This window comes from Luteimonas sp. Soil_C_16 (assembly GCF_057657295.1).
The window spans coordinates 113866-229208 of the sequence record NZ_JBDGIS010000006.1; the positions used below are offsets into that span (position 1 = coordinate 113866).

Here is a 115343-nt window from a genome sequence, read left to right on the forward strand (position 1 = left end):
CGTCGCCGTCGGTGGCGTCCTGGCTCGCAGGCGCACGTTCGCCCTTGAGGCTCAGCACGCCCTTGTCCATCCAGATCTCGACCTGCGCCGGATCGATGCCCGGCAGGTCGGCGAGGATCACGAACCGCGAGCGCTCCTCGCGGATGTCGACGCGCGGCGTCCACTCGCTGGTGACGACCGACGATGCGTCGGCATCACCGTGGACGAACTGCTGCAGGAACTGGCGCATCTCGTCGTGCAGACGCGGCGAGGTGTCGCGGGCTAAGGGACGGGCGACGGCGCGAAACGCTTCATGGCGCATGGAATGACTCCGGACTGGGGGCGGCACCGGTGGCCGCGATGTCCCCGATCTGGGTGCCGGCGCGAGGCTTTCAAGCATCGCCGCGGGCTCACGCCACGAGCGGCTAGACTTCCGTTCACCCTCCCCCGGAACGCCCTCATGACGATCCAGATCGGCGACACGATTCCCGAAGTCGCGCTCAAGCACATCCACGACGGCGTGCGCATCGTCGACACCCCGACGCTGTTCACCGGCAAGCAGGTCGTACTGTTCGCAGTGCCCGGCGCGTTCACGCCGACCTGTTCGGAACATCACCTGCCCGGCTTCGTCGAGCACTTCGAGACCTTCCGCAAGCGCGGCATCGACGTGATCTGCATCGCCGTCAACGATCCCTTCGTGATGCAGGCCTGGGGCGAAAGCGTCGGCGTGCCGGACGGCCTGCAGATGGTGTCCGACGGCAACGGCGATCTGGTCAAGGCGATGGGTCTGGAAATGGACGCCAGCGCCTACGGCATGGGCCTGCGCGCGAAGCGCTTCGCGCTGTATGCCGACGATGGCGTGGTCAAGCAGCTGTTCGTCGAAGCGCCGGGCGAGTTCAAGGTGTCGTCGGCGGAGCATGTGCTGGCGCACTTGGCTGTCTGACGCCAGACGTCGTCGCTCCAGCGCAAGCCGGGGCCCGGTTCGATTTCGGTTTCAACGTCGGAAATCAAGAACAGACTGGATTCCAGCCTTCGCTGGGATGACGGTCGATGCGCCCGCGAGGCTTTTCGATCAGAGCCTCACTCCGCCACCCGGAACGCCACAGTCCGCCACGCCCCGTCATCCGCGAGCGCGGTCAGCGTATGCGCGCCCGGCGTGTCGAACTCGTGCCGCAGCCACTGCGTGCCGCGCGTTTCGCCGATCCAGCGGCCGTCGAGCAGCCACTGCACGCGACCTTCGCTGCCGAGTGCACGCAGCTGCAGGCGCACGCCATGCGTGCTGTTCGGTGGCCGTGCCAGCAGGGTGCCGGGCGTCAGGCCTTCGATGTGCAGCGCTTCGGACGCGTCGCGGCCGTCGGGCGCGCAGTCCGGCGACAGCACGGGCAGTCTCGATGCCTGGCGCGCCGTTGCCGGCAACCACGGCGCCACGAGCGCCGGCCAGCGAGCGACCTCGGCACTGCGTCGCACGTGCGTCGCGCTGCAATCGGCGGACAGGCGCAAGCCGCTGCCCGCATCGACATCGAAACGCACCACGCCCGCGCCCCAGCGACTCGCATCGCGCTCCGGCAGCGTCGGCGGCACGTTGCCGTCCAGCGTCCAGGCATCGCGGCGGCGCTGGCACAGCGCGGCGCTCTGCGTGTCCGCAGCCGTGCCGAGCGGCCAGCAGATATCGACATCGCGCACATTGGGCGGGGGCGGCGTGCGCACCGCGTCGGCGCGATCGCGCGGCAGGCTGTCGACGGTCTCGAACAGCAGCGGCAGTGCGGTGACCGCGCCGTACTGCCCCGGCAGCGGCGTGCCGTCCGGCCGCCCGACCCACACGCCGACCGTGTAGCGATGCGTGCCGCCGATCGCCCAGGCGTCGCGATAGCCGTAGCTGGTGCCCGTCTTCCACGACACGCGTGGACGGCCGCCGGTATCGAAAGTCTCGATGCGCTCGCCGGGTCGCGGATTCGATTCGAGGATCTCGCGCACGATCCACGCCGCGCCCGGTGACATCAGCCGACGTTCGACCAGGGGCGCCTCGGGCGTCAGCCGCACGCGGCCGGCGATGCCGTCGCGATGCAAGGCGGCATGCGCGCCGACCAGCTGTTCCAGTGTCGCGCCCGTGCCGCCGAGGATCAGCGACAGGTTCGGCGCCGCGCCACGCGGAAAGCGCAGGGTCACCCCGGCGTTCTCCAGCCGCGCCGCGAAGCGCGCAGGGCCGACACGATCGAGCAGATCGACCGCGGGCACGTTGAGCGACAGCCGCAATGCGTCGTCCGCCGCGACCGGTCCATTGAACGCGGCGTCGAAGTTGCCGGGGCGGTAGCCGTCGAAGGACTGCGGCGCATCGCTCATCAGGCTGCCGGAATGGATCAGGCCGTCGTCGAGGGCCATGCCGTAGAGGAATGGCTTGAGCGTTGAGCCCGGTGAGCGCCACGCGCGGACCATGTCGACATGCCCGAGTCGCGCGCGATCGCCGAACGCGACCGAACCGACATAGGCCTGCGCCTCCAGTGTTCGGTTGTCGACGACGAGCAGCGCGGCCGAGGTACGCTCGGGCAGTTGCGAAAAGTAACTCGAGACGCGCTGTTCCAGCACGCGCTGCAGACCGATGTCGATCGTCGACACGATGTGCGCTTGTCGCGGCGCGGCTTCGCGCAGGCGCTGCGCGAGCAAGGCGGCGTGCATCGGCTGACGCAGGCTGCGCGCGACGACCGCTTCGACCTTGGCGTCGTCGACCTCGGCGCGCGACCACACACCCAGCGTCGCCATGCGCGCGAGCACCTTGTCGCGTGCGGCGCGTGCGGCTTCGGGTTCGCGATCCGGACGCAGCCGGCTCGGCGCCTGCGGCAATACCGCGAGCAATGCGGCCTCGGCGTGCGAGAGCTGCGAGGCCGGCTTGCCGAGATAGGCCCAGCTCGCGGCTTCCACACCTTCGATCGTCCCGCCGAACGGCGCGCGGGTGAGATACAGCGCGAGGATCTCGTCCTTGGACAGATGCACTTCCAGCTGCACCGCGCGCAGCATCTGCACGAGCTTGCCGCCGACCGTGCGGCCACGCGGCACCGGATCGAGGATGCGTGCGACCTGCATCGTCAGCGTCGAGCCGCCCGAGACGATGCGCCCGCCGCGCGTCCACTGCCCTGCCGCGCGCGCGAGCGCCCAGGGATTGATGCCCGGATGGCGGCGGAACCAGCGGTCCTCGTAACAGAGCAACGCCTGCAGATACAGCGGCGACACCGTGTCCGGCGTAGCCGGGTGCCGCCACACGCCGTCGGCATCGGCGAACGCGCGCAGTGGCGTGCCGTCGCGCGCGACCACGACGACGCTGGCATCGGCGCGCGTCGGCAGGTGCGGCGGGAATGCGAGATCGAGCAACAGCAACGTCGACAGCACAGCCGCCGTGCCCCAGCGCAGCCAGGGCGCGACGCGCTGCCACACCTGCCCTGCCCGGCTGCGCCGGTTCACGCGCGGATCGGCCAATGCACTGGATCCCGCCTACGCGGGGTTCCCGACCAACGGTTGTCGGGTCACGACGGCAGAGACGACCTGCATCGCCACCGTCATCGACCCGGACAACGCCGGCGCGCAGCGGTCATCGAACCCGCCGCTCAAGGCTGCACCACCGTGATCCGCGCGGGCACCGACGTCCCGACACCCCGCAACTGCGGCCGGTACATGTCTTCGACCAGCGGCGGCGGTGCGGTGTAGGTGCCGGGGCTGACGGCGCGCACGAGGTAGAACACGCGCGCGGTGCGGCCGCTGTCGAGCTTGAGCGCGGCGACGTAGCGGTCGTCGCGGTACTCCTCGTGCTGCACCGTCGCCGCGCTGCCGCGCTCGGTGATCTGGATGCCGTCGACGACGACGTCCGCCCACTGCTTCGCATCACCCAGGTTGAAGTTCTCGACTTCCAGGCCTGCCGGCAGCAGATCGGTCAGCAGCGCGTCGGGCATGTCGCGGTCGGCGACGACCGAGACGGCGACGATCAGCGCATCGCCTTCCTTCAATGGTCCGGGCGTCCACGGCTTGCCGTCGGTGCCGTAGAGCCGGCGCTCCACTTTGATGACACTGGCATCGGCGGCCGGCGCCTGACGCGGCACGCCGGCGACGTCGATGTTCGCGTACATCGGCGGTTCGCCCCGCGGGGTGAAGCGCACGCCACGACGCAGGCCGGCCTCGTCGTAGGCGCGGCCGACGATCGTCGCAGCCGCCACGGCCTCGTCGACATCGCCTTCGCGCAGCGTGCCACCGACGCGCTTGCGCTGATCGGACGAGAGCGCACGCCCGAGGCGCGCGAGTGCGATCTGCTCCTGCGTGCTGAGGTACATCCAGCCGCGGTTGCGCCGCACGTCGACCTCGCGGCCGATGTCGATCGCGCGCGCGTCGAACGCGGGCCTGGCGACGCCGCGTTCGTGGGTCAGGGCGAGCATCAGCGAGGCGTCGCGCAGTGGCGTGCCGTAGTCCCACAGATAGCCCGGACGGTCACCCTTGAAGTCGAACCCGGCCTGGATGGCCCGCTCACCGCGGGTCTTGTCGCCCTGCAGCGACAGCGCGAGGCCCAGGTGCACCAAGGGCAGGCCGCTGAGCGTGCGGCCGCGGTCGTTGTCGTAGAGCGCGCGCAGCGTGCCCAGCGGCGCCCGGTTCACCCGTGCGAGCACGTAGCCGGCGTAGGCGCGATACGCGAAACGCAGATGCTCGCGGTGATCCTGGCCATAGAACTCGTTGCCGCCCGACAGCAGATCCTCGCCGAGACGCTCCAGCGATTTCTGCAGCACCGCGTCGGGCACCGCGAAGCCAGCATCGCGCGCGTCGAGCAGGAACTCGACGATGTACGGGGTCAGCATCGGATTGACGTAGCCGTCGCTGCCCCACATCGAGAAGTGCCCGGTGCCGACCTGCATCGATGCGAGCCGTCCGAATGCGGCCTCGACGAACTGGCGGCGCTTGCCCGCGTCGACGCCCTGGATGCCGAGCATCGACACCGTGGCGTCATCGAGCTGCAACGCCGCGTAGCCGCGGCTCGTGGTCTGCTCCGCGCAGCCGTAGGGATACGCCAGTGCGCCGGTGATCGCGGCCGCGAACGGAATCGGCGGCAGTGCGCTGACGGTGAAACGCGCATTGACCGAGCCGGCCATCAATCCGTCCATCAGGCCGGTATCGAGCGTCACCGGGGTCGCGCCGTCGAGCACGCGGGTACTGGAACGCAGCACCGCCGGCCAGGCCGGCCGCACCGGCAGATCGTAACTGCGGTCGACGCGGACACCGGTGCCGTTCACGCGCACCCGCACCTTGGCGACGGTGTAGCCCTCCTGCGCGGTCAGCGGAAAGCTCAGCGTGGTCTTGCCGTCGACGCCCAGTTCCACCTTGCGGCTGCCCTCGCCGATCGCCAGTGGACCGACGCCGTCGACGCGCACATCGAAGCTGCCGGCACGTCCGCTGAAATTGCTCAGATCCAGTGTCACCGTGCTGGTGTCGCCCGGCGCCATGACCCGCGGCATGCTGGCCTCGGCGACCAACGGCGCGCGTACCACGGTTTCGACATCGCGGCTGCCGTAGCGGTCCGCCGACCACACCAGCGCGGACACCCGCAACGTGCCGTTGAAATCCGGCAACTGAAGCGGCACACGCGCATTGCCGCGCGCATCGAGCTTCACCGGCCCTGCGAACAGATCGACCGTCTGCACGCGCGCGGTCGGACGCCGCGCCTGCGGCAACGCGGCCAGCGGCGCATCGCCGCCGAAGCGCAGGCGCGCGGTGCCGCCTTCGAAACTCTCGATCACCCGGCCGTAGAGATCGTAGGCATCCACGCCGAACCGGCGCTGCGCGAAGAAGTGCGTCCACGCATCGGGCACCGGGAAACGGGTGATGTTGAGGATGCCGACATCGACCGCCGACACCGTGACCCAGGCCTCCTGCCCGGCCAGCTGCGGCGCGCTGACGGTGACCTGCATCGGGCCTTCGGGCCGGATGAGCGCAGGTGCCTTGAGGCCGACGGCGACACGTCGCGCGCGCCGTTCCATCGGCACGTGCGCCACGCCGACCGCGCGTGCCGGCGTGACCGTGCTGGTCGCGCTGCCGCCGCGGAACACCAGCGCGGTCACGTAGACATCGTGACGCTCCCAGTCCTCGGTGACCGGGATGTCGAAGGTGCTGCCCGGCTTGGCGTCGATTTCCTGCAGATAGAGCATGTGGTCGCTTTCGACCATCAGCAGACCCTTGCCCGGATGCGGCGGCGTCACCGTCACGCGCATCGTGTCGCCGGCGCGATAGCCGGCCTTGTCGAGCGCGACCTTGACCTTGTCGGGGCGTGCATCGATGCCGCGGTTGCCGTCGTCCCAGCTCCAGCCGGCGCGGAAGGGATAACGCGAGACCAGCTTCGTCGCCGGGTCCTCGACATCGATGCGGTACTCGCCCCACTCCACCGGAAAATCGAAGCGCGTGGCATCGCTGCCGGCATCAAGCGTGCGCGTCTCCACCGTCTCGAATCGACGGGTGAATTCGTAGCGCCATCCGGCATCGTCGTTGCGCCAGTGGTAGTCACGATGTTCGCGGATCAGCGAGACCTTGAGCCCGGCCTGCGGACGCGGCTTGCCGTCCGCGCCTACGCGCAGCAGTTCGAAACGCGCATTGGTGTTGGGGTCCGCGCCGTCGTCGGGTTCGAACAGTGGACGCACGCCGACCAGCGCATCGGCCGGCCACAGCACGCGCTTGAGCGTGCGATTGACGCTACGGCCGCCGGTCTCGTACAGGCTGCCGGACACGATCGCGGCGATCGGCGTGGTGGGCTTCGCTTCCTCCGGCAGCGGGATGTCCGCAGTCAGACGACCCTGCGCATCGAAGGTGCCCTCTACGACATCCTTGGCCTCGCGCGGCAGGTCGACAGTCGCGTCGCCGAACACGAAACCCGGCAGGCCTTCGACCGGCGAGCGCTCCACCGCGAGCGCCAGGCGCGCGGTGAACCGGTTGCCGCTTGCCGGCGCGCCGTAGAGATACGCGCCGGTCGCCTGCAGCTTCAGCGGCTCACCGGGACGCAGCGCCGCTTGCGCGTCCAGATCGAGCTTCATGCGCTCGGGCAGGAATTCCTCGATGCGCAGCGTCATGCCCTGCACGGCTTCGCGCGCGGCGGGATCGGTGCGGAATTCGACGCGCCAGCTGCCGGTCGGCGCATCGACCGGAATCTCGCGCTCGAAACGGAAGTAGCCGCTCTCGCCCGGCTCGACGCGCGTCTCGAAGAAGGTCTTGCCGTCGGGCTGGCGCAGGCGCGCGAACAGCGACTGCGAGCGTCCGTCCTTGGCCGCGACCGGTCGTCCGTCCTGGTCGCGCAGCAGCGCCGACACGCGCACGGTTTCGCCCGGGCGATACAGGTCGCGGCCCGACCAGGCGAACACGTCGAACCACGCCTGCTCGCGGCCACTGACCGCGAATTCCGACAGGTCCAGCGCCGGCTGGTTGAACGGCAGCAGCGACACATCGCTGGCACGGCTCGCGACCAGCACATGGCCGGCGTCGAGCGTGTAGTCGAGCATCGCATTGCCCTTGGCATCGGTGCTCGCGCGGTAGATGGTCGCGCCCTTGGCGTCGAGCACCTTCAGCTCCGCGCTGCCGATCGGCGCGCCGTTCTGCAGCGATGCGGTGTGCACGAACAACTTCTCGCCGTAGGCGCGCGCGTGCAGGCCGATGTCGCTGACGGTGAAGAACGCGGTTTCGTACTGGTCCTCGAACGCGCCCGCGCGCTTCATCACCGCGAAGTACAGGCCCGGCTGCTGCAGCTCGCGGATCTCCTGCAACGGCAGATAGGTCAGCACGCGCTCGTTGCGCGCGCCGTCGATCGCGAATCGGTTGACGTAGACCGGCTTGGCCAGCTTCGACAGCGGTATGTTCTCGCCCCAGCGGTTGTCGAGTTCCCAGCTGCCACGGCGGCCGCCGCGCTGGTACTGGGTCAGGAATGCGGGCAGTGATTCGTCATCGACGCGAAGGAATTCGACATCGACCTCGGCGACGTTGATCGACACGATCGGCAGGCCGCGCGATTCCTTCGCCGGCAGCACGCTGCCCTGCGAGGCGAAACCGACGACGGGGTCGAGCTCGCCGGTGAACACCTTGCGCTCCACATCGGCGCCGAGCGTTTCGCCTCCGGCCGAGGCCAGCGTGCCCGACAGACGCACGGTGTAGTCGCGGTTCGCCTCGACGTGCGGAAAACGCAAGGTCTTGCCGTCGTCGTCGAGCGTCCAGCTACCCTCGCGGGCGGCGCCGTCGGCGAAGGTCACCAGCGCGTCGAAATCCTGGGTGCCGACCAGGGGTTCGGAGAACTCCAGCGCCAGCGCGAGCGACCCGTCGCGCTGGTCGGGGAAGGCGCGTACCAGGCCGAAGCCTTCGATCGTCTCGCGGTCGGTCTGGATCGCCTCGCCGCTGACGGCGGGCGTCTGGCCAGCCGTGTCGCGCTTGCAGGCCGTCAGGCCGAACGCGAGGAGCAGGACGGCGAGGCCTGCCAGCAGATGACGCGTGCGCAGCGACGCGCGTTCGGTTCCGAAGGACATCCGCTGTGCTCCGCTGGGCGTTGGTCGCGAGTATAGGCCGCGGCTGCGGCCTTCCGGAGACAGTCGATTGGCGGATCGGGTCGCGATTCGGCGTGGCGCCGGGTCAGGGTTCGCAGGCGGCCCTGAAACGAAGAAGGGCCGGCAGTGCCGGCCCTTCTCCCTCACTCGAAACGCGTCGAACCTCAGGCGTCGGGCGACGCCGTCGGCGCATCGACCGCCGGCGTCTCGCCCGGCGGCAGCGCATCGATGTCGTCTTCGCTGCTGTCGACGATCGAGCCGTCCACACGCTCGATGCCCTGCAGACGCTCGTCCTTGGACACGCGCATCAGGGTCACGCCCTGCGTGTTGCGGCCGACGCGTGCGATCTCCGATGCGCGGGTGCGCACGAGCGTGCCGCCGTTGGAGATCAGCAGCACCTCGTCGTGGTTGTGCAGCAGCACCGCGCCGACCAGCGGACCGTTGCGCTCGGTCGTCTGGATGCCGATGACGCCCTGCGTGCCGCGTCCCTTGCGCGGGTATTCCGACAGCGGCGTGCGCTTGCCGTAGCCGTTCTCGGTCGCGGTGAGGATGTACGGGATGTCGTCGCCCGCACCCGTCTCGACTGCGGCTTCGCCGCCCGTCGCTTCGATCGTCGTATCTTCGACGGTGTCCTCGGACTCGTCTTCGATGCCGCCCGCGCTTTCGGCGACGATCAGGCTCACCACCTGCTCGCCCTTGGTCAGGCGGATGCCGCGCACGCCACCGGCCGTGCGACCCATCGAGCGCACGCGGTCTTCGCCGAAGCGCACCGTCTTGCCGTTCGAGGCGAACAGCAGCACGTCCTTGTCGCCGTCGGTCAACGCGACGCCGATCAGCGCATCCCCCTCGTCGAGGCGGATCGCGATCTTGCCGCGCGCCAGACGATAGGCGAATTCGGTGAGCGGGGTCTTCTTGACCGTGCCCGCGCGCGTGGCGAAGAACACGTACTGGCTTTCGAGATACTCGCGCACCGGCACGACGGCCTGCACCTTCTCGTTCGCTTCCAGCGGGATCCAGTTGATGATCGGACGGCCGCGCGCATTCGGGCCGGCGTCCGGCAGCTGGTGCACCGGCAGCCAGAACACGCGACCGGCGCTGGTGAAGGTCAGCAGCGTGTCGTGCGTGTTGACCAGCCACAGCTGCTCGATGAAATCCTCATCCTTCGTCGCCGCCGCGTTGCGGCCACGGCCACCACGCTTCTGCGCGCGATAGGCACTGACAGGCTGGCGCTTCGCGTAGCCGGAGTGCGACAGCGTGACCACGACGTCCTCGGGCGCGATCAGGTCGAGGATGTCGAGATCCTCTTCGCTGGCGCGGATTTCGCTGCGGCGCGCGTCGCCGAACTCTTCCTTGACGTTGCGCAGTTCGGTGCGGATCACGTCCAGCAGCACGTCGGGGTTCTCGAGGATCTCGATCAGGCCGCGGATCGTTTCCAGCAGCAGCTTGTATTCGTCGGTGAGGCGATCCTGCTCCAGCCCGGTCAGGCGGTGCAGGCGCATTTCAAGGATCTGCTGGGCCTGCACGTCGGTCAGCTGGTAGTGACCGTCGATGAGACCGACGCCTTCGGGCAGGTCTTCCGGACGCGAGGCCTCGGCACCGGCCGCGCCGAGCAGCGCGCCGACCAGACCCGCTTCCCAGCGGCGGGCGAGCATCCGCTCCTTGGCAACCTGCGGATTCTCGGACGTCTTGATCAGCTCGATCATCTCGTCGATGTTCGCGAGCGCGACCGTCAGACCTTCAAGGATGTGCGCGCGGTTGCGTGCCTTGCGCAGTTCGAAGATCGTCCGGCGCGTGACCACTTCGCGGCGGTGACGGACGAAGGCTTCGAGGATCTGCTTGAGGTTCAGCAGCTGCGGGCGGCCGTCGACCAGCGCCACCATGTTGATGCCGAACACCGACTCCATCTGCGTCTGCGAATAGAGGTTGTTGAGCACCACATCCGCGGAATCACCGCGCTTGATCTCGATGTAGATGCGCATGCCGTCCTTGTCGGACTCGTCGCGCAGCTCGCTGATGCCTTCGAGCTTCTTTTCCTTCACCAGCTCGGCGATCTTCTCGATCAGCCGCGCCTTGTTGACCTGGTAGGGAATCTCGGTGACCGCGATCGCCTCACGCCCGTTGTCCGCCACCTCGATGTCGGCACGCGCGCGCATGCGCACGCGGCCACGGCCGGTGCGATACGCCAGATGGATGCCGCCCACGCCGTTGATGATGCCCGCGGTCGGGAAATCGGGACCGGGGATGTATTCCATCAACCCGTCGATGTCGATCTCGGGATTGTCGATCAACGCGACCAGCGCATCGATGACTTCGCCGAGATTGTGCGGCGGGATATTGGTCGCCATGCCCACCGCGATACCGGCCGAACCGTTGACCAGCAGGTTCGGGAACCGGGTCGGCATGACCGTCGGCTCGCTTTCCTTCTCGTCGTAATTAGGCTGGAAATTGACCGTTTCCTTGTCGATGTCGGCCATCAGCTCGTGGCTGAGGCGCGCCATGCGCGACTCGGTGTAACGCATCGCCGCCGCGGAGTCGCCGTCGACCGAACCGAAGTTGCCCTGGCCGTCGACCAGCATGTAGCGCAGCGAGAACGGCTGGGCCATACGCACCAGCGTGTCGTACACCGACTGGTCGCCGTGCGGGTGGTACTTACCGATGACGTCACCGACGATACGCGCCGACTTGAAGTACGCCTTGTTGCTGTGCGCGCCGAGTTCGTGCATCGCGAACAGCACGCGACGGTGGACCGGCTTGAGGCCATCGCGGACGTCGGGGAGCGCGCGTCCCACGATCACGCTCATGGCGTAATCGAGGTAGCTGCGGCGCATCTCGTCTTCGAGGTTGACGGGGATGATTTCTTTCGCGGAATCGACCATCTAGAGGGTTTGCATCCTGTCTACGCGGTCCGGATTTCCGGCGCCGGGCACGAGGCTCCAGCGCGGCGCGTACCGGCCGCCGGCAACGCGATCAAAACGACAGGAAATCTTAGCACAGAAGCGGCCCTCGCAGGCCGCCTTTCCGACGCAAAAACAATCACTTATGTGGCTTCGCGCGCCGTATTTCCGGCGAATACCGCCCGGGCGGCGAACGACGCGCGCACGCACACGCCGCCCCGCGCCGGCATCAGGCCTTGAACAACGCCTGCATCGATGCCGTGGACGGCCGCTCGACGACGCCCTGCTCGGTCACGATCGCATCGATCAGCTCGCCCGGCGTCACGTCGAACACCGGATTCCAGGCCTGGATGCCCTCGGCCACGGTGCGCGTGCCGCCGATGCCGAACAGCTCGCCCGGATCACGCTGCTCGATCTCGATCAGATCGCCCGAGGCGGTGTCCATGTCGACCGTCGAAGACGGCGCGACGACCATGAACTTCACGCCGTGGTGGCGCGCGGCGATCGCGAGCTGGTAGGTGCCGATCTTGTTCGCGGTGTCGCCATTGGCGCAGATGCGGTCCGCACCGACGACGATCCACTGCACCGCGCCGGTCTTCATCAGATGCGCAGCCGCGGAATCGGCGATCAGCGTCGCGTCGATGCCGTCCTGCTGCAGTTCCCACACCGTCAGGCGCGCGCCCTGCAGCCACGGCCGCGTCTCGCCGGCGAACACCTTGCCGATGCGTCCCTGCGCCATGCCCGCGCGGATCACGCCCAGCGCCGTGCCGAAACCCGCGGTCGCCAGCGAACCGGTGTTGCAATGGGTCATGACGCCACTGCCGGGCGCGATCAGATCGGCGCCGAGCGCGCCCATGTGGCGGTTGGCCGCAAGGTCTTCTTCCGCGATCGCCTGCGCCTCACGCGCCAGCACCTCGCGCCAGTCGGCACCCGAGGTCGCCAGCACACGCCGCATCCGCGCCAGCGCCCACGCCAGATTCACCGCCGTCGGCCGCGCGGCGTTGAGCCGCTGCAACGCAGGTTCGAGCTTCGCGAGCGCCGCCGTTCCGTCATCGGCCTCAAGATCACGCGCGCCCAGCACCGCACCCCACGCCGCCGCGATCCCGATCGCCGGCGCCCCGCGCACGGTCAGATCGTGAATCGCCTGCGCGACCTCGTCACTGGTGGTGCAGGACACGTGCTCGACGACGAAGGGGAGCTTGCGCTGGTCGAGCAGATCGAGCGTGTCACCGGTCCAGAGGATCGGGCGGATGTGGTCGTAGCGGTCGAAATCGAGGGGGGATGTGTTCATGGGGCCATTGTAAATCGGGGATGTTGGATTGCTGTTGGTGGAGCGGGTGCCGAGCTGTCACCTTGACGACCGCTTCCTCGCCCCGCCCCTTCAGCACAGAGTGCGGCCAGTTTTCGTTACCCGTCATTCCCGCGAAAGCGGGAATCCATTTTGATGTTGGCGTCCGCTTTGACATTGGCTTTGGCTTTGGCTTTTGGCTTTTGGCTTTGGCTTCTGCTTCCAGCTCTTGATCTAAATCGAGCCGTAGAGCGAGCCGAGCACCGGAGCCTGGCGTGGCCGAAGAGCAGCCCATGTCTGAGCGCAGCGAGTTTGGGCTGCGTGCCGCGCCAGGCGAGGAGCGGAGGGGACCGACGCGGCTCCATCGCGTCGGCTCGCGTCCGGCGAAGGGACTTTTTGGTTCCTTTTGGGTCCCTCCAAAAGGGACTCGCACGCGCAGCGGGCGAAAGCCTTGCACTTTGCTTCAGCCTTGGCGTTAGATATCCATATTCGCCAGATGAATCGTTAGCGGGCGAAGATCAAAGACAAGGCTTCCGCGCTGTCGCGCGGCTTACTTTTGTCTTGGCAAAAGTAAGCAAAACCGTCTTCGCCGGACACGATCCGCCGCGATACAGCCGCGGCGGTCCCCTGCGCTTCTCGGACGTCGGGGCACGCAGCCCAAACTCGCTGCGCTCAGACATGGGCTGCTCTTTGACCCCGCCGCCCTGCGATGCTCGGCTCGCTCTACGGCTCGATTCACATCAAAAGCCTAGCCAAGACAAGTCAGAGCAGAGCCAAAGCTAAAACCACAGCCAGAACAAGGGCCAACCCAGAACCCAGAACCCAGATCAAGAGGGACGCCCGCGTTACCAGACATGCGTCTGTTGAGAGCCGCGGGCATGACGACAATGAGTCCTGGTGAAGTGCTTTAAACGCACGAGCGATCACGCTCGCGCAAAATCAAACGCGATCACATCGGCGATGCGCCCCGTCCCGAGCATCGCCATCATCAGGCGATCGACCCCTAAGGCCACGCCCGCGCAATCCGGAAATCCGGAATCCAGCGCATCCAGCAGCGCGTCATCGATTACCGGCAATGCAGCACCGCGCGACCCGCGCACCGCATGATCCCGTTCGAAACGCGCGCGTTGCTCCGCGCCGTCGGCCAGCTCGTGATAGCCGTTCGCGAGTTCCAGCGCACCGAGATACAGCTCGAAACGCTCGGCCACCTGCACGCCGTCACGCTCGGCGACACGCGCGAGCATGCATTGCGACGCCGGGTAGTCGTGGACGACGAGAATCCGGTGTTCAGGATTCGCGGGCTGGATGCGATGCGTCATCAACAGGTCCAGCCAGTCGTCGCGGATCAGGCCGTCGGGATCGATCTGTACGTCGCCGAGCGCCCTCTGCAGCGCGGCTTCGGACGCGGTCATCGGGTCGATTCCGAGCGTGTCGAGATACACGGCGCGATATGTGGTCTGCACCACCTCGACGCGCCTGTCCACGAGCTCCAGCGCGTCCTGCACCAGTGCGACGGTTTCGTCGGCGAGTTGATGCTGGTCCCAGCCGACGCGATACCACTCGAGCATCGTGAACTCGGGATTGTGGCGGCCGCCCGCCTCGCCGTCGCGGAACACGCGGCCGAGTTCGTAGCAGTCGCCGAAACCGGCGGAGAGCAGGCGCTTGAGCGGGAACTCGGGCGACGTGCGCAGCCAGCGCGTGCGTGGCCCGGCCGATACATGACCACCGAACTCGGTGCGGAAACTGGCGACGTTCGGATCGGTATTGCCGGCCTGTGATAGCATCGGCGTCTCGACTTCGGACACGCCACGTTCGGCGAAGAACGTGCGCAATGTCGCGTTGAGGCGCGCGCGCAGGCGCAGGGTGTCGAAGCTCGCCGACGGCTGCATCGACGCGCTCACGCCTGTGATTCAAGAAACGCGAGCAGCGCGGCTTCGTCCCAGATCTCGATCCCGAGTTCCTGCGCCTTCGCCAGCTTAGAACCGGCAGCTTCACCGGCGACGACCAGCGAGGTCTTCTTCGACACGCTGCCGGCGATCTTCGCGCCCAGCGCTTCGAGCTTTTCGCCGGCTTCATCGCGGGTCATCGCCTCTAGGCTGCCGGTCAGCACGACGGTCTTGCCGTCGAGCGGGCCGCTGGTCTTCACCGCCTTCGCCGGCGCCGCATCGAGCAGGCGCCGCATCGCGGCATCGCTCGCGCGGAGCGCTGCAAGTGCATCCGCATCGGCCAGAAACGCCGACAGATTGTCCGCGCCCGCCGACGACAGGCCGGCGCCGGTCCAGCCGCTCGCGTTCGCGCGCAACAGCGCGTCGAGCGTGCTGTAGGTGTCGGCGAGACGCTCGGCGCTCTTGCCGCCCAGCTTGTCGACGGGCAGCGTCGACAGCAGATGGGCGAGCCCCAGACGTTCGCGCAGGGCGGCCGACGGTGCGGTTTCGTCGCTGAAGGTGATGCCCGCGGCGAGCAGCGCATCGACGACCTCGACGTTGCCGGGTTGTTCGAAGAACGTCGCGATCGAACGCGCGACCTCGCCTCCGATGTCGGGCAGCGCCTGGAGCAGCATCGCCGGCGTCGTGCGCACGAAGTCGAGCGTGCCCAGCCACTGCGCGAGCGACTTGGCCGTCGTCTCGCCCAGATGCGGAATGCCGAGCGCGAACAGGAAGCGCGGCAGCGTCGTCGTGCGACTGGCATCGATGCCGGCGACGAGGTTCTCCGCCCACTTCGTCGCGAGCTTGCCGCCGGTCTCGACCGTCAGATGCGCGCGCAGGAACGCGGCGTCCTTCCACACCGGCGACTCCTGCGCGAGCACCGCTTCGCCGGCGGCATCGAGCGCGAGTGCGCCTTTGCTGTCGGCGATCGCCTGGGCGAGATCCGCCGCGGTCGCGGCATCGAGCGCGGTCTTCATCCGCACCAGATCCTCGACCGTCAACGCGAACAGGTCGGCCGGCGAATGCACGAAACCGAATTCGACCAGCGCCTCGGCCTGCTTGTCGCCGAGGCCTTCGATGTCCATCGCGCGCCGCGAGGCGAAGTGGCGTACAGCCTCTTTGCGCTGCGCGGAACAGGTCAGGCCGCCGGTACAGCGCCAGGCCGACGCGCCCTCCTCGCGCACGAGCTCGGAACCACAGACCGGGCACGTGGCCGGCATCGACCATTCGACCGTGCCCGCGGGACGCCGGTCCTCGATCACGCGCACGATCTCGGGAATCACATCGCCCGCGCGGCGCACGATCACCGTGTCGCCCTCGCGCACGTCGAGGCGGCGGATCTGGTCCTCGTTGTGCAGCGTCGCGTTCGTGACCGTCACACCGGCGACCTGCACCGGCTCCAGCCGCGCGACCGGCGTGATCGCACCGGTACGACCGACCTGCACCTCGATCGCGCGCAGCACCGTCGACTGTTCCTGCGCCGGGAATTTGTGCGCCAGCGCCCAGCGCGGCGCGCGCGAGACGAAGCCCATCGTCGCCTGCTGGTCGTAGTCGTCGAGTTTGTAGACCACGCCGTCGATGTCGTACGGCAGCGTGTCGCGCGCTTCGCCGATGCGGCGGAAGTACGCGATCAGGCCGTCGAAACCGGTCGCAGTGTCGGCTTCGGGCGCGACGGGAAACCCGAACTCCCGCAGCAGCGCGAGCGTCTCGGAATGCGTCTCCGGCAATTCCAGTCCGCGCACCTCGCCGATCGAGTATGCGAAGAACGCCAGCGGACGCCGACGCGTGACCGCGGGATCGAGCTGACGTAGCGAGCCGGCCGCGCCGTTGCGCGGGTTGGCCAGCAGCTTTTCGTTGTGGTCGAGCGCCTTCGCGTTCCAGGCCTCGAAGGCTTTGCGCGGCATGTAGATTTCGCCGCGGACTTCCAGCACGGCCGGCGGCGGCGTTGCGGTGTCACGCAGCTTGAGCGGCACCGCGCGCACCTGGCGCAGGTTCGCGGTCACGTTCTCGCCGGTGCTGCCGTCGCCGCGCGTGGCGCCCTGCACGAAGACGCCGTTCTCGTAACGCAGGCTGATCGCGAGGCCGTCGAGCTTGGGCTCGACCGAGAACACCGGCGCTTCGACGTCGAGCTTCTGCTCGATGCGACGCTCGAAATCGGCGACCTCGGCGTAGCGCGCACGATCGTCCGCGTCGTCGGCGACGCCCGCGGTCTCGAAGGCATTGGCCAGCGACAGCATCGGCATCGCGTGGGTGACTTCAGGGAAGCCGCCGTCCGGTCGCGCGCCGACGGTGCGGGTCGGCGAGTCGTCGCTGGCGAGCTCGGGATGCGCGGTTTCCAGCGTGTCGAGTTCGCGCAGCAGCGCGTCGTAATCGGCATCCGGGATCGACGGATCGTCGAGCACGTAGTAGCGGTGATTGGCGTCTTCGATCAGCGCGCGCAGCTCGGCGACGCGCCCGGCGGGAGATGGCTTTGGCATGGGGGAATTGTAGGACGGCGGCGTTCCTGCGGGCGTCTGCCCTCACCCCAACCCCTCTCCCGGAGGGACAGAGGGCTCGATCAATCGAGCGTTGCGATTCAGGCCGCTTTCCCCTTGGGGTCAGGAGACATGTTTGCGAGCCACTGGCTCGCATGTCTTTGAACGCACGAGGCTGGGGCGCAGAGCGAGGATTTAGGTGAGCGCTACGCGATACGCCTGCAAGCGCGCGCCCAGCGTCCCGGCATGCAGTTCGAACAGATGGTTGTCGTAGTCGTGGAAATACAGCGACTCGCCCTCGCCTTCGATCCGCGGCCGTGGCGGACGGATGTCCACGCCCAGCGCGTCCAGCCGCGCGCGATACATCGGCAGATCGCCGGCCTCGACCGCAAATGCGACGTGGCGGTACGAGCGTTGGGGCAGCGGTTCGCCTTCCATCGCCGCGATCCACACGCCACCGAGTTCGAAGAACTTCTCGCGCGACAGCGAATGTGGCCGGTCGCCGCTGTCGTAGACCTCGCACGCGCCCAGACCCTCGACCAGCAGGCGCGCCGTGCGGTCGAGGTCGTGAACGACGAAGGTCAGATGGCTGATGCCGGAGATCGACATCGCACCGGACTCACCAGCGCGGGCTGCGGGTCACCGGGGGCACATCGTGTTCGCGATCCCAGCTGCGCAGTTCATCGCGCAGGCCGGCGATGCGCTGGCGGCCGAGGGCGTTGCGCTGTTCGTCGAGCAGCACGCCGTCGAGCAGCTCGGCCATGCGCTCGGCGGTGGGCAGCATCGCGTCCCAGGCGTCGAGGGCGCGGACCGGCGCCGGCAGGGTCAGGAAGAATGCGATCGCCGGGGTTTCGAGGCCTTGGATCTCGCTCATGTCGAAGCTGCCGGGACTGCGGATGTTGGCGACGCTGAAGATCGGGCCGCGCTCGGGATGGCCGTCGACCAGGCGGTGGAACACGTTCATGTGGCCATAGGTCAGGCCGGTCTTCTCGGCGGCGACCACGATGTCCGGGCCACGCAGCACATTGCCGGCGCGCGCAGCGATGTAGAGGGTCACGATCTTGTCGAAATCGTCGCTGGTGCGCTTGCCGAGCTCACTGTTTGGCGAGACGGCGCCGACGGTCTGGTCGAGCAGATCCATCTCGGCCTGCACGGCATCGGTGTCGCCTTCGGCACGCGGGACGCCGGCTTCGCCCAGATCCTGCTCCAGCTGCGCGCCGAGCGTCGGCTCCAGACGCTGCTCGCGATCGTCGGTGCTGACGACGCGGCGACCCTGCCCGTTGCGCGGGCGGGTGCCGAAATACCACATGGCACCCATCAGCAGCAGGCCTGCGACCAGGATTCCGATACGCATCATCCAGTCGTCGGTCATTCGCGGTGTTCTCCTTCGGGGTCGTTCATTATGCGCAGGCGCCGGGCCTGTCGGGCATGACGACCGCCGCCGGCCGGGCCGTGCGACGGTCGCGCCACATGATGACAGTCTCTAGGCAGCGCCGGCCAGTCGTGCGGCCTCGGCCAGATCGACCGACACCAGTCGGCTCACGCCGGGCTCGCGCATGGTCACGCCGCTGAGCTGGGACGCCGCTTCCATCGTCGCCTTGTTGTGGCTGACGAACAGGAACTGCACCTGCTCGCTCATCTCCTTGACCATCGCGGTGAAACGGCCGACGTTGGCCTCGTCCAGCGGCGCATCCACCTCGTCGAGCAGGCAGAACGGCGCCGGATTGAGCTGGAAGATCGAGAACACCAGCGCAACCGCGGTCATCGCCTTCTCGCCGCCGGACAGCAGCGAAATGTTGGACACGCGCTTGCCGGGCGGGCGCGCCATGATCGCCACGCCCGTGTCGAGCAGATCCTCGCCGGTCAGTTCCAGATACGCATGGCCGCCACCGAACAGCCGCGGATACAGCGCCTGCACCCCGGCGTTGACCTTGTCGAAGGTGTCCTTGAAGCGGCCGCGGGTCTCGCGGTCGATCTTGCGGATCGCTTCTTCCAGCGTGTCCAAGGCCGAGTTGAGATCGGCGTCCTGCGCGTCGAGGTATTCCTTGCGCTGCGCGGCTTCGGCGTGTTCGGCGATCGCGGCGAGATTCACCGGCTCCAGACGGCGCAGGCGCGCGTCGAAGTCGGTGACGATCTTCTCCCAGTCCTTCGCGTTCGCGGACTCCTCGAGCCCATTCAACACCTCGTCGACCACGAATCCGCCCTCGACGACCTGCGCCGACAGCTGGTCGGCGGCGATCACCAGCGCCTGCTGGTCGAGCCGGCGCTGGCCGATGGCCTCGCGCTGGGTCAGCGCCTGCGCGTCGCGCTGCTGGCGGACCTGCTCGAAGGTGCGCAGCTCGTTGTCCACCCCTTCCAGCGCGGACCGTGCCTCGGCCAGTGCACGCTCGGTGCGCACGCGCTCTTCGAGTGCGACCTGGCGCTGCTGCTCCAGCGTGTCGACCGGCGAATCGCCCGTCGCCAGCTGCGCGGACAGTTCGCCGAGGCGGCTGTCGATCTGGCCGCGCTGGCCGCCCATGCGCGCGAGCGCCTGGGTCAGCGAGGTGATCTGGGCGCGCTGCGATTCGATGGTCAGCGCGAGTGCATGCGCGGTGTCGCGTGATTCGCGCGCGGCCGATCGCAGCTGGTCACGCGCCTCGACCAGTCCGCGACGCTCGGCTTCGAGCGCGGCGCGGGCGGCTTCGAACTCGCCCATGCGTTCGACCGCGTCTTCCAGCCGGCCGCGTGCGTCGCGCGCCTGCTGGGCCGCGGTATCGAGGGTCTCGTGCAGCTGGGCGAGATCGGCGTCGATGCGCTCGATGCGGTTGCGCGCCGCTTCCACCCGACCCTGCTGGCTCTGCACCTGACCGGCGAGTTCGGAGACGCCGCGATGCGCGACATACAGCGCACGCTGCGCTTCCTCACGCTGCTGCTCGACGCTGAGCAGCTGTTCGCGGCCCTGCGCGATGCGCGCCTCCAGCGTCTTTTCCTGATCCTGCAGCGTGGCGATCGTCTCGCGCAGCGACTGGATCTCGCGTTCGCGCAGCAGCGCACCCTGCTTCGCCGCGCCCGAGCGCGACACGCGCACCCAGCCGGCGCCGAGGCGCTCGCCACTGCGCGTGATCACCGAATCGCCATCGCTCAGCCCCGCCTGCAGCGCGCGCGCCTCGGCCAGGGTCTCGGCCACATGCAGGCGCGCGAGCAGCCGGCGGATCGCCAGCGGGCCCTGCACCCTGGCCGCCAGCGACGTCGGCGCGAAGGCTTCATCGCCGGTGTCCGCCGATACCAGCGCCAGGCGGCTTTCGCCGAGTTCACCGAGCGCGTCGACCAGTTCGGCCGGCACGCCGTCGCCTTCGACCAGCACACCTTCGATCAGTTGACCGAGCGCGCTTTCGACCGCGAATTCCCAGCCTGATTCCACGCGCAGGCGCTCGCCGACGCGCGCCGAGGAATCCAGCCCGCGCTGGCGCAGCCATTCGACAGCGGCGCCCTGCTCCTGGCCGAGCGCCGCGTTCTGCAGGGTTTCCAGCGACGACAGCCGGCCGCGCGCTTCCTGCGCCTGCTTGCGCACGACGGACAGTTCTTCCTGCGCGCCGCGCTGGGCGTCCTGCAGGTCGACCGCCGCGGCTTTGCGCGTTTCCAGGTCGTCGCCGAGCGTGTCGAGCGCGGCCTTCTGCTCGTCGTGGCGGATCTGCAGATCGGCGAAGGCTTCGCTCAGCGCTTCGAGATCCAGCCCGCCGCGTTCGGCCTGCAACTGCTCGCGACGGCGGTCGGCTTCGAGCGACTGCTTGTCCAGATAGTCGACGCGGGTGCGCTCGACGTCGCCTTCGCGGGCCGCTTCGCCCTGCTCGCGGTTGTGGGCTTCCCAGCGCGTCTGCCAGTCGGCGAGCGCGGTTTCGGCTTCGCGCAGCGAGTCCTGGCGCACGGCGTCGTCGTCCTGCAGCTGCGCGAGCTGCGGTTCGGCGTCGGCGATGCTTTCGTGCAGGGCGTCGAGCCGCAGCTGGTCCTGGTCGATGTGTTCACCGATCTCGGCCAGCTGTGCCTGCGCCTCGTCGCGGGCCTTGAGCAGGCGCGCCGACAGTTCGCGCTGGTGCTGGATCTGCTGCTCGACGCGGGCCAGCGCGCCGCTGACCTCGTAGCTTTCGGCCTGCGCGCGGTTGAGGCCTTCGCTCGCCTCGTGGCGACGCTCGCGGCCCGTCTCCAGCTCGCGCTCGGCTTCGCGCTGCTCGGCGATGATCTGCTCGAGTTTGGTTTCTTCCTGCGCCAGACCTTCGCGCAATGCGCGCAGACGCGAATCGAGCGTGCGCCATTCCAGCGCCTTCCACTGCGCGTCGCGGATCTTCCGCTCGGCCTGGATCGCGGTGTACTGCTCGGCCTGCTTGGCCTGCCGCGCGAGGTGCTGCAGCTGCTTGCCGACTTCCTCGCGCAGATCGCTGAGGCGATCGAGGTTCTCGCGGGTGTGGCGGATGCGGGTCTCGGTTTCCTTGCGCCGCTCCTTGTACTTGGAGATGCCGGCCGCTTCCTCGAGATAGACGCGCAGCTCTTCGGGCTTGGCGTCGATGATCTGGCTGATCATGCCCTGCTCGATGATCGAGTAGCTGCGCGGGCCCAGACCGGTGCCGAGGAAGAGATCGGTGATGTCGCGGCGGCGGCACTTGGTGCCGTTGAGGTAGTAGCCGCTTTGCCCGTCGCGGCTGACGGTGCGCTTGACCGAGATCTCGTTGAACGCGGCGAACTCGCCGGCGATCGTGTGATCGGAGTTGTCGAACACCAGTTCGACCATCGCCTGCGACACCGGCTTGCGCGCGGTGGAACCGGCGAAGATCACGTCGGTCAGCGAGTCGCCACGCAGGCGACTGGCCGAGGATTCGCCCATGACCCAGCGCACCGCGTCGATGATGTTCGACTTGCCGCACCCGTTGGGCCCCACCACGCCAGTCATGTTGGTCGGCAGGTGCAGCGTGGTCGGATCGACGAAGGATTTGAAACCGGCGAGCTTGATCGTGGACAGGCGCATGCGGGCTTTGGTGGCCTCTTGGCGCCCGTCAGGGCGCGATGGATGACGGATAGCGTGTCATGCGATACGCGAAATTTCCATCGCAAGCGGTTGATTCCACAAGCACGGAGCGCCGCTCGCGCGCGCAAGCGGTCAGTATAGCGAGAGTTCCGGTGAGGTGAATTCCCAGCCCTTCTCCCTCCGGGAAAAGGTGTCCAAAGGGCGGATGAGGTGCTCTAAGACCGTCCACCTGGAACGCCACCCCTTACCCGACGCGCTTCGCGCGTCGACCTCTCCCAGAGGGAGAGGTGTGGTTTCTGCGTCGCAAGGCTCAACCCGCCCGCTGCACCAACCGCTCGCCGGTCTCGACATCGAATGCATGCACGCGGCCGACCGGAATCGTCAGTGCCAGGGTCTCGCCCGGCACCGGCACGCGGTCGGGCGGCAGGCGTGCGATCAGGGCGTGGGTGCCCAGCCGCAGGTTGACGAAGACTTCGCTGCCGACCGGTTCCACCACTTCGACCACCGGCGACAGCGATGCATCGGCGTCGTTTGCGGGCAGCAGATGCTCGGGCCGGATGCCCAGATCGACCGTGCGGCCGCTCCACTCGGCCGGGAAGCCGGCATCGCCGAGCGCGAGCGTGATGCCCGCGCCCGCGTCGAAGGTCCAGCCCTCCGTGCCCTGTGCCAGCGCGCCGCGCAGCACGTTCATGGCCGGGCTGCCAAGGAAGGTCGCGACGAACAGATTCGCCGGACGCTCGTACAGCGCCATCGGCGTGTCGATCTGCTGGATGTGGCCATCCTTGAGCACGACGATGCGCTGGCCCAGCGTCATCGCCTCGATCTGGTCGTGGGTGACGTAGATCATCGTCGTGCCGAGCTTGCGATGCAGCCGGGCGATCTCGACACGCATGCCGCTGCGCAGCTTGGCGTCGAGGTTGGACAGCGGCTCGTCGAGCAGGAACACCTGCGGCTGCCGCACCAGCGCGCGGCCCAAGGCAACGCGCTGGCGCTGGCCGCCCGAGAGCTGGCCCGGCTTGCGGTCGAGCACCTTGTCGAGTTCGAGCACCTGCGCGGCTTCGTCCACGCGCGCGGCGATCTCGGTCTTCGACTGGCCGCGCAGCTTCAGGCCGAAGGCGAGGTTCTCGGCCACGCTCATATGCGGGTACAGCGCGTAGCTCTGGAACACCATCGCGATGTCGCGATCCTTCGGCGCCACGTCGTTGACGACGCGGTCGCCGATGGTCAGCGTGCCGTCGCTGATCGCCTCCAGTCCCGCGACCATGCGCAGCAGCGTGGATTTGCCGCAGCCCGACGGGCCCACCAGCACCAGCAGCTCGCCATCGGCGACCTCGAAAGTCGCACCGGCCACACCGACGAAACCGTTGGGGTAGACCTTCCGTACCGCGTCGAACCGCACCTGTGCCATGCACGCTCCCGTGAGTCGCAAACCCGTCGTGGATCGCATCGTGCGGCTGCCTGCGTGAACCGCGCGCCGCGATGCAATTGCGCTATTCTGGCATGTAATCGTTTCCAATCCAGCCGGCGCACGTGTGGGAGGCACAGCTTGGTGCATCGAACGACAGATTCCATCCACGCGTGCGCCGCCTCGCGCGCGCCAGGTGACAGCGCTGGACACGCCGCGATGGCCTGGACGTTGCGATCTGCACGCCTCCGGCGACACACTCCGTGATTACCCATCCTGAACCCGAGACGGTCCCGGCGCCCATGCACGATTCCCTGCTGTTGTTCGGCGCCACCGGCGACCTGGCGCAACGCTATCTGTTCCCGTCCCTGCTGCATCTGCTGCGCGACCGGCTGCTGCCGGACGAATTCCGCGTGATCGCGATCGCGCGCAGCGAGCACGACGACGCAAGCTTCCGCGACTGGCTGCGCGAGCGTCTGGGTGACGACTACGACACCTCGCTGGTCGACGAACTGCTGCGCCGCATCCAGTACGTGCCGGTGGACCTGGGCGATGCCGATGCGATGGCAGCGTCCCTGTCGCGCTTCGCCGACCGTCCGGCGGTCAGCTATCTGTCGACGCCGCCGAACCTGTTCGCCTCCGCGTGCCGCGGGCTCAAGGCCGCCGGACTGCTGGAAGCGCCGTCGCGGCTGGTGCTCGAGAAGCCGATCGGCCATGACCTCGCCAGCGCGCAGGAAATCGACGCGACGCTGAAGTCCGCGCTCGACGAGTCGCGGATCTTCCGTATCGACCATTACCTGGGCAAGGCGCCGGTGCAGAACCTGCTCGCGCTGCGGCTGGGCAACACGCTGCTGGAAGCCACGTGGGAGCGGCGCTGGATCGAATCGGTCGACATCATCGTGGCCGAGACCGCCGGCGTGGACGGCCGCGAGGGCTACTACGCCGATTACGGCGCGCTGCGCGACATGGTGCAGAACCACATGCTGCAGTTGCTGGCGCTGATCGCGATGGAGCCGCCGGCCGCGATGGACACCGACAGCATCCGCGACGAGAAGCGCAAGGTGCTGCGCGCCCTGCGGCCGATGACCGCCGCCGATGCCGCCGCCGACAGCGTGCGTGGTCGCTACGGCCCGGGCGTCGTCGATGGCCAGGCCGTGCAGGGCTTCAAGCACGGCGGACACGAGGATGTCGAAACCTTCGTCGGCCTGCGCGCGTGGATCGACAACTGGCGCTGGGCCGGCGTGCCGTTCCGCCTGGTCACCGGCAAGCGCATGCCCTCGCGCACCACCGAGGTCGTCGTGACCTTCAAGCCGGTCACGCACTGGCTGTTCGGACCGGGTGAGCGCAAGCGCGCGCGGGCCAACCAGCTGCGCGTGCGCCTGCAGCCGGAAGAGACGATCGAACTCGGCCTGATGGGCAGTCTCGCGGCGTCGGAATGGGCCGCGAACGAACTGCAGCCGATGTCGCTGGACCTGGCGATGCTGCCGCCCAAGCGCCGCATCGCCTACGAACGCCTGATGATCGATGCGCTCAAGGGCGATCAGACGCTGTTCGTGCGCGACGACGAAGTCGAAGCCGCGTGGCGCTGGATCGACAGCGTCAGCGCCGCATGGCGCGAGGCCGGCACGCCGGTACGCGACTACCCGGCCGGCAGCTGGGGCCCGGCCGAAGCGCAGCCGTTCCTGCCGCGCACGCTGACCACCCACAACGGACGTAAATCGTGACGGCTGCGCTCGCCCTGCTCGCCGACATCGGCGGCACCAATGCGCGCTTCGCGCTGGCCGACACCGGCAGCCCGACGCCGCTGCAGCTCGACACGGTCAAGATCTTTCCGGTCGCCGACTTCCCGTCGCTGGCCGATGCCGCGCTGCATTACCTGCAGGAGATCGGCCACGACGGCAAGGGCGCGCTCCCCCGCGCCGTGCTCGCGGTCGCCGGTCGCGTCGACGGCGACGATGCACGCATCACCAATCATCCCTGGGTGATCTCGCGCACCCGCACGCAGCAGCGGCTCGGGATCGAAGACGTCGTGCTGACCAACGATTTCGCCGCGCAGGCCATGGCCATCCCGCTGCTGCAGCCGGGCGATTTCAGCGCCATCGGCGGCGTGCCGTGGTCGGTGCCGAAGGATCCGGGCGGTCCGTGTACCTATGCGGTGATCGGCCCCGGCACGGGGCTGGGCGTCGGTGGCCTGGTGATCCGCGACGGCAGGCACTACCCGCTGGAAACCGAAGGCGGCCACGTCAGCTTTCCGCCGGGCACGCCGGAAGAAACCGCGATCCTCGAACGCCTGTCGGCGCAATTCGGCCGCGTATCCAACGAGCGCCTGATCTGCGGTCCAGGTCTGGTCAACATCCATCGCGCATTGAGCGAAATCGCCGGCGTCGATCCGGGCCCGATGCAGCCGGCCGACATCACCGCACGTGCGAAGGATGGCGATGCCCGCTGCGCGCGCGCGGTCGACGTGTTCTGCGCGGTGTTCGGCGCGATCGCGGGTGACCTCGTGCTGACCCTCGGCGCTTGGGACGGCGTGTTCCTCACCGGCGGTCTGGTGCCGAAGATGCTCGATTCGATCCGTCATTCGGGCTTCCGCCAGCGCTTCGAACACAAGGGCCGCTTCTCGCCGAACATGGGCCGCGTGCCCAGCGTCGCGGTGCTGCATCCGCATGCCGGCCTGCTCGGCGCGGCCGCGATCGCATCGCGCAGGGCCGCCGCATGACGCCCACCGGCGCCGCGGCCTTTGGCATCGCCGGCGGAATCGGCGACGATGGGCGCATGCAGCTGCACGCCTACGAATCGGCGACCCAGTGGACCTGGGGCGCCGCGATTGCGATCTCGTCCGCGATTGCCCGCGATCTGGAGCTCAAGCCGCGTGCGCGACTGCTGCTGTCCGGAGGCAAGACGCCGGGGCCGGTGTATGCGGCGCTGTCGAAATCGCCGCTCGCGTGGGACCGTGTCGACGTCGCGCTGGTCGACGAGCGCTGGCTGCTGCCCGACGATCCCGACAGCAATGCGCGCCTGCTGCGCGAATCGCTGATCCAGAACAAGGCACAGAAGGCGCGGCTGGAGACCATCACCCGCGCCGGCCGTCCGTTCGACGAAGCCGTCGCCACCGCCAATCTGCATGCGCGCCAGCCCGCGGGCGTGGTCGTGCTGGGCATGGGCGACGACGGGCATACCGCGTCGTTGTTCCCCGGCATGGTCGATCTCGACTCGGCGCTCGCGTCCACGTCGCCGTATGTCGGCGTCGATGCCGGCGGCAGTCCCGGTGCGGGCAGCTGGCAGCGTCGGGTGAGCCTGACGCCGGCCGGCCTCGCACCCGCGCACACGCGCATCCTGCTGATCCGCGGCGAGAAGAAGCGCGCTCTGCTCGACCGTCTGCTGCAGAGCGACGACGCCACCGAATTCCCCGCGCGCATCGCGTTCACCACGCCGGGCGCGAAGCTCCACGTCCACTGGTGCCCGTGACCCGCGCACCTGCGCGGATGCGCACGCCGTTCGACCGTTGCGCGCAGTGCGATCCGCGCGCCCCCGCCCGTCCCCCGGGCGCCCGTTCCTCTCATCGCCGCCGCCCATGAGCCTGCATCCCGTCGTCCAGTCCGTCACCGAACGCATCCGCAAGCGCAGCGCGCCGTCGCGGCAGGCGTATCTCGAAGGCATCGCGCGCATGCGCGACGAGGGGCCGCTGCGCGGCCACCTGAGTTGCGCCAACCTCGCGCACGGCTTCGCCGCCTGCGGGCCGGTCGACAAGTCGCGCCTGCGCAATGGGCCCACCGCGAACCTCGGCATCGTCACCGCCTACAACGACATGCTGTCGGCGCATCAGCCCTACGAGCCGTATCCGGAATTCATCCGCCAGACCGCGCGTGCGCTGGGCCACACCGCCCAGGTCGCGGGCGGCGTGCCGGCGATGTGCGACGGCGTGACCCAGGGCCGCGCGGGCATGGAACTGTCGCTGTTCTCGCGCGACGTCATCGCCCAGGCCACCGCGATCGCGCTGTCGCACGACATGTTCGACAGCAGCGTGTATCTGGGCATCTGCGACAAGATCGTGCCCGGCCTGCTGATCGGCGCGCTGGCCTACGGCCATCTGCCGGCGATCTTCATTCCCGGCGGGCCGATGACGCCCGGCGTGCCGAACAAGACCAAGGCCGAAGTGCGCGAGCGCTACGCCGCCGGCGAGGCCACGCGCGAGGAGCTGCTGCAGGTCGAGTCCGACTCCTATCACGGCCCCGGCACCTGCACCTTCTACGGCACCGCGAATTCCAACCAGACCCTGCTCGAGGCGATGGGCGTGCAGTTGCCGAGCGCGGCCTTCATCAATCCGGGCACGCCGCTGCGCGAAGCTTTCACCCGCGAGGCAGTGGAACGCGCGCTGTCGATCACCGCGCTCGGCGACGACTACCGCCCGCTGGGCCAGCTGATCGACGAACGCGCGATCGTCAACGCGGTCGCGATGCTGATGGCCACCGGCGGCTCGACCAACCACACCATCCACTGGATCGCGGTCGCACGCGCGGCCGGCATCGTGCTGACCTGGGACGACATGGACCAGCTGTCGCAGGCCGTGCCGCTGCTGGCGCGCGTGTATCCGAACGGCGAAGCCGACGTGAACCGCTACCACGCGGCCGGTGGCAACGCCTACGTGTTCCGCGAACTGCTCGATGCCGGCCTGATGCACGGCGATCTGCCGACGATCGTCGACGGCGGCATGGCGCGCTACGGTCAGGAACCCAAGCTCGATGGCGAGCATATCCGCTACGAACCCGGCCCGACGGCCAGCGGCGACGACAGCGTGCTGCGCCCGGTGTCCGCTCCGTTCGAGGCCCACGGCGGCCTGCGTCTGCTGCGCGGCAACCTCGGCCGTTCGCTGATCAAGCTGTCGGCGGTGAAGCCGGAGTTCCGCACCATCGAAGCACCGGCCGTCGTCGTCGACGCGCCGCAGGCTCTGAACCGCCTGCACGCCGCCGGCGCACTGCCGCGCGATTTCGTCGCCGTCGTCCGCTACCAGGGGCCGAAAGCCAACGGCATGCCCGAACTGCATTCGCTGGCGCCGCTGCTGGGCATGCTGCAGAACCAGGGCCGGCGCGTCGCGCTGGTCACCGACGGTCGCCTGTCGGGCGCGTCGGGCAAGATTCCCGCCGCGATCCACATGACCCCCGAGGCCGCGCGCGGCGGACCGCTCGCGTTCGTGCGCGAAGGCGACATCATCCGACTCGACGGCGAGGCCGGTACGCTCGAAGCGCTGGTCGATCCGGCCGAGTGGCAGGCGCGCACGGCCGCGACGGATACCGCGCCCGCGCCCACCGACCACGGCCGCAATCTGTTCGGCTTCAACCGCGCGAACGTGTCGCCCGCCGACCAGGGCGCGCTGTCGATTTCCTGCGGCCCGGCCACCACCGACGGCAGCGCGTGGCACTACGATGCCGAATACGACCTGGGCGCTGATGCAGCAGCGCTCGATGCGCCACACGATTCCAAGGACGCCTGACACGATGCCCAACGTTTCCACCATGTCCGAGCGCCAGCAGCGCGCCGCCGAGTTCCTGCGCAAGGCCGGCGTGCTGCCGGTGATCACCGTGCACACCCTCGACGAGGCGCGCGCGATCGCCGATGCGCTGCTCGAAGGCGGCTTGAACACGCTCGAACTCACGCTGCGCACGCCGGTCGCGATCGACGCGCTGGCGATGCTCAAGCGCGAGCGCCCGGACATCGTCATCGGCGCCGGCACGATCCTCAATGCCGACAACATCCGCGCGTCGATCGATGCCGGTGCGGACTTCCTGGTCACACCCGGCACGCCGCCGCTGCTCGCCGATGCACTGGCCGAAGCCGACATTCCGGTGGTGCCCGGTGCCGCGACGCCGACCGAATTCATGGCGCTGCGCGAGCGCGGCTTCCGCAACTGCAAGCTGTTTCCGGCCAGCGCCGTCGGCGGCCTCGCGATGCTCAAGGGCCTCGCCGGTCCGCTGCACGACATGCGCTTCTGCCCGACCGGCGGCATTTCCGAATCCAACGCGGCCGAGTTCCTGTCGCAGCCGAACGTGCTGTGCATCGGTGGCTCGTGGATGCTCGACAAGGGCTGGCTGGAAGTCGGCGACTACGCCCGTGTCCGCGAGACCGCGGCGCGTGCGGCGCAGATCGTGCGGGATGTGCGGGGCTGAAGGATCCGGCGTTACGCGGACAGGCAGGCCTGACGACTCGTGCAATGAATCTGCACCACGCCAATCGGCATCCGGCTCCGATCGTCATCCCGGCGGCTGGCAACAGACGCATGTCTGGTCACGCCGGAGGCGCTTCTCAACAGCCGAATGGCTGGTCATCCAGCGACGTCAGCTGCCCCCGACCACCATTTCGTGTCGCGCGGCTGACGCCGTAACCGGCTCGTCCTTTTTCCGGGAACGTTCACGCTCTGGGCACCAGCCGTTCGGCTGTTGAGACGCATTTCCGGCCTGCGCCGGAACGACGGCTCGCAGACTTGCTGATGTCGAGCACGGTCCGAACCAGCGGGAAGAAAACCCGCACCGCAACGCAGCATGTAACCGCTTCCAGCGAATGTTAGCGTCCGCTCTCCAGTCGCGGACCACACATGCATGGCAATCAGATCCCGGTGTCCTGAAGCACGCGTCGGCCAAGCCCGTCATGGGCGGCGTATCGCGCCGATCCTGCTCGGCGCCCTGCTCGCCTGGGCAACGACCGCCGCCGCTGCGGCCCCTCTGCCGCCACGCAGCGACTGGACCGCCTCGGCCTCGTCGACGCAGGTCGACGCACTCGCGCCGCAGCACGCCATCGACGGCGATCCCAGGACGCGCTGGGGCGGGTCCTTCCTGCCCGGCCACTGGTTCCAAGTGGATCTGGGACGAGCGTCCGACGTCGGCGGCGTCGCGATCCTCTGGGACAGCGGATTCCCGGTGCGCTGGACGCTCGAGACCTCGCTCGACGGCACGCGGTGGGACGTCGCCTACACCAGCACCGATTCGCGCGGCGACACCGACCTGATCGTGTTTCCCGCGCGCAGTGCGCGCTACGTGCGCATCGCCAGCCCGTCGAAATCGTCAGACTGGGCGACGTCGATCTTCGAGTTCGAACCGCTCGCGGCCGACGCCGCACCGCAGCTCGACGGCCTGGCAGCCGGCGTCGACGGCGCCACGCTGTTCGCCACCGACGCAAAGCCGGGTCTCGTCGAAGGCGCAGGTCCCACGCCCGGCACGCGGCAGCTCGATCTCGCACTGCCACGTGCAGACCAGATCGCCGGGCTCGAAATCTGGTGGAGCGGCCCGCGCAACGGCGCCACGCTCGAAGCGCGCGATGCTGATGGCCAGTGGCGCGTGCTGGCCGAAGATCCCGGCCGCGACGGCACGCGCTCGTGGCTCGCAGGCGACGCGCCGCTGTCGCCGACCGCCCTGCGCCTCGTCGTCGGCGAGGTCGACGGCCGCCCGCCCGCCATCGCACGCCTGCGCCTGCTCGGCCCGAAACAGCTGCTGACACCGACCCGGCGCTACGAGATCGTCGCCTCGCGCACGCACGGCGCGCTGTTTCCATCGTCGCTGCACCAGCAGCAGGTCTACTGGACGGCGCTCGGCATTCCCGCCGGGCGGCAGAAATCGCTGCTCGACGAATACGGCAATCTCGAGCCCTTCAAGGGCGGCCCGATGCTGCAGGCCGTGTGGCGCGGCAGCGACGGCAAGGCGCGGGTCGCCGACAACGATCCGCAGCGTCGCCATGCCCTGCGTGAGCGGTGGATGCCGATGCCCTCGGTCGAGTGGCAGGGCCAGCGCGACCTGACGATCCGCAACGAGGCGTTCGCGCTGGAACAGAACGGACAGCCGGTGACGCTGATGCGCTACCGCCTGCACAACCGCGGACGCCGGTCGATCGACGGCGCGCTGTCGCTGCTGGTGCGCCCGCTGCAGGTCAATCCGCCGTGGCAGCACGGCGGCTGGTCGCCGATCCGGCAGCTCGCGATCGACGAGATCGCCGGCCGCACCCGCGTGCGCGTCGACGGTCGCACCCTGCTGACCTCGATGACGCCCGTCGGCGCCGGCGGCGCCGCGCCGTTCGGCGCGCACGGCGACACCGAGATCACCGCCGCTGCCGCGCGCGGCACGCCACCCGACGCAAGCGCAGCATCGGACGCGTCCGGACTCGCCGCCGGCATGCTCTCGTATCCGGTGCGGATCGCGCCGGGCGCCACCCAGGACATCGTCATCGCGCTGCCACTGGGCACGACCGCACTCGATCCCGCAAAGGGCGAACTGACCGAACCCCCGGCGCTCGATTTCGCCGCGCTCACCGGCGATGCCGCGACGCCCTCGGAGGCTTTCGATGCGAACGCCGCGCGCATCGCCGCCGGCTGGACCGACCGCTTCGACGCCTTCGACATCCGTCTGCCCGATCAGGACCTCGTCGACATGCTGCGCGCGCAGGGCGCGTACATGCTGATCAACCAGACCGGCCCGGCGATGCAGCCTGGTCCGCGCAACTACAACCGCTCGTTCCTGCGCGATGGCGCCGCGACCGCCGCGGTGCTGCTGCGCATGGGCCAGCCGCAGATCGCGCGCGACTATCTGCGCTGGTACACCGACCACGCACTCAATCCGAACGGCATGATCTCGCCGATCCTCAACGAGGACGGCAGCATCAATCGCGGTTTTGGTTCGGACGTCGAATACGACAGCCAGGGCCAGTACATCCAGCTCGTCGCAGACGTCGCGCGTCTCGACGGCGGGCCCGAAACGGTGCGCGAATACCTGCCGGCGGTGACAGCCGCGATGCGCTTCCTGCAGGAGCTCCGCGAACGCACGCTCGTCGCCGGCTACATGGGCACGCATCCGGCGCCGGAACGTTTCCGCGGCATCCTCGCGCCGTCGATCAGCCATGAGGGTTATTCCACGCCGACGCACAGCTACTGGGACGACTTCTACGGCATCAAGGGCTGGCACGACGGCGCCTGGCTCGCCGATGCGCTCGGCGACGCGGAGACCGCAGCTTGGGCGCGCGAACAGGGGCGTCTGCTGTCGGACTCGGTCGCCGCCTCGTTGCGCGCGACGATCGCGTGGAAAGGCATCGACTTCATTCCGTCCTCGGCGGATCTCGGCGACAGCGACCCGACCAGCGTGTCGATCGCACTCGATCCCACCGGTGCGCGCCACGTGCTGCCCGCGCGCGAACTGCGCACCACGTTCGATCGCTATCTCGCCAGGCAGTTCGGAGAGCGCAGCGGCCCGGATGCGCTGTGGGCCTACACGCCGTACGAGGTGCGCAACGTGCTGACCTTCGTGCATCTCGATCGCCCCGCCGATGCGCAGACCGTGCTGCAGGGCCTGCTCGCGGACCGCCGTCCACGCACGTGGCAGATGTGGCCCGAGGTCGTGCACTCGCGTCCGCGCTATCCCGGCTACATCGGCGACATGCCGCATACGTGGATCGGCGCCGAGTACGCGCGTACGCTCGTCGGCATGCTGCTGCACGAGGGCGACGACGGCCTGCATCTGTTGCCTGGCGCGCCCACGGCGTGGCTCGACGGCGACGGCCTGTCGGTGAGTGCGCTGCCGACCGCTTTCGGGCCGCTGACGATGGCGGCCAGGCAGTCCGGCGAGCAGCTCGACATCACGCTCGGCGATGGCCTGCAGGACACGGTGCCGGTGCAGGTGATCTGGCCGAACCGCACGCGGCCGACGTCGGTGCACGTCGATGGCCGCGCGGTGGACGACTTCGATGCGCGTGGCGTGCGCCTGTCGAAGCCGTTCCAGACCCTCGAAGCGCGCTGGTAAGCCAGCGCGCTCCACCCATCTTCAGTCCAGACGACGCGCCGGCAACGTCAGCGCGGCGCGCTCGCCTGCATCTGTGGCCGACTGTCCGAGTACGACCGTGTAGTCGCCGGCGGCGATCCGCCAGCTGCGATCGTCCGGGTGGTAGTCCGCGAACAGGCGCGGCGCCAGCGCGACTTCGACCTCACGTGTTTCGCCGGGCTGCAGTTCGACGCGGTCCCAACCGGCCAGGCGCAGCGGCGTGGCGTGGCCCTGCGGCAGATGCACGTAGAGCTGCGGCACCGCGGCGCCTGCACGTTCGCCGGTGTTGCGCACGCTGAAACGCGCGACGATGCGCGCCCCTTCCGCGCGCACCTGCAGGCCCGATGTCGCAAACGTCGTGTACGACAGACCATGGCCGAACGCATAGCGAGGCGTCAGACCCTTGGCTGCGAACCAGCGATAGCCGACGTTGGCGCCTTCGATGTCGTAGTCGATCGTGTCCTCGGGCTTCTGCGCAGGCTTGAAGCCGAGCCCGGGAATCGTCGGCCGCGGCAGCTGCGAGACGTCGACCGGCCACGTCACCGGCAGATGCCCGGACGGATTCGCTGCGCCGGTCAGCAGGCGCGCGATCGCTTCGCCGCCGCGGATGCCGGGATACCAGGCCTGCAGCACGCCCGGCACCGCATCGAGCCACGGCAGTTCGACCGGCCCGTTGGTCTGCAGCACGACCACGCTGCGCGGATTGGCGGCGGCGACCGCGGAAATCAACGCGTCCTGGCCATCGGGCAGACGCATGTCCGGCAGGTCGACCGATTCCGCGGCCCACTGCGTGGCGAACACGATGGCGACATCGGCCTCGCGCGCGAGCCGCGCGGCAGCCGCGCGGTCGCGACCGTCGACGTAGTCGATGCGCGCATCCGGCAGCGCTTCGCGCAAGGCGAGCAGCGGCGAGGACGGCTGGAACATCACCGGCCCCGGCCAGGTCATCGGCGCGAGACCGGTGACGGCGCTGGTGCCGCGCGACGTCCAGCCGACCATCGACGAACCGCCGCCGGCGATCACGCCCTTGTCGGCATGTCCGCCGATCACCGCGATGCGGCGCACGCCGGGCGCGAGCGGCAGCACGCCGTTCTCGTTGCGCAACAGCACCGCGCCGGCTTCGGCCGTGCGCTGCGCGACATCGAAGCCGATCGCATCGAGCGCGTCGTCGACCGGCTGGCGCTGCGGCGGGTGCTCGAACGCGCCGACGGCGATGAAGCTGCGCAGGATGCGGTGGACCATGTCGTCGAGCCGCGTCTGCGGCACCACTCCAGCGCCGACCGCCATGCGCAGCGGCGCGTCGAAGTACACGGCCTTGTCGAACACCTCGCCCGCCGACTGCTGGTCGAGACCGGCGTTCGCCGCCTTCGATGCGCTGTGCACGCCGCCCCAGTCCGACATCACGTAACCGGGATAGCGCCAGTCGCGCTTGAGCACGTTGTTGAGCAGTTCCTCGTGCTCGCAGCCGTAGGTACCGTTGATGCGGTTGTAGCTGCACATCACCGAGCCGGGCTGGCCGATCTCGATCGCGACGTGGAACGCGAGCAGATCGGATTCGTGCATCGCCCGGTCGCCGATCTGCGCGCTGTGGAAATTGCGCGCGGTCTCCATGTCGTTGAGCGCGTAGTGCTTCATCGTCGACAGCACGTGCTGCGACTGCACGCCGCGGATCGATTCGCCGACCAGCGTGCCGGCGAGCAACGGATCCTCGCCCGCGTATTCGAAGTTGCGGCCGTTGCGCGGATCGCGTTGCAGGTTGACGCTGCCGGCCAGCAGCACGTTGAAGCCCTGGCGCCAGGCCTCGCGGCCCATGGTCTCGCCGCCCTTGAAGGCGATGTCGCGGCTCCAGGTCGACGCAGTCATGGGGCCCGAGGGCATCGCGGTCGCGTGATCGCCCGCGCGCGCGCCGCCTGGATTGGTCACGCCGAGGCCGGCATCGACCAGACCCTGCGCCGGAATCCCCAGGCGCGGAATCGGCGCCACGTAACCGGCGGCGGTGAGCGCCTCTTCAGGCTTCTTCTCGCCGATCGCGAAGCGGCTGCGGATCAGCGCGAACTTCTCGTCCTGGGTCATCGCTGCAACGAGCAACGCGGCGCGCGCATCCGGCGACTTGTTGGCATCCATCCACGGCTGCGCGCCGCTCGCGTCCTGCGCGAACGCGGGCGCGGCCGCCAGCAACGCGCACACCAGCATGCGTGTCGACGTCTGGGTCTTCATCGAACTCCCCTCCCCTCGAATGTGGTGCAGGCGCGGCCCATGCGCGCGACAGGCCCTGTTGGGGCGACCCGTCGCGGCCATGGGCCGCGCCTGCCTATCAGTGACCCGCGGACGCGCGTTTCCGGGCGCGTCCACGGGGTGTCGCGTCTCAGCCCGCGCCCGCGATCCGCACCTTCGCGCTGGCGCGCGTGATGCGCAGTTCGTTGCCGTCCCACTGCGCCGCCTGGCCGTCGATCGTCGTCGCACCCGGCACGCTCTCGTACGGCCACTGCAACACCAGCCCACCCTCCGGCAGCCCGCTGCCGGCCGCGATGTCGAGCAGCAGCGCATCGCCGTCGCGACGCAGCGAATAGCCGACGGTGCCCTGCGGCGTCCGCATGCCACGCAGCGCGACGCCCTCGTTCAACCAGTCGGCCGGCACGCCGGCGGCGAGCACCAGGCTGTCGTCGACTTCGCGCACGTAGGCGAACATGTCCAGCGCGGAGCGCACGAAATCCGAACCCACCCAGGCATGCGGCAGATCGCCGAGGAAGAACGGCTTGCGCGGCGTCGGCGTCACCACTTCGCCCCACTGGTTCCAGGGCTGCGGCGCGCGATGGCCGAAGAACCACTCGCGCACTTCGGTCGCACGCTCGCGCCAGCCCAGACGCACGAAGGCAGCAACGTTGCGCCATTCGTAGGGCGTGTAGTTCTCCCACTGTTCGCGGCCGTCGCGGCGGGCGGTGAACTTCTCCCAGTAACGCTCGAAGGTGTTGGTCAGCAGCGGCTCGGGCAGACGGCCCTGCTCGCCGCCGGGGGCGAGCGCGATCGTCGTGGAGGTCGCGTCGAAATCGCCGAGTTCGGCGGCACCGGGCAGGAAGTCGATGCCGTGCTGCTCGGCGGCCTTGCGCAGCGAGGCATCCAGATCGACGCGGAACTCGTCGCGCGCGGCGGCCATACGCTTGGCGTCGTCGGGCTTGCCCAGCGCCTCGGCGATCTCCACCGCGTCCTTGTAGCCGCGCAGCGCCCAGAAGTTGTCCCAGTACGAATGCATCGGCTTGGCCGAATAGCCTTCGTGGCTGATCGAGGCCGGCATCATCCCGTAGAAAGCCGCGTTGAGTTTGCGGTTCTCCTCGGTGCGTTCGCTGGCGCGCAGTTCTTCCATGTAGGTGTACGCGCCCAGCACGTGCGGCCACATCGTCTGCAGGAAGGCGTCGTCGCCGGTGTAGCGCCAGTACTCGGCGATGTTGAAGATCAGCTCGCCGTGGCTGTCGTTCTCCGGCACCGGATCGCTGCCGCGATCGTCGACGCAGCACGGCACCTTGCCGTTGTCGAACTGGTACGGCGCATAGAACTCCACGTAGTCCTTGACCACTTCCGGACGACCCATGCGCAGCAGGCCTTCGGAGATCATCGCGCCGTCACGGATCCAGCTGCGCGCGTACGAGCGCGTGCCCGGCTGCAGACGCGGCCCGATGCGCGAGATCAGCATGTGCGCCAGCGACGTGCGCAGCGTGTCGGCCAGATCCTTGCCCGCTGCCGGCACGTCGAAGCCGACTTCGTCGAGCTTGCCGTGCCACTCGCGCGCCATCGCGTCCTGCATCGACTGCGCGTTCCAGTTTTCCGGCGCGCTCGCCATCTCGCCGGTCATCGGAATCAGCAGATCGAACTCGCGCGACTCGCCCGGCGCCAGACGCACGGTGTAGACCAGCGCACCGGAGGCCATCTTCTGCGGATCGTCGACCTCGGTCGTCGTCGGCCAGGTGCGGGTCGCCAGATGCTCGACGTCCATGCCGGCGTCGAACGTGGTCGCGAACGCGGCCTGTGCCGGCTGCCGCGCGAACACGCGCGGCGTGCCGTCGACGCGCACGCCGTCGGTGGTCACGGCGAGCTGGCGCAACGGGCTGACGCCGCCGGTGATGTTGAGGAACTGGGTCGGCGGATTGACCTGCATCGGCCGCACCGCGAGCGCGAGCTGGTAATCACGCGCTTCGCCGCCCGGATTGCTGAGCCGGTAACGCGCGACCAGCTGCGAATCCTCCGGCGTGCCGCGGGCGAAACCGGTCACCCGCAGGCCCAGCGCATCGTGCGTCCAGTCGACGCTGGGAATCGGCAGGTAATCATCCTGCAGGGTCTGCGCGATCTGCGCGTCGGCCCAGGTCACCAGCGTGTCGCCGACGCGCACGAAGGGTTCGATCGAGAAACCGCCGGCCGCGACTTCGATCGCACCGTCTTCGCCGATCAGGCCCTGCTGCAGGCCACCGTCGATGCCGAGGATCGTCCAGTAGGTCTGCTCGCCGCTGAAACCGCGCGGGAACTGGCCCTTGGGCCGGTCCTTGGCGACCGCTTCGAGCACGTCGTTGGGATGCTCGGACATCGCCAGCGGTTGCACGGCGACTTCGCGCAGGGCGAAACCGTCGGCCGGGCCTTCGCGCAGATCGAGGCCGATGTAGCGCGCCTCGGCTTCGGGCAGTGCCAGCCAGTCGACGTCGCCATTGCCTTCGGTCACTTCACGCACGGGGGTCCACTGCTCGCCATCGGCGGACAGCGACACGGCATAGCTCGACGCGTGACGACCGGGCTGCCATTGCAGGCGCAGGCCGCCGAACTCGCGCACCTTGCCGAGATCGAGCACCACGTTCTGCGGCGCCGCCGCGGTGGTCCATGCGCTTTCGGCGTTGCCGTCGACGAGGTTGCCCACACCCTCGGGCGTCGTCGTCGACGCGGCGCTGGCGGTCAGCGGCGAGGTGTCGTCGGGCGGCAGCGTTTCGAACGTGAGCTGGTCGAAACAGACCGTGCCCTTGCCCCCGGCGTTGTTGTAGATCGTGAACTCGAGCTTCTCGGTCGCGCGCAGGGTCTTGTCCTGCTCCGGACCCCAGGCCTTGTCGATGTGGCGCTTGCGGTAGCGGACGTCGGTCCAGTCGGTCGGGAAGTCGTATTTCGGCCGGTTGACCCACCACACGTTGTCGCCGCTGGCGTCGATGACCTTGAACTGCAGATCGTTGGCCGGCGATTCGCCGCGCATGCGGAACGCGAAACGGTAGTTCTCCGGATACGTCATCTTCAGATCACGCTGGATACCGACGTGGCCGGACACGCCGTTGTAGTCGTAGTCCAGGCACAGCGCCTTGCCGCCATCGACATCGACCTGGCGCAGCGCGCCGGTGACCTGGTTCGAGGTCACGACGGTCCACGTCGACGGATCGTCGAAGTCGTCGAGGATGCGGATGCCCTCGCCCGCCGCGGGCGCGGCGGTGTCGCCGGTCGGCGTCGGCGCGACATTGCAGGCCGCGAGCGCGGCGGTCAGCGCGGCGATGCCGGCGACGCGTGCGGTGCGGAAACGGTCGGACGACGCGATGGCGACGTCAGCCAGCGCCATGTCGGTGTCGGCAGGCGCGCGCGCGGCGCGGGTGTCGAGGGTCTTCATGCGGTGCGGTGGCTCCGTGGTTCGGACGGGTATTGCGGTTTGATCTGCAGCCGCGCTCGCGCGCGATGTGGCGGTACTGGAATCGCTTCAGCACGCGATTCACACAAGAGGATTTCGCTGCCGTCCATGGCGGAACCGCACAGGCGCCGGATGGTCTGGCCATGCCATCCGTGGCATGGCGTTCGCAAGCCCGCGGACCTGTGTTCCGCAAGCGGGCTTGCTCACCCCTTCACGCTGCCGAGCAGCAGGCCCTGGATGTAGTAGCGCTGCAGCGCGAGGAACAGCAGCAGCACCGGAATCACGGTGACGACGGCGCCGGCCATCATCATCTCGACGTCCTGGATGTGCTCGCGCGACAACGCTGCCAGCGCGACCGGCAGCGTGTAGTTGGTCTGGTCGGTCAGCACGATCAGCGGCCACATGAAATCGTTCCACGCGGCCATGAAGGTGAAGATGGTCAGCGTGACCAGTACCGGCTTGAGCATCGGCAGCACGATCTGGAAGAAGATCCGCATCTCGCCGGCGCCGTCGATGCGCGCGGCTTCGAGCAGTTCGTCGGGAATCGAACGCGCGTACTGGCGCACCAGGAAGATGCCGAACACCGTCGCCAGGCCCGGAATCACCACCGCGCCGAAACTGTTGACCAGGCCCATGCCCTTCATCATCAGGAACAGCGGCAGCATCGCCACCTGCGCAGGAATCACCAGCGCGGCGAGCAGGATCTGGAAGATCCGCTCGCGGCCCTTGAAGCGCAGCTTGGCGAAGGCATAGCCGGCCATGGTGTTGATCAGCAGCGCACCGACCGTGATCGCCGCCGAGATCATCAGGCTGTTGGCGAAGTAGCGCCCCATGCCGGCGCGCGCGAACAGCTCGTGATAGTTGTCGAAGGTGATCGCCGAGGGCAGCAGCGGCGGCGGAAATCCGCTCGCCTCGCCGGTCGGCATGAACGACACCGACAGCATCCACGCCAGCGGCGCGAGCGCGACGACCGCCAGTGCGATCAGCGCACCGTTGACCGCCCAGGCCGACCAGCGCGTCGCGCCGACTTCGTGATACGCCGCGATCCGGCTCATACCAGCTCCCGCTTGCGCCCAAAGCGCAGCAGCAATGTGGTGACGCCGAGGATGATCAGGAACAGCAGGAACGCCACCGCCGACGCGCGGCCGAGGTTCCACCACATGAAGCCTTCCTCGTACATGAAGTACAGCACGCTGACCGTGCTCTGCAGCGGATCGCCGCGCGTCATGACGTACGGTTCCGCGAACAGCTGGAAGTAGCCGGACACGGTGATCACCGCGACCACCAGCAGCACCGGGCCGAGCATCGGCAGCGTGACGTGCACGAACTGCTTCCAGCGCGAGGCGCCGTCGATACGCGCGGCCTCGTACAGGTCTTCGGGAATCGCGGCGAGGCCGGCGATGAAGATCACCATGTTGTAGCCGAAGTTCTTCCACACGGCGAACAGGATGATCGTCGGCATCGCCCACGCCGGATCGCCCAGCCAGTCGACCGGCGCGATGCCGATGTGGCCAAGCGCCCAGTTCACCAGGCCGTAGCTGGTGTGGAACAGATAGCGCCAGATCACCGCCACCGCAACCAGCGTGGTCACCACCGGCGCGAACAGCGCAGTGCGGAACAGACCCTTGAAGCGCGCGACCTTGGCGTTGAGCAGCAGCGCGGCGCCGAGCGAGACGCCGATCGACAGCGGCACGCCGATGACGACGAAGTACGCGGTGTTCCCGAGCGACTTCCAGAACAGCGGCGTTTGCAGCAGATCGAAATAATTGCCCAGCGCGACGAAGCGCAGGTTCGACATGTCCGACAGCGCGTAGAGATCGAAGTCGGTCAGGCTCAGCAGCAGCGCGGACGCCACCGGAATGCCGAAGAAGATGCCGAGCACGATCAGCGCCGGCCCGGCGAAGATCCAGCCTGCGGTACTAGCGCGCATGGGCGGCACCCTGATCCGTAGTGTGCGATACGCTGATCGCACCGATGGCCTTGCCTTCTTCCGCCTCGCGCTCGCGCACCCAACGACGCTTTTCGAGCAGCGTGTCCACGCGCGCGTCGAGGGCCTGCAACGCCGCGTCCTGCGCCATGCCACCGCGCACCACGCGCTCGCTCATCAGGCGCATTTCCTGCACGATCCGCTCCCACTCCAGCACCTTCGGCGTCGGCTCGACGCGTTCGAGCTGGTCGCGGAACGCCTGTGCGTACGGGTCTTCGCGCAGCTCCGGAAATTCCCAGGTGCTGCGACGCGGCGGCAGATTGCCGATCATCGCGTGGAAACGCTGCTGGATCTCGGGGCGCGACAGGAATTCCATCAGCTGCCAGCTCGCGTCCTTGTTCGGCGAATCGCGGAACATCACCAGTGACGTGCCACCGGCGATGCCCGCACCCGGACCATCGGGACCGGGCAATGGTGCCGTGCCCCACTGGTCCTGCAGTTCGGCCGGCAGGCGGGTGCGGAATTCGCGGATGTTCCACGGACCGGAGACGTAGAAGGAGAAGAAGCCGCGACCGAATTCGTCCCAGACGTTGGAGATCTGGGTCTCCGACATGCGCGGCGCCCAGCCCTGCTCGAACATGTTGGTGTAAAAGCCCAGCGCACGGCTGAAGCCGGGACTGGTGAAGTTGCCGCGGCTGTCGTCGTCGCGCAGCAGCGGATCGCGCTGCTGCAGACCGAACGACAGCAACTGCTCGAACTCGTTGAGCGGCAGCATCACTGCGTAGCGATCCGGCCCGACGTGCGCCTTGACCGCCGCCATCGCGGTTTCCCACTCCTGCCACGTGCGCGGCAGGGTGTCGACGCCGGCCGCGGCGAGGATGTCCTTGCGGTAGAAGATCAGGCGCGTGTCGACGTACCACGGCACGCCGAGTAGCGTGTCGTCGACGACGTTGGTGTGCCAGATACCGGGAAAGTAGTCGGATTCCTCGATGACGTCGGACGCGTCGACCCGCGACTGCAGCGGCTCCAGCGCACCGAGCACCGCGAATTCCGGCACCCAGGTGTTGCCGAGCTGACAGATGTCGGGCAAGGCATCGGCCGCGAATGCGGTCAGCAGTTTTTCGTGCGCGGAGGTCCAAGGAATCTGCTGGATCTCGACCCGGATGTCCGGATGCTCGCGTTCGAAATCGCGCACCAGTTCCGACACGACCTCGGCCTCGCGGCCCATCGCCCAGAAGCGGACGACGGTCTGTTCGTCGCGCCGCGCGCAGGCTGCGAGCAGCACGAGCGCGAGCAACAGACAGACGAGGCGCGCCGCCGCGGGGATGCGGCGGGCGCCGGGATCGCGTCGGAATGCGCGCAAGGGCTTACTCCGCCGGAACCGGATCGGAGGCGCGCGACGGCGCCGGAGCCGGCGTGCGGCCATCGCGGTCAGACGTCTGGTTCGCAGCGCGCGACTCAGCGATGCCCATCGAGCGTGCCATCGCCGCCTCGGCGTCCGGCGGACCGGAATCCTTGGGCTCGTCCTCACCGGCCAGCCAGCCGCCGGTGAAGCCCGCGCGTTCCAGACCGGCGCGGATGTACGGATTCTTCTTCATCACGTTCCAGACGAAGTCGTTCCGGTAGTTCGCGATCATCGCCAGGATCGGGCCCTGGTCGATCGCGATGTAGTCGCTCGCCACCCAGCCCTTGCCCGGCACGATGCGACCGGTCTTCAGCGGCACGCCTTCGTACGTGAAGCTCGGGTTGAACGAATCGAGGAAGCCGTAGCTCGAGTACAGATAGTCGCCGTAACGACGGTGCATCTCCTCGGTCGCCGGGATCACGATCTCGGGCGCGAACGCGATCGAGGCGACTGCCGCCGTCGGCGCGATGGTGCCGTCGTCGAACGCCACGTCCAGGCCTGCGCCGCGCGCGCTGTAATGACGGAACTCGCGCTGCTCGCCGTTGAAATCCTGGTCGGTGCGCTGCGGACCGTCGCTGGCGGTCAGACCCCAGACGTTCTCGCCGTAGTCCTTCCAGCCCATCGGGTTGTCGATCGCGTACTGGCGCTGCGCATACGTCGCGCGGCGGCTGTTCTCGAAGTAGTCGATGCCACGGCGCTGCATGTAGTCGTCGCGGATGCCGCGGAAATCCACCCACACGTGCGTGTACTGGTGACCGAAGTGCGGTGCGAAGCTCAGGTATTCCTGGCCGCGGAACACGCCCCACAGCTTGTCGTAGGTCCGCGTCCAGACTTCCCAGGCTTCCGGGCCGACCGGATGCGTCGGCGAGCCGAGCGCGAGGATGTAGACCAGCATCGCCTCGTCGTAACCGGTCCAGTCGTGCTCGATGAAGCCGCTCTCGGGATACCAGCCCATCGAGATCAGCGGCTTGCGCTGCTGCAGGAACGGCCAGCGCACGTTGCGGTACAGCTTGTCGGCCAGTTCGCGGATCTCGACCTCGCGCGGATCGTCGCGGTCGTAATACGACTGCGCGAACAGCACGCCCATCATCAGCAGGCCGGTGTCGACGCTCGACAGCTCGACCCACGGCTCGAAGCGGTGGCCGTCCTGCATATCGATGAAGTGATAGAAGAAGCCCTGGTGGCCCGCGGTGCCGGTGGCCTGCGGGCCCATCTTGACGCTGCTGAAGAACTTCAGCGTCGTCAGCGTGCGATCCACCGCCTGCGTGCGGCTCACCCAGCCACGCTCGATACCGATCGGATACGCGGTCAATGCATAGCCCACCGCGGCGACGCTCGAGAACGGACGCGACGGAAAGCGGTCCGGGGTCAGGCCGTTGACCTCGTTGGTCGTGTCCCAGAAATACTGGAACGTGCGGCGCTCGATGTCGGCGAACAGCGGCGGCAGCTCCGGCGGGCCCTTCACTTCTTCCACGGGCGCAGCCACCTCCGGCACCTGCTCGATGGGCCCCGGTTTCGGTGGCGGCACATCGGGTTCGGCAGGTGCCTGCTTGCCGCAGCCGGCCAGGAACAACGCGGCAAGCGCGACGAGCATCAGGAGTTGGAACGCACGGAGACGGGATTGCATCGTGAAGGAAACCTCGCGCTGAAATCGTTTACAGGGGCCAGTATAAAACTGCCGGTCGCCCGAAGGGGACCGGCAGCGGGGTTTTTTACCAGTCGATACCGAAGGACAGCTTGAACGTACGCGTTGGGAGCAGAATCTCATTGCCGCTGCGCGAACCGAAGTTCTCGTTGACAGTGAGCTGCGCGTCATTAGCGCCCCAGCCACCACGGTTCAAGTCGTACTGGTTCCAGTTGCGCCAATTGAACGCGTTGAGCACGTCGGCGCGCACCTTGAACGAGATATCGGTACCGGTGTCCCAACGCCGCTCAAGCGAGAAATCGAACTGCTTGAACCCGAACGTGCCGTCAGGTGTATAGGGATCGTAGAAGCAGTACGGATTGCCTCGTGCCGGATCGGCGATGCAGTTGGTTGCGTTGCGAGGCGTCGGGCTCGCGACGATCAGTTTGGCGCTGAACGTCGTCTCCCATGGAAGCTCGTAGATGCCCGAGAGCACGAGACGATGCCGGGCCAGACCGGTGGAACGATAGAAACGCTGGTCGACGCGCGAGCCGTCGAAATAGAACGACTCGCCGTTCGATGCGTCTGAACGGTTCTCTTCCGCATCGCTAAACGTGTAGGCCACATTGAATCCCCAGCCCGAATCTTCGGTGTAGGGCTTGTCGAACGACAGCAGCAGCGAGTTGAGGTTGTACTCAATGCCGTTGTCACCAAGGATCAGGTTGCCGTAACCGGGAATGGGCTGATCAAACGGCGCGCCGCCCCACGTCGCGTCGGGAGCGCCCGCAACACGATGGAAGCTGCCGTCCTCGTACCGGTTGCCGAGACGGAAGTAGATGCCGTCGCGACTGCGGATATGCGCGACGGTCGCCGAGGTGCTCCAGTTGTGGCCCATCACCTGCCACTGGCTGCGGATACCGAGACTGAACTGGTCGGAGTACGGCGTTTTCAGGTCGTTGTTGAGTGCGTACACCTCGCCACCCGAGCGCGGGTTCGCAGCCGTATAGGCAGCGATGCCTTCCGGGGTCAACAGTGCTGGATCGAATGGCACACAGTTCGACGCGGTTGCCGAATCGCAGGGATGCAGCGGCGTGTCGAAGCGGATTTCGTAGCCCGTGAAGGCGCCACCGTAATATTCACGCGCCATCTGGTCGAAGATGTTGCGATCGTACGCGCGACCCGCACCACCGAAGAGTACGTGGGTCTCGTCACCGCTCAGATCGTATGAAAAGCCGAGTCGCGGCTGCCACGCATTCTTCTGGTTCTTTCGGTTCCGGCCGTCGCTGATGAAGTCCTCGCGGTTGTAATCGGCGTTGTCAAGATTGCTCCAGCCGCGTATTGCCGCTGCGATGCCGGGGTCCATTATATTGTCGGTGTAGCTGGGGTTGTCCTCGTAGTCCCAGCGCAGACCGAGATTGAGCGTCAGCCGATCGTTGACCTCCCAGTCGTCCTGGATATAGATGCCGAACTGCTTGTTACTCGACTCCACGTTCGGATTGCGGCCCTCCAACGGTGCGGAGAACGTGATGCGATACGGCTGCGTCAGACCTTCGTTGACATCGTAGAAGTACTGCGGGAACGGGGGATTCTGCTGGAAGGCATTGAGGTCAACCTGTTTGTACTTCACACCCATCTTGACGGTGTGACCCTCCCATCCGAAGAAAGTCAGATCATTCTGGAAACCGACGCCACGCTGGCCTTTGTCCTGGAAGGTCGGACCGCCGCCAACGTTGAGCACGCCCAGATCGAGGACGGCGGGGTTATTGGGGTCGATGATCGTGTAACGCAGTCCGGGCGCCGCCGTCACCGGCACCGGGTTGTAAGCAGCTTCTTCGAACGTGATGTGGGCATCGTTCAACCAGTCCGTACTGCTGAACTGATAGCGCAGATCCACGCGCGTCTCATCGTTGGTGAAATTGGTCGCAAACGACGGCGTGCTGATGTCGTTTCCGGGACTGATTGAATCCTCTTCCCGGTATCGCAGCGACAGTTCGATCAAGTGCGCGTCGGCCAGCTGCAGGCTGAGCTTGCCGAAGTAGAGGTCCTGATTGAACGGGACGCTGTAGCCGCCGTAGAGGCCAGCGAGATCGGCCGGTAGCAGTGACGGGTCGAACACCGTCGGTGGCCGCGTGTCCTTCGGTACCACGAAGTCCTTGGCGTCATACGCAACGAAGAAGTGCAGACGATCACGGATGATCGGGCCACCGAGGGTGACACCGTACTGCTCTGTCACCTGCTTCTGCTGCACGCCATCCTGGATCTCGCGCGGCGTTCTTGCCGTCCACTCGTCCGCGGTGCGGTCCCAGAAGAAGCTACCGCTGAAGTCATTGGTACCCGACTTGGTGACGGCAGTCACCGCTGCGCTGCTGATCTGGTCGTACTCGGCCTTGTAATTCGAGGTAATGACCTTGTATTCGCCGATCGCAGACTGCGGGAACGGATTGCCGCGACTGTCGTCCTGACCAGTGATGCCGCCCGGCGTCACGTAGTTCTTCTGGCCTACGCCATCGATGAACACATTGATGTTGTTCGACCCCTGCGCACCGCTGCGCAGCTGGGACTCGGTCCCGTTGGGCGAATTGACGAACTGCATGCCCGGCACGGTGTCGGCAAAAGCCAGAAAGTTGCGCGAATTCTGCGGCAAGGATTCGATCTGCTTTTGCGACACGTAAGTCGCGATTTCAGACGTCTTGGTCTCAACCAATACGTCAGCGGTCACGGTCACCGCGTCCAGATCCGTGGCTTCCCCTGTCGGCGCCGCTTCGGCAACACCTCCCACGCCCAGGTTGAGCGTGGCGGTCTGGCCGATCGCGACAGTCACCGTCTGCGAAGTGCTCTGTCCGTTGGCTTCGACCTGCAGCCGGTACGTGCCTGGCGGAAGACCCGCAAGGTTGTAGCTGCCGTTCGCGCTCACGCCGACGCTCCGGCTCAGACCGGTGGCCGTGTTTACAGCCGTAATGCGTGCATCGGTTGCTGGCGTGGAGTCCACCATCACCTGGCCGCGGATCGTGGCGGACGTGGACTGGGCCAGCAGCGCGGGCGCCGCCATCGCCAGGCAACCGCCCAGCGCGATACTGAGAAGTGAGCGCGAGAAGGCGCGCGGCCGGGTGTCGCTGTGTGTCATGTCGTCGGTCTCTATCTTCAGGGGATGTTTGTACGGACGGCATTCCCGCCGCCCTGTGTGCCGCGAAGCGGCGGTGTCACCTCGAACGTCCGTCGGAAAGACCCACGACACATTCGCCGACATACGACGTCACGCATGTGCCCCTGCACACACGGTGATGCGTCGGTATCGGACTTGATGTCATGCAACCCCTCCCAAGGCGCCGACGTCGACCGGTCATGACCGGTTCGACGGCTCTCCACTGGACGATGAGTCAGTGGCAGTGCCACTCGAATCACGGATCACGAGCGCGGGCTCGAGCAACGCGGTATGGACCGCGACCTCTGCATTCCCCGCATCCTCGATCTCCAGCAACGCCTTCAATGCGCGCGCGCCCAGTTCAGCGATGTCGACGCGCATCGTCGTGAGCGATGGGTGAACGTAGCGTGCAAGCGGAATATCGTCGAAGCCCACGACCGCGATGTCTGCAGGTGTGCGCACGCCACCGCGGCCGAGTGCATACAGACAGCCGATGGCCATCATGTCGTTCGCGGCGAACACCGCATCGGGTCGTGCATCGAGCGCGAGCAGCGCCTGCCCCGCACGATGTCCGGAGTCTTCGTCGAACTGGCCCGGCAGCTCCCACGGCGTGTACGTCTCGCCCGCGGCCGCCAGTGCATCGCGATAGCCGCGCTTTCGCTCGCGTGCGTCGTCGTTGTCTTCGGGTCCGTCGATGAAGGCGATGCGCGTGTAACCCGCGTTGACCAGATGCGCGACCATCGCCCGCGCGCCGCCGTAGTTGTCGATGCCGACCGACAGCTGCGGCCGGCCCTGCGCGGCATTGATCAGCACCATGGGCAGGCTGGCGTCGACGTTGCGTTCGAGGAAGTCGACGTCGTGCACGTAGGGCGACATCAGCAGCAGGCCGTCGACGCGGCCGCGCATCGCACGCAGGGCGGCGCCCTGCTCTTCCGGATTGCCGTGGTAGCTCGACACCAGCAGATGCTGGCCGCGGGTGCGCGCCACCTGGTCGATGCCGCGCATCAGTTCGGAGAAGAATTCGCCATGGATGTCGGGCAGCACCACGCCGACAGTCTGGGTGCGCCGGCTGCTGAGGCTGCGCGCGGCGTGGTGGGGGCTGTAACGCAGTTCGGCGGCGACGGCCAGCACCCGCTCGCGTACCGCTTCGGCGACGTTCTGGTGGCCGTTGAGGGCGCGCGACACCGTCGCAACCGACACACTGGCGGCCTTGGCCACATCCTTGATCGTCACGCTCAAACCGCACCCTCCCGCTCTCGCGATGGGCCGGACTGTAAGCGTTTCCACAATGTCATGTAAACCGGATGTAACGAACAATCGATGCTGCACTGCACTATAAAAGCCGCGATCTGCAGGCTATTTCGTCGATCGTGCCGTGGCGATCAGGGCAGCACCGGGCGGAACGGCCGCACGTCGACGCGCACATAGACGCCGGCCTCCACGTACGGATCGGCGTCCGCCCAGGCCCGCGCATCGGCCAGTGAGCCGAACTCGGCAATGACGATGCTGCCGCTGAAGCCCGCCGGGCCCGGATCCTCGGCATCGATCGCCGGGCACGGGCCCGCTAGCAGCAAGCGGCCCGCATCGCGCAGCGCGATCAGGCGTGCAAGATGCGCCGGGCGTGCCGTGCCACGACGCGCGAGCACGTCCTCGCCGTCATAGCCTTCGATCGCGTACCACATGGGCGTCCCCTGTCCGTTCGTGAGGCGCGCAGTGTAGCGAGCGCGCCCGCTGGACAGGTCCGGCAGGCACCGCGTACTCTGTGCACCAGCATCCGGCCAGTTCGCCGCCCGTCACGTCTGCAGACGCTGCCGCACGCGGTCGCCCCACCGGCCCGGTCCAACGCCCTTCCGATCTCCGCGCCTGCCCTGCATGCAGACGCGCTTCGCGCTTGGCGACGACCGACCCAGACGAAGATGTTCCGCAGCACCGTTGTCCCCGCGCCGGCCCGAGCCGCGCAACCGACCGGATCCGCTTTCCCGCGGCCCGCCGAGCCGTCGCCCCGCCCTGCCAGCGATCCACTGCCCGTGATCCATTCTCCGCGCCCGAGCGCCCCGCTGCTGTTGCCTATCGAATGACACAGCCTGCACCCGACGCCAAGGCGTCCGCCAATGCCGCCCAGCCGCAGCAGCAGGAATTCCCGCTGGCGCTGGTGCATGGCCAGCCGGTGCTGCAGATCCCGCAGGATCTGTACATTCCGCCGGATGCGCTGGAAGTCATCCTCGACGCGTTCGAGGGCCCGCTCGACCTGTTGCTCTACCTGATCCGCCGCCAGAACCTCGACATCCTCGACATCCCGGTCGCCGACATCACCAAGCAGTACGTCGCCTACATCGGCGTGATGCAGGAGCTTCGGTTCGAACTCGCCGCCGAGTATCTGGTGATGGCCGCGATCCTGGCCGAGATCAAATCGCGGATGCTGCTGCCGCGTCCGCCCGTCGAAGAAGGCGAGGAAGGCGACCCGCGCGCCGAGCTGGTGCGCCGGTTGCAGGAATACGAACGGTTCAAGCAGGCGGCCGAAGACATCGACCGGCTGCCGCGCCAGGATCGCGACACCGCGCCGGCGCAGGCCACGTTGCCCGAGCGCACGATCAACCGCGATCCGCCGCCGGTCGATCTGCGCGAGATGCTGCTGGCGCTACACGACGTGCTCAAGCGCGCCGAGCTGTTCACCGGTCATGCGATCCGTCGCGACGCCCTGAGCGTGCGCCAGCGCATGGGTGAAGTGCTGACAAGGCTCACCGGCGGTCATTTCCACCGCTTCGAGTCGCTGTTCGAACCCGAGGAAGGTCGGCTGGGCGTCGTGGTGACGTTCCTGTCGATCCTCGAGCTCACCAAGGAACGCCTGCTCGACATCGTGCAGGAGGCGCCGCTGGCGCCGATCTACATCAAGTCGCTCGCCGATGCCGACGGCGCCGCGCCGCCGACCACGTTCTCCAGCGAGTTCGACGATGACGTCCCCGAACCCGCCCAGTCCTGACCACCGACCGGATCTCCGAACAGTCCCGATGGAACAGACCTTCATCAACCGCATCGTCGAGGCGGCCCTGCTCGCCTCGTCGCAGCCGCTGACCGTGGCGCAGCTGGAAACGCTGTTCACGCTCGACGAACCCGCGCCCGAGGGCAGCCTCAAGCAGGCGCTCGTTGATCTGCAGGCCGCGTGTGCCGATCGCGGCGTGGAACTCGTGGAGCTGGCCTCGGGCTGGCGCTACCAGGTGCGCGGCGACGTGCACGGCTGGGTGTCCCGGCTGTGGACCGAGCGCCAGACCAAGTACACGCGCGCCACGCTGGAAACCCTGGCGCTGATCGCCTATCGCCAGCCGATCACCCGCGGCGAGATCGAGCAGGTGCGCGGTGTGGCGACCAACAGCAACATCATCAAGGCGCTCGAAGAGCGCGAGTGGATCCGCGTCGTCGGCCATCGCGACATGCCCGGCCGTCCGGAACTGCTCGGCACGACCAAAGGCTTCCTCGATTACTTCGGCCTGCGTCGTCTCGACGATCTGCCGCCGCTGTCGGAACTCAAGGATTTCGCCGAGCTCGATCCGCAGATGCGCTTCGCCGGCACCGACGCCGCGGACCGCTCGGTCGGTGGCATCGCGTCCAACGACGACACCGTCGCTGACGACGCCGATCCCGACACCGACGACGCAGACGACGCCCCACACGACGCGGACACCGGCAGCGACATCGCCGCCGCCGCCGCCGCCGACGACGTTCCGCACGACGTGCAGGACGCTGATGCAGCACCCGGGGACGACGACGGCGACAGCGCCGGCGACGCCTCCGATGACGACACCCAGACCCCGTCGGACGGTTCGTCCGACGACGACACCGCAACACCCAACGCACAAGACGCCCTCGCCGCAGACGGCGACAGCGACCGGAGCCATTCATGACGCAACAACGCAATACCGACAAACCCGCCCGTTCCCCGCTGTCGCTCAAGCGCGGCGAAGCCCCGGCCGCGGATGCCGCGCCGAAGCTCGAAGAGCGCCTGCACAAGGTGCTGGCGCAGGCCGGCCTCGGCTCGCGCCGCGCGCTCGAGCAGCGCATCGCCGACGGCCTGGTCAAGGTCAACGGTGAAGTCGCCCAGACCGGCATGTCGATCAAGGGCAGCGACCGCATCGAGCTCGACGGCAAGGTGTTCGTCGCCAGCGCGCTGACCGAACCGGCGCGCGTGCTGATCTACAACAAGCCCGAAGGCGAAGTCACCACGCGCGAAGATCCCGAAGGCCGCCCGACGATCTTCGAGGCCCTGCCCGCGCTCAAGGGTGCGCGCTGGATCGCGATCGGCCGTCTCGACATCAACACCACCGGCCTGCTGCTGCTGACCACCGACGGCGAACTCGCGAACGCGATGATGCATCCGTCGTACGAAGTCGAGCGCGAGTACGTGTGCCGCGTGCGCGCGCCGGAAGGCGAAGAGACGGTGTCGGACAAGCTCGTCGATCGCCTCAAGCGCGGCGTCGCGCTGGAAGACGGTCCGGCCAAGTTCGACGAGATCGAACGCATCGGCGGCACCGATTCGCACGACTGGTTCCAGGTACTGCTCAAGGAAGGCCGCAACCGCGAGGTGCGCCGCCTGTGGGAATCGCAGGGCTGCCAGGTCAGCCGCCTCAAGCGCGTGCGCTACGGCCAGGTCACGCTGCCGCAGCCGCTGCTGCGCGGCCAGTCGCAGGAACTGCCCGACGTGCAGGTCGAAGCGCTGCGCAAGGAACTCAAGCTCGAGGAAGGTCCGCCGCCGGCGTTGACGCTGCAGCCGGTCATCGGCCAGCGCAAGGCCGCCAAGTCGACCGTGCATCTGGGCAAGGGCGGCGCCGGCAAGGCCTACGTCAACGGCCAGAACAGTGGCGCCGACGAAGGTCGCGAACTGCGTCGCTTCGACCACGTGCGCGAAGACCGCGGCCGTGGCCGTGGCGGCCCGCGCAAGCCGCACGGCGGCCTGACGGTCAGCGGCGACGCCGCGGCCAAGCAGTCGCAGAAGCCGTTCAAGCAGCGCGCCGACAAGGGCGCGCGTGCCCTGCCCGAGGGCAATCCCGCCGCGTTCCGCACCTGGTACGTGCCGGACGGCGTGGAGACCGGCCCGACCGGTCACCGCAACGCCGACGGCCGCGGCCCCAAAAAGCCCTACGGCGGCCCGGGCGGCGCGAAGAAGCGCGGCCCCGGTGGTCCCGGCGGCGCAGGACAGGGCCCGCGCGGTGCGGGTGGTGGCGGTCCGCGTGGCGCAGGCAGCGGTGGCGTCGGACAGGGTCCGTGGGCCTCGCGTCCGGCCGGTGGCGGCGGTGCTCCGGGTCGCCCGCGTGCGCCTTACGGTCATCCCGACAGCGCGCCGAGCTTCCCCTCCGATCACGCCAATCCGGGCGGCTTCAATCCCAACGCCGGCCCGCGCGGTCCGCGTCCCGGCGGCGGCAACCGCGGCCCGAAGGGTCCGGGTGGCCCCGGCGCACGTGGCCCCGGCGGACCCGGCGGTGGCAATCGTGGTCCGGGCGGACGTCCGCCGGGCGGCGGCAATCGCGGCCCGCGCAGTGGCGGTGGCGGCGGTCGCTGATCGCACGCACATCGTGATGTGTTGACGCACGGGGCCTTCGGGCCCCGTGTTCGTTGGTGGCCTCTGTTTTCCGGTTTGCATCGGTGGCTAGACTCGACGCTTCTCACGACGAGTCCGCGCATGACCATCACCGGCGACGCCATCAACGATCTGATCCGAGCGAACGCGCCGGCGGCGATGCACGCCCTGCTGCCGCCGCCCTGCCTGCTCGACATGGAAGGCGAATTTCTCGAATACGAAGACGGCGTGCGGATGTCGCTGCGCTTTCCGGTGCTGCCGCGTTATCGCAACCCGATGGGCAACATGCAGGGCGGTTTCATCGTCGCCGCGCTCGACAACACGTTGGGACCGTTCTCGTATCTGATCGCGCCGCCCAGCGTCACCGCGACGCTCAACACGCAGTACCTGCGACCGGTCACGCCGGAGACCCCGCACATCGTCTGCGAGGCGCGCCTCGTCGCACGCACGCGCAACGTGCTGCATCTCGCGGCCGAGGCGCGCAGCGAGGACGGCAAGGTGTTCGTACTGTGCCAGGCCACGCAGCAGATCCTGCCGCCGCGCAGCGCCTGAGACTTCATACCCGCTTCACCGCGCCGCCATCGGCGCTCCATCCACGCGATCGAAACTGGTGTCCTGCTCGAAGCTGGAGACCGACGGTTTGGACAAAGACGCGCAATTCGATTTCGATGTCGTCGTGGTGGGCGCGAGTTTCGCGGGCGCCGCGTGTGCGCTCGCTGCGCGCGAAGCGGGCCTGCGGGTCTGCGTGCTCGAACGCAAGCACGATCCCGGCATCCGCCTGCACACGACCGGCATCATCGTCGCCGAAGCCTTCTCGCAGACGCGGCTCGGGCGCATGCCGCATGCCCTCTTCCGACGTGTGCCGCGCGTGCGGCTGTACGCACCGAGTCTCGACAGCCTGCAGTTGCAGGCGGACGACTACGCTTTCCTGACCACCGACACGCCGAACGTCCTGCGCTGGCTGGCCACCGAGATGCGTGAGGCCGGCGTCGATCTGCGGCTGATGCAGTCCTTCACCGACGCGCAGCGCAACGGCACTGGCTGGCAGATCGCAGGACTCGGCAGCACCCGTTGGCTGATCGGCGCCGACGGTGCGAAATCACGCGTGGCCCAGCGCGCCGGCCTCGGTCTGGTCGATGCGTTTCTCTACGGCGTCGAACACGAATTCCACGGCGTCACGCTGGCGGAGCCCGATGCCCTGCACTGCTTCATCACTCGCACGCTGGCGCCCGGCTACATCGGCTGGGCGGCGCAGTCGCCGACCGGCGTGCAGCTCGGACTCGCGTTCCGGCATCGCGCAGACCGGCATGGCGTACCGGACATCGACGGTTTCCGCGCGCGCGTCGGCGAAGGCCTGGGCCTGTCTTCGAGGCTGCAGCCCGACGCGACACGCGCCGGCCTGATTCCCTGCGGCGGCCCGGTGGAACGCCTTGCCGCACCCGGCGTGATCCTGACCGGTGACGCGGCCGGCATCGTGTCGCCGCTGACCGCCGGCGGCATCCATTCGGCGTGGGCGCACGGCGAGGCGATCGGCCGCGCGATCGCGCAGCACCGGCTCGGCGCCGATATCGCGCCGGAAGGGATCGCCGAGACCGCGGCGCCCCGCTTTCGCGTCAAACGCTGCCTGCGCTGGGCCTTCGATCATCTGCAGATGGACTGGCCGGTGAATCTGCTGCTGCATTCGCCGCTGCTGCGTCGCGCCGCCGAGCAGGTCTATTTCCATCGCCGCGGCAGGCGCCACGCTTCCGCATGAATCCCGAATTGCACATGCGAAAACGCGCCCGCCGGAGCGGACGCGTTTCGAGTGCCGCACTTGCAGCGCCTCGGCGCCGCTCGCTCAGGCGGTCTGCAACTCGCGCGAGCCCGCCATGCGACGCGGCCGGCTCGGAAACGCATGACGCAGGATGCGCCAGGACACTTCGCCGAACTGGCGCGGCAGCGAGCCGGTGTTGTACGGCTGACCGTAGCGCTGGCAGATCTCGCGCACCTCGACCGACAACGCGGCGTAGCGATGCGCCGGCACGTCGGGGAAGAAGTGGTGCTCGATCTGGTGACTCAGGTTGCCGGTCAGCAGGTTCATGACCTTGCCGCCGCCGATGTTCGACGAGCCACGCAGCTGACGCATGTACCAGTGGCCGCGCGACTCGTTGCGGATGCTGTCCTTCGGAAAGGTCTCGACGTCGGCCGTGAAGTGGCCGCAGAAGATCACCACGTAGGTCCACACGTTGCGGATGCCGTTGGCGACCAGGTTGCCCAGCAGCACCGGCAGGAAGAACGGACCGGCCAGCAGCGGGAAGATCAGATAGTCCTTCAGCAGCTGGCGCCCCATCTTGCGACCGACCGGCGCGAAATCGCGCGCCAGCTTGCCCTTGGGCATCTTGCCGGCGAAGAAGCGGCCGAGCTTGAGTTCCTGGATCGCCACGCCCCACTGGAAGTACAGCGCGAACACGACCGCGATCACCGGCTGCATCAGATAGAACGGGCGCCAGCGCTGTTCGGGGAAGATGCGCAGCAGGCCGTACCCGATGTCGTCGTCCATGCCGCGGACATTGGTATAGGTGTGATGGCGGAAGTTGTGCGAATGGCGCCAGTTGTCGCCGGTCGCGACGATGTCCCACTCGTACTTGTTGCTGTCGAGTTCGGGATCGTGCATCCAGTCGTACTGGCCGTGCATGACGTTGTGGCCGACTTCCATGTTCTCGAGGATCTTGGCCAGCGCCAGGAACACGACGCCGGCGATACATGCCGGCCACAGCAGCCACGGCACGAACGCGCCGCCAATGGCACCGACGAACAGCAGGCCGCGGCCGAGCACGGCGCAGTAGCGCACCCAGCGCACGACGCGACGGATGTAGGTGGCGTCGACCTTGCCGACCTGGGCCATCGTGCGCGTGTGCAACGCATCGAGCTCGGCGCCGAAGGCATCGAGTTCCTGCGTGGAGAGACGGCGCGAGGCGGTGAGCTTTGACATGACGACTCCGGAATTCAGAAGCAGGGTCTTTCGAGACAGAGCGGAACGTTTCGACGCGGCGTGTTTCAGAGATCGAGCACGAGATCGGACACGGCGCTGCTGATGCACAGCTTCAGCGCGGCCGTCGCCTCGGTATTGGCGGCGCCGGTGCGCAGATCGCGCGTGGCGCCGGCCGACTTGCCGCAGACGCAGGTATTGCAGATGCCCATGCGGCAGCCGGATTTCGGCTTCAGCCCTTCGGCCTCCAGCGCCTGCAGCAGCGGCACGCCACGCTGCAGTTGCAGCGCGCGACCGCTGCGCGCCAGACGCACTTCGACCATGCCGCTGTCGTCGCTCAGCGGACGCGGCGGCGGGGTGAACGCTTCGGTGCGCAGCAAGGGCACGCGATCTTCGACAAGTCCGGTGGCCGTTGCGACGAAGCCGCCCGGGCCGCAGGCGAACACCTGGCGCGTGGCGAGATCGGGCACCAGCGTGTCGAGCAGTCCGGCGTCGATCCGACCGGCCGCTTCATCATCCGCGGTGGCGGCTTCGCGCGTCAGCACGAAACGCACCTCGAAGCCGGCATGGCGCGCGGCGAGCGCGCGCAGTTCGTCGACGAAACACAGCTCGGCGCGCGTGCGCGCCCAGTAGACCAGCGTCAGCGGCACCGGCATGCCCTGCCCGGCCAGCTGGCGCACCAGCGCCATCAGCGGCGTGACACCGCTGCCGGCGGCCAGGAACAGCCAGTTGCCTTCGACCTGGGCCGGCAGCACCAGATCACCGAACGCCGGCCCGATATCGAAGACGTCACCGCGCCGCGCCGCGGCCAGCAGATGCCGGCTCATGCGGCCCTCGTCGACGCCCTTCACCGTGACCGTGATGCGGCCATCGGCGGCGACCGGCGCATCGAGGCTGTAGCTGCGGGTGATCCGCACGCCGTCGATGTCGGCGGTCAGGTTCACATGCTGCCCTGCCTGCGCGCCGCCCCAGTGCCGATTGGGCTTGAGCGTCAGCGTGACCGCGTTGGACGCGGCCGGCGCATGCGCGACCACGCGGGCGAGCGGACGCTCCCAGCTCCAGGTCGGATGCAGGCGCTGCGCCCAGAAATCGAACACGGGCGGCACCACGAACGGCGTGGCGAGCCTGCGCAAGCGGCTGCGGCGGGACGGCTTCAGGGGCTGGACGGTCGACATGGGAGGCACTGTACACCCATCCGCACAGCCGTGTATACACTTGTACATTAATGGACACTGCTATGCTGATCGCCCAGTCTTCCGACGGCTCAACGTGACCGCCCGCACCCTTGCATCAGACAGCGGCGACTCCGGCCAGAGCGCTTCGGAGAGCCAGGCCGGCCGCAAACCGGTGATCGTCCGCGAGGATCTGATCAAGGCCGCCCTGCGCCTGACTGGCGCCCATCGCAGCGTCTCGACCCTGAGCCTGCGCGAAGTGGCGCGCGAGGCCGGCATCGCGCCGAACAGTTTCTATCGCCAGTTCCACGACATGGACGAACTGGCCGTCGCCCTGATCGAGCTGGCCGGCGAATCGCTGCGCAAGATCGTCGGCGACGCCCGCAAGCGCGCCGTCGCCGGCCGCAGCATCGTCCGCGGCTCGCTCGAAGCCTTCATGGAACGCCTGCGCGCCGACGACAAGCTGCTGCACGTGCTGCTGCGCGAAGGCACGGTCGGCTCGGACGCCTTCAAACGCGCGGTCGACCGCCAGCTGCAGTTCTTCGAAGTCGAACTACGCGCGGATCTGGTCCGGATCGCCGCAGCCCAGGGCATCGTGTTCCACGAGCCGGGTCTGGTGGCACGCGCGATCACCCGCCTGGTGTTCGCAATGGGCGGTACCGCGCTGGATTCTCCGCCCGAGCGCGACGAAGCGCTGGTGGACGAGCTGTCGCACATGATCCGCATGCTGCTGCGCGGCGCGCATGCGATGGGGAAGGTGAAGGGCGCGCGGTGAGGTTTGGGCTTTGATCCGGCTTTGTGTTGAGACACCTCGATAAGTCGGACCACCATCGAAGACGCGCCGTCGTCCCAGCGAAAGCTGGGATCCATTCTGATTTTCGCGCCGCTCGCAGGCGCTCGGTCAATTCGGCCGTCGCCCCGGCGCAGGCCGGGGCCCAGTGACTTTCGATTCGGGACACGGACAAGTTCCGTGATCAGCACGCTGCGCCCCGAGAATCAAAATGGATGACCAGCCATCCGGCTGTTGAAAGGCGCTTCCAGCGTGCGCTGGGATGACGGGCTCAAAGATTCGTAGCTGCACGCGCGAAGTCGCTGGGCCCCGGCCTGCGCCGGGGCGACGGGTCTCGAGCATTGCGTGAGCGATCAGCACCAGCGGCGCGAGGCGCGCGACCTCAAACAATCTCGAACCGGTCCGCATCCAGCATCGCCGGGAAGTGTTCCCGATGCGCCCGCAACTGCTCCGCCGACAACGTCGTCGTCGACACCACTTCCTCGTCCGTCGATTCGCTCAGCGGCTGGCCGAGCATGTCCAGCACCGCGCTGTCGCCGGAATACGCCAGGCCGTTGCCGTCCGTGCCGACGCGATTGACGCCGACCACGTAGCAGAGATTCTCGATCGCCCGCGCGCGGAGCAGGGTTTTCCACGCGTACGCGCGCGCGGCGGGCCAGTTGGCGACGAACAGTTGCAGGTCGAAATCCAGTCCGTCCGGGCGCTCGACGTCGAAGCGGTTGCGGCAGAACACCGGAAACCGCAGGTCGTAGCAGACCTGCGGATTGATCCGCCAGCCTTTCCACTCGACGGTCAACCGATCGCGACCGGCGGCGTAGCGCTTGTGTTCGTTCGCGTAACGGAACAGATGGCGCTTGTCGTAGTGCGTCAACGCGCCGTCCGGCGTCGCCCACAGCATGCGGTTGTAGACACCGTCGCCATCGCGCAGCTGCACACTGCCGGTCACTGCCGCATCGAGTGCGACCGCCTGCGCGCGGATCCAGGCGACGGTCGGGCCGTCCATGTCTTCCGCGCGATCGATCGCGTCGTTGCTGAAGCCACTGGTGAAGGTCTCGGGCAGGACGACCAGATCGGTCACTCCATGCAGCGGCGCGATCAGATCGCCGTAGTACGCACGGTTGGCCGCCGGGTCGTGCCACACGGTGGCGCCCTGGACGGTGGACACGCGGAGGTTCTGCATGAGGCGATCCTTGAGCCGCGTCTGCGCGACCGATGTCCGATTCTCGGCGCTGCCGCGGACGCGCTCAAGCGCATGGGTGGAACGGCGCGTCAACGCCGGCTCCACCTGGTGCTGCATACCGTGGCCGCAGCCAGCCAGCCCACCACGGAGCCCGCCATGCCCGAGACCATCTACGACGCCCTGCGCGAAAGCCATGAACGCCAGCGCTCGCTGTGCCGCAAGCTGCTGCGCGCGCCGCCGCACAGTGAGCGCCGCGTCGAACTGTTCACCGATCTGCGGATCGAGCTGGCGGCCCATGCCGCTGCCGAAGAGCGCTTCCTCTACGCGCCGATCCTGATGCACGACGCTGGACTGGACGCCTCGCGCCATGCCCTGCACGAGCATCACCAGATGGACGAACTGGTGGAGGATCTGCAGACGCACGACCACGCGGGCGCGGCCTGGATGGCGAAAGCGAAGCAGCTGTCGGAAAAGGTGCACCACCATCTGCGCGAGGAAGAGCGCAAGTTCTTCCAAGTGTCGGGCAAGCTGCTGACCGACACCCAGAAGACCCGCGCGGCGCAGCGCTACCGCCGCGACCACGCACGCATGGAAAAGAAACTTCGCGAGGCGTGAGTTCTACGCGCTCAGCGCAACGTCCTGTCGCGCCGGCGCTTTACGACGATGCACAGTGCGTTGCGGGCGCAACGCACTTCGCGTGTCGCGGAAATCGATGCGCTCCAGTCTCGGCACCGACGCCGGGACCTGCAGACCGTCATTTCACCGCCCCGCCCGCCGCCTTCTGCTCGGCGATGAAACGCCGCACTTCCTCTTCCAGCACCGGCAACGGCACCGAGCCCAGATTGAGGATGGTGTCGTGGAAGGGCCGCTGGTCGAACGCCGGGCCGAGTTCGCGCTCGGCTTCGGCGCGCAGGTCGAGGATGGTCTTGTAGCCGATGTAGTACGACAGCGCCTGGCCCGGCCAGGAGATGTAGCGGTCGATCTCGGTCACCACGTCGTGGCGCGCGAGCGCGGTGTGGCTGGCCAGATACTCGATCGCCTGGTCGCGCGTCCAGCCGTATTCGTGCAGGCCCGTGTCGATGACCAGGCGCGCGGCGCGCCACATTTCGAACGTCAGCCGGCCGAATTCCTCGTACGGCGTTTCGTAGATGCCCATGCGCGTGCCGAGCCATTCGGTGTACAGGCCCCAGCCTTCGCCATAGCCGGAGAAATAGGTCTGCTGGCGGAAATCCGGACGCGCTGGTGCTTCGAGCGCGAGGGCGGCTTGGAAGCTGTGGCCGGGCGCGCATTCGTGCAGCACCAGCGCCGGCAGGTTGTACAGCGGACGCGACGGCAGGTCGTAGGTGTTGAAGAAACAGGCGTCCAGGCCGCCGCGGCCCGAGGTATAGATCGGCGCGATGTCGTCGGCGACCGGCAGAATCGTGAAGCGGTAACGCGGCAGCGTGCCGACCACGTACTGCAGCTGGCCGTCGATCTTCTTGGCGATCAGCGAGGCTTCGCCCAGCAGCTCGCGCGGCGTCTTCGCATAGAACTTCGGATCCGTCCGCAGGTACTCGATGAAGGCCGGCAGGTCGCCTTCGAAGCCGGCGCGCGTCATGACCTCGCGCATTTCCGCGCTGATGCGCTCGACCTCGGCGAGGCCGAAGTCGTGGATCTCGCGCGCGCTCATGTCGCGGGTGACGTACTCGCGGATCTGCGTCTGGTAGAACGCGCGGCCGTCGGGCAGATCGCTCGCGGCGATCGTCGTGCGCGTACGCGGCAGGTACTCGCCGCGGATGAAGGTCAGCAGCTTCGCGTAGGCGGGAATTGTCTGCTCCAGCACGACGCGCCGGCCTTCTTCGCGCAGTTGGGTGCGCACGGGCTCGGGAATCGTGTTGGGAATGCGGTCGAAGGTGACCAGCAATGGATTCGTCTCGCCTGTCAGGACATAGGAATCGAGCGTCTTATCGCGTCCTTCGAGCGTCGCGCGCGGCACGCTCCAGCCACGCGCCAGGCCGGCTTCCATGTTCGCGATCTGCTCGTCGAAATAGCGCGGCACGTCGGACAGGCGGCCGATGAACCGGCGCCAGTCGGCCTCGGTCTGGAACGGCTGACGCGGATTGATGCCGCCCCAGAAGAAGCTGTCGCTGTTGAACGGTGCCTCGTACGTACGCCAGCGCGCACTGGCTTCGCTGGCTTCGATCGAGGTGCGGAACACGGCGGCGTTGATGCGCTCCTCGCGGCCCAGCTGGTCGAGCGGAATGGCGTCGAGCGCATCGAGCGCCGCCTTCCAGTAGTCCGCGCGGCGCGCCCAGGCCTCGGGCGTTACCGACGGCAACCGGTCACTGCCCTGCCAGCGCCCGTCCACCTTCTCGCGCACGAATTCGGCCTGCCGCCATTCCCACTCGCGTGTGTAGAGATCGCGCAAAGCGGTCTCGGCGGCGTTCGCCGGCGGCGCGAGTACCGGCGCAGGCGTTTCCTGCGCGAGCACGGGCGACGCGATGCCGAGGGCGAGCGACAGGGACAGCACGAGGCGGGACAGCGTCATGTGGCGACGCGGGGCGAAGGACATCGGCGACTCCTGGAAAGCGGTGGTGGTCGTATCGGCCCGCATGGGAGACGCGGGCGATCCTGCAAGGATGCCGGGAATGGGTTTGGCGTGCATGCGCGGCGCTGTGCCGAGTGCGTCGGATGCGGTGGCTGTTTCGCGGAGAGCTGCCCTCACCCTGCCCCTCTCCCAAGGGGAGAGGGGCTCGACACTGGGCGCTCGTCGTCCGCCGCAAACGCCCCGATCGCATCAACAAAGCCCTTCTCCTTCCGGAAGAGGGGTTGAGAGGAGGGCAAACGCCGCGAATCACCCACACCGATCACCCACCCAGTCCACACAACACTCACGACCCACCCCACACTCTTTCACCGACCCGTCCGGACTCTTCAATGGCCAGCCCCACGCCAGCCACGCACTCGCCTTTCGCACGCCACGCCACCGCGCACGGCGCCTGCTGATGGCGGTTGCCACATCCGCCGTCGCCGCAAATGCCGAGGCACTGCACGTTCCTGCGCCGGGCTTTGCCGAAGGCAATCCCGGCGCCGTGCTACAGGCCGCGTGTGATGCCCTGTCCGCCGGTCGCGCGCCGGTGCTCGCGCTCGTCGTCGAAACAGAAGGCTCCACCTACGCCTCGACCGGCGCGCTCGCGCTGTTCGGTGAGGGCCCGCACGTCGGCTGGATCAGCGGCGGGTGTCTGGAGCCGGAGATCGAGCGCGTTGCACTGTTGGCCGGGGATGCCGGTCGCCTCGAATGGCTGGAGATCGATACCACCGACGACGAGTCCCTGTTCTCCGGCAGCGCGGTCGGCTGCCGGGGCCGGCAGGTGCTCGCGCTGCTGCCGCTGGCCGCGATGGCGGAGGTCGAGGAGGCGATCTCGGCCTGGCTCGCCGGCGGCCAAGCGCTGGAGATCAGACTCGAACGCGGTGGCCGCATCGCCTGCCGTCTCGATGGCCGCGCGTGGTCGTGGGAATTGCCGGTCGGCGAAGCGCCGCAATCCGCATCGAAGGACTGGACGCTGACCCTGCATCGCGCCCCCGAGGCGCTGATCCTGGGCGCCGGTCCGGAAACACCAATGCTGGTCCCGATGCTGCGATCGCTGGGCTGGCGCGTGATCGTCTCGGAGCGCCGCGCGCGCTGGCGCGATGCCGCGGGGCCGCATACGGATCTGCTGGACCTCCACCCCGACGATGCCGTCGCCGCGCACCCGCATGCCGACGTCGCGCTGGTCATGCACCACGGCTTCGAGTCCGATCGCGATGCGTTGGCCGCACTGGCCGGCTCGCGCATTCCCTTCATCGGCCTGCTGGGACCGCAGCGCCGTCGCGATGATCTGTTCAAGCTGCTGCGCCCTGCAGAGCGTGAAGCGCTGGCCGATCGCCTGCATTCGCCGGTCGGCATTCCGCACTGCGGACGCGGACCGGAAGCGATCGCCCTGAGCATCGCCACCCAGCTGCAGCAGTGGCGCGGCGCCCGGAGTCGCTGAGCGCGCACGCTTCTATTAACGCCACCCGCATTCATTGACCACACCACAACACGCGGACCCGCATGCTCGTCCTGCACAAGTCCGCGTGCCCCTATCCAGCCAGCCTTTCGAGCCAGCCAGAGGAATGTCCATGTCTCCCCTCACCCGCCGGGAACTGTTGAAGGCCGGCGCCGCGTCGGCCGGCGCAGTCGCCATGCCCGCCGTCGCGCAGGCCGCCAATGCCGCCGCCACGCCTACGCCGTTGCGCCCGCCCGTCCGCCAGCGCGTCTCGCTGGAGGTCAACGGCGAAACCGTCGAGCGCGAGGTCGACACGCGCACGACGCTGCTCGATTTCCTGCGTGAGGAACTCCACCTCACCGGCACCAAGAAAGGCTGCGATCACGGCCAGTGCGGCGCCTGTACGGCGATCGTGGACGGCCGCCGCATCAACACCTGCCTGAGCCTGGCGGTGATGAACGCAGGCGCGAAGGTCACGACCATCGAAGGCCTCGGCACGCCGGACAAGCTGCATCCGATGCAGGCCGCCTTCGTGAAGCACGATGGCTTCCAGTGTGGCTACTGCACGCCCGGTCAGATCTGCTCCGCGGTCGCGGTGCTCGGCGAAATCCGCGATGGCATTCCCAGCCATGTGACCGCCGACCTCACCGCCCGCCCCGCGATCAATGGCAGCGAAATCCGCGAGCGCATGAGTGGCAACCTCTGTCGCTGCGGCGCCTACGCCAACATTCTCGACGCGATCGAAGATGTTGCCGGCACGTCGGGAGCACGCGCATGAAGGCCTTCGGATTCGAACGTACGGAATCGCCCGCGGCGGCCGCTACTGCGGCCGCGCGCACGCCCGGCACGAAGTTCATCGGCGGTGGCACCAACCTGCTCGATCTGATGAAGCTGGAGATCGAAACGCCGGCGCATCTGGTCGACGTCAACGGGCTGTCGCTCGATACGATCGAGAAGAGCGACGATGGTGGCCTGCGCATCGGCGCCGGCGTGCGCAATACCGATCTCGCGGCGGACCGCCGCGTGCGCAAGGATTACCCGCTGCTGTCGCGCGCTCTGCTCGCCGGCGCGTCCGGCCAACTGCGCAACCGCGCGACGACAGCCGGCAACCTGCTGCAGCGCACGCGCTGTCCCTATTTCTACGACACCGACCAGGCCTGCAACAAACGCCTGCCGGGCAGCGGCTGCGGCGCGATCGAAGGCTACAGCCGCCAACTCGCGGTGATCGGCGGCAGCAAGGACTGCATCGCCACGCATCCCAGCGACATGGCTGTCGCGATGCGCGCGCTCGATGCGGTCGTCGAAACCGTCAAGGCGGACGGCCAGACGCGTCGCATTCCGCTGGACGATTTCTATCTCGCACCGGGCAATACGCCGCAGCGCGAAACGGTGCTCGAAGCCGGCGAACTGATCACCGCCGTCGTGCTGCCGCCGCCGGTCGGCGGTCGTCAGATCTATCGCAAGGTCCGCGATCGCGCGTCGTACGCGTTCGCACTCGTCTCGGTCGCCGCGATCGTGCAGCGCGACGGCAGTGGTCGCCTGGTTGTCGGCGGTGTCGCGCACAAGCCCTGGCGCAGCGATGCGGCCGACGCGGAACTGCCGCGTGGCGCCAAGGCCGTGGCGGCGCGTCTGTTCGATGGCGCCGCGCCCACCGAAGACAACCGGTTCAAGCTGATCCTCGCCGAGCGCACCATCGCTGCGGCCCTGGCCGAAGCCCAGGAGGCCACGTCATGAAGTTCGACACACCCGCAGGCCAGAACCCGATCGACGCGATGCGCGTCGTCGGCCAGCCGCTCGACCGCATCGACGGCCCGCGCAAGGTCACCGGTACCGCGCACTACGCCTACGAATGGCATGACGTCACCGAGCGCGCGGCCTATGGCCACGTGATCGGCGCCGGTATCGCGAAGGGGCGTATCGCCTCGATCGACACCAGTGCTGCCGAACGCGCGCCCGGCGTGCTCGCCGTCGTCACTGCGCAGAACGCGGGCAAGCTGGGCCAGGGCCGCATGAACACCGCGAAGCTGCTCGGCGGCCCGGAAATCCAGCATTACCACCAGGCGATCGCGCTTGTCGTTGCCGAGACCTTCGAACAGGCGCGCGCGGCTGCATCGCTGGTGCGCGTGGTCTATACGCGCGGCCGCGGCCGTTTCTCGCTGGAAGCCGAGAAAGACAACGCGGTGAAGCCGCAGGGCGGCGACACGCCAGCCGATACCGCGGTCGGTGATTTCGACGCCGCATTCGCATCGGCAGAAGTCACGCTCGACGAGACCTACACCACGCCCGACCAGTCGCACGCGATGATGGAGCCGATGGCCTCGCTCGCCGAATGGGACGGCGACAAGCTCACGATCTGGACGTCCAACCAGATGATCGCCTGGGGCAAGGGCGAGGTCGCCCGTACGCTCGGCATCGCGCCGGACAAGGTGCGGCTGGTGTCGCCGTACATCGGCGGCGGCTTCGGCGGCAAGCTGTTCGTGCGCGCCGACGCGGTACTTGCCGCACTCGGCGCGAAGGCCGCCAAGCGTGCGGTCAAGGTCGCGCTGCATCGCCCGCTGATCGCCAACAACACCACCCACCGCCCCGCTACGCTGCAGCGCATCCGCATCGGTGCGACCAAGGATGGCCGCATCACCGCGATGGGCCATGAAAGCTGGTCGGGCGATCTGGAAGGTGGCGGTCCCGAGGTCGCGGTGCAGCAGACGCGGCTGCTCTACGCCGGCGAACACCGCATGAGCAAGATGCGCCTCGCGACGCTCGATCTGCCGGAAGGCAACGCGATGCGCGCGCCGGGCGAGACGCCGGGCATGATGGCGCTGGAAATCGCGATCGACGAGATCGCCGACAAGCTCGGCATGGATCCGGTCGAGTTCCGCATCCGCAACGACACCCAGGTCGATCCCGAAAAGCCCGAGCGTCCGTTCTCGCAGCGCCAGTTCGTCGAGTGCCTGCGCCAGGGCGCCGAGAAGTTCGGCTGGGATGCGCGCAAGGCACACGGCAGCGTGCGTGACGGCCGCTGGCTGGTCGGCATGGGCGTGGCTGCGGGCTTCCGCAACGCTCCGGTGATGAAGTCAGGCGCCCGCGTGCGCCTCGACGGCGATGGGCGCGTCACCGTCGAAACCGACATGACCGACATCGGCACCGGCAGCTACACGATCATCGCGCAGACCGCGGCTGAAACGCTGGGCCTGCCGATCGGGTCGATCGACGTGAAGCTGGGCGATTCCGATTTCCCCGCCTCCGCCGGTTCCGGCGGCCAGTGGGGCGCGAACAGTTCGACGGCCGGTGTCTATGCGGCCTGCATGAAGCTGCGCGAAGTCGTGGCGACCAGGCTCAAGCTTGACCCCGCGACGGCGGAGTTCGCCGACGGCAAGGTCAGCGCCGGCGGCAAGTCGGTGTCACTCGCCGATGCCGCAGGCGACGGACAGATCGTCGTCGAGGACGCGATCGAATTCGGCGATCTCGACAAGCAGAAGGTACTCAGCACCTTCGCCGCGCATTTCGCCGAAGTCGGCGTCGACGTGCACACCGGCGAGACGCGCGTGCGCCGCATGCTGTCGGTGGCCGCGGCCGGCCGCATCCTCAATCCGAAGCAGGCGCGCAGCCAGATGATCGGTGCGATGACGATGGGCGTCGGCGCAGCGCTGAGCGAGGAACTGGCCGTTGATACGACCATGGGTTTCTTCGTCAATCACGATCTTGCCGGTTACGAAGTGCCGGTGCATGCGGACATTCCGGTGCAGGAGGTCGTGTTCCTCGACGAAGCCGACGCCGACAGTTCGCCGATGAAGGCCAAGGGCGTGGGCGAGCTCGGACTGTGCGGTGTGCCTGCGGCGATCGCGAACGCGATCCACAACGCGACCGGCGTGCGGGTGCGCGAGTACCCGATCACGCTGGAGAAGGTGATCGGCGGGTTGCCGGACATCGCCTGACGCGAGCTCTGCTCTGAAGCCCCTCTCCCTTTGGGAGAGGGCTTGGGGTGAGGGGGAAAGTTCGCAGAAAACACCTCTGCCCTCACCCGACGCGCTTTGCGCGTCGACTTCTCCCAGAGGGAGAGGTGCTCAGGTTTCTGCGGAGACCGAATCGGCAGCTTCGAAGAACGCAAGATCGGGAATCACGATGCGCAACGCGCACTTCTGAAGGAAGCGCGTTCACCTTGGAATCACGCGCCCGCCAATCCACCGCCCGCATGTCCCGGCAACGCATTCTCGTCGTGCGAATCCGGATCATCGAAGGCGTCGACCTCGCTTGAAATCCCGGCCTTGGGATTGGGCGTTGGATCGCGCGGGGGCGAGTCCGGATTCTGCGGGGCGTCGTGTTGCGACACGTCTTCCTGTGGCGTCATTCCCGTGTCCTCGTTGATGGCGAAAAGACCGTACGTGCGATCCCGTGAAAACGGAATGCGCGTCCGGGACCGGCCGCGACGCCGTAGCCGCACGCCATCCCCGGCGACGCAGGGCGCCCGCCCTCACACGTAGCGCGGAATCGGCCCACGCTGTGGCGTCTGATCCGGCAGCTCCACTTCTACGTCGTCCACGAAACACCAGCCCCAGCCTTCGGGCGGGTCGTAGCCTTCGATGATCGGGTGGCCGGTCGCATGGTGATGCGCGGTGGCATGGCGATGGGGCGAATCGTCACAGCAGCCGACGTGCCCACAGGTGCGGCACAGGCGCAGATGCACCCAGGGGCTGTCGATCGCAAGGCAGTCCTCGCAGCCGCGTGCGCTCGGCACGACGGTCGCGATGGTGTCGAGGTGGGTGCAGGTGTCGGCCATCAGGCGGTCGCCTTCTCTCGGGTGTCGGAACGTGCGGCCTCGTCGGCCGCGGCCAGGTACTGGTGGATCTGCGAGACCACGGCGGCGCCCTCGCCCACCGCCGCCGCCACACGCTTCACCGATCCCGCGCGCACGTCGCCGATCGCGAACACGCCGGGGCGATCGGTCTGCAGCGAAGTCGAGCGTCCGGGCCCCGCGCCATCGGCGCCGGTGGTCACGAAGCCCGCATGGTCCAGTGCGATGCAATCGGTCAGCCAGCCGGTGTTGGGATCGGCGCCGACGAACAGGAACACATGACGCAGATCGCAGTGATGGGTCTCGCCGGAATCGCGGTCGCGATAGGTCGCGCCGACCAGTCCGCGTTCGGCGTCGCCTTCCAGCGTGATCAGCTCGGTGCGCGTGTGCAGCACCACGCTCGGCAATGCCTTGATGCGGTCGACCAGATAGCGCGACATCGAGGCTTCGAGTCCGGCGCCGCGGACGACGAGGTGCAGGGTCTTCACCTTCGGCGCGAGGAACACGACCGCCTGCCCGGCGGAATTGCCGCCGCCGATCAGCGCGACCTCCTCGCCTTCGCACAGCCGCGCTTCGACCGGCGAGGCCCAGTAGGACACGCCGCCGCCTTCGAACAGCGACAGGTTCTCGATGTCCGGTCGCCGGTAGCGCGCGCCGGACGCGATGACCACCGTCCGTGCGCGCACGACTTCGCCCGAGGTCAGATGCAGCGCGTGCGGCGCCGGCCCGCTGCCCGTGTCCGGATCGCCGCCGCAGGCCAGCGTCGCGACTTCCAGCGGAATCGCGAGTTCGGCGCCGAACTTCAGCGCCTGGTTGTAGGCACGCCCGGCGAGCGCCTGGCCGGAGATGCCGGTCGGAAAGCCGAGGTAGTTTTCGATCCGCGCCGATGCACCGGCCTGTCCGCCGATCGCGCGCTGGTCGAGCACGATCACCGAGAGCCCTTCCGAGGCTGCATACACCGCAGCCGCGAGCCCGGCCGGGCCGGCGCCAACGATCGCGACGTCGTGCAGCGCGTCGGGATCGAGTTCCGGCGTCATCCCCAGGCACGTCGCGGCCTCCGCGTTGCCGGGACGTTTGAGCACGGTGCCGTTCGGGCAGATCATCAACGGCAGATCGCCGGGCTGGATGCCGAGCCGTTCGACGATCTCCCGACCCTCGTCACTGTCGGCATCGAACAGCGTGTTCGGATACCCGTTGCGGGTGAGGAAACTCTGCAGCGCGGTCAGATGCGCATCGCCCGGCAAGCCGACCAGTACCGATCCGGCGGCGTCGCCCTCGATCAACCCCACGCGGCGCAGGATCAGCGCCCGCATCACGATCTCCCCGAGTTCCGCCGCGCCCACCACCAGCGCGCGCAGATGCGCGGCATCGATCGGCACGGCCGTGCATCCGCTCTCCGCCGCGTGCCCCGCCGCCAGCGACGCGCGTCCGGCAAGCTGGCTCACCTCACCGGTGAACTGGCCCGCGCCCTGCGTGGTGATGGGTTTCTCGTGCCCCAGTCCATCACGGCGCACGACATGGATTGCGCCTTCGAGCACCAGCCACACCGGCGCATCGCAGTCACCCACGTCGAACAGCACTTCGCCGGCCACGCAGGTCCGCGGCGGGCCGCTGGCGAAGCGACGCGCGGTCGCGATCTGGGCGGCATCCAGCACCGGGAACATCTGGTGACGACGGTCGTCGGCAAGCGCCATGGGCGGGGTCCGTGGGAGATGCCTGCATCATGCACCCGCAATGCGGCAGCGCGTCACGCCGTTGGTGGCGGACCCGGCGGTGGCCGCATTACCGGCGCGTGCACGTCCATCAGCTCGACGATCCAGTCGATGAACACCCGCAGTTTGGCGCTGACGTGCCGGTTCGGCGGAAACGCGACGTGCATCGGCATCGGATTGAGCGTCCAGTCCTCGAACAGCGTCACCAGTTCGCCGCTCGCCACGTGCGGGCCGGCCATGTACGCCGGCAGCCACAGCACGCCCATGCCCGCGAGCCCGGCCGCGAGATAGGCGTTGCCGTCGTCCAGCGCCACGACGTAACGCCCCTGCGCCTGCACACGCTCATCGCCGCGACGCATCGCGTAGGGCAACGGCTTGCCGGTACGCGCCCACAGGAAGCCGACGATGCGGTGATGCGAATCTTCCAGCTCGCGCGGATGCGCGGGCGCGCCCATACGCTCGAGGTACGCGGGCGATGCATGCACGCCCAGTCGCAGATCACCCACGTGCCGCGCGACCAGCGACTGGTCGGTGATCGTGCCGCCGCGCACCACGCAGTCCACGTTCTCGCCGATCAGGTCCACGCGCCGGTCGCTGACGCCCAGATCCAGCTGGATCTCGGGATAGCGCGCGTGGAACGCCGGCAAGGCCGGCGCCAGGATCATCCGCGCGAACGGGCTGGGCACGTCGACCCGCAGACGTCCGCGTGGCGCGCTCGTCGCATTCGACAGGCTGGTCTCGGCATCGTCCATGTCAGCCAGCAGCCGCACCACACGTTCGTAGTACGCCGCGCCATCGGCGGTCACGTTGACCTGCCGCGTCGTGCGGTTGAGCAGCTTGACCCGCAGCCGCGCCTCCAGCTGCTGCACCAGCTGCGTCACCGTGGTCCGGCTCATGTGCAGCGTGTCGGCTGCCTTGGTGAAGCTGCCCGCCTCCACCACGCGTGCGAACGCCTGCATCGCATCGAAACGGTCCATCGCCTGTCCAGCTGCGGAGATTGTCCGGATTCTACGAACAGTGCTGGCGCGCGCTGCGTGTTTATCGCGCCGACCCGCGTCCGCAGACTGGGGGCATCGCACTCGCAGGAGAGTTCCATGACAACGCGTGACGCTGTTTTCCCCGCCGGTCGCCATGCCCTGTACGACAAGCACCGCTATTCGCCGGCCATCCGCTCCGATGGGTTTCTGTTCGTCGCCGGCCAGGTCGGCAGCCGCGAAGACGGCTCGCCGGAGCCGGAGTTCGCGCAGCAGGTGCGCCGCGCGTTCGAGAATCTCAACGCCGTGCTCGCTGCGGCCGGCGCCACGTTCGACGACGTCGTCGACGTGACGTTCTTCATCGTCGATCCCGCGAACCGTTTCGAGCGCGCGTGGGAGATCGTGCCCGAGTACTGGGGACAGGCACCGTTTCCGACCGCGACGGTGGTGGGCGTGACCTGGCTGGCGGGCTTCGACTTCGAGATCAAGGTGATTGCGAAGTTGCCGGGGCGTGCTGCTGGCTGAGGGGCGTGAGGGTACGGAGGCCCCGCCTGGGTCGCCGTCACCCACGTCGTTCGTCCTGGCGAAGCCCGAAGACGGGCATGCGCAACGCGTCGTGCGCTCCGCGTCGCACGTCGAAACAACAAAGGGCCCTTTCGGGCCCTTTGTCATCCACCAGTGACGAGTGCAGTCAGCCCGCAGGCGGCGTCGCACCCGTCTGAGCCGGCGCGGCTGCAGGCGCCGGTGCAGCGTCCGGCGTTGCGGCCGGTTGTGCAGGCGGTTGTGCAGCCGCAGCGGGCATGCCCGGCGCGCCCCCCGTCGGGGTGATGCGCCAGATGGTGTTGGCCAGATCGTCAGCCACCAGCAATGCGCCCCGCGGATCGACGGTCACGCCGACCGGGCGGCCACGCGCCTTGCCGTCTTCACCGAGGAAGCCGGTGGCGAAATCGATCATCTCGCCCGACGGCTTGCCGTCGCGGAACGGGACGAACGAGACCTTGTAGCCCACCGGCGGATTTCGGTTCCAGCTGCCGTGCTGTCCGACGAACACACCGTTGGCGAACTGTTCGCCCATCGTCGGCGTCGAGAACGCGACGCCGAGTGCGGCGACGTGCGAGCCCAGCGCGAAGTCCGGCGCGATCGCCGAGGCGACCTTCTCCGGCTTCTGCGGACGCACGCGCTCGTCGACGTTCTGGCCCCAGTAGCTGTAGGGCCAGCCGTAGAAGCCGCCCGGCCGCACGCTGGTCAGATAGTCGGGCACCAGTTCGTCGCCGATCTCGTCGCGCTCGTTGACCACCGCCCACAGCTGGTCCATGCCCGGCTGCATCGCCAGCGCGGTCGGATTGCGCAGGCCGGTCGCGAACACGCGGTGGAAACCGGTCGCCGCTTCCACCTGCCAAACCATCGCGCGGTTCTCTTCGACGGCCAGCCCGCGCTCGGTGATGTTGCTGTCCGAACCGATACCAACGAACAGGTAACGGCCATCGGCACTGATCGTCAGCGACTTGGTCCAATGGTGGTTGATCGCCGCCGGCAGTCTGGTGATCTCCTCCGGCGCACCGGCCGCGTTGACCGCGCCCGCCGTGTACGGGAAGCGCAGCAGGGCGTCCTGCGTGGCGACGTAGATAGAGTCGTTGCCGAACGCCAGGCCGTAAGGCGCGTCGAGATTATCGGCGAACACCGAACGGTTCTCGTAGGCGCCGTCACCATCGGCGTCGCGCAGCAGGGTCAGACGGTTGCCGCTGTCGACCTGCGTGTTGCCACGGGCCTTGATCATGCCGGCGATGATGTCCTTCGGCGTGAGCTTCGGCGCGCGGCCGCCGCGGCCTTCGGCGACGAGGATGTCGCCGTTGGGCAGCACCAGCATCTGGCGCGGGATCTGCAGGTTGTCGGCGATCGGCGCGATCTCGTAGCCCTCCGGCACGGTCGGCAGCTGATCGCCCCACTCGGCCGGCAGCGAGATCTTCAGCGTCGGGAACAGACCACGCTGCGGCTTCGGCAACTCCGGCGACGGGCCGACATAGGTCTCGTCCGGCGTACCGCCGCAGGCCACGAGCGCGAGTGCAAGCGCAGGCACCAGAGCGCGCGTCAGCAGCGCGGACGTCGAGCGCTTCGAGTGAAGACGGTTCATGGCAGCACCTCCCGGCGACGCAGAGTGCCGCCGAGCGCGAACCACAGGCTCGCCCCGATCGACAGCACGCACAGCACCGACCACACCAGCGCCTGCGGCATCTTCTGCCAGGCATCCATGGCGTGGATCAGCGAATTGAGAAAGCCGAGCACGCAGGTCAGTGCCAGCAGGCCGACGTAGATGAAGCGGGTGCGGGTGCGCGCGGTCGGCGTGATCAGCGACACCAATGCCCAGACCAGCGCGATGACCGCGAACACCATCGCGCCAACCAGCAGCCAGGACGCGAAGTTGGTCCACTGGATCTCGTAGGTCCGCGCATACGCGATGTCGGCGAACAAGGCGCCGAGGAAAAGAGGGAATGCACTGCTGACCAGCAGCAGGTGCAACGGGTTCAGCGGCCGGTACGGCTGCGTCACGACTACGGGGGGTGTCTGCATGGGAAGTCTCATCGTCGGCGGGGCCGCGTCACGCCAGGCGATCCGCGGTGCGCCGGAGACAGTCGTACATCCGAGCGCAAGGCGTAGTGAATGCGTCGGATTGGCGGCGGGCGTTGGCTTGCGCGGTGCAGACTCGGGTAGAAGCAACGCGTCAGTGTCCGGAGATCGATCCCTGCACGTTGATGAGCGCGCTGCGGCTTTTCTTCGCTGCACCATCTGCAGGCGCCCTCACCCCAACCCCTCTTCCGGAGGGAGAGGGGCTCTCGAAGACGAGCGCGCAAACAGGGTGCGGCACTTCGCAACGCCGGACATCAACGAACAATCAGAGCGCATCACCCCGCTTCTATCCCCTCTCCCTCCGGGAGAGGGGTTGGGGTGAGGGCAGCCCCTCGCGCCCATGTCCGAAACAGGCACTGCAGCAACTCAAAGCTTCTCAGATCGCCTGCCCGCCCGACACCTCGATCCGCTGCGCATTGACCCAGCGGTTCGCATCTCCGAGCAGCGCCGCGATCATCGGTCCGATGTCGTCCGCCACACCCACGCGGCCGAGCGCGGTGATGTCCGCCAAGTGCGCATTGATCTGCGCGTTGTCACGCACCGCGCCACCGCCGAAGTCCGTCTCGATCGCACCCGGCGCGACCGTGTTCACCGCGATGCCGCGGGCGCCGAACTCTTTGGCCATGTAGAGGCTCAAGGTCTCCACCGCCGCCTTCGTTGCCGCATACGCCGCGTAACCCGGATACGCGAAGCGCGTGAGTCCGGTGGAGATGTTGACGATGCGCCCGCCGTCATGGATCAGCGGCAGCAGCGCCTGGGTCAGGAAGAACACGCCCTTGAAGTGCACGTCCACCAGCCGGTCGAACTGGGCGACGGTGGTCTCGGCGATCGGTGCGGTGTCGCCGTGGCCGGCGTTGTTGACGAGGTGATCGAAGGTCTCGCGTTGCCAGGTCGCGTGCAGCGCGGCACGCAGCTGCTCGACGAACGCGGGAAACGCCTCGACATCGCCGGTATCGAGCTGCAGCGCCGCCGCCTTCCGGCCCAGCGCTTCGATCTCGGCGACGACCGCCTGCGCTTCTCCGGCGTTGTTGCGGTAGGTCAACACGACATCGCCGCCACCGTGGGCGACGGCGAGCGCGGTGTTGCGGCCGAGGCCGCGGCTGGCGCCGGTGATCAGGGCAATCCGGGGCATGGGAACTCCTCTGGGACGATGGGAAAGTCGATGCACAGCGTGCGCCCGGCCCCGCCCGGCGCGTTGCCGGAATCTCCACGAAGCTTGCCCATTCCTGCCGCGCGCCACCCGCACGATGCGCGCGGACGCTACGATCCTGCCATGTCCACCTTGCCCGAAGCTGTCCGCCGCCACGCCGACGCCCACGCCGGCAGTGACGGGCTCGCACCTTCGCCCATCCCCGGCCTGATGGCCGTGCGCGCGCTCGCGCCCAGCGACCTGATGCACGACGTGCACCGCCCACTGCTGTGCCTGGTGCAGCAGGGCAGTAAACGCGTCACTTTCGGTACCCGCGCGTTCGAGTTTTCGGCCGGTCACTCGCTGCTGATCACCGCGGACATTCCCACCGTCAGCCAGATCACACGCGCCAGTGCCGCGTCGCCGTACTACTCGCTGGTGCTGGCGCTCGACCCCGCGGTGATCGCCGATCTCGTCGCACAGATGGGGCCGCCGCCAGCGGGCGATCCCGGTCCCGTGCGTGTGCATCCCACCGAACCCGAGGTGGCCGATGCCGCCCTGCGCCTGCTGCAGTTGCTCGAGCAGCCGGACGCCCTGCCCGTGCTGCAGGCCCAACGCATCCGCGAGTTGCACTACTGGCTGCTCGCCGGCCGCCATGGCCACGCGATCCGGCGCCTCGGCTGGCCCGACGGCCACGTGCAACGCATCGCGCGCGCGGTGACCGTGTTGCGGCGCGACTACACCCGGCCGGTGCCCGTCGACCTGCTCGCTAGCGAAGCCGGCATGAGCGCGTCTGCGTTCCATCGCCATTTCAAATCGATCACCTCGCTGTCGCCGCTGCAGTTCCAGAAGCGCCTGCGCCTGATCGAAGCGCGTCGGCTGATGCAGTCGCAAGGTATGGCCGCGAGCAGCGCAGCCTACGCCGTGGGCTACGAGAGCGTGCCGCAGTTCACCCGCGAGTACGGCCGCATGTTCGGCCGGCCGCCTGTCGCGGATACACGCGCCGCAATCGCCTGACGCGACGCCGCACCTCACCGCATCACCAGTTCGAACGCGCGCCGTGGCCGCATGCTTCACCGCCGCCTGCGTATAGCTGGACGCTCTCCCGAACGGACGCGCCCACATGGCCGACGCCTCTCCCGCCATCGCCCCGCCCGAAAACATCGTCAGTGCGATGTCCGATGCCTGCGTCGAGAAAGCGACCCTGCCCACAGGCAGGATGATCGGCCTCGCCATGCTCGCCGGCGCCTACATCGGCTTCGGCAGTCTCATCGCCGTGCTCATCGGCGCGGGTGCTGGCGACCTGCCTTACGGCCTGACCCAGATCGCCGTCGGCCTCGGCTTCGCCCTCGGCCTGATCCTCGTGCTGCTTGCGGGCGCGGAACTGTTCACGGGCAACACGCTGATGATCCTGCCGCTCGCACAGCGCCGCATTGGTCCAGGCCAGCTGCTGCGTGCCTGGAGTCTCGTGTGGCTCGCCAACCTCGTCGGCGCCCTGCTGCTGGTGCAGCTCGCCATCGGCGCCGGCCTGCATCTCGCGGGTGAGAGTGCATTCGCCGGTTCCGCGATCGAACTCGCGGCGGACAAGGCTTCGAAATCCGCCGGCAGCCTGGTCGCCAGCGGCATCCTCGCCAACATGCTGGTATGCCTCGCCGTCTGGATGGCTGCCGGCGCGAAATCCGCGGTCGACAAGATCGCCGTCATCGTGCCGCCCGTCGCCGCCTTCGTCGCACTGGGCCTGGAGCATTCGATCGCGAACATGTCGCTGCTGCCGCTGGGCCTGCTGGCGCAGGCGACGACGGGTGCCGAACTGCCGGCAGGCCTGTCGTGGGGCGCGGCCGGCGCCAATCTGGTGTGGTCGACGCTGGGAAACATCATCGGCGGCGGCGGAATCGGACTCGCGTACTGGGCGATCTATCTGCGCAAGAAGGCATAACGCGTTCCGGCAATGCGAATGGTGTGATGACCCGCAGCCGACGCACAAAAAAAGCCCCGCATACGCGGGGCTTTATCGATCACGTGCGCGGGTCTACGCCGTGCGCGCGATCAGGCGAACGGATCCTGCAGCACCATCGTGTGCGCACGGTCCGGACCGGTGCTGACGATGCTGATCGGGCAGCCGGCCAGTTCTTCGAGCGCACGCAGGTAGGCGCGGGCGGCGGCGGGGAGCTTGTCCCACTCAGTGATGCCGTGGGTGGTTTCTTCCCAGCCCGGGAACTCGAGGTAGACCGGCGTGCACTCGTCCCAGCCGGCGGCGTCGAGCGGCGCGTACTCGGTGCGCTTGCCGCGGTACTCGTACGCGATGCAGATCTTCAGCGTCTTCATGCCGTCGAGCACGTCGAGCTTGGTGATGCACAGGCCCGAGATGCCGTTGATGGCGACGGCGCGCTTGAGCGCGACGATGTCCATCCAGCCGCAGCGGCGCGGACGGCCGGTGGAGGCGCCGTATTCCTGGCCGCGATCGCGGATGCCCTGGCCGATCTCGTCGTCGAGTTCGGTCGGGAACGGGCCGCCGCCGACGCGTGTGGCGTAGGCCTTGGCGATGCCGAGCACGTAATCGATCGCGTCCGCGCCCACGCCTGTGCCGGCAAGCGCGCCGCCGACGGTGGTATTGGAGCTGGTGACGTAGGGATAGGTGCCGTGGTCGATGTCGAGCAGTGCGCCCTGCGCACCTTCGAACAGCACGCGCTTGCCCTGCTTGCGCAGGTCGTGAAGGATGCCGGCCACGTCGGACTTCATCGGCTCGACGTACTCGCCGAACGCCAGCGCCTCATCGTAGGTCTTCTGGAAGTCGACCGCGTCGACGCCGAGATACTTGGTCAGCACGAAGTTGTGATAGTCGAGCGCGGTGCGCAGGAGTTCTTCGAGCTGCTTGGGGTAATGCAGGTCGGCGACGCGGATGCCGCGACGCGCCACCTTGTCTTCGTACGCCGGACCGATGCCGCGGCCGGTGGTGCCGATGGCCTTGCCGCCGGCGGCCTTTTCGCGGGCCTGATCGAGGGCGATGTGGTACGGCATGATCAGCGGCGTGGCCGGGCTGATCTTCAGGCGCGAACGCACTTCGACGCCGGCGGCCTCGAGCTCGCCGATTTCCTTGATCAGCGCGGCCGGGCTCAGCACGACGCCGTTGCCGATCAGGCACAGCGCGTCGTCGCGGAGGATGCCGGACGGAATGAGGTGGAGGACGGTCTTCTTGCCGCCGATCACCAGCGTATGTCCGGCGTTGTGGCCTCCCTGGAAGCGCACGACGGCGCCGATGTCCTGCGTGAGGAGGTCGACGATCTTGCCCTTGCCCTCGTCGCCCCACTGGGCGCCGATCACCACCACTGACTGACCCATCTTGATGACTCCTGTATTGCGTTGCGGCCATCGGGGCCGCAGGAAGGGACCGGCCGGCCGCGCGCGGTGATGGGCCGCTCCATCGGGGAGACGACCGCCGCACAGGGCCGGACACGGAAAAAGCCGGCAGCCCACTCATGCGAGATGGCCCGTCCGGCTTTTCCGCATTATCCGGATAACCAGTGACGGGGGCCACCTGTTTGTGGGACGTGTTCATGGTGGATCGGGGGTGGTCACGGGAGAGCCCCGGCCCTCATCCGACGCGCATGGCGCGACGGCCTCTCCCGGGGGGAGAGGCGCTGGGTCAATGCGTGTGTGGCGATCTCGATGGCCGGTCAGCCATGCGCGACCTCAGTAGCCGGCTCGTCGCGCCTGAGAGTGAAGCCATGTAGTCGGGCTTCTGAGCCCTCCCTCCTTGGGAGAGGGTTGGGGTGAGGGCAAGCTCGCGGAAACGTTTGAGATTCGGTAATCCGCTTCTTCCAACCTCAACCGACAGGCATCAATCTGCCGCCATCAACTCCGCACGAAATACAGCGCGATCAACCCCGCCGCCAGCACCCCTGCGCCGATGCGGCGCAGGGTGGAGATCGGCATCGTGAGCATCTGTTCGGCGTTGCGCTTCCAAAAGCCCGGGACGGCGAACAGGATCAGGCCTTCGAGGACGAACACCAGGCACATCGCCGCTCACAGATCCGACATCAGGCGCAGACCCTCAACGATCGCTGCGCATGTACTGCAGGAAGGGATCGTTGCGCTCGAGCACGATCACGCTGTCGCCCTTTTCGAACGCCGCGCGGTAGGCCTCGAGGCTGCGCTGGAACGCATAGAACGCGGGATCGCGGTTCGCCGCTTCGCCGTAGATGCGGGCCGCTTCGGCGTCGCCTTCACCGCGCAGGGTCTGCGCGTCGCGTTCGGCTTCGGCGAGGATCACGGTCTGCTCGCGATCGGCCTGGCCGCGGATCGCGCGCGCGCGCTCCTCACCTTCGGCGCGCAGTCGCGTGGCCACTTCCTGGCGCTCGGCGCGCATGCGGTTGTAGACCTGCTGGATCACCTGGCTGTCGGTCGGCAGATCGATCTGCTTCAGACGGATGTCGATGATGCGCATGCCCAGCGACTTCGCGGCTTCGTTGATGCCCGGCAGCTGGCGCTCGACGAACTCCGAGCGGTTGCCCGAGACCAGCTCGGTCAGCGTGCTGGCGTTGATCTCGTTACGCAGCGAGTTCTTGATGATCGGCTCGAGGCGCAGGTTGGCATCGGCCTCGTTGCCGGACGTGGCGCGATAGAACGCCGCGACGTCGCTGATGGCGACGATGGCCACGAAGTCGACGCTGACGTCCTTGCGCTCGGAGGTCAGCGAACGCTCGGGCGAGAACGCACTGGCGTTGAAGCGCCGGTCGAACACGCGCGCCGATTCGATCAGCGGCACCTTGAAGTGCAGGCCCGGGCCGATGTCGGTCCGCGCGACGCGGCCGAGGTTGAGCACCAAGGCCACCTGACCTTCGCGGACCACATACACCGAGCCCATCAGGCCCAGCAGCACGACGATGATCAGCGGAATGACGAAGTTGAGTCTCATCGGGTGGCTCCTTCACGCGGCGGACGCGGCAGGCTGCGCGCAGGCGCCGCCGGAGTCGCGTTGCTGTTGCTGTTGCCGCTGTTGCGCGTGGCCTCGACGGCCGGCGACAGCACCTCGGGCGGAATCAGCGAGGGGGCGGCCTGCCCGCCTGCGCCCTGCCCGGCCATCGGCACGTAGATCAGCTGGCGGCCATCGCCGCCCACGACCACGCGGTTCTCGGCCAGCACGCTCTGCACGGTTTCCAGCCACAGACGCTTGCGGGTCACGTCCTGCGCGCCGGCGTAGGCATCGACCAGCAGCGAGAAGCGGGTCGCGTCACCGGTGGCGCGTGCGATCTCGGCGGTCTTGTAGCCTTCGGCCTGCGAGCGGACACGCTCGGATTCACCGCGCGCCTCGGGCACGATCTTCGCCGCATACGCGCCGGCTTCCTTGACCAGCTGCTCGTTCATCTGCTGCGCGCTGTTGACGGCGTCGAACGCGTCCTTGACCTCTTCCGGCGGACGCGCGTCCTGCAGGTTGAGTTCGTTGACGAACAGGCCGGTGCGGTAGCTGTCGAGCGACGCCTGCAGCGAGGTCTGGGCCGCGGTCGAGATCGGACCACGCGCATTGAGCGCGGCGTCGAGATTCACGCGGCCGATCTGCTCGCGCACGGCGCTGAGCGCGGTCTGCTCGAGCATTTCGCGGGCGTTGCGGGTGCCGAACAAGTACTGCACGGCATCGCCGACGCGGTACTGCACGTTGAACGACACGATGACGATGTTCTCGTCGCGGGTCAGCACCGGCACGGTGTTGCTGAAGGACTGCACGGTGGTCGCGTCGACCTTGGTCACGCGCTCGACCGGCCACGGCAGCTTGAAGTTCGGACCCGGCTGCATGACGCGGGCGACCTGGCCGAAGCGGAGCACCACGCCGCGCTGGGTTTCACCCACCAGCACGAAGCAGTTGAGCAGCAGCACGATGACCACGACGACCGCGATCCAGCGCAGCGGATTGCCGCCTCCGAATCCACCGCCGAAGAGCCCGCGGAACTGGTCGAGGATGCGATCGAAACCACCGCCGCCGCCACCGCGTCCGCCACGACCACCACCGCCGGTCCGGCGTGGCGGCCACGGATTGCGCTCGCCCTTGTCTCCGGACTCCTTGCGGTCCGGAGAATCGTTGTCCTTGTTGTTGCCGGGAATGTTCCAGGCCATGCCTGCTCCAGTTCTGGGCGCGCAGCCTGCGTCGGCAGCGGCGCGGGGGTCGCATAGTCTAACCGGCTCGCGCCTGTCGCAGGCCACGCACCGGAGGTCATGCCGGGATTCCCGTGGTCGCGGCCCTGATCGCGAGCGGGCGTCCGCTCGACGCCGCATCGCGGGCAGACACGCCCCCACTGGACCTATCAGATGGTGTCGTCCTCGTCCGGAGGCAAGAGCGCGCGCAGCGGCTCGCCGTCGGCCTGCGATGCCAGACGCGCGGCGTCCGCATGGGCGAGGTCCACCTGGAGCAGCCAGCCGGACTCGTCGACGGTTTCATCGCGCACGCCTTCCAGCGCATGCAGGCGGGCGTGCAGGCGGCCGGACTCCGGCGGCAGACGCACCTCGCCGGTCACCCGGCGGATGCCGAGCCGGCGCGCGAGCGCCTGCGACAGCAGATCGAGCCCGAGTCCGTCGCGCGCGGAGATCCACACGCTCTCGCGCACGGCGTCATCGGCCAGCGCGTTCGGGTCCTGGTCGTAGCGCGGCGTCGCGCCTTCGATGCGGTCGATCTTGTTGAACACCAGCAGCTGCGGCAGATCGCCGGCGCCGATTTCGCCGAGCACCGCGTCGACCTGGGCGATGCGCTCGTTCCGCAGCGGATCGGCGGCATCGATGATGTGCAGCAGCAGATCGGCCTCGCGCGCCTCGCTCAACGTGGAGCGGAACGCGGCGACGAGTTCGTGCGGCAGGTCGCGCACGAAACCGACGGTATCGGCAAGCACGATGCTGCCGCCGGACAGATCGACGCGGCGCACGGTGGGATCGAGCGTGGCGAACAACTGGTCGGCCGCGTAGGCATCGGCGCCGGTCAGCGTGTTGAACAGCGTGGACTTGCCGGCATTCGTGTAGCCCACCAGCGCCACGCGCGGCAGCTCGCTGCGCACGCGCGCACGGCGCATCTGCGTGCGCTGCACTTCCACCTTGTCGAGGCGCGCCTGCAGCTGTTCAAGCCGCTTCTGCAACAGGCGCCTGTCGGTTTCGAGCTGGGTTTCACCCGGACCGCGCAGGCCGATCGAACCACCGCGCTGCCGTTCCAGATGGGTCCAGCCGCGGACCAGGCGCGTGGCCATGTGGCGCAGCTGCGCCAGCTCGACCTGCAGCTTGCCTTCGTGGCTGCGAGCGCGCTGGGCGAAGATGTCGAGGATCAGGCCGGTGCGGTCGACGACGCGACGCTCGAGGAATTTCTCGAGGTTGCGTTCCTGGCCCGGCGTGAGCCGGTGGTTGACCAGCACCAGATCGGCGCCGGTCGCATCAGCCGCGGCCTTGACCTCGTCGAGCTTGCCGCTGCCGAACAGCGTGGCGGCATTGGGCTTGTCGATACGGGCCGGGATGACCGCGGCGACGCGGGCACCGGCCGAGCGGGCGAGTTCCGAAAATTCTTCCAGCGCGCCTTCGTCGGCCGGGCCATGCGAATGCGGCTGGATCAGCAGCGCGTTTTCACCCTTGCGGGAGCGTTCGAACAAGTGGGTTCACACCTCGGGTCAGTCGGTCGTTTCGGGCGTCTCGTCTTCGCCCTCGCCCTCACCGGACTGGACGAACCCGCCACCCGGCGCCACGCGCACGTTGCGGGCCGGCACCACGGTCGAGATCGCGTGCTTGTAGACCATCTGGCTCACGGTGTTGCGCAGCAGCACCACGAACTGGTCGAACGATTCGATCGTGCCCTGCAGTTTGATGCCATTGACGAGGTAAATCGAGACGGGCACGCGCTCGCGGCGCAGTGCGTTCAGGAAAGGATCCTGCAAGGATTGCCCCTTGGACATGGTGTTTCCCCAGCGTAGTTGTTGTTCTGATGACCTGTTGGCCGGGTCGCCACCCGCTCCCCGGATGACGACCGGCCGATGTTACACAACCGCGATGCCGTCCGTGCGGGATCGCAGGGGTCGAATGCTGTGCGGAATCGGGGATTCGTGACGCCGGTGGTCGCCCGCTACGTGCGCAGGCGTCCACGGCTCAACCCAAGAACGCGGCGACCTCCGCATCCAGCGCGGCACGCTGCGTCGCCGGATCGAACCAGCGCGCCCCGCCGCGCCCGCGCAACCAGGTGAACTGCCGCTTGGCCAGCTGGCGGGTGGCGGCGATCCCGCGTTCCCGGAAGTCCTCGGCCGTGCCCTGCCCGTCCAGAAATTCCCAGGCCTGGCGATAGCCGACGGCGCGGATCGCCGGCAGCTCCATGGGCGTCGGGTGCGCCTGCAGCTGCGGCAATGCGCGCAGCGCACGCACCTCGTCGAGAAAGCCCGCGGCGAGCATCGCATCGAACCGGGTGGCGATGCGCGCATGCAGGGTGGCACGCTCGGGCGGCGCGATCGCCAGCGGCAGGACCTGCGCGGGAAACGGCGGTGATTCGGACGGCCGCTTCTGCCACTCGCTGATCGGCGTACCGGTCAGGCGATGCACTTCGAGCGCACGCTGGATGCGCTGCGCATCGCCGGGCTTGATGCGCGCGGCGGCTTCCGGATCGAGCGTCGCCAGGCGCGCGTGCAGTGCGGGCCAACCGATTGCCTCGGCTTCGGCGGTGATCGCGGCCCGCGTCTCGGCGTCGGCCTCCGGCATCGGTGACAGCCCGTCGAGCAGGGCCGCGAAATACAGGCCGGTGCCGCCGGCGAGAATCGGCACGCGACCACGCGACAGGATGTCCTCGACCGCGGCGCGCGCGTCGGTCGCGAACTCGGCTGCAGAGTACGTCTGCCAGGGATCGCGCAGATCGAGCATGTGATGCGGCACCCGCGCGCGCTCCGCGGCATCGGGCTTGGCCGCGCCGATGTCGAGGCCGCGGTACACCAGCGCCGAATCGACACTGACGATCTCGCCGCCGAACCGCTGCGCCCAGTCGAGCGCGAGCGCGGTCTTGCCCGACGCGGTCGGCCCCATCAGGGCGATGGCACGGGGCTTCGGTGGGGTGCTGTCCATCACGCCTGGTGTCGCCTGCTCATGCCGGTGTCCCGGTCCGGACCGTCAGCCTGGGTAATGGTCCGGACACGGAATCAGTATCCCGTTTCCTTCAGCGACAGCCGCACCTGCGCGTGCGTGGCCTGCACGTCCGCCGACGGCGCACGGCCCAGCAGGCTGACGCCAATGATCGCCGCGGTCGCCGACAGGAAGCCGGGAATCATCTCGTACAGCGCCGAGCCCATGCGGTTGACCATGATCTCCTTCCAGAAGATCACCATCAGCGCGCCGGTCACCATGCCGGCGATCGCGCCGTTGCGGGTCATGCGCTTCCAGAACAGCGCCAGCAGCAATACGGGGCCGAAGGCCGAACCGAACCCGGCCCACGCATACGACACCAGGCCGAGCACGCGGCTGTCGGGATCGCGCGCCATCCAGATCGCGAGGACCGACACCGCCAGCACGCTCGCGCGCCCCACCCACACCAGTTCACCCTGCGAGGCCTGCTTGCGGAAGAAGCCGCGATACAGGTCTTCGGACAGCACGCTGGAGCACACCAGCAGCTGGCTCGACAGCGTGCTCATTACCGCGGCGAGGATTGCGGCGAGGATGATGCCGGCCACCCACGGGTTGAACAGCAGTTCGACCAGGGTGATGAACACGCGTTCGGGATTCTCGAGGACCGGCGCGGCCAGCGACGCGTTGGTCTCGAAATAGGCGATGCCGAAGAAGCCGACCGACATCGCGCCGACCATGCACAGCAGCATCCAGCTCATGCCGATGCGGCGCGCGGTGGGAATCGTGTGCACGCTCTGCGCCGCCATGAAGCGCACGAGGATGTGCGGCTGGCCGAAATAGCCCAGCGCCCAGGCGAGCAGCGAGACGATGCCGATGAAGCCCAGATTGCCGCCGCGGAACCAGTCGAGCTGCAGCGGATCGTTGGCGCGGATCAGATCGATGCTGGCATCGAATCCGCCGGTATGCATGAAGACCAGAATCGGCGCGAGCAACAGCGCGAACAGCATCATCATGCCCTGCGCCACATCGGTCCAACTCACCGCGAGGAACCCGCCGACCAGCGTGTAGAGCACCGTGACCGACGCGCCGAGCCAGATCGCCTGGCCGTAGGTCAGGCCGAAGACGCTCTCGAACAGACGCGCGCCGGCCACGACACCCGACGCGCAGTAGATCGCGAAGAACACCAGGATCACCACCGCCGTGAACACGCGCAGGATGCGGCTGCGGTCGTCGAAGCGGTTGGTGAGGAAGTCGGGCAACGTCAGCGCGTTGCCGGTGCGCTCGGTGTAGACGCGCAAGGGACCGGCGACGAAACGCCAGTTGAGATACGCGCCCAGCAACAGGCCGACGGCGATCCACGCTTCCGACACGCCGCTTAGAAAGATCGCGCCCGGCAGACCCATCATCAGCCAGCCGCTCATGTCCGACGCACCGGCCGAGAGCGCGGTCACGCCGGGGCCGAGGCTGCGCCCGCCGATGATGTAGTCGTCGAAACTCTTGGTCCGGCGCCAGGCCACGAATCCGATCACGACCATCACCGCCAGATAGACGAGGAACATCACGATGGTCGGCGTATTGGATCTGAGCACGGGGCCTCCTGGGTCTGGCGCGATACGGAAAAACGCCGCGAAAGACGGCCGCGGCGGTGCGACAGCCTAACGCAGACCGGCAGTCGCGGCTGCCGCGTGCACCGGTGTCGCCCGCTCCGGCACGTCGACAACACCGCTGGAATCGCGTGCCCGCGCCGATGGAAAGCGCGGGTACGCGCAGTGCATCGGGTGGCACGTGGACCCGAAGCCCCGACGGACATGCCGTCGGATCAGCGGGTCACGAGATGCAGGTGGGCGGCGTCGATCCCGCGCGCCGCAGATCCGCTCAGGCGTCGTCGGGCCAGCTGATCGTCGGCTTCGGCGTGGCCGCGCGTGGTGTCGGCACCGCGTCCACCGCGCTCCATATCTTCAGCGCATCGACCGTTTCGGCGACATCGTGCACGCGCAGGATGCGGGCGCCGTTCTGCGCCGCGATGAGATGCGCGGCCACGGAACCGGCCACGCGATCGGCCGGTACGTCGCGGCCGGTCAGCTCGCCGATGCTGCGTTTGCGCGACAGACCGGCGAGCACCGGCACGCCGAGTTCGACGAAACGCGCGAGCTGCGCCAGCAGCGTCATGTTGTGCACGGTGGTCTTGCCGAACCCGAAGCCCGGATCGACGACGATATGCTTGCGCGCGATGCCGGCCATCTCGGCGGAGAAAATGCGCTCGGCGAGGAAACGATGCACCTCGCCCACGACGTCGTCGTAATCGGGCGCATCCTGCATGCCGTGCGGTTCGCCGAGCATGTGCATCAACACGATCGGCACGCCGAGCGAGGCCGCCGCGTCGAGCGCGCCCTCACGGCGCAATCCGTAGACGTCGTTAATCAGGCCCGCGCCCGCCGCGACCGCGGCGCGCATGACCTCCGGTTTGGACGTGTCGATGCTGATCGGCAGCGTCGTGCGCGCGATCAGCCCTTCGATCACCGGGATCACGCGTCGCAGTTCCTCTTCGACCGGCACCGCGTCCGCGCCGGGACGCGTGGATTCGCCGCCGATGTCGAGCACGTCGGCGCCCGCCTCCGCCAGCCGCAGACCGTGTGCGATCGCCGCGTCGGTGGTGTCGTGCGCGCCGCCGTCGGAGAACGAATCCGGCGTCACGTTGACGATACCCATCACGCGCGGACGGTCGAGCCGCAGCACGCGGCCGTTGCAGTCGAGCTGCGGCGCGGTGTCGAACATCAGCGTTCGTCCTTGCGGACGTTGTCTTCGATCGTCACCACGCGGCGGCTCATGCCGAACGCCACGCCCAGCGCGATCCCGACCGCGATACCCAGACCGAGATTGTCGAATGCCGAGCCGATCGCGACGCCGATTGCCACACCGGCGCCGATTCCGACGGGCAACAGGGGATAGCGGGTTGTCGATTTCGGTTCGGACATCGTCGGCTCCAGGTGGCGATACGTCAGCGCAGACTCTGGCGATTCGTCACCGGCATCGCAAGCGTGACGGGGCCATCAGCCCTGCGCGCGTGCGCGATGGAACGCCACGAGCGCATTCGCGTGGCCGTGCCCGATGCCATAGGTGGTCTTGAGAAACGCAACCTGTTCCATGTGCTTGCGATCCGCCACGCCGTCGAGCAGTGCGAGCCAGTGCGCCACCGGCTTGCCGTATGTCTTCTCGATCGACGGGAAGTAGGACGCGGGACCTTTCACTGTGGCGTCTGTCATGGCGCAGTCCTCGAATGGGTGCGTGCGCGCGTTGCGAACCCGGTCGATGGCGCGGGGTATCGCGGCACGCGATCCATCCTACGGCGAAGTGGCGCCGCCGGAAACGCAGAAGGCCGGGCTTGCGCCCGGCCTTCTGGAAACGTGTGCGACTCGATCAGGCCTGTTCGGCCGGACCCCCGATCGGCGGCTGCAGCGGGCGGTTGCCGCCCTTGTCGCCGCTGTCGTCGTTCTTGTTCGCGTTCGCCTTGCCCCAGCCCATCGGCGGCGGCGGATCGCGGCCTTCCATGATGGCGTCGATCTGTGGCACGTCGATGGTTTCGTACTCGAGCAGCAGCTTCGACATCGCATGCAGCTTGTCGATGTTCGCCGTCAGCAGCTCGGTCGTGCGCTCGTAGGCCTTGTCGAGGATCGTGCGCACGACCTCGTCGATGCGCCGCGCGGTGTCGTCGGAGACCGACTTGTGCTGCGTGACCGAACGGCCCAGGAACACTTCGTCGTCCTCTTCGCCATAGGCGATCGGGCCGAGCTCGTCGGACAGGCCCCACTTCGTGACCATGTTGCGGGCCATCTTGGTCGCACGCTCGATGTCGTTCGACGCGCCGGTGGTGACCTTGTCCCCGCCGAAGATCAGTTCTTCGGCCACGCGCCCGCCGTACAGCGAGCACAGCTGCGACTCGATCGCCACGCGGTTCATCGAGTACCGGTCGCCTTCGGGCAGATACATCGTGACGCCGAGGGCGCGACCGCGCGGAATGATCGTGACCTTGTAGACCGGATCGTGCTCGGGCACGAGGCGGCCGACGATCGCGTGGCCGGCCTCGTGATAGGCGGTCAGCGTCTTCTCGTCCTCGCTCATCGCCATCGAACGGCGCTCGGCGCCCATCAGGATCTTGTCGCGGGCACGGTCGAAGTGGTCCATGCGGACCTCCTTGCCGTTCTCGCGCGCGGCGAACAGCGCCGCCTCGTTGACGAGATTCGCCAGGTCCGCACCCGAGAAGCCGGGCGTACCACGGGCGACGACGAGCGGCTGCACGTCCTCGTCCAGCGGCACCTTGCGCATGTGCACTTTCAGGATCTGCTCGCGGCCCTTGACGTCCGGCAGGCCCACGACGACTTGGCGGTCGAAACGACCCGGGCGCAGCAGGGCCGGATCGAGCACGTCGGGACGGTTGGTCGCGGCGACGACGATCACACCCTCACCACCCTCGAAGCCGTCCATCTCGACCAGCAGCTGGTTGAGCGTCTGCTCGCGCTCGTCATGCCCGCCGCCGAGACCGGCGCCGCGATGACGGCCGACCGCATCGATTTCGTCGATGAAGATGATGCACGGCGCCTGCTTCTTGGCCTGCTCGAACATGTCGCGCACGCGGCTCGCGCCGACGCCGACGAACATCTCGACGAAGTCCGAACCGGAGATCGAGAAGAACGGCACCTTGGCCTCGCCGGCGATCGCCTTGGCGAGCAGCGTCTTGCCGGTACCGGGGGGGCCGACCATCAGTACGCCGCGCGGAATCTTGCCGCCGAGCTTCTGGAAGCGCGAGGGATCGCGCAGGAACTCGACCAGCTCCGACACTTCTTCCTTGGCCTCGTCGCAACCGGCGACGTCGGCGAAGGTGACCTTGGTCTGCTCTTCGTTGAGCAGCTTCGCGCGGGACTTGCCGAAGGACATCGCGCCCTTGCCGCCGCCCTGCTGCATCTGCCGCATCATGAAGAACCAGAAGCCGATGATCAGCGCCACCGGCAGCAGCTGGATCAAGATGTAACCCAGCGAGATGCCGCTCGACGGCGGTGCCTGCTCGATCGCGACGTTGTGGTTCATCAGGTCGTCGATCATGCGATCGTCGCGGCGCGGGGCGATGACCGTGCCGCTCTGGCCGCCCTTGCTCTGGAACGTGATGGTGCGCTCGTCCTCGGCGATCTTCACCGAGCCGATCTGGTCGCGACGGACCTGCTCCATGAACTGCGAGTACTGGACGTCCTGCCCGCCTGCGCCGGTTCTGGGGCTGAAGCTCTGGAAGATCACCATCAGCACGACGGCGACGACCACCCAGAGCAGCAGATTCTTGACCAGATCGTTCATGTTTCGGGGTTCTCGTGAAGAGTGCGGTGGAGCGTTTGAATCGGGGTCATGCTACTTCATCGTCGCCAGCTTGCCCTGCGCCAGCGCATAGACTTCCGGCGAACGTTGCCGCGATGCAGCCGGCTTGCGGATCGACAGCTTTGTGTAGCGCCGCCGCAGATTGCGGACGTAATCGTCGAACTCGGTGCCCTGGAACAACTTGATCAGGAACGTGCCGCCGGTGCGCAGGTGGTTGTCCGCGAAATCCATCGCCAGTTCCGCCAGATGCATGGCGCGGGGCTGGTCGACGGCATCGATTCCACTCTTGTTGGGGGCCATGTCGGACAACACAAGGTCCACCTGTTGTCCGCCCAGCGTGGATTCGAGCGACGAGAGGACCGCATCCTCGCGAAAGTCCCCGTGAAGGAACTCCACGCCGGCCAGCGTCGGCATGTCGAGGATGTCGAGCGCGATCACCCGTCCGGAGTCGCCCAGCGCCTGGCGCACCCACTGCGACCAGCCACCGGGCGCGGCGCCCAGATCGACCACGACCATGCCCGGCTTGAGCAGACGGTCGCGTTCGACCAGTTCCTCGAGCTTGTAGGCGGCGCGCGAACGCAGGCCGTCCTTCTGGGCCTTCTTCACGAAGGGATCGGAGAAATGTTCTTTCAGCCAGCGCTGGCTGCTTTTGCTGCGGGAGGCCATCAACGGCTCGAGTGCGGGACAGGTGCGTCCGGTGGCCATGATATCCTGCCGGTCGCTTTCATTTCCCCGATCGGTTCATCCATGAGTAATGCCCTGACCGCTGCCCAGACCCGTTTTCTGCGCGGCCAGGCCCATGGCATCAAGGCCATGTTGCAGGTAGGCGGCAAAGGCATCACCGATGCCCTGATCGCCGAAATCGATGCGGCGCTCGAGCATCACGAACTGATCAAGGTCAAGGTCGGCGCGTCCGATCGTGACGAACGCGACGCGATGATCGCCGACATCGCCGGACGCACTGACTCGGCCCTGGTGCAGCGCATCGGACACGTGGCCATCCTGTACCGCCAGAGCAAGGACCGCCGCCAGATCGTCCTGCCGCGGTCCTGACCGCACGATCGGCGCGGCATGCAGCTCAATCTCGAATCGCCCGATTTCGATTACGTCCTGCGCGGCGCCGACGGGCGCCTGGCGCTGGTCAACGACCGTCGCCTGACCCGCAGCTTCATCGTCGCCCCGCGCAGCCTCGTCGAGGACTGGCCAGTGACCGACGTCCGCACGCTCGACGTCGATGCCCTCGCCCCGGTGCTGGCACTGGAGCCGGAAGTCGTCCTGCTCGGCACCGGTGAGACCCAGGGCTTCCCGCCACCGGCGACGATGGCCGCGTGCCTGTCACGCGGCATCGGCCTGGAAGCCATGACCAATGCCGCAGCGGCGCGCACCTTCAATGTGCTGGCCGGTGAGGGGCGTCGGGTGGTGGCGGCGTTCGTGCTGGCCGGCGCTGCGGCATCCGCAGACGCGTAAGCGTCTTCTGGCGCACGGCCTGCGTTCTGCGATGACTGGGCGACGATCGCCCCCGCTCTTCCGCACGCAGTTCTGATCGCGGGGCGCTGAAACAGCCGAGCTGAGCATCCGCCATCGTCCAAGCGATGCTGAAAGAACTTTTCAACAGCCGTACGGCTTTTCACCCATTCTGATGTCCGCGACTCCGCAGGCCGGCGAGAACCAGAATGGGCCTCAGCCTCCGCTGGGGCGACGGGTCGAAGACCTCTGCGGTCTGACCGTCAGCTCACGCGATAGATCAACGCGCCGGCAGATACGTCAGCGGATCGACCGGCTTGCCGTTGTAGCGGATCTCGAAATGCAGCATGTCGCGGGCGGCGCCCGTGCGACCGAGTTCGGCGATCTGCTGGCCGGCGCGGACGCGCTCGCCTTCGTTGACCTTGCGGCTGCGGTTGTGGCCGTAGGCGGTGAGCCACTGTTCGTCGTGCTTGACGATGATCAGTTCACCGTAGCCGACCAGGCCTGCGCCCGAATACACCACCACGCCGTCGGCGGCCGCATTGACCGCCTGGCCGGAAGTGCCGGCGATGTCGACGCCCTGCTTCGTTGGATCGTTGCCGACGTAGCGGCCGACGATCTGGCCGTCGGTCGGCCATTGCCAGCGGAACGGGCTGCGCACCGGCGCGGCGACAGGCGCCTGGGGTGTGCTCTGCGTGGGTCGGACGGCCGGACGCTGCGCGGTCGCGCTGCCCGAACTCGCGGGGCGTGCCGGCGGCGCACTGCCGCTGCCGGGATACAGGCGTAGGCGCTGGCCGGGATAGATCGTATACGGCGCACGGATGTTGTTCCACGTCGCCAGATCGAGTGCGCTGATGCCGTTGCTGGTCGCGAGCCGGTAGAGGGTGTCGCCACGTTGCACGGTGACCGATTGGCCGGGCCGGGGCGTCGAGGTCGGCGCGCTGCTGCCGCCCTCGCGAACCACCGTGCTGGTGCCGCAGGCCGACAACAGTCCCACTGCGAGCAACACCGACAGCTTCCTCATCCACGCATCTCCAGCCAGACCAGTCCAACGATCACCAGACCCACCATCAACCAGCCGAGCCATTCGATGTAGCGCTTGAGCATCGGCTCGAACTTCGGGCCGCCCCACGCCATCAGGCCGGCGACGAGGAAGAACCGTGCGCCGCGTCCGAGCAGCGAGCCGACGAGGAACGGTAGCAGGCCGACACCGAGCGAACCCGACGCGATCGTGAACACCTTGTACGGAATCGGGGTGAATGCCGCGATGAACACGAACAGCAGCCCGTGTTCGACGAACAGCGCCTGGATGTTCTCGAACGCCGGCTGCCAGCCCATGCGCACGATCCACGGCCACACCAGGTCCAGCGCGAAATGACCGATGACGTAGCCCAGCAGCCCGCCGGCGACCGAGCCCAGCGTGCACAGCAGCGCATAGCGCCACCACGACTTCGGCTTGGCCAGCGACATCGGCGCGAGCATGACGTCCGGCGGAATCGGGAAGACGACCGATTCGGCGGCGCTCATTAGGGTGAGGTAACGCGGTGCGTGACGGTGGCGGGCCCACGCGAGCGTGGTCTCGTACATCCTTGCAAACAGCTGCATCAGTCCACGTATCCAGACAACAACGGTACGAACGCGACGGCGGCGACATCCTGCTGCTCGATCCGGCCGTCGGCGTGCTTGCGCAGGACCAGCAGACGTTGCGAACCCGGTGCGCCGACCGGTGCGACCAGCGTGCCGCCGGGGGCGAGCTGCTGGGTCAGGGCTTCGACCAGCGCAGGGCCGGCCGCGGTGACGATGATGCCGTCGAACGGACCGTTCTCCGGCCAGCCGATGCGGCCGTCGTCGTGCTTGCTGCGGACGTTGAGGCCGAGCGAACGGAAACGCTTGCGCGCGATGCGCAGCAGTTCGCCGATGCGCTCGACGGTGTGCACCTCGATGCCGAGCGCGGCGAGGATCGTCGCTTGGTAACCGGAGCCGGTGCCGACTTCGAGCACCCTGCCCGGCATGCCGTTCGCGAGCAGCGCTTCGGTCATGCGCGCGACCACCCAGGGCTGCGAAATCGTCTGCCCATGGCCGATCGGCAGCGCGGTGTCCTCGTAGGCGCGCGTGGCCAGCGCCTCGTCGACGAACAGGTGTCGCGGCACGGTGCGGATCGCGTTAAGCACGCGCTCGTCGGAAATGCCGCCACCGGGATGCGCGCCATCGCGCAGACGTTCGATCAGGCGGTCGCGCACGCGTTGCGAGGTCATCCCGACGCCGACCGCTTCGGGCTGCAGGCGCATCCGCGCCGTCACGCCTGGGTCGCCTTGAGGTCCGCTTGGAGCCCGCCGACCCAACTGGCGACGTGCTCGAGCGCCTGGTAGCGCGTGAGGTCGACATGGATCGGCGTGATCGCGATGCGCTGCGTGCGCACGGCGTGGAAATCGGTGCCGGGACCGGCGTCCTGCTCGGGACCGGCCGCGCCGATCCACCACCAGGTGCGGCCACGCGGATCGTCGATCGACGTGCACGGCTCGGCGCGGTGGCGATTACCCAGGCGGGTGACCTCGAAACCGGCGAGGTCGTCCCACGGCACGTCCGGCACGTTGACGTTGAGGATCGTGTCGGCGGGCAGCGGATCGGCCTTCAGACGCGCGACGATCTCGACGGCGGCGCGCGCGGCGGTCTCGTAATGCTTGCCGTCGTGGTTGCGCGTGACCAGCGACATCGCGACCGCGGGCAGACCGAGAAAGCGGCCTTCCATTGCGGCGGCGACCGTGCCGGAATAGATCACGTCGTCGCCGAGATTCGCGGTGTTGTTGATGCCCGAGACCACGATGTCGGGTTCGAGTTCCAACAGACCGGTGATCGCGACATGCACGCAATCGGTCGGCGTGCCGTGCACGCGCCAGGTGCAGGCATCGACCTGCACGGTGCGCAGCGGCATGTCGAGCGTGAGCGAGTTGCTCGCGCCGGAACGATCGCGATCGGGTGCGACGACGAGCACCTCGTGGCCGGCATCACGCAGACCCTGGGCGAGAATCCGGATGCCGGGGGCGTCGACGCCGTCGTCGTTGCTGACCAGTACGCGCATGGATCGTTCTAGAGGCCCCGAGCCGTCGGACAAGGCGGCCATGATACCGGATGCATCCCCCCCACCCCAGTTCGGATGCCGCGGAAGACTGCACGCGGACACGCACGCCGCTACGCTAGCGGCATGCAACGAGGACGCCACCGCCCCGATCCGCCTGCAGCGCCGTCCGATGACGACGACGATGCCGCGCTCTTCCGCAGTGCAATCGGCCCGGTCCGCGAACTGCCTGCCGCGCCATTGCCGCCGCAGGCGCCGAAACCGCGCCCGTCGACGCGCATGGCCGAACGCGACGACGCGGAAGCACGCAGCGAGTTCAGGCAATTGCTGGACGGCCCGCTGCTGGGCGGCGGCGACACGATGCAATACCGCCGCGACGAGATTTCGCCGCGCGTGCTGAAGCGACTCGGACGCGGCGAATACGCTGCGCAGGAAGAACTCGACCTGCACCACAGCGATGCGCACCAGGCAAGCGCATTGCTGCGCCTGTTCCTGCGCGATGCGATCGATGCCGGCGTGGGGTGCGTGCGCGTGATCCACGGCAAGGGCCTGAACTCGTCCCCCGATGCGCCGATCCTCAAGAACCTCGTCGATCGACTTTTGCGGCAGCGCGCCGACGTGCTTGCGTTCCACAGCGCGCCCGGCGGCCAGGGCGGCGCCGGCGCCGTGCTGGTGCTGCTGCGTCCCCGGCAGCGCTGAGCGCGCCACGCGTGATCCCGCGCGACACGTCCCGGCTGAAAGTCACCGCGATCGCGCTGGGCGTCCTCGCCTGGCTGATCCCCGTCCTCGCCCAAGCGTGGATGTGGCTGCAGTTTTCGCCCGGTGCGCCATCGCTGGGCCTGCTCTGGATGGTCGCGACGTTCGGATCGCTGCTGCCTGCGTGCGCGCTGTCGATGCTCGGCGTCTGGCGGTGGCATCGCGCCGATCGCGCTGCGCGCATGCGTCCGCGTGCGCGACGCATCGGCTTTACCTTGATCGCGATGCCTGCCTGCATCGTGGCGCTGCTCGGCGTCCATGTCGTCGCGAGCATCGTGATGGAACGCCTGACGATTTCGCCTGCCGCGTGATGCCAGGCGCCTCGCGTCGATGACCTGCGCGCTGCGCAGACATGCGCACCGCCCAGCCCGGAAACGAGGAACGGCCGCCGCTGCATGCGCAGCGACGGCCGTCCGGTTTCAACAGGACGCGCGACTCAGTGCTTCACGCGCGTCCGCTTGGTGCCTTCCGCGCGCGGCACGACCTTGCGGGCGGTCTTGCGCTCGACCTTCTGGCCGGGCGGCGGCGGCAGCGGACGCTCCAACGCCAGATCCAGCACCTCGTCGATGTACTTCACCGGCATGATCTTCATGCCGTCGGTGACGTTCTTCGGGATGTCGGCCAGATCCTTGCGGTTCTCCTCGGGGATGATCACGGTCTTGATGCCACCGCGCAGCGCGGCCAGCAGCTTCTCCTTGAGTCCACCGATCGCCGTGACGCGACCACGCAGCGTGATCTCGCCGGTCATCGCCACGTCCGCGCGGACCGGGATCTTCGTCAGCAGCGACACCAGCGTCGTCGCCATCGCGATACCCGCGCTCGGACCATCCTTCGGCGTCGCGCCATCGGGCACGTGCACATGGATGTCGTGCTTCTGCAGCACTTCGAGCTCGACGCCCAGACGCTCGGCGCGCGAACGCACGACCGACATCGCCGCAGACGCCGACTCCTTCATCACGTCGCCCAGCTGGCCGGTGAGGATGAGCTGGCCCTTGCCCGGCACCTGCGTCGCTTCGATCTGCAGCAGATCGCCGCCGACTTCCGTCCACGCCAGTCCGGTGACCAGACCGATCTCGTTGTCCTGCTCGGCGCGTCCGAAATCGAAACGCTGCACGCCCAGATACTTGTCGAGATTCTTCTCGGTGACCTTGATCGTCTTGATGCCCTTGGCCTTGCCCTTGCCTGTGGCGACCGGACCGGCGAGCGCGATTTCCTTGACCACCTTGCGGCAGATCTTGGCGATCTCGCGCTCGAGATTGCGCACGCCCGATTCGCGGGTGTAGTAGCGCACGATGTCGCGCACCGCGCCCTCGGACACCGTCAGCTCCTCGGCCTTGAGCCCGTTCGCCTTCAGCTGCTTGGGCAGCAGATAACGCGTGGCGATGTTGAGCTTCTCGTCCTCGGTGTAACCCGGAATCCGGATCACTTCCATGCGGTCGAGCAGCGGGCCGGGGATGTTGAGCGAGTTCGAGGTCGCGACGAACATCACTTCCGACAGATCGAGATCGACCTCGAGATAGTGGTCGTTGAACGTGTGGTTCTGCTCGGGATCGAGCACCTCCAGCAGTGCCGACGCCGGATCGCCGCGGAAATCGTTCGACATCTTGTCGATCTCGTCGAGCAGGAACAGCGGATTCTTGGTCCCGACCTTGTTCATGCTCTGCACGATGCGGCCGGGCATCGAACCGACGTAGGTGCGGCGGTGACCGCGGATTTCGGCCTCGTCGCGCACGCCGCCCAGTGCCATGCGGGTGAACTTGCGGTTCGTCGCCTTCGCGATCGACTGGCCGAGCGAGGTCTTGCCCACGCCGGGCGGACCGACGAGGCACAGGATCGCGCCCTTCATCTGCTTCACGCGCGTCTGCACCGCGAGGTACTCGAGGATGCGTTCCTTGACCTTTTCCAGGCCATAGTGATCGGCGTCGAGCACGTCCTGCGCGGACTTGAGGTCCTTGCGCACCTTGCTGCGCTTCTTCCATGGCACGCCGAGCAGCCAGTCGAGATAGTTGCGCACGACCGATGCTTCGGCCGACATCGGCGGCATCTGCTTGAGCTTGTTGAACTCGGCCTTCGCCTTCGCCTCGACCGCCTTCGGCATGCCGGCTTCGGCGATCTTGCGCGCGATCTCGTCGATGTCGCTCGGCGCGTCGTCGATCTCGCCCAGCTCCTTCTGGATCGCCTTCATCTGTTCGTTGAGGTAGTACTCGCGCTGCGACTTCTCCATCTGCGACTTCACGCGGCCGCGGATGCGCTTCTCCATCTGCTGCACGTCGATCTCGCCGTCGACGAAGCCGACCAGCAGTTCCAGGCGGTCGGCGGTGTCGGTCGCTTCGAGCAGGCGTTGCTTGTCGGCCAGGCGCACGCCTAGATGCGCGGCGATGGTGTCGGCCAAGCGCGCGGAATCGTCGATGCCGGCCAGCGTCTGCAGCAGTTCCGGCGGCAGCTTGCGGTTCGTCTTGACGTACTGCTCGAACAGGCTCATCAGCGAACGCGCGATCGCCTCGACTTCGCGCGGCTCGCGCGATTCGAGCGGCGGGATCGCCACGCCACTGCCGGCCAGCGCGCCTTCGTTCTCGCGGATGTCGCGCAGCCTGACGCGCTCGGTACCTTCGACCAGCACCTTGATCGTGCCGTCGGGCAGCTTGAGCAGCTGCAGCACCGTCGCCAGCGTGCCGACCTCGTAGAGATCGGCGGCACCCGGATCGTCGGTTTCGGCGGACTTCTGCGCCACCAGCAGGATGCGCTTGTCGGCCTCCATCGCCAGATCGAGCGCACGGATCGACTTGTCGCGGCCGACGAACAGCGGGATGACCATGTGCGGGAACACCACGACGTCGCGCAGCGGCAGGACCGGCAGTTCGTGGGTTTCGGGAGTACTGCGTGGGGGCATCGTCGTTCCTCGGTGTGGCGCCGTCCGGCGGGACAGCCCTGGCGGCCGTGCGGTCGCCCTGCCCCCGTTTATGGGGCGCGCCCGTCCGGGATGCAAGCGCGCTTGAATCGCCACATACGAAAGCGCCGCGGACCCGGAGGCACGCGGCGCGTCGTGAAGCGGTCTGCGTCGGAAAACGCGGCCCGGGTGCGTCGCCGGAACGTTTCGTTCCGGCGGTCGACTCAGTCGCCGGAGGCGACCTTCTGCTCGGTGGCAGGGGTCTCGTAGATCAGGTACGGCTCGGACTTGTGCTCGATGACCGACTCGTCGACGACCACCTTGCTGACGTTCTCCAGCGACGGCAGGTCGTACATCGTGTCGAGCAGCACCGATTCGACGATCGTCCGCAGACCACGGGCACCGGTCTTGCGCTTGATCGCCTTCTTGGCGATCGCCGAGAGCGCGTCCTGACGGAACTCCAGTTCCACGCCTTCCATCTCGAACAGCTTCTTGAACTGCTTGCTGATCGCGTTCTTGGGCTCGGTCAGGATCTGGATCAGCGCGGCCTCGTCCAGTTCCTCGAGCGTCGCCACGACCGGCAGACGGCCGACGAACTCGGGAATCAGGCCGAACTTGATCAGATCTTCCGGCTCCACGTCCGCCAGCACCTTGCCGACTTCCGCCTTGCGCTCGGAGCTCTTGAGCTTGGCGCCGAAGCCGATGCCGCTGGCGTCGGTGCTGCGCGCCTGGATCACCTTGTCGAGGCCCGCGAATGCGCCGCCGACGATGAACAGGATGTTCTTGGTATCGACCTGCAGGAACTCCTGCTGCGGGTGCTTGCGACCGCCCTGCGGCGGCACGCTGGCGACCGTACCTTCGATCAGCTTGAGCAGCGCCTGCTGCACGCCTTCGCCCGACACGTCACGCGTGATCGACGGGTTCTCGCTCTTGCGCGAAATCTTGTCGATCTCGTCGATGTAGACGATGCCCTGCTGCGCCTTCTCGGCGTCGTAATCGCACTTCTGCAGCAGCTTCTGGATGATGTTCTCGACGTCCTCGCCGACGTAACCGGCTTCGGTCAGCGTCGTGGCGTCGGCCATCGTGAACGGCACGTTAAGCAGGCGCGCCAGCGTTTCGGCCAGCAGCGTCTTGCCCGAACCGGTCGGACCGATCAGCAGGATGTTGGACTTCGCGAGCTCGACTTCGTCGTTCTTGCTGCGGCTTTCGATGCGCTTGTAGTGGTTGTACACCGCCACCGCCAGTGTCTTCTTGGCCCGTCGCTGGCCGATGACGTACTGGTCGAGCACTTCGAGGATCTCGCGCGGCTTGGGCAGCGAGCTACGTGCCGACTGCGCCTTCTCTTCGAGCTCCTCGCGGATGATGTCGTTGCACAGCTCGACACATTCATCGCAGATGAACACGCTGGGACCCGCAATCAGCTTGCGCACCTCATGCTGGCTCTTTCCACAGAAAGAGCAGTAGAGGATTTTGTTGCTGTCGCCGGAACGACCCTGACGGTCTTCGCTCATGCCTTGGCCAAATCTGTATTGCGGTTTCGTTTCGAGAATAGCACAGCGTCCGGCGCCTCCACCGGGAGGGCGCCGTCACGCAGATGCATGATGAATCAAGCGTTTAGCAGCGTCAGGCGGCAGTGATCGAGTCGTCGGGACGACGCTCGAGCACCTGGTCGACCAGGCCGTACTCACGCGCAGCCTGCGCGCTCTTGAAGTTGTCGCGCTCGGTGTCGCGGGCCATCGTCTCAAGCGGCTGGCCGGTGTGATGGGCCATGATCTCGTTCAGACGCTGCTTCATCGACAGGATTTCCTTGGCGTGGATGTCGATATCCGTCGCCTGGCCCTGGAAGCCGCCCAGCGGCTGGTGGATCATCACGCGCGAATTCGGCAGCGCATACCGCTTGCCCGCAGCGCCCGCTGACAGCAGCAGCGCGCCCATGCTGGCCGCCTGACCGATGCAGATCGTGCTGACGTCGGGCTTGATGAACTGCATGGTGTCGTAGATCGCCATGCCCGCGGTGACGATGCCGCCGGGCGAGTTGATGTACAGGTTGATGTCCTTCTCGGGGTTCTCCGCCTCGAGGAACAGCAACTGGGCGACGATCACGTTCGCCATGTGGTCGTCGATGCCGCCGACGAGGAAGATCACGCGCTCCTTCAACAGGCGCGAATAGATGTCGTACGCGCGCTCGCCGCGGCTGGTCTGTTCGACCACCATCGGCACCAGGTTGAGGGCTTTCGTCTCGATGCTCATCAATCAATTCCCGTCGGAGGAGCGTCCGGCCCACATGGACCGGACGGGGTGCGCGAGGTTCAGCCCTGTGGGCCGATCGCGTCCTGGAAGCTCAGCGCCTGCTCCGTGTGCTTGGCGCGCTCGGCGATCCAGTCGATCACCTGCTCTTCCATCACACGGTTCTGCAGACCCGACATCAGCTGGGGGTCATTGCGGTACATCTCAATGACCTGCTGCGGTTCTTCGTAGGTCGAGGCGATCAGGCGCATCGTCTCGTTCACGCGCTTGGGGTCGAGCTTGAGCTGGTTGCGACGGGCGACCTCGCCGACCAGCAGGCCGACGAGCACGCGCTTGCGCGCCGGCTCGAGGAACTCGGTGTGCGCATCGTCGGCGACGTTCGGATTCTGGCCGTTGCGACGGGCCTGCTCGACGGTCTGACGCAGCAGCGACTTGGCTTCGGACTCGACCAGCTTCGGCGGCAGTTCGACGTGCGCGAAGGCCGCGACCAGCTGCTCGCCGACTTCGCGACGCAGACGGTTCATCAGCGCGCCCTTGAGCTCGCGCTCCAGGTTGCTGCGGATCTCGGTGCGGAACTGCGCCATCTCGCCGCTCTTGACGCCGAAGCTGCGGATGAAGACCTGGTCGACTTCCGGCAGCTGCTGCTCGGAGACCTGCTCGACCTTGACGTGCACGGTGGCCTGCTTGCCGGCCAGCTGCGGCACGCGCCAGTCGGCCGGGAAGCTGACCTCGATCGCCTTCTCGTCGCCCTTGGCCAGACCGACCAGCGCGTCTTCGATTTCCGGGTACATCGCACCCGAACCGAGCACGGTGACGCCACGCTCGGCACCGTCGGCCGGCAGACGCTCGCCGCCGATCTGCGACCAGGTCTCTACGTCGACCGCGTCGCCCTTCTGCGCGCCACGCGTGACCGCGCTCCAGCTGCGGCGCTGCAGGCGCAGGTTCTCGATCATGCGGTCGATGTCGTCTTCCGCCACTTCGGCGGTGTGGCGCACGACTTCCAGCTTCTCGAGCTCGATGTCGCCGAAGTCCGGCACGATCTCGAAGGTCGCGACGAAGGCCAGTTCGCCCTCGCCCGCCTCGCCTTCAGGCGCGATGCGCGGAGCACCGGCGATCTGCAGCGAGTTCTCGCGCACGGCCTGATCGAAGCCTTCGCGCAGCAGACGGTCGAGCTCCTCGGCGCGCACCTGCTCGCCGAAGCGCTGCTCGACGACCTTGGCCGGCACCTTGCCCGGACGGAAACCCTTGAGACGGGTGGTCCGCGCGATCTCGCGCAGACGGCCACCGACCTGGGTATCCAGGCGTTCGGACGGCACGCGGAACGTCATCTTGCGTTCCAGGCTACCCAGCGATTCGACCGAAACTTGCATATCCACTCCTGCGCTTGCGGACGGGGCCGCATGACATCTGACTGTTGGGAATTGGTTCTGAACTCTGCCGGCCGCCCATTCCAGTGAGGCGGGCGACGGAACGGACTAGTTTGGCGGATTCGGGGCGTGGCCGCCACCGGTGCGGGCGCCAGGGCCCGACGCCGCATGCGATGCCTTAGAGCCCGGCGTCGACCGGATGGCCCGCAGGTACGCGCCTACTCCCCTGCAACTCGCGGAACGCGCGGCGCCACACGCCGCCTGCCAGGTCGCCCGCCTGAATCCACCGGGGCCGAGATGGTGCGAAAGGGGGGACTCGAACCCCCACGCCTTGCGGCACTGGTACCTAAAACCAGGGCGTCTACCAATTCCGCCACTTTCGCTTCGTGCCCGCCGCTGGCGAGCCGCGGCATGTTAGTCCATCGCCCGGATGTTTTGGCAGCGTCCAGACCGGCGGAGCGCATGGGCAGCCTGAGAACCGCAGGCCCCGTTCCGCCTCGAACGCCTGAAACGGAAAACGCCCGGCAATGCCTAGCGTTCTGGTGGAACTGGTAGGCCGTCCAGGGTGAGCGGGGGCAACTGCGCACCCATGTGCCCTGCGCATGGTCGGGCCTGCACAGCAGGCGAACCACGGGTTCGAATCCGCCTCGAAGCTTAAAACGAAAAACGCCCGGCAATGCCGGGCGTTTTTCGTGGAACTGGTGGGCCGTCAAGGATTCGAACCTTGGACCTATTGATTAAGAGTCAACTGCTCTACCAACTGAGCTAACGGCCCGATGAAGCGGGCGCGCATTGTAAAAAACTTTGCGCGCTTGGGCAACACCTTTCGTGTGTCACCCGATGAAGCAATGGGGTGGAAGACGGGATTTGAACCCGCGACCCCCGGAATCACAATCCGGTGCTCTAACCAACTGAGCTACATCCACCACAGCAAAAACGTGTCTCGTACCCTGGGTCGTGGCGCGCCCGACAGGAATCGAACCTGTAACCCCCGACTTAGAAGGTCGGTGCTCTATCCGGTTGAGCTACGGGCGCCAGTGCGTCGAATGATAAACGCGGCTGGTACCCGATGGTCGGGGTAGAGGGATTCGAACCCCCGACATCCTGCTCCCAAAGCAGGCGCGCTACCAGACTGCGCTATACCCCGCCGGAACAAGCGGTCGAACCTGACCCCGACACGGCCAGGGCCGTACGAAGGGCGCAATTGTACGACCGCCGCGCGTGCTGTCAATGCAGTGCAGCATACGGATGCACGTGTATCCTCCCTTCCGATCCGAATCCATGGACAGACAGGGGCGAAACTCATGCGCAGCGGCAATCCGGCACTGAAGGAATCCACCTTCCTCGATCTCGCCAGCGGCAGCGTCGTGTCACGCGACGGCGAGGCGATGACGCTCAACGGCACCGTCAACAAGACCGGCTTTCTGCTGCTGTTGACGATCCTCACCGCCGCGTTCGCGTGGTCGCAGGTCGAGTTCGGCGCCGACGGCCGTCCGCAGCCCGGCTTCGGCATCTACATGTGGGGCGGCCTGATCGGCGGCTTCATCCTCGCAATGGTCACCGTGTTCAAGAAGGAATGGGCGCCGGTCACCGCGCCGGCCTATGCGCTGGTGGAGGGCTTCTTCCTCGGCGCGATCTCGGCGATGTACAACTTCATGTATGAAGGCATCGTGCTGCAGGCGGTGATGCTGACCTTCGGCACGCTGTTCGCGCTGCTGGCCGCTTACCGCACCGGCCTGATCAAGGCGACCGAGAACTTCAAGCTCGGTGTCGTTGCCGCGACCGGCGGCATCGCGCTGGTGTATCTGGCGACGATCGTGCTCGGCTTCTTCGGCGTCTCGATTCCGCTGATCCACGAATCGGGCCTGGTCGGTATCGGCTTCAGCCTGTTCGTCATCGTGATTGCCGCGCTGAATCTGGTGCTGGACTTCGACTTCATCGAAACCGGCGTCGAACAGGGCGCACCGAAGTACATGGAGTGGTACGGCGCGTTCGGCCTGATGGTCACGCTGGTGTGGCTGTACATCGAGTTCCTGCGTCTGCTGTCGAAGCTGCAGCAGCGCTGAGCCACCCCGCTCCGCCACGAAGAAGGCGCCCGGATCGGGCGCCTTTTTTGTGGCGATGTCTGCGCGCGACGATCAGCTCCGCGTCGTCGGCGCCTCGACGGCGCTGGCGTCGCTGCGGCCGGGCCAGAGCATGAAACCGATGGTCACCACGGCGAGCAGCCAGCAGTAGTGCACGCTGCCGGCGAGCGCGAGCGGCGAGACCGACGCAAGCGAGGCAGCCAGCAGGATCTGCGCGCCGTAGGGCAGCACGCCCTGCGCGACGCAGGCGAAGATGTCGAGCACGCTGGCCGCGCGCCTGGGGCTGATGCCGTGCTTTTCGGCGATGTCGCGCGCGACGCTGCCGCTGACCAGAATCGCGACGGTGTTATTGGCGGTGAACACATCGGCCGCGGTCGACAACGCGGCGATACTGAACTCGCCCGAGCGCCTGGTGCGGCGCCCGCGTGCGAATTTCGCGATCAGCTGCGCGAGCCAGTCGAGACCGCCGCTGGCCTTGGTCAACGCCCCCAGGCCGCCGATCAGCAGCGACAGCAGCAGGATCTCGACCATGCCTTCGAAGCCGGTCCAGATGTCGCCCACGAACGGCACGACGCCGTAGTCGTCGGCGAACACCAGGCCGAAGCCGCCGGCCAGCACGATGCCCAGGCCCAGCACGATCAGCACGTCCACGCCCGCCAGCGCGAGCGCCAGCACGATCACGTAGGGCAGCATCAGCCACGCGGACGCGCTGCTCTCGGATTCAATCGGCGAGGCGCCGCCCAGCACGCCGAGCAGCACGACGGTGGCCAGCGCGGCCGGCGTCGCGATCTTGAAGTTCTCGCGGAACTTGTCGCGCATCTGCGCGCCCTGGGTGCGGGTCGCGGCGATCGTGGTGTCGGAGATCATCGACAGGTTGTCGCCGAACATCGCGCCGCCGATCACCGCGCCGACCACCAGCGCACGATCCAGCCCGGAGGCTTCGGCGACGCCGAGTGCGATCGGCACGACGGCGGCGATCGTGCCCATCGACGTGCCGATCGCCAGCGAGATCAGCGCCGACAACACGAACAGGCCCGGCAGGATCAGCGGTGCGGGAATCGCCGACAGCCCGATCGACACCACCGCATCCACCGCGCCGATCGCGCTCGACACGTAGGCGAACGCGCCCGCCAGCAGGAAGATCAGGCACATCAGCACGATGTTGGGATCGCCCATGCCGCGCAGCAGGATGTCGCCGGCCTGCAGGCCGCGGCGATGCGCGATCCAGGCGGCGAGCGCCAGCGCGGGCAGGATCGCGACCGGCGCACGCAGCTGGTAGAACCCCATCGCCTCGCCCTGCGCGGTGAAGTACAGCCCGGCGCCGAAGAAGAGCGCGAGGAACAGCAGCAGCGGCGTCAGCGCGAGTGCGCTGGGGCGGACGGTCATGCGGAGGAATTCCGGAAAGGGCGATGCGTGTGCGCATTGTGCGCAGGACGCGTCGGCCCGTCATGACGACCGGCAGGATGGCCTGCAACAAAAACGGGACGCCGAAGCGTCCCGTTCTTCCATCGCCGCGTCGCCGCTGCACGGCGCGCGGGAGCGGCAAGCGGCCCTTACAGGCGCGCCGCGATCGCCTTGGCGAACGCCATCGTGTTGCCGGTGCCGCCGAGGTCCGGCGTCACGCCGTCCTTGGCATCGAGCGTGGCGACGATCGCCTTGCGCAGGCGCTCGGCCTGCTCGGGCAGCGCCAGATGGTCGAGCATCTGCGCCGCGGCGAGCAGCAGCGCGCAGGGGTTGGCGACGCCCTTGCCGGCGATGTCCGGCGCCGAGCCGTGCACGGCTTCGAAGATCGCCGCGTCGGTGCCGATGTTCGCGCCCGGGGCCAGGCCCAGACCGCCGACGAGGCCGGCGCACAGGTCGGAAATGATGTCGCCGAACAGGTTCGTCGTCACGATGATGTCGAACTGCTCGGGACGCATCACCAGCTGCATGCAGGTGTTGTCGACGATCATCTCGTTGGCTTCGATGTCCGGATATTCGGCCGCCACTTCGCGCGCGACCTTTAGGAACAGGCCCGAGGTGCTCTTGAGGATGTTGGCCTTGTGGACGATCGTGACCTTCTTGCGACCGGTCTTGCGCGCCAGCTCGAACGCGTAGCGCACGATGCGGTCCGAACCCTTGCGGGTGATGCGCGTGATCGAGACCGCGGTCTCGCCGTCGGCCGAGGTTTCCTGGCCTTCGCTGATGTACGAGCCTTCGGTGTTCTCGCGGATCGTGATGAGGTTCACGCCATCGGCGAAACGCGAGCGCGTGTTCGGGAACGAGGTCGCCGGACGCACGTTGGCGTAGAGATCGAACTGGCGACGCAGTTCCACGTTGATCGAGCTGAAACCGCCACCGACCGGCGTGGTCAGCGGGCTCTTGAGCGCGATCTTGTTGCGGCGGATCGATTCGAGCGTCGCGGCCGGCAGCAGTTCGCCGTGCTTCTCGAGCGCCATCAGGCCCGCGTCCGCGTCTTCATAGGTGAGGCCGAGCTGCATCGCGTCGAGCACGTGCAGCGTCGCGTCCATGATCTCCGGGCCGATGCCGTCGCCGCGGATGACCGTAATCGTGTGCGTCATGTGGGGTGGGATTCCGTGCGCAGGGACGACGCGCAATGCGCGGCGTCGGGTGAGGGGAAGACCCGCCCATTATGCCCGAGGCGCCTGCCCCGACCCAAACGCAGGCACACCGGAGCGCGATCGCGGCATCGCGAGCGACGCATTCAGCGCGCCTCGCAGACGCACTCAATCGTGTGCGTGGCTAGGCGGCGTCCCGGCGTCGCCCTGCTCCAAACGATCGAGGAAATCGACCGCGCGGCGCAGGTGCGGGATCACGATGCTGCCGCCGACGACGAGGCCCACCGAGAAGGTTTCGAACAGTTCTTCGCGTGTCGCGCCTGCCTCCTTGCACTGCGCCACGTGATAGCTGATGCAGTCGTCGCAGCGCAGCACCATCGACGCGACCAGGCCGAGCAGTTCCTTGGTCTTGAGATCGAGCGCGCCGGCCTGATAGGTCTGCGTGTCGAGCGCGAAGAAGCGGCGCACGACCTGGTTGGGCTCGGCCAGGATGCGCTCGTTCATGCGCTTGCGGAACGCGCTGAACTCGGCGACGCGGTCGGTCTCGTTGTCGCCGCTCATGCGCCCGCGCCCTGGATCAGCGGCAGGAAGCCGCCCTTGCGGTGCAGCGCCATCATGTCGTCGTAGCCACCCACATGGGTGTCGCCGACGAAGATCTGCGGCACGCTGGTACGACGCGCGCGCGTGACCATGCGTTCGCGTTCGGCGACGTCCAGATCGATGCGCACCTCGCGCCAGTCCAGCCCCTGACTCTTGAGAAAGGTCTTGGCGGCGACGCAGAAGCCGCAGATCGCACTGGTGTACATCACGATCTCCGGCGCGGCGCCGGACGATGCGGTAGTGGGGGAATCGAGGGTCACGGCAGTCTCCGGAAACTTGTCGGGCGATTGTCGGTCAGATGGGGGTGCGGCGCCGTGTTTTCCATGCGGCGCCACGTACCGTCGCCTTAACATGGCATTCATGCCCTCCGCGCATGCCACCGGCATGCTGCACCTTCGCCGCCTGAACCGAACGAGCCGATGCGCCGAACCCAGACGCCCCACCGCCCTGCCCGCTTCGCCCTGCTGCCGCCGATCGCGGCGCTGGTGCTGGCGACGGCCGCGGTGCGCGCGCCGGCGCAGGACACGCGCCTGCCGGACATCGGTTCGTCCGCCGGCACCGTGCTCAGTCCGGCGAAGCAGTCCGAATACGGCCAGATGCTGCTGGCACAGCTGCGCCACTACAACTACGTACTCGAGGATCCGCTGGTCGATGGCTGGCTGCGCACCACCGGCAACCGCCTCGCCTCGTCGAGCGACCAGCCGCAGCAGCCCTTCACGTTCTTCATGATGCGCGACCGCAGCATCAACGCATTCGCGACCCTCGGCGGCTACATCGGGATGAACGCCGGCCTGGTGCTGGCGGCCGAGACCGAGGACGAAGTCGCCGCGGTGCTCGCGCACGAAGTCGCGCACGTCACCCAGTCGCACGTCCTGCGCGGCGTCGAGCGCGCGCAACGCGACCAGGTGCCGATGCTGCTGGCGATGCTCGGCGCGATCGCGGTCGCCTCGCAGAGCGGCAGCAATTCGTCCGACGACGCGGCGATGGCGGTCATTGCAGGTGCGCAGGGTCTCGCGATCCAGCGTCAGATCGATTACACGCGTTCCAACGAATCCGAAGCCGACCGGCTCGGCATCCGCACGCTGTCGCGCGCCGGTTATGACCCCGAAAGCATGGCTTCGATGTTCGAGCGCATGCAGGCGGTCTCGCGCACCAACCAGGGCGGCGATCGCGAACGTGTGCCCGATTACCTCCGCACGCACCCCGTCACCACCACGCGCATCAGCGAGGCGCGCGACCGCGCCGAGCGCATGGACCGCGACACCGTGCAGGTCACGACCTCGACACCCGAGGGCACGCGTACCGAACGCGTGCCGGTGAGCCCCGGCGCCAAGGCGCCTGCGCGCGGGTTCGGCAATCCGATGTTGCCGGTGGATCTGCGTCTGCCGGCGAATGCGCTGTCGGGCGTCGACGGCACGGCGTTCGGCTGGGCGCGCGAACGCCTGCGGGTGCTCAGCGCCAACACGCCCGCGCAGGCGGTGCGCGAGTACGAGGCCATGCGCCGCAACGGCACGCTGACCGATGCACAGCGTTATGGCCTGGCCGTCGCTCGGCAGCGGCTCAACGAACTCGATGCCGCAGGCAAGGCGTTCGGCGAACTGCTGGCCGAGTATCCGGGCGATGTCTGGCTGACGCTGGGTGTGGCCGAGACCGACGCGCGCGCCGGCCGGATCGCGGCCGCCGACCAGCGCTTCGAGACCCTGATCGACCGCATGCCGCGCCATCCGGCGGTGGTGCTGACCTATGCGGCTGCATTGGCCGAGCGGAATACGCCCGAAGCCGGGCTGCGCGCGCAGGCGATCCTGCGACCGCTGCTGAATTCCTCCGGTGGCGACCCGGCCTTCCAGCGCGCCTTCGCCCGGGCCAGCGAGACCGCCGGCGATCCGGTCCGCGCCGGCGAGGCTTGGGCCGAAGCCGCGGTGCTCGGCGGCCGCCCGGAGCAGGCGCTGATCCAGCTCAATACGCTGAAGAAGCGCGAGGATCTGGACTATTACGCCCGCACCCGCATCGATGCGCGGATCGCGTCGATCACCCCGACGGTGCTGGAGCTGCGGCGCCAGGGCATCCGGGACGAGGATCTGCGGCGGCGCTGAGTCGAGGGTTGTTGATCGGCGGGATCGACTGATTCTTGTCCTGCCCTACCCATGCGCGATGCGCGGCGACCCCCGGATCAGGTCCGGGCAGGCTTTCTCCCGGAGGGAGAGGTGTCGGCCTCCTGCGACATCGCCTGACCGCGCCGCATGACACCGGGCCGCGTCTGTCGCCAAACCGTCACAAAACTGTCGTGTAATGGCGCCATCCCACCGGCGCTATGGACCGATCCATGCAGAAACGCATCCTCATCGTCGATGACGAACCGGCGATCCGCGACATGGTCGCCTTTGCCTTGCGCAAGGGCGAGTTCGAGCCGATGCACGCCGGCGACGCGCGTGAGGCACAGTCGGCGATCGTCGACCGCGTGCCGGACCTGATCCTGCTCGACTGGATGCTGCCCGGGACCAGCGGTCTGGAACTGGCGCGCCGCTGGCGCAAGGACGCCCTGACCCGCGACATCCCGATCATCATGCTCACCGCCCGCGGCGAGGAGAACGACCGTGTCGGCGGCCTCGAAGCCGGCGTCGACGACTACGTGGTCAAGCCGTTTTCGGCGCGCGAGCTGCTGGCCCGCATCCGCGCGGTCATGCGCCGCGCCCGCGACGATGACGAGGACGGCAGCGTCACGGTCGGCGCCCTGCGCATCGACGGCGCCGCGCACCGGGTCTTCGCCAGCGACGCGCCGGTGACGATCGGCCCGACCGAATACCGCCTGCTGCACTTCTTCATGACCCACCCAGAACGCGTCTACAGCCGCTCGCAGCTGCTCGACCACGTCTGGGGCGGCAGCGTCTACGTCGAGGAGCGCACGGTCGACGTGCATATCCGCCGCCTGCGCAAGACGCTGGAGCCGAGTGCGCTCGATGGCATGGTGCAGACGGTGCGGGGGTCGGGGTACCGGTTCTCGGCGTCGGTCTGACGCGACGCGCGCCGCGCCCTGCTTTTGATCTTCGCGACGCCGCACTGCGCATCGAACACCCGGAGGGCGGCGGGCATGGATGCCCGCCGTTTTCCGACCGAGCCAGGATGGCGAGTCGGAAAATGCCGGAACGAACGACTGGCCGGGTTCGCTCCGTCGGGGCTGGCCTTTTTCTTTGGTTCCGTTTCTTTGACTCGCATCTTCGATACTCGCCCCTTCGGGGCCGGCTGCGCCGTTCGCACTGCGTGCGTGGGGCCAGCAGAAGAAATGAACCCGCTCGCCGCAAGGCGAGTGGAAGCGTTTGACTTTGCTCCTCTCGCCGGAGGCACAAGCAAACACCAGATCAAACGCTTTCGTCCGCTGGCGCGGCCGAGTTCATTTCTTTTGGTGGACCCCAAAAGAAACGGAACCAAAGAAAAACGTCTCCCCGACAGGTCCGAAGCCCGCGGCTTGTCGTGCACCGGGATTTTCCGACTCGGCATCCTGCCTCGGTCGGAAAACGCCGCCCATCCATGGGCGGCGCCCTCCGGGTTGGCGATTTGTACGGGCGATCTGTTTTAGGTGACTGCAACAACCGCAGCAACAGCAAACCAGCAACACCCTCGACATCCTGATTTCTTACGCCAACCTGTCACCTGACATTGCCTAGACTCAACGACATGCCACCCCGCATCCATGCTGCCTGGACCCGCACGCTGCTGCAGCTCGTGGCCGTGCTCGGCGTGGCGGCAGTACTGGGCGCGCTGGCTGGCCATATCTGGATGGCGCTGGCGGTCGCGGCACTCGGGGTGCTGGCCTGGCACTACTGGAAACTCTACGACCTGCTGACGCGGCTGACCTCGCGCAGCCGTGTGCCACCGCCGGAGGGAGATGGCGTGTGGCAGGAGACGGATCGCATGCTGCACCGGGGACAACAGGACATGCGCGCGCGCAAGCGGCGGTTGATTGGGATGCTGCGCGCGTACCGCGCGGTGGCGGCGGCGTTGCCGGATGCAGTGGTGGTGGTCGATCGCAACAGCCAGCGCATCCAGTGGTTCAACCGTGCGGCGACCAGTCTGCTGGGCCTGCAGATGCCGCGCGACGTCGGCAAGCCGGTCGGCGACACGCTGCAGCCGCTGCCGGTCGCGCACTGGCTGGCGCAGGGGCGACGCGCGGAGCCGATGCTCGATGTGCCGTCGCCGCACTCCTCGGGCACGCGCCTCGAACTGCGCCTGATCCCCTACTCCGACGATCTGTGGCTGCTGCTCGCCCGCGACGTCACCCGGATCATGAAGCTCGAACAGATGCGCCGGGACTTCGTGGCCAACGTCTCGCATGAACTGCGCACGCCGCTGACCGTGGTGCACGGCTATCTCGACATGCTCGATCCGGCCGAGCAGCCGGAATGGGCACCGATGCTGGCCGAGATGCAGAACCAGTCGCAGCGCATGACCCAGCTGGTCGAGGATCTGCTCACGCTGTCGCGTCTCGAAGCGCAGGAAGGCGTCGGCGACGAGAGCGTGTCGATGGCCTCGATGCTGGCCACCTTGCGGCGCGAACTCGAAGTGCTGAGCCAGGGCCGGCACACGATCGCGGTCGAGGACACCTCGCCGACCGATCTCGTCGGCTCGACCCGCGAACTGCACAGCGCGTTCTCCAACCTCGTCAGCAATGCGGTGCGTTACACGCCGGCCGGTGGCCGCATCACGATCCGCTACGCACCGCTAGCGAACGGCGGCGTCGCGCTGTCGGTCGAGGACACCGGCTACGGCATTCCGGCCGCGCATCTGCCGCGCATCACCGAACGCTTCTATCGTGTGTCGACCAGCCGTTCGCGCGAATCCGGCGGCACCGGCCTCGGCCTCGCCATCGTCAAGCACGTGTTGCATCTGCACCAGGCGCGGCTCGAGATCGAGAGCGAGGTTGGCGCCGGCAGTCGTTTCGCCTGCCATTTCACCGCCGAGCGCGTCCGCGCTCGCGACACCCAGTACTTCGGAGCCACCGCATGAGTGCCGCCCGTCCTCGCGTGCAGAAAGCCGCGAAATCCGCCCGTGGGGCCGAGCCCGTCGACGCGTCGAGCGAGCCGGTCGATCCGCTGCGCGATCCGGCGCTGTACCTCAACCGCGAGCTGTCGCAGCTGGACTTCAACTTCCGCGTGCTGGCGCAGGCGCAGGACGAATCGGTGCCGCTGCTCGAGCGTCTGAAGTATCTGTGCATCGCCTGCACCAACCTCGACGAGTTCTTCGAGATCCGCGCCGCGACGATGCATCACGCGCAGGACTTCGGCGTGCCGCTGCCGCCCGACGGGCTGACGCCGGCGACCGTGCTCAAGCGCATCCACGAGCGCACCGCGCAGCTGGTCGAGGCGCAGTACTCGTGCTGGAACCAGGTGCTGCGCCCGGCGATGTCCGAGGCCGGCGTGCGCGTGCTGGGCCGCGAGCAGTGGACCGCGCGGCAGACGCGCTGGCTGCGCGCCTACTTCCGTGACGAGGTGATGCCGGTGCTGTCGCCGCTGGGCCTCGATCCCGCGCATCCGTTTCCGAAGATCCTCAACAAGTCGCTCAACATCGTCGTCGTGCTCAAGGGCAAGGACGCGTTCGGACGCGTGGGCAACCTCGCCATCGTGCGCGCGCCGCGCTCGTTGCCGCGCATCATCCAGTTGCCCGAGAGCATCTCCGGCGGCGAATACGACTTCGTGTTCCTGTCGTCGGTGCTCTCGGAGTTCGTGCACGAGCTGTTCCCCGGCATGGACGTCAAGGGCGCCTACCAGTTCCGCGTGACCCGCAATTCGGAACTGATCGTCGACGACGAGGAAGTCGAGAATCTCGCCCTCGCGCTGCGCGACGAACTCGCCGGCCGCGGCTATCTGCGCGCGATGCGGCTGGAGATCTCGGCCAAGTGTCCCAAGCCGATCGTGCGCACGCTGCTGCAGAATTTCGATCTGCCCGAGAACGCGGTCTACCGCATCGACGGCCCGGTGAACCTCAACCGCATCAGCCAGATCTTCGATCTGGTGCAGCGCCCCGACCTCAAGTTTCCGACGTTCCAGCAGCGGCTGCCCAAGGGCACCGACGCGATGTTCGAGCTCATCGCCGACGGCGACATCCTCCTGCACCACCCCTTCGATTCCTTCGCGCCGGTGCTGGAGCTGATCAAGCAGGCGGCCGAAGACCCGAACGTACTGGCGATCAAGCAGACGCTCTACCGCACCGGCAAAGACTCGGGGATCGTCGAGCATCTGATCCAGGCCGCGCGCAACGGCAAGGACGTGACCGTCGTCGTCGAGCTGCGCGCGCGCTTCGACGAGGAAGCCAACCTCGGCCTCGCCGACCGGCTGCAGGAGGCCGGCGTGCAGGTGGTCTACGGCGTGGTCGGCTATAAGACCCACGCCAAGATGCTGCTCGTCGTGCGCCGCGAAGGCCGCAAGCTGCGCCGCTACGTGCATCTGGGCACCGGCAACTACCACGCCGGCACCGCGCGCGTGTACACCGACTTCGGTCTGCTGACGACCGATCCCGACATCGGCAACGACGTGCACCTGCTGTTCCAGCAGATGTCGGGCCTGGCGCCGGCGATCGGGCTCAAGCGTCTGCTGCAGTCGCCTTTCACACTGCATGCCGGGGTGATCGCGCGCATCGAACGCGAAACCGCGCACGCGAAGGCCGGGCGTCCGGGGCGCATCGTCGCCAAGATGAACGCTCTCAACGAGCCGCAGGTCATGCGTGCGCTGTACGTCGCCTCGCAGGCCGGCGTGCAGATCGACCTGATCATCCGCGGCGCCTGCGCGCTGCGCCCCGGCGTGCCGGGCGTGTCGGACAACATCCGCGTGCGCTCGATCGTCGGTCGCTTCCTCGAGCATCACCGCGTGTACTGGTTCGCCAATGACGGCGAACCCGACCTGTTCTGCGCCAGCGCCGATTGGCTGGAACGCAATCTGCTGCGACGCGTGGAGACGGGCTTTCCGATTCTCGATCCGGACATCGCGGTGCGCGTGCGCAGCGAGTCGCTCGACAACTACCTGGCCGACAATCTCAACGCCTGGGAACTGCGCGAGGACGGCACCTACGTCAAGGTCGTGCCGGACGGCGACACGATGCCGCATTCGGCGCAAGGCTGGCTGCTCGCACATCTGTGCGGCTGAGCGGGTGGCGCGGCATGCATTAACATGCCCGCTCCCCCAACGCCGTCGGTGCGACCTGCGCCGCGGCATCCAGGAATGCCATGACCGGTCATGACACGCTCGCGCTCGCCGAGGCACTGACGGTACCGCTCGAGGACGGCGAGATGCTCGCCGCGATCGACCTGGGCTCCAACAGTTTCCATATGGTGGTGGCCCGCTACACGCTGGGCCAGCTGCGCGTCGTCGACCGCCTGCGCGAAACCGTGCGCATGGCCGAGGGCCTCGATTCACGCGGCGGACTCAATGCCGACGTGCGCCAGCGTGCGCTGCAATGCCTGTCGCGTTTCGGCCAGCGCATCCGCGACATCCCGCCGCAGCGCGTACGTGCGCTGGCCACCAACACCGTGCGCCGGCTGGCGGCGCCGCAAGCCTTCCTGGTACCGGCGGAGACGGCGCTGGGCCATGCGATCGAAGTGATCTCGGGCCGCGAGGAAGCACGCCTGATCTATCTCGGCGTGTCGCACGCGCAGCCGCCCAAACCCGGACAACGGCGCCTCGTCATCGACATCGGCGGCGGTTCGACCGAATGCATCATCGGCAGCGGCTTCGACGCGCTGGAGCGCGAAAGCCTGCAGATCGGCTGCGTCGCCAGCACGCGGCGGTTCTTCCCCGGCGGCAAGCTGTCGAAGAAGCGCTGGCGCGAAGCGCTGGCGGAAGTGGCCGCGGAATTCCAGCAGTTCGCCAGCACCTACCGCGCGCTCGGCTGGCAGGAAGTGGTCGGCGCCTCGGGCACCAACAAGGCCATCGGCGAGATCTGCGCGGCGATGAAGCTGACCAAGGGCGCGGTGACCGCGCAGGCGCTGCCGATCGTGCGCGACACGTTGCTGCAGGCGGGCCACATCGATGCGATCAACCTGCCCGGGCTGTCCGATGATCGCCGGCCGATCATCGCCGGCGGCGTGCTGGTGCTCGAAGCGGCGTTCCAGGTGCTCGGCATCGAGCGCATGCAGGTCAGCAAGGCCGCGATGCGCGAAGGCGTGCTGCGCGACATGCTCGGCCGCGGCGGCAGCGACGATCCGCGCGAGAGCTCGATCGCCGCACTGGAGCAGCGCTACGGCATCGACCAGGCGCAGGCCACGCGCGTGGAAACGACGGCGCTGCGGCTGTTCGACCAGGTCGCGCGCAGCTGGAGCCTCGACGGCGACGATCTGCGCATGCTGGCCTGGGCCGCGCGCGTGCACGAGCTGGGCCTGGTGATCGCGCACAGCCAGTACCACGTGCACGGCGCCTACGTGCTCGAACATTCCGACATCGCCGGCTTCTCGCGCCAGGAACAGCAGTTCCTCGCGACGCTGGTGCGCTGCCAGCGGCGCAAGGTCGGGAAGTCCACGTTCGAGGCGCTGCCCGATCGTCTGCTGCAACAGGCGCGTCGCACCGCCGCCCTGCTCCGCATCGCGGTGCTGCTGCATCGCAGCCACGAGGCCGACGAGATTCCGCGCCTGCAGGCGACCGCCGACGGCCCGCTGCTGCGCCTGAGCCTGCCGCGCCAGTGGCTCGATGCGCGGCCGCTGCTGCGCACCGATCTCGAAGGCGAACCCGACGACATGGCGGCACTGGGAATCACGCTGGCGCTCACGGCGGACTGATATCGCGCTGCCGACCTGTGGGAGCGCGCTCGCGCGCGATCCGGCGCCTCCGGCCACGCTGTCACCGAAGCGTCAAACCCCGGTCATCGAAGCGGCATCGTCCGTCCGCAAGCTGCGCACAACCAGCGACCGGACCGAACGATGCGCTACGCGATCGTCACCGACACGTACCCGCCCGACATCAACGGCGTGGCCCTGACGCTGCAATCCTACGTCCGCGGTCTGCGCGCACGCGGACACGCGGTCGAGGTGATCCGCCCGGCCCGCGCCGGCGAACCGCCGGGGGCCGATGCACAGTCGCTGCGCATCCGTGGTCTGCGGGTGCCGCGCTATCCTGGGCTGCGCCTCGCGCTGCCCGCCGGACAACGCCTGCGTACCCGCTGGCGCGCCGCGCGGCCCGACGCGATCTACGTCGCCACCGAAGGCCCGCTGGGCTGGTCGGCGCTCAATGCTGCGCAGGCGCTGGACATTCCGGTCGTCACCGCATTGCACACCCGCTTCGACCTCTACATGGGCGCGTATGGCGTGCCGTGGCTGCAGCCGGCGGCGCTGTCGTGGATGCGCCGCTTCCATGCCCGCGCCGATGCCACGCTCGTCGCCACGCAGGCACTGGCCGTCGAACTGCGCGAGGCCGGCATCGGCCATCCGGTCGTGCTGTCGCGCGCGGTCGATTGCGCGCAGTTCGATCCGGCGCGGCGCGACGCGGACCTGCGCGCGCAATGGGGCGTCGACGAAGACGGCCTCGTCGCGATCCACGTCGGCCGCATCGCCGCCGAGAAGAATCTCGGCCTCGCGGTGCGCGCGTTCCGCGCCCTGCAGGCCGAGCGCCCCGATGCACGCATGGTGTTCGTCGGCGACGGCCCGGAGCGCAGCGCACTGCAGTCCGCGAATCCCGATTTCATCTTCAGCGGCGCGCAGCGCGGCGACGATCTCGGCCGGCACTTCGCCAGTGCCGACCTGTTCCTGTTCCCCAGCCGCAGCGAGACCTTCGGCAACGTGGTGCTCGAATCGATGGCCTGCGGCGTGCCGCAGGTCGCCTTCGACCACGGCGCGGCGACCGAACACCTGTGCGACGGCGTCCAGGGCGCGCGGATCGCAGGTGACGATGAAGACGCGTTCGTCACCGCTGCGGTCGCGCTTGCGCAGAACCCGTCGGCGCGCCGCGCGATGGGACTCGCC

Annotated in this window: 89 protein-coding genes and 5 tRNA genes (2 of these 94 only partly in view); 33 read left to right on the forward strand and 61 right to left on the reverse strand. The window is 67.9% G+C overall.

What is annotated here, in order from left to right:
• Positions 1-301: the 5' portion of an Hsp20/alpha crystallin family protein gene (locus AC3A5T_RS12620; RefSeq protein WP_425497202.1), read on the reverse strand. Its footprint begins 203 nt before the window's first position; the window shows 301 of its 504 coding nt (coding positions 1-301); the start codon lies at positions 299-301; its stop codon lies beyond the left edge, outside the window.
• A 138-nt stretch (positions 302-439) separates the two neighbouring features.
• On the opposite strand from AC3A5T_RS12620, the gene AC3A5T_RS12625 reads away from it, so the two are divergent.
• Positions 440-922, forward strand: coding sequence for a redoxin family protein (locus tag AC3A5T_RS12625; RefSeq protein ID WP_487628873.1), 483 nt, complete (start codon positions 440-442; stop codon positions 920-922).
• Between the two features lie 137 nt (positions 923-1059).
• On the opposite strand, the gene pbpC is transcribed toward AC3A5T_RS12625, so the two are convergent.
• The 10 genes from pbpC to AC3A5T_RS12675 all read right to left on the reverse strand — a co-directional run bounded on the left by pbpC (position 1060) and on the right by AC3A5T_RS12675 (position 23504).
• The gene (gene pbpC / locus AC3A5T_RS12630; RefSeq protein WP_487628874.1) at positions 1060-3432 is read right to left on the reverse strand and encodes a penicillin-binding protein 1C; all 2373 of its coding nucleotides are present in this window, start codon (positions 3430-3432) and stop codon (positions 1060-1062) included.
• A gap of 143 nt (positions 3433-3575) precedes the next feature.
• The gene (locus tag AC3A5T_RS12635; RefSeq protein WP_487628875.1) at positions 3576-8501 is read right to left on the reverse strand and encodes an alpha-2-macroglobulin family protein; all 4926 of its coding nucleotides are present in this window, start codon (positions 8499-8501) and stop codon (positions 3576-3578) included.
• Positions 8502-8683: 182 nt separating this feature from the next.
• Complete coding sequence (gyrA, locus tag AC3A5T_RS12640) at positions 8684-11395, reverse strand: DNA gyrase subunit A (protein ID WP_487628876.1); 2712 nt, start codon at positions 11393-11395, stop codon at positions 8684-8686.
• Positions 11396-11642: 247 nt separating this feature from the next.
• Entirely contained in the window at positions 11643-12704 is a 1062-nt protein-coding gene (gene mtnA, locus AC3A5T_RS12645) for an S-methyl-5-thioribose-1-phosphate isomerase (RefSeq protein WP_487628877.1), read from the reverse strand.
• Between the two features lie 920 nt (positions 12705-13624).
• On the reverse strand, positions 13625-14590 hold the full coding sequence (epmA, locus tag AC3A5T_RS12650) for an EF-P lysine aminoacylase EpmA (RefSeq protein WP_487628977.1): 966 nt from the start codon (positions 14588-14590) through the stop codon (positions 13625-13627).
• 8 nt (positions 14591-14598) lie between these two features.
• Positions 14599-17103, reverse strand: coding sequence for an NAD-dependent DNA ligase LigA (gene ligA, locus AC3A5T_RS12655; RefSeq protein ID WP_487628878.1), 2505 nt, complete (start codon positions 17101-17103; stop codon positions 14599-14601).
• A gap of 192 nt (positions 17104-17295) precedes the next feature.
• Complete coding sequence (gene fosX / locus AC3A5T_RS12660; protein ID WP_487628879.1) at positions 17296-17709, reverse strand: FosX/FosE/FosI family fosfomycin resistance hydrolase; 414 nt, start codon at positions 17707-17709, stop codon at positions 17296-17298.
• A 10-nt stretch (positions 17710-17719) separates the two neighbouring features.
• Positions 17720-18472 (reverse strand): cell division protein ZipA, encoded by a 753-nt coding sequence (gene zipA / locus AC3A5T_RS12665; RefSeq protein WP_487628880.1) that lies wholly within the window; start codon positions 18470-18472, stop codon positions 17720-17722.
• Between the two features lie 111 nt (positions 18473-18583).
• Positions 18584-22096: a chromosome segregation protein SMC gene (gene smc, locus AC3A5T_RS12670; RefSeq protein ID WP_487628881.1), complete on the reverse strand. Its 3513-nt coding sequence runs from the start codon at positions 22094-22096 to the stop codon at positions 18584-18586.
• 310 nt (positions 22097-22406) lie between these two features.
• Positions 22407-23504 (reverse strand): ABC transporter ATP-binding protein, encoded by a 1098-nt coding sequence (locus AC3A5T_RS12675; protein WP_487628882.1) that lies wholly within the window; start codon positions 23502-23504, stop codon positions 22407-22409.
• Positions 23505-23803: 299 nt separating this feature from the next.
• On the opposite strand from AC3A5T_RS12675, the gene zwf reads away from it, so the two are divergent.
• From zwf to AC3A5T_RS12705, 6 genes are all read left to right on the forward strand, one after another.
• Positions 23804-25225: a glucose-6-phosphate dehydrogenase gene (gene zwf / locus AC3A5T_RS12680; protein ID WP_232138079.1), complete on the forward strand. Its 1422-nt coding sequence runs from the start codon at positions 23804-23806 to the stop codon at positions 25223-25225.
• Complete coding sequence (glk, locus tag AC3A5T_RS12685) at positions 25222-26220, forward strand: glucokinase (protein ID WP_487628883.1); 999 nt, start codon at positions 25222-25224, stop codon at positions 26218-26220. Before zwf ends, glk begins: the two co-directional genes overlap by 4 nt.
• A complete protein-coding gene (gene pgl, locus AC3A5T_RS12690) occupies positions 26217-26969 on the forward strand; it encodes a 6-phosphogluconolactonase (RefSeq protein ID WP_487628884.1) in 753 nt (250 codons plus the stop codon). Before glk ends, pgl begins: the two co-directional genes overlap by 4 nt.
• A 106-nt stretch (positions 26970-27075) precedes the next feature.
• On the forward strand, positions 27076-28992 hold the full coding sequence (gene edd / locus AC3A5T_RS12695; RefSeq protein WP_487628885.1) for a phosphogluconate dehydratase: 1917 nt from the start codon (positions 27076-27078) through the stop codon (positions 28990-28992).
• A gap of 22 nt (positions 28993-29014) precedes the next feature.
• A complete protein-coding gene (locus tag AC3A5T_RS12700; RefSeq protein ID WP_425497217.1) occupies positions 29015-29665 on the forward strand; it encodes a bifunctional 4-hydroxy-2-oxoglutarate aldolase/2-dehydro-3-deoxy-phosphogluconate aldolase in 651 nt (216 codons plus the stop codon).
• Between the two features lie 429 nt (positions 29666-30094).
• The gene (locus AC3A5T_RS12705) at positions 30095-33274 is read left to right on the forward strand and encodes a discoidin domain-containing protein (RefSeq protein ID WP_487628886.1); all 3180 of its coding nucleotides are present in this window, start codon (positions 30095-30097) and stop codon (positions 33272-33274) included.
• Positions 33275-33295: 21 nt separating this feature from the next.
• Here the strand turns inward: AC3A5T_RS12705 and AC3A5T_RS12710 are convergent, their stop codons facing one another.
• From AC3A5T_RS12710 to AC3A5T_RS12750, 9 genes are all read right to left on the reverse strand, one after another.
• Complete coding sequence (locus AC3A5T_RS12710; protein ID WP_487628978.1) at positions 33296-35485, reverse strand: beta-glucosidase; 2190 nt, start codon at positions 35483-35485, stop codon at positions 33296-33298.
• Positions 35486-35657: 172 nt separating this feature from the next.
• A complete protein-coding gene (locus tag AC3A5T_RS12715) occupies positions 35658-38915 on the reverse strand; it encodes a discoidin domain-containing protein (RefSeq protein WP_487628887.1) in 3258 nt (1085 codons plus the stop codon).
• 221 nt (positions 38916-39136) lie between these two features.
• Positions 39137-39988 carry a carbohydrate ABC transporter permease gene (locus AC3A5T_RS12720; protein WP_332077510.1) on the reverse strand — a complete coding sequence of 284 codons (852 nt, stop codon included), beginning with the start codon at positions 39986-39988 and terminating at the stop codon, positions 39137-39139.
• Positions 39985-40863 (reverse strand): carbohydrate ABC transporter permease, encoded by an 879-nt coding sequence (locus AC3A5T_RS12725; RefSeq protein WP_232138087.1) that lies wholly within the window; start codon positions 40861-40863, stop codon positions 39985-39987. Before AC3A5T_RS12725 ends, AC3A5T_RS12720 begins: the two co-directional genes overlap by 4 nt.
• Positions 40853-42187: a sugar ABC transporter substrate-binding protein gene (locus AC3A5T_RS12730; protein ID WP_487628979.1), complete on the reverse strand. Its 1335-nt coding sequence runs from the start codon at positions 42185-42187 to the stop codon at positions 40853-40855. Before AC3A5T_RS12730 ends, AC3A5T_RS12725 begins: the two co-directional genes overlap by 11 nt.
• A gap of 40 nt (positions 42188-42227) precedes the next feature.
• Positions 42228-43892, reverse strand: a complete 1665-nt coding sequence (locus AC3A5T_RS12735; RefSeq protein ID WP_332077512.1) for a glucoamylase family protein — start codon at positions 43890-43892, stop codon at positions 42228-42230.
• Between the two features lie 85 nt (positions 43893-43977).
• Positions 43978-47013 (reverse strand): TonB-dependent receptor, encoded by a 3036-nt coding sequence (locus AC3A5T_RS12740; protein ID WP_487628888.1) that lies wholly within the window; start codon positions 47011-47013, stop codon positions 43978-43980.
• A gap of 216 nt (positions 47014-47229) precedes the next feature.
• Positions 47230-48270: a LacI family DNA-binding transcriptional regulator gene (locus tag AC3A5T_RS12745; RefSeq protein ID WP_487628889.1), complete on the reverse strand. Its 1041-nt coding sequence runs from the start codon at positions 48268-48270 to the stop codon at positions 47230-47232.
• 143 nt (positions 48271-48413) lie between these two features.
• Positions 48414-48713, reverse strand: a complete 300-nt coding sequence (locus tag AC3A5T_RS12750; protein ID WP_487628890.1) for a YciI family protein — start codon at positions 48711-48713, stop codon at positions 48414-48416.
• Between the two features lie 392 nt (positions 48714-49105).
• On the opposite strand from AC3A5T_RS12750, the gene AC3A5T_RS12755 reads away from it, so the two are divergent.
• The 5 genes from AC3A5T_RS12755 (at position 49106) to AC3A5T_RS12775 (ending at position 54353) form a co-directional block, all read left to right on the forward strand.
• Positions 49106-50011 carry a segregation and condensation protein A gene (locus tag AC3A5T_RS12755; protein ID WP_487628891.1) on the forward strand — a complete coding sequence of 302 codons (906 nt, stop codon included), beginning with the start codon at positions 49106-49108 and terminating at the stop codon, positions 50009-50011.
• A gap of 28 nt (positions 50012-50039) precedes the next feature.
• Positions 50040-50930, forward strand: a complete 891-nt coding sequence (gene scpB / locus AC3A5T_RS12760; RefSeq protein WP_487628892.1) for an SMC-Scp complex subunit ScpB — start codon at positions 50040-50042, stop codon at positions 50928-50930.
• The gene (locus AC3A5T_RS12765; protein ID WP_487628893.1) at positions 50927-52582 is read left to right on the forward strand and encodes a pseudouridine synthase; all 1656 of its coding nucleotides are present in this window, start codon (positions 50927-50929) and stop codon (positions 52580-52582) included. Before scpB ends, AC3A5T_RS12765 begins: the two co-directional genes overlap by 4 nt.
• 120 nt (positions 52583-52702) lie before the next feature.
• Positions 52703-53152, forward strand: coding sequence for a PaaI family thioesterase (locus AC3A5T_RS12770; protein ID WP_487628894.1), 450 nt, complete (start codon positions 52703-52705; stop codon positions 53150-53152).
• A gap of 58 nt (positions 53153-53210) precedes the next feature.
• On the forward strand, positions 53211-54353 hold the full coding sequence (locus tag AC3A5T_RS12775) for an NAD(P)/FAD-dependent oxidoreductase (protein WP_487628895.1): 1143 nt from the start codon (positions 53211-53213) through the stop codon (positions 54351-54353).
• 84 nt (positions 54354-54437) lie between these two features.
• Here the strand turns inward: AC3A5T_RS12775 and AC3A5T_RS12780 are convergent, their stop codons facing one another.
• On the reverse strand, positions 54438-55571 hold the full coding sequence (locus tag AC3A5T_RS12780; protein WP_332077520.1) for a fatty acid desaturase family protein: 1134 nt from the start codon (positions 55569-55571) through the stop codon (positions 54438-54440).
• A 65-nt stretch (positions 55572-55636) separates the two neighbouring features.
• A complete protein-coding gene (locus AC3A5T_RS12785) occupies positions 55637-56743 on the reverse strand; it encodes a ferredoxin reductase (protein ID WP_487628896.1) in 1107 nt (368 codons plus the stop codon).
• A gap of 94 nt (positions 56744-56837) precedes the next feature.
• Between AC3A5T_RS12785 and fabR the strand changes: the two genes are divergently transcribed.
• Entirely contained in the window at positions 56838-57515 is a 678-nt protein-coding gene (gene fabR, locus AC3A5T_RS12790) for an HTH-type transcriptional repressor FabR (RefSeq protein ID WP_487628897.1), read from the forward strand.
• A gap of 397 nt (positions 57516-57912) precedes the next feature.
• Here fabR and AC3A5T_RS12795 read toward each other — a convergent pair whose 3' ends face one another.
• Complete coding sequence (locus tag AC3A5T_RS12795) at positions 57913-58710, reverse strand: amidohydrolase (protein ID WP_487628898.1); 798 nt, start codon at positions 58708-58710, stop codon at positions 57913-57915.
• 156 nt (positions 58711-58866) lie between these two features.
• Between AC3A5T_RS12795 and AC3A5T_RS12800 the strand changes: the two genes are divergently transcribed.
• Positions 58867-59325, forward strand: coding sequence for a hemerythrin domain-containing protein (locus AC3A5T_RS12800; RefSeq protein WP_332077523.1), 459 nt, complete (start codon positions 58867-58869; stop codon positions 59323-59325).
• 139 nt (positions 59326-59464) lie between these two features.
• Here the strand turns inward: AC3A5T_RS12800 and AC3A5T_RS12805 are convergent, their stop codons facing one another.
• Positions 59465-61261: a DUF885 domain-containing protein gene (locus tag AC3A5T_RS12805; protein ID WP_487628899.1), complete on the reverse strand. Its 1797-nt coding sequence runs from the start codon at positions 61259-61261 to the stop codon at positions 59465-59467.
• Between the two features lie 433 nt (positions 61262-61694).
• Between AC3A5T_RS12805 and AC3A5T_RS12810 the strand changes: the two genes are divergently transcribed.
• The 4 genes from AC3A5T_RS12810 to paoC all read left to right on the forward strand — a co-directional run bounded on the left by AC3A5T_RS12810 (position 61695) and on the right by paoC (position 66649).
• Positions 61695-62720, forward strand: coding sequence for an XdhC family protein (locus AC3A5T_RS12810; RefSeq protein WP_487628900.1), 1026 nt, complete (start codon positions 61695-61697; stop codon positions 62718-62720).
• Between the two features lie 130 nt (positions 62721-62850).
• The gene (paoA, locus tag AC3A5T_RS12815) at positions 62851-63495 is read left to right on the forward strand and encodes an aldehyde dehydrogenase iron-sulfur subunit PaoA (protein ID WP_487628980.1); all 645 of its coding nucleotides are present in this window, start codon (positions 62851-62853) and stop codon (positions 63493-63495) included.
• The gene (locus AC3A5T_RS12820) at positions 63492-64451 is read left to right on the forward strand and encodes an FAD binding domain-containing protein (RefSeq protein ID WP_487628901.1); all 960 of its coding nucleotides are present in this window, start codon (positions 63492-63494) and stop codon (positions 64449-64451) included. Before paoA ends, AC3A5T_RS12820 begins: the two co-directional genes overlap by 4 nt.
• On the forward strand, positions 64448-66649 hold the full coding sequence (gene paoC / locus AC3A5T_RS12825) for an aldehyde oxidoreductase molybdenum-binding subunit PaoC (RefSeq protein WP_487628902.1): 2202 nt from the start codon (positions 64448-64450) through the stop codon (positions 66647-66649). Before AC3A5T_RS12820 ends, paoC begins: the two co-directional genes overlap by 4 nt.
• 230 nt (positions 66650-66879) lie before the next feature.
• Here paoC and AC3A5T_RS12830 read toward each other — a convergent pair whose 3' ends face one another.
• The 4 genes from AC3A5T_RS12830 to AC3A5T_RS12845 form a co-directional block, all read right to left on the reverse strand.
• On the reverse strand, positions 66880-67062 hold the full coding sequence (locus AC3A5T_RS12830) for a hypothetical protein (RefSeq protein WP_487628903.1): 183 nt from the start codon (positions 67060-67062) through the stop codon (positions 66880-66882).
• A gap of 123 nt (positions 67063-67185) precedes the next feature.
• A complete protein-coding gene (locus tag AC3A5T_RS12835) occupies positions 67186-67491 on the reverse strand; it encodes a UBP-type zinc finger domain-containing protein (RefSeq protein ID WP_487628904.1) in 306 nt (101 codons plus the stop codon).
• Positions 67491-69200 carry an FAD-dependent oxidoreductase gene (locus tag AC3A5T_RS12840; protein WP_487628905.1) on the reverse strand — a complete coding sequence of 570 codons (1710 nt, stop codon included), beginning with the start codon at positions 69198-69200 and terminating at the stop codon, positions 67491-67493. Before AC3A5T_RS12840 ends, AC3A5T_RS12835 begins: the two co-directional genes overlap by 1 nt.
• A gap of 53 nt (positions 69201-69253) precedes the next feature.
• Complete coding sequence (locus AC3A5T_RS12845; protein WP_487628906.1) at positions 69254-70195, reverse strand: LysR family transcriptional regulator; 942 nt, start codon at positions 70193-70195, stop codon at positions 69254-69256.
• Between the two features lie 117 nt (positions 70196-70312).
• On the opposite strand from AC3A5T_RS12845, the gene AC3A5T_RS12850 reads away from it, so the two are divergent.
• A complete protein-coding gene (locus AC3A5T_RS12850) occupies positions 70313-70717 on the forward strand; it encodes a RidA family protein (protein ID WP_487628907.1) in 405 nt (134 codons plus the stop codon).
• A gap of 166 nt (positions 70718-70883) precedes the next feature.
• On the opposite strand, the gene AC3A5T_RS12855 is transcribed toward AC3A5T_RS12850, so the two are convergent.
• The 3 genes from AC3A5T_RS12855 to AC3A5T_RS12865 form a co-directional block, all read right to left on the reverse strand.
• Positions 70884-72323: a PQQ-dependent sugar dehydrogenase gene (locus tag AC3A5T_RS12855; RefSeq protein WP_487628908.1), complete on the reverse strand. Its 1440-nt coding sequence runs from the start codon at positions 72321-72323 to the stop codon at positions 70884-70886.
• Positions 72320-72760, reverse strand: a complete 441-nt coding sequence (locus AC3A5T_RS12860) for a DUF2231 domain-containing protein (RefSeq protein WP_487628909.1) — start codon at positions 72758-72760, stop codon at positions 72320-72322. Before AC3A5T_RS12860 ends, AC3A5T_RS12855 begins: the two co-directional genes overlap by 4 nt.
• A gap of 433 nt (positions 72761-73193) precedes the next feature.
• Positions 73194-73949 carry an SDR family NAD(P)-dependent oxidoreductase gene (locus AC3A5T_RS12865; protein WP_487628910.1) on the reverse strand — a complete coding sequence of 252 codons (756 nt, stop codon included), beginning with the start codon at positions 73947-73949 and terminating at the stop codon, positions 73194-73196.
• Between the two features lie 141 nt (positions 73950-74090).
• Here AC3A5T_RS12865 and AC3A5T_RS12870 point away from each other — a divergent pair, with 141 nt between their 5' ends.
• A complete protein-coding gene (locus AC3A5T_RS12870) occupies positions 74091-74963 on the forward strand; it encodes an AraC family transcriptional regulator (RefSeq protein ID WP_487628911.1) in 873 nt (290 codons plus the stop codon).
• A 106-nt stretch (positions 74964-75069) separates the two neighbouring features.
• The gene (locus AC3A5T_RS12875) at positions 75070-75882 is read left to right on the forward strand and encodes a formate/nitrite transporter family protein (protein ID WP_487628912.1); all 813 of its coding nucleotides are present in this window, start codon (positions 75070-75072) and stop codon (positions 75880-75882) included.
• A 110-nt stretch (positions 75883-75992) separates the two neighbouring features.
• Here the strand turns inward: AC3A5T_RS12875 and AC3A5T_RS12880 are convergent, their stop codons facing one another.
• From AC3A5T_RS12880 to rlmE, 13 genes are all read right to left on the reverse strand, one after another.
• Entirely contained in the window at positions 75993-77285 is a 1293-nt protein-coding gene (locus tag AC3A5T_RS12880) for an adenylosuccinate synthase (protein ID WP_487628913.1), read from the reverse strand.
• Positions 77286-77798: 513 nt separating this feature from the next.
• Positions 77799-77963 (reverse strand): DUF2065 domain-containing protein, encoded by a 165-nt coding sequence (locus tag AC3A5T_RS12885; RefSeq protein ID WP_487628914.1) that lies wholly within the window; start codon positions 77961-77963, stop codon positions 77799-77801.
• 34 nt (positions 77964-77997) lie between these two features.
• Complete coding sequence (hflC, locus tag AC3A5T_RS12890) at positions 77998-78861, reverse strand: protease modulator HflC (RefSeq protein ID WP_332077541.1); 864 nt, start codon at positions 78859-78861, stop codon at positions 77998-78000.
• The gene (gene hflK / locus AC3A5T_RS12895) at positions 78858-80054 is read right to left on the reverse strand and encodes an FtsH protease activity modulator HflK (protein WP_487628915.1); all 1197 of its coding nucleotides are present in this window, start codon (positions 80052-80054) and stop codon (positions 78858-78860) included. Before hflK ends, hflC begins: the two co-directional genes overlap by 4 nt.
• A gap of 188 nt (positions 80055-80242) precedes the next feature.
• Positions 80243-81562 carry a ribosome rescue GTPase HflX gene (hflX, locus tag AC3A5T_RS12900; protein WP_487628916.1) on the reverse strand — a complete coding sequence of 440 codons (1320 nt, stop codon included), beginning with the start codon at positions 81560-81562 and terminating at the stop codon, positions 80243-80245.
• 18 nt (positions 81563-81580) lie between these two features.
• Positions 81581-81862, reverse strand: a complete 282-nt coding sequence (gene hfq, locus AC3A5T_RS12905; protein WP_232138131.1) for an RNA chaperone Hfq — start codon at positions 81860-81862, stop codon at positions 81581-81583.
• Between the two features lie 190 nt (positions 81863-82052).
• Positions 82053-83009, reverse strand: a complete 957-nt coding sequence (miaA, locus tag AC3A5T_RS12910) for a tRNA (adenosine(37)-N6)-dimethylallyltransferase MiaA (protein ID WP_487628917.1) — start codon at positions 83007-83009, stop codon at positions 82053-82055.
• Between the two features lie 74 nt (positions 83010-83083).
• Positions 83084-84595, reverse strand: coding sequence for a sodium/proline symporter PutP (putP, locus tag AC3A5T_RS12915; RefSeq protein ID WP_487628918.1), 1512 nt, complete (start codon positions 84593-84595; stop codon positions 83084-83086).
• A gap of 286 nt (positions 84596-84881) precedes the next feature.
• A complete protein-coding gene (gene folP, locus AC3A5T_RS12920; RefSeq protein ID WP_487628919.1) occupies positions 84882-85781 on the reverse strand; it encodes a dihydropteroate synthase in 900 nt (299 codons plus the stop codon).
• Positions 85781-85981 (reverse strand): glycine zipper domain-containing protein, encoded by a 201-nt coding sequence (locus tag AC3A5T_RS12925; protein ID WP_487628920.1) that lies wholly within the window; start codon positions 85979-85981, stop codon positions 85781-85783. The genes folP and AC3A5T_RS12925 overlap by 1 nt, the downstream gene beginning before the upstream one ends.
• 75 nt (positions 85982-86056) lie before the next feature.
• A complete protein-coding gene (locus tag AC3A5T_RS12930; protein ID WP_487628921.1) occupies positions 86057-86269 on the reverse strand; it encodes a DUF4287 domain-containing protein in 213 nt (70 codons plus the stop codon).
• Positions 86270-86423: 154 nt separating this feature from the next.
• A complete protein-coding gene (gene ftsH, locus AC3A5T_RS12935) occupies positions 86424-88349 on the reverse strand; it encodes an ATP-dependent zinc metalloprotease FtsH (protein WP_332077549.1) in 1926 nt (641 codons plus the stop codon).
• Positions 88350-88400: 51 nt separating this feature from the next.
• Entirely contained in the window at positions 88401-89033 is a 633-nt protein-coding gene (rlmE, locus tag AC3A5T_RS12940) for a 23S rRNA (uridine(2552)-2'-O)-methyltransferase RlmE (RefSeq protein ID WP_332077550.1), read from the reverse strand.
• Between the two features lie 81 nt (positions 89034-89114).
• Here rlmE and yhbY point away from each other — a divergent pair, with 81 nt between their 5' ends.
• Complete coding sequence (gene yhbY / locus AC3A5T_RS12945) at positions 89115-89420, forward strand: ribosome assembly RNA-binding protein YhbY (protein WP_332077728.1); 306 nt, start codon at positions 89115-89117, stop codon at positions 89418-89420.
• An 18-nt stretch (positions 89421-89438) separates the two neighbouring features.
• Positions 89439-89834: an Mth938-like domain-containing protein gene (locus AC3A5T_RS12950; RefSeq protein ID WP_487628922.1), complete on the forward strand. Its 396-nt coding sequence runs from the start codon at positions 89439-89441 to the stop codon at positions 89832-89834.
• Between the two features lie 277 nt (positions 89835-90111).
• Here the strand turns inward: AC3A5T_RS12950 and AC3A5T_RS12955 are convergent, their stop codons facing one another.
• From AC3A5T_RS12955 to surE, 4 genes are read right to left on the reverse strand one after another with little or no spacing between them, the layout of a single operon-like run.
• Positions 90112-90855 carry a peptidoglycan DD-metalloendopeptidase family protein gene (locus tag AC3A5T_RS12955; protein WP_487628923.1) on the reverse strand — a complete coding sequence of 248 codons (744 nt, stop codon included), beginning with the start codon at positions 90853-90855 and terminating at the stop codon, positions 90112-90114.
• On the reverse strand, positions 90852-91436 hold the full coding sequence (locus AC3A5T_RS12960; protein ID WP_487628924.1) for a YqaA family protein: 585 nt from the start codon (positions 91434-91436) through the stop codon (positions 90852-90854). Before AC3A5T_RS12960 ends, AC3A5T_RS12955 begins: the two co-directional genes overlap by 4 nt.
• On the reverse strand, positions 91436-92131 hold the full coding sequence (locus AC3A5T_RS12965; RefSeq protein ID WP_487628925.1) for a protein-L-isoaspartate(D-aspartate) O-methyltransferase: 696 nt from the start codon (positions 92129-92131) through the stop codon (positions 91436-91438). The genes AC3A5T_RS12960 and AC3A5T_RS12965 overlap by 1 nt, the downstream gene beginning before the upstream one ends.
• Complete coding sequence (gene surE, locus AC3A5T_RS12970) at positions 92128-92910, reverse strand: 5'/3'-nucleotidase SurE (protein WP_487628926.1); 783 nt, start codon at positions 92908-92910, stop codon at positions 92128-92130. The genes AC3A5T_RS12965 and surE overlap by 4 nt, the downstream gene beginning before the upstream one ends.
• A gap of 123 nt (positions 92911-93033) precedes the next feature.
• Between surE and AC3A5T_RS12975 the strand changes: the two genes are divergently transcribed.
• Both AC3A5T_RS12975 and AC3A5T_RS12980 read left to right on the forward strand, forming a co-directional pair.
• On the forward strand, positions 93034-93606 hold the full coding sequence (locus AC3A5T_RS12975) for a Smr/MutS family protein (protein ID WP_487628927.1): 573 nt from the start codon (positions 93034-93036) through the stop codon (positions 93604-93606).
• Between the two features lie 11 nt (positions 93607-93617).
• Entirely contained in the window at positions 93618-93974 is a 357-nt protein-coding gene (locus tag AC3A5T_RS12980) for a hypothetical protein (RefSeq protein ID WP_487628928.1), read from the forward strand.
• A 125-nt stretch (positions 93975-94099) separates the two neighbouring features.
• Here the strand turns inward: AC3A5T_RS12980 and lon are convergent, their stop codons facing one another.
• From lon to AC3A5T_RS13025, 9 genes are all read right to left on the reverse strand, one after another.
• Entirely contained in the window at positions 94100-96553 is a 2454-nt protein-coding gene (gene lon, locus AC3A5T_RS12985) for an endopeptidase La (protein ID WP_332077558.1), read from the reverse strand.
• Between the two features lie 221 nt (positions 96554-96774).
• Positions 96775-98061 (reverse strand): ATP-dependent Clp protease ATP-binding subunit ClpX, encoded by a 1287-nt coding sequence (clpX, locus tag AC3A5T_RS12990; RefSeq protein WP_232150575.1) that lies wholly within the window; start codon positions 98059-98061, stop codon positions 96775-96777.
• A 112-nt stretch (positions 98062-98173) separates the two neighbouring features.
• Positions 98174-98800: an ATP-dependent Clp endopeptidase proteolytic subunit ClpP gene (gene clpP, locus AC3A5T_RS12995; RefSeq protein WP_487628929.1), complete on the reverse strand. Its 627-nt coding sequence runs from the start codon at positions 98798-98800 to the stop codon at positions 98174-98176.
• 59 nt (positions 98801-98859) lie between these two features.
• Positions 98860-100167: a trigger factor gene (gene tig / locus AC3A5T_RS13000; RefSeq protein WP_487628930.1), complete on the reverse strand. Its 1308-nt coding sequence runs from the start codon at positions 100165-100167 to the stop codon at positions 98860-98862.
• A gap of 295 nt (positions 100168-100462) precedes the next feature.
• Positions 100463-100547, reverse strand: a tRNA-Leu gene (locus tag AC3A5T_RS13005).
• A 316-nt stretch (positions 100548-100863) separates the two neighbouring features.
• Positions 100864-100939, reverse strand: a tRNA-Lys gene (locus AC3A5T_RS13010).
• Positions 100940-101013: 74 nt separating this feature from the next.
• Positions 101014-101090 (reverse strand) — tRNA-His (locus AC3A5T_RS13015).
• 32 nt (positions 101091-101122) lie between these two features.
• Positions 101123-101199 (reverse strand) — tRNA-Arg (locus AC3A5T_RS13020).
• A 35-nt stretch (positions 101200-101234) separates the two neighbouring features.
• Positions 101235-101311, reverse strand: a tRNA-Pro gene (locus AC3A5T_RS13025).
• A gap of 157 nt (positions 101312-101468) precedes the next feature.
• Here AC3A5T_RS13025 and AC3A5T_RS13030 point away from each other — a divergent pair.
• A complete protein-coding gene (locus AC3A5T_RS13030; protein WP_332077634.1) occupies positions 101469-102230 on the forward strand; it encodes a Bax inhibitor-1/YccA family protein in 762 nt (253 codons plus the stop codon).
• Positions 102231-102302: 72 nt separating this feature from the next.
• Here AC3A5T_RS13030 and AC3A5T_RS13035 read toward each other — a convergent pair whose 3' ends face one another.
• The 4 genes from AC3A5T_RS13035 to grxC form a co-directional block, all read right to left on the reverse strand.
• The gene (locus tag AC3A5T_RS13035; protein ID WP_487628931.1) at positions 102303-103634 is read right to left on the reverse strand and encodes a Na+/H+ antiporter NhaC family protein; all 1332 of its coding nucleotides are present in this window, start codon (positions 103632-103634) and stop codon (positions 102303-102305) included.
• Positions 103635-103801: 167 nt separating this feature from the next.
• On the reverse strand, positions 103802-104809 hold the full coding sequence (locus tag AC3A5T_RS13040; RefSeq protein ID WP_332077636.1) for an isocitrate dehydrogenase: 1008 nt from the start codon (positions 104807-104809) through the stop codon (positions 103802-103804).
• A gap of 165 nt (positions 104810-104974) precedes the next feature.
• Positions 104975-105367 (reverse strand): carboxymuconolactone decarboxylase family protein, encoded by a 393-nt coding sequence (locus AC3A5T_RS13045; protein ID WP_487628932.1) that lies wholly within the window; start codon positions 105365-105367, stop codon positions 104975-104977.
• Positions 105364-105612: a glutaredoxin 3 gene (grxC, locus tag AC3A5T_RS13050; RefSeq protein WP_487628981.1), complete on the reverse strand. Its 249-nt coding sequence runs from the start codon at positions 105610-105612 to the stop codon at positions 105364-105366. The genes AC3A5T_RS13045 and grxC overlap by 4 nt, the downstream gene beginning before the upstream one ends.
• Positions 105613-105825: 213 nt before the next feature.
• Between grxC and AC3A5T_RS13055 the strand changes: the two genes are divergently transcribed.
• From AC3A5T_RS13055 to AC3A5T_RS13085, 7 genes are all read left to right on the forward strand, one after another.
• On the forward strand, positions 105826-107499 hold the full coding sequence (locus AC3A5T_RS13055) for a M48 family metalloprotease (RefSeq protein WP_487628933.1): 1674 nt from the start codon (positions 105826-105828) through the stop codon (positions 107497-107499).
• A 230-nt stretch (positions 107500-107729) separates the two neighbouring features.
• Positions 107730-108419, forward strand: coding sequence for a phosphate regulon transcriptional regulator PhoB (gene phoB, locus AC3A5T_RS13060; RefSeq protein WP_232138165.1), 690 nt, complete (start codon positions 107730-107732; stop codon positions 108417-108419).
• Positions 108420-108494: 75 nt separating this feature from the next.
• Positions 108495-108980 (forward strand): hypothetical protein, encoded by a 486-nt coding sequence (locus AC3A5T_RS13065; RefSeq protein WP_487628934.1) that lies wholly within the window; start codon positions 108495-108497, stop codon positions 108978-108980.
• A 98-nt stretch (positions 108981-109078) separates the two neighbouring features.
• Positions 109079-110407: a phosphate regulon sensor histidine kinase PhoR gene (gene phoR / locus AC3A5T_RS13070; RefSeq protein ID WP_487628935.1), complete on the forward strand. Its 1329-nt coding sequence runs from the start codon at positions 109079-109081 to the stop codon at positions 110405-110407.
• A complete protein-coding gene (gene ppk1, locus AC3A5T_RS13075) occupies positions 110404-112539 on the forward strand; it encodes a polyphosphate kinase 1 (RefSeq protein WP_487628936.1) in 2136 nt (711 codons plus the stop codon). The genes phoR and ppk1 overlap by 4 nt, the downstream gene beginning before the upstream one ends.
• Positions 112540-112619: 80 nt before the next feature.
• Positions 112620-114164, forward strand: a complete 1545-nt coding sequence (gene ppx, locus AC3A5T_RS13080; RefSeq protein ID WP_332077641.1) for an exopolyphosphatase — start codon at positions 112620-112622, stop codon at positions 114162-114164.
• 141 nt (positions 114165-114305) lie between these two features.
• Positions 114306-115343: the 5' portion of a glycosyltransferase family 4 protein gene (locus AC3A5T_RS13085; RefSeq protein WP_487628937.1), read on the forward strand. Its footprint extends 153 nt past the window's final position; 1038 of the gene's 1191 nt are visible here — the first part of the coding sequence; it begins with the start codon at positions 114306-114308; its stop codon lies off the right edge, out of view.

Bases quoted from the DNA above. Each gene is read 5' to 3' on its own strand.
- AC3A5T_RS12845 (WP_487628906.1), bottom strand. From the start codon at position 70,195: ATGGACCGTTTCGATGCGATGCAGGCGTTCGCACGCGTGGTGGAGGCG.
- epmA (WP_487628977.1), bottom strand. From the start codon at position 14,590: ATGCAGCCGTCGGCGAGCTTCGACACCCTGCGCCTGCGCGCGCGCCTC.
- AC3A5T_RS12765 (WP_487628893.1), top strand. From the start codon at position 50,927: ATGACGCAACAACGCAATACCGACAAACCCGCCCGTTCCCCGCTGTCG.
- AC3A5T_RS12720 (WP_332077510.1), bottom strand. From the start codon at position 39,988: ATGAGCCGGATCGCGGCGTATCACGAAGTCGGCGCGACGCGCTGGTCG.
- AC3A5T_RS12755 (WP_487628891.1), top strand. From the start codon at position 49,106: ATGACACAGCCTGCACCCGACGCCAAGGCGTCCGCCAATGCCGCCCAG.
- ppx (WP_332077641.1), top strand. From the start codon at position 112,620: ATGACCGGTCATGACACGCTCGCGCTCGCCGAGGCACTGACGGTACCG.
- tig (WP_487628930.1), bottom strand. From the start codon at position 100,167: ATGCAAGTTTCGGTCGAATCGCTGGGTAGCCTGGAACGCAAGATGACG.
- AC3A5T_RS12715 (WP_487628887.1), bottom strand. From the start codon at position 38,915: ATGAAGACCCTCGACACCCGCGCCGCGCGCGCGCCTGCCGACACCGAC.
- AC3A5T_RS12950 (WP_487628922.1), top strand. From the start codon at position 89,439: ATGCAGCTCAATCTCGAATCGCCCGATTTCGATTACGTCCTGCGCGGC.
- AC3A5T_RS12700 (WP_425497217.1), top strand. From the start codon at position 29,015: ATGTCCGAGCGCCAGCAGCGCGCCGCCGAGTTCCTGCGCAAGGCCGGC.
- AC3A5T_RS12625 (WP_487628873.1), top strand. From the start codon at position 440: ATGACGATCCAGATCGGCGACACGATTCCCGAAGTCGCGCTCAAGCAC.
- AC3A5T_RS12840 (WP_487628905.1), bottom strand. From the start codon at position 69,200: ATGGCGCTTGCCGACGACCGTCGTCACCAGATGTTCCCGGTGCTGGAT.
- AC3A5T_RS12785 (WP_487628896.1), bottom strand. From the start codon at position 56,743: ATGTCGACCGTCCAGCCCCTGAAGCCGTCCCGCCGCAGCCGCTTGCGC.
- paoA (WP_487628980.1), top strand. From the start codon at position 62,851: ATGTCTCCCCTCACCCGCCGGGAACTGTTGAAGGCCGGCGCCGCGTCG.
- edd (WP_487628885.1), top strand. From the start codon at position 27,076: ATGAGCCTGCATCCCGTCGTCCAGTCCGTCACCGAACGCATCCGCAAG.
- hfq (WP_232138131.1), bottom strand. From the start codon at position 81,862: ATGTCCAAGGGGCAATCCTTGCAGGATCCTTTCCTGAACGCACTGCGC.
- AC3A5T_RS12955 (WP_487628923.1), bottom strand. From the start codon at position 90,855: ATGAGGAAGCTGTCGGTGTTGCTCGCAGTGGGACTGTTGTCGGCCTGC.
- ppk1 (WP_487628936.1), top strand. From the start codon at position 110,404: ATGAGTGCCGCCCGTCCTCGCGTGCAGAAAGCCGCGAAATCCGCCCGT.
- ligA (WP_487628878.1), bottom strand. From the start codon at position 17,103: ATGCCAAAGCCATCTCCCGCCGGGCGCGTCGCCGAGCTGCGCGCGCTG.
- AC3A5T_RS12930 (WP_487628921.1), bottom strand. From the start codon at position 86,269: ATGACAGACGCCACAGTGAAAGGTCCCGCGTCCTACTTCCCGTCGATC.
- AC3A5T_RS12850 (WP_487628907.1), top strand. From the start codon at position 70,313: ATGACAACGCGTGACGCTGTTTTCCCCGCCGGTCGCCATGCCCTGTAC.
- AC3A5T_RS12885 (WP_487628914.1), bottom strand. From the start codon at position 77,963: ATGTGCCTGGTGTTCGTCCTCGAAGGCCTGATCCTGTTCGCCGTCCCG.
- AC3A5T_RS12860 (WP_487628909.1), bottom strand. From the start codon at position 72,760: ATGCAGACACCCCCCGTAGTCGTGACGCAGCCGTACCGGCCGCTGAAC.
- AC3A5T_RS12770 (WP_487628894.1), top strand. From the start codon at position 52,703: ATGACCATCACCGGCGACGCCATCAACGATCTGATCCGAGCGAACGCG.
- AC3A5T_RS12725 (WP_232138087.1), bottom strand. From the start codon at position 40,863: ATGCGCGCTAGTACCGCAGGCTGGATCTTCGCCGGGCCGGCGCTGATC.
- miaA (WP_487628917.1), bottom strand. From the start codon at position 83,009: ATGGACAGCACCCCACCGAAGCCCCGTGCCATCGCCCTGATGGGGCCG.
- AC3A5T_RS12830 (WP_487628903.1), bottom strand. From the start codon at position 67,062: ATGACGCCACAGGAAGACGTGTCGCAACACGACGCCCCGCAGAATCCG.
- AC3A5T_RS12960 (WP_487628924.1), bottom strand. From the start codon at position 91,436: ATGCAGCTGTTTGCAAGGATGTACGAGACCACGCTCGCGTGGGCCCGC.
- scpB (WP_487628892.1), top strand. From the start codon at position 50,040: ATGGAACAGACCTTCATCAACCGCATCGTCGAGGCGGCCCTGCTCGCC.
- phoR (WP_487628935.1), top strand. From the start codon at position 109,079: ATGCCACCCCGCATCCATGCTGCCTGGACCCGCACGCTGCTGCAGCTC.
- AC3A5T_RS12880 (WP_487628913.1), bottom strand. From the start codon at position 77,285: ATGGGTCAGTCAGTGGTGGTGATCGGCGCCCAGTGGGGCGACGAGGGC.
- paoC (WP_487628902.1), top strand. From the start codon at position 64,448: ATGAAGTTCGACACACCCGCAGGCCAGAACCCGATCGACGCGATGCGC.
- hflC (WP_332077541.1), bottom strand. From the start codon at position 78,861: ATGAGACTCAACTTCGTCATTCCGCTGATCATCGTCGTGCTGCTGGGC.
- gyrA (WP_487628876.1), bottom strand. From the start codon at position 11,395: ATGGTCGATTCCGCGAAAGAAATCATCCCCGTCAACCTCGAAGACGAG.
- AC3A5T_RS12805 (WP_487628899.1), bottom strand. From the start codon at position 61,261: ATGTCCTTCGCCCCGCGTCGCCACATGACGCTGTCCCGCCTCGTGCTG.
- AC3A5T_RS12820 (WP_487628901.1), top strand. From the start codon at position 63,492: ATGAAGGCCTTCGGATTCGAACGTACGGAATCGCCCGCGGCGGCCGCT.
- AC3A5T_RS13030 (WP_332077634.1), top strand. From the start codon at position 101,469: ATGCGCAGCGGCAATCCGGCACTGAAGGAATCCACCTTCCTCGATCTC.
- AC3A5T_RS12875 (WP_487628912.1), top strand. From the start codon at position 75,070: ATGGCCGACGCCTCTCCCGCCATCGCCCCGCCCGAAAACATCGTCAGT.
- grxC (WP_487628981.1), bottom strand. From the start codon at position 105,612: ATGTACACCAGTGCGATCTGCGGCTTCTGCGTCGCCGCCAAGACCTTT.
- AC3A5T_RS12975 (WP_487628927.1), top strand. From the start codon at position 93,034: ATGCAACGAGGACGCCACCGCCCCGATCCGCCTGCAGCGCCGTCCGAT.
- AC3A5T_RS13065 (WP_487628934.1), top strand. From the start codon at position 108,495: ATGGATGCCCGCCGTTTTCCGACCGAGCCAGGATGGCGAGTCGGAAAA.
- AC3A5T_RS12870 (WP_487628911.1), top strand. From the start codon at position 74,091: ATGTCCACCTTGCCCGAAGCTGTCCGCCGCCACGCCGACGCCCACGCC.
- AC3A5T_RS12855 (WP_487628908.1), bottom strand. From the start codon at position 72,323: ATGAACCGTCTTCACTCGAAGCGCTCGACGTCCGCGCTGCTGACGCGC.
- yhbY (WP_332077728.1), top strand. From the start codon at position 89,115: ATGAGTAATGCCCTGACCGCTGCCCAGACCCGTTTTCTGCGCGGCCAG.
- AC3A5T_RS13040 (WP_332077636.1), bottom strand. From the start codon at position 104,809: ATGACGCACACGATTACGGTCATCCGCGGCGACGGCATCGGCCCGGAG.
- AC3A5T_RS12710 (WP_487628978.1), bottom strand. From the start codon at position 35,485: ATGCTGGTGTGCGCGTTGCTGGCGGCCGCGCCCGCGTTCGCGCAGGAC.
- rlmE (WP_332077550.1), bottom strand. From the start codon at position 89,033: ATGGCCTCCCGCAGCAAAAGCAGCCAGCGCTGGCTGAAAGAACATTTC.
- folP (WP_487628919.1), bottom strand. From the start codon at position 85,781: ATGTTCGACACCGCGCCGCAGCTCGACTGCAACGGCCGCGTGCTGCGG.
- hflK (WP_487628915.1), bottom strand. From the start codon at position 80,054: ATGGCCTGGAACATTCCCGGCAACAACAAGGACAACGATTCTCCGGAC.
- clpP (WP_487628929.1), bottom strand. From the start codon at position 98,800: ATGAGCATCGAGACGAAAGCCCTCAACCTGGTGCCGATGGTGGTCGAA.
- AC3A5T_RS12865 (WP_487628910.1), bottom strand. From the start codon at position 73,949: ATGCCCCGGATTGCCCTGATCACCGGCGCCAGCCGCGGCCTCGGCCGC.
- zipA (WP_487628880.1), bottom strand. From the start codon at position 18,472: ATGACCGACGACTGGATGATGCGTATCGGAATCCTGGTCGCAGGCCTG.
- AC3A5T_RS12735 (WP_332077512.1), bottom strand. From the start codon at position 43,892: ATGCAATCCCGTCTCCGTGCGTTCCAACTCCTGATGCTCGTCGCGCTT.
- AC3A5T_RS13035 (WP_487628931.1), bottom strand. From the start codon at position 103,634: ATGACCGTCCGCCCCAGCGCACTCGCGCTGACGCCGCTGCTGCTGTTC.
- AC3A5T_RS12705 (WP_487628886.1), top strand. From the start codon at position 30,095: ATGGCAATCAGATCCCGGTGTCCTGAAGCACGCGTCGGCCAAGCCCGT.
- fosX (WP_487628879.1), bottom strand. From the start codon at position 17,709: ATGTCGATCTCCGGCATCAGCCATCTGACCTTCGTCGTTCACGACCTC.
- mtnA (WP_487628877.1), bottom strand. From the start codon at position 12,704: ATGAACACATCCCCCCTCGATTTCGACCGCTACGACCACATCCGCCCG.
- AC3A5T_RS12795 (WP_487628898.1), bottom strand. From the start codon at position 58,710: ATGCAGAACCTCCGCGTGTCCACCGTCCAGGGCGCCACCGTGTGGCAC.
- phoB (WP_232138165.1), top strand. From the start codon at position 107,730: ATGCAGAAACGCATCCTCATCGTCGATGACGAACCGGCGATCCGCGAC.
- AC3A5T_RS12780 (WP_332077520.1), bottom strand. From the start codon at position 55,571: ATGTCAAAGCTCACCGCCTCGCGCCGTCTCTCCACGCAGGAACTCGAT.
- clpX (WP_232150575.1), bottom strand. From the start codon at position 98,061: ATGAGCGAAGACCGTCAGGGTCGTTCCGGCGACAGCAACAAAATCCTC.
- AC3A5T_RS13045 (WP_487628932.1), bottom strand. From the start codon at position 105,367: ATGAGCGGCGACAACGAGACCGACCGCGTCGCCGAGTTCAGCGCGTTC.
- zwf (WP_232138079.1), top strand. From the start codon at position 23,804: ATGCACGATTCCCTGCTGTTGTTCGGCGCCACCGGCGACCTGGCGCAA.
- AC3A5T_RS13055 (WP_487628933.1), top strand. From the start codon at position 105,826: ATGCGCCGAACCCAGACGCCCCACCGCCCTGCCCGCTTCGCCCTGCTG.
- AC3A5T_RS12800 (WP_332077523.1), top strand. From the start codon at position 58,867: ATGCCCGAGACCATCTACGACGCCCTGCGCGAAAGCCATGAACGCCAG.
- pgl (WP_487628884.1), top strand. From the start codon at position 26,217: ATGACGCCCACCGGCGCCGCGGCCTTTGGCATCGCCGGCGGAATCGGC.
- AC3A5T_RS12675 (WP_487628882.1), bottom strand. From the start codon at position 23,504: ATGGCACAGGTGCGGTTCGACGCGGTACGGAAGGTCTACCCCAACGGT.
- AC3A5T_RS12740 (WP_487628888.1), bottom strand. From the start codon at position 47,013: ATGACACACAGCGACACCCGGCCGCGCGCCTTCTCGCGCTCACTTCTC.
- AC3A5T_RS12750 (WP_487628890.1), bottom strand. From the start codon at position 48,713: ATGTGGTACGCGATCGAAGGCTATGACGGCGAGGACGTGCTCGCGCGT.
- smc (WP_487628881.1), bottom strand. From the start codon at position 22,096: ATGCGCCTGTCCACGATCAAGCTCGCCGGTTTCAAATCCTTCGTCGAT.
- AC3A5T_RS12635 (WP_487628875.1), bottom strand. From the start codon at position 8,501: ATGTCCTTCGGAACCGAACGCGCGTCGCTGCGCACGCGTCATCTGCTG.
- AC3A5T_RS12925 (WP_487628920.1), bottom strand. From the start codon at position 85,981: ATGTCCGAACCGAAATCGACAACCCGCTATCCCCTGTTGCCCGTCGGA.
- surE (WP_487628926.1), bottom strand. From the start codon at position 92,910: ATGCGCGTACTGGTCAGCAACGACGACGGCGTCGACGCCCCCGGCATC.
- lon (WP_332077558.1), bottom strand. From the start codon at position 96,553: ATGCCCCCACGCAGTACTCCCGAAACCCACGAACTGCCGGTCCTGCCG.
- ftsH (WP_332077549.1), bottom strand. From the start codon at position 88,349: ATGAACGATCTGGTCAAGAATCTGCTGCTCTGGGTGGTCGTCGCCGTC.
- AC3A5T_RS12810 (WP_487628900.1), top strand. From the start codon at position 61,695: ATGGCGGTTGCCACATCCGCCGTCGCCGCAAATGCCGAGGCACTGCAC.
- AC3A5T_RS12835 (WP_487628904.1), bottom strand. From the start codon at position 67,491: ATGGCCGACACCTGCACCCACCTCGACACCATCGCGACCGTCGTGCCG.